Source organism: Microbacterium sp. CFBP9034 (genome assembly GCF_034045255.1).
Taxonomy (GTDB): domain Bacteria; phylum Actinomycetota; class Actinomycetes; order Actinomycetales; family Microbacteriaceae; genus Microbacterium.
In genome coordinates this window covers 344,782-457,318 of record NZ_JAXCWC010000001.1, presented here as the reverse complement: position 1 = coordinate 457,318, position 112,537 = coordinate 344,782, and the positions used below count along the sequence as shown (strand labels likewise).

General features: G+C 70.6%; 105 protein-coding genes and 1 tRNA gene (2 of these 106 running past the window's edge). 47 read left to right on the top strand and 59 right to left on the bottom strand.

The window, feature by feature from the left end; translation table 11 throughout:
- On the top strand, window positions 1-549 hold the 3' portion of the coding sequence (locus tag SOM19_RS02030; RefSeq protein WP_320484882.1) for a DUF899 family protein. Its footprint begins 231 nt before the window's first position; the window shows 549 of its 780 coding nt (coding positions 232-780); the start codon falls outside the window, past its left edge; the stop codon is at window positions 547-549.
- Between the two features lie 17 nt (window positions 550-566).
- On the opposite strand, the gene SOM19_RS02025 is transcribed toward SOM19_RS02030, so the two are convergent.
- On the bottom strand, window positions 567-1,739 hold the full coding sequence (locus SOM19_RS02025) for an AI-2E family transporter (RefSeq protein ID WP_320484881.1): 1,173 nt from the start codon (window positions 1,737-1,739) through the stop codon (window positions 567-569).
- Between the two features lie 34 nt (window positions 1,740-1,773).
- Entirely contained in the window at window positions 1,774-4,359 is a 2,586-nt protein-coding gene (locus SOM19_RS02020; protein WP_320484880.1) for a winged helix-turn-helix domain-containing protein, read from the bottom strand.
- Between the two features lie 116 nt (window positions 4,360-4,475).
- Here SOM19_RS02020 and SOM19_RS02015 point away from each other — a divergent pair, with 116 nt between their 5' ends.
- The 4 genes from SOM19_RS02015 to SOM19_RS02000 all read left to right on the top strand — a co-directional run bounded on the left by SOM19_RS02015 (window position 4,476) and on the right by SOM19_RS02000 (window position 5,978).
- Window positions 4,476-4,691 (top strand): DUF8691 family protein, encoded by a 216-nt coding sequence (locus SOM19_RS02015; RefSeq protein ID WP_320484879.1) that lies wholly within the window; start codon window positions 4,476-4,478, stop codon window positions 4,689-4,691.
- A gap of 97 nt (window positions 4,692-4,788) precedes the next feature.
- The gene (locus tag SOM19_RS02010) at window positions 4,789-5,175 is read left to right on the top strand and encodes a PLDc N-terminal domain-containing protein (protein ID WP_320484878.1); all 387 of its coding nucleotides are present in this window, start codon (window positions 4,789-4,791) and stop codon (window positions 5,173-5,175) included.
- A 24-nt stretch (window positions 5,176-5,199) separates the two neighbouring features.
- Window positions 5,200-5,619: a DUF6325 family protein gene (locus SOM19_RS02005; protein WP_320484877.1), complete on the top strand. Its 420-nt coding sequence runs from the start codon at window positions 5,200-5,202 to the stop codon at window positions 5,617-5,619.
- A gap of 11 nt (window positions 5,620-5,630) precedes the next feature.
- Window positions 5,631-5,978 carry an SHOCT domain-containing protein gene (locus tag SOM19_RS02000; protein WP_320484876.1) on the top strand — a complete coding sequence of 116 codons (348 nt, stop codon included), beginning with the start codon at window positions 5,631-5,633 and terminating at the stop codon, window positions 5,976-5,978.
- Window positions 5,979-6,040: 62 nt separating this feature from the next.
- On the opposite strand, the gene SOM19_RS01995 is transcribed toward SOM19_RS02000, so the two are convergent.
- The 4 genes from SOM19_RS01995 to SOM19_RS01980 all read right to left on the bottom strand — a co-directional run bounded on the left by SOM19_RS01995 (window position 6,041) and on the right by SOM19_RS01980 (window position 11,449).
- Entirely contained in the window at window positions 6,041-8,407 is a 2,367-nt protein-coding gene (locus SOM19_RS01995; protein WP_320484875.1) for an arylsulfatase, read from the bottom strand.
- Between the two features lie 97 nt (window positions 8,408-8,504).
- On the bottom strand, window positions 8,505-9,230 hold the full coding sequence (locus SOM19_RS01990; RefSeq protein WP_320484874.1) for a potassium channel family protein: 726 nt from the start codon (window positions 9,228-9,230) through the stop codon (window positions 8,505-8,507).
- A 48-nt stretch (window positions 9,231-9,278) separates the two neighbouring features.
- Window positions 9,279-10,355, bottom strand: a complete 1,077-nt coding sequence (locus tag SOM19_RS01985; RefSeq protein WP_320484873.1) for a DUF998 domain-containing protein — start codon at window positions 10,353-10,355, stop codon at window positions 9,279-9,281.
- Complete coding sequence (locus SOM19_RS01980) at window positions 10,352-11,449, bottom strand: AI-2E family transporter (RefSeq protein ID WP_320484872.1); 1,098 nt, start codon at window positions 11,447-11,449, stop codon at window positions 10,352-10,354. Before SOM19_RS01980 ends, SOM19_RS01985 begins: the two co-directional genes overlap by 4 nt.
- A 91-nt stretch (window positions 11,450-11,540) precedes the next feature.
- Here SOM19_RS01980 and SOM19_RS01975 point away from each other — a divergent pair, with 91 nt between their 5' ends.
- The gene (locus tag SOM19_RS01975) at window positions 11,541-12,941 is read left to right on the top strand and encodes a DUF2252 domain-containing protein (RefSeq protein WP_320484871.1); all 1,401 of its coding nucleotides are present in this window, start codon (window positions 11,541-11,543) and stop codon (window positions 12,939-12,941) included.
- Between the two features lie 21 nt (window positions 12,942-12,962).
- On the opposite strand, the gene SOM19_RS01970 is transcribed toward SOM19_RS01975, so the two are convergent.
- Window positions 12,963-13,724 carry a FadR/GntR family transcriptional regulator gene (locus SOM19_RS01970; protein WP_320484870.1) on the bottom strand — a complete coding sequence of 254 codons (762 nt, stop codon included), beginning with the start codon at window positions 13,722-13,724 and terminating at the stop codon, window positions 12,963-12,965.
- A 69-nt stretch (window positions 13,725-13,793) separates the two neighbouring features.
- Here SOM19_RS01970 and SOM19_RS01965 point away from each other — a divergent pair, with 69 nt between their 5' ends.
- Genes SOM19_RS01965 through SOM19_RS01935 form a run of 7 tightly spaced genes read left to right on the top strand, consistent with a single transcriptional unit; the run spans window position 13,794 to window position 21,779 of the window.
- Window positions 13,794-14,990: a mandelate racemase/muconate lactonizing enzyme family protein gene (locus tag SOM19_RS01965; protein ID WP_320484869.1), complete on the top strand. Its 1,197-nt coding sequence runs from the start codon at window positions 13,794-13,796 to the stop codon at window positions 14,988-14,990.
- Window positions 14,990-15,949, top strand: a complete 960-nt coding sequence (locus tag SOM19_RS01960; protein WP_320484868.1) for an MBL fold metallo-hydrolase — start codon at window positions 14,990-14,992, stop codon at window positions 15,947-15,949. The genes SOM19_RS01965 and SOM19_RS01960 overlap by 1 nt, the downstream gene beginning before the upstream one ends.
- On the top strand, window positions 15,946-16,998 hold the full coding sequence (locus SOM19_RS01955) for a Gfo/Idh/MocA family protein (RefSeq protein ID WP_320484867.1): 1,053 nt from the start codon (window positions 15,946-15,948) through the stop codon (window positions 16,996-16,998). Before SOM19_RS01960 ends, SOM19_RS01955 begins: the two co-directional genes overlap by 4 nt.
- 21 nt (window positions 16,999-17,019) lie before the next feature.
- Window positions 17,020-18,261, top strand: a complete 1,242-nt coding sequence (locus tag SOM19_RS01950) for a CaiB/BaiF CoA transferase family protein (RefSeq protein ID WP_320484866.1) — start codon at window positions 17,020-17,022, stop codon at window positions 18,259-18,261.
- Window positions 18,258-19,052 (top strand): enoyl-CoA hydratase/isomerase family protein, encoded by a 795-nt coding sequence (locus SOM19_RS01945; RefSeq protein ID WP_320484865.1) that lies wholly within the window; start codon window positions 18,258-18,260, stop codon window positions 19,050-19,052. Before SOM19_RS01950 ends, SOM19_RS01945 begins: the two co-directional genes overlap by 4 nt.
- A 28-nt stretch (window positions 19,053-19,080) precedes the next feature.
- A complete protein-coding gene (locus tag SOM19_RS01940) occupies window positions 19,081-20,277 on the top strand; it encodes a fumarylacetoacetate hydrolase family protein (protein ID WP_320484864.1) in 1,197 nt (398 codons plus the stop codon).
- Window positions 20,274-21,779 carry an aldehyde dehydrogenase (NADP(+)) gene (locus tag SOM19_RS01935; protein WP_320484863.1) on the top strand — a complete coding sequence of 502 codons (1,506 nt, stop codon included), beginning with the start codon at window positions 20,274-20,276 and terminating at the stop codon, window positions 21,777-21,779. The genes SOM19_RS01940 and SOM19_RS01935 overlap by 4 nt, the downstream gene beginning before the upstream one ends.
- Window positions 21,780-21,797: 18 nt before the next feature.
- Here the strand turns inward: SOM19_RS01935 and SOM19_RS01930 are convergent, their stop codons facing one another.
- The 11 genes from SOM19_RS01930 to SOM19_RS01880 form a co-directional block, all read right to left on the bottom strand.
- A complete protein-coding gene (locus tag SOM19_RS01930; protein ID WP_320484862.1) occupies window positions 21,798-22,745 on the bottom strand; it encodes a carbohydrate ABC transporter permease in 948 nt (315 codons plus the stop codon).
- Window positions 22,732-23,652: a carbohydrate ABC transporter permease gene (locus SOM19_RS01925; protein WP_320484861.1), complete on the bottom strand. Its 921-nt coding sequence runs from the start codon at window positions 23,650-23,652 to the stop codon at window positions 22,732-22,734. Before SOM19_RS01925 ends, SOM19_RS01930 begins: the two co-directional genes overlap by 14 nt.
- 31 nt (window positions 23,653-23,683) lie before the next feature.
- The gene (locus SOM19_RS01920) at window positions 23,684-25,045 is read right to left on the bottom strand and encodes an ABC transporter substrate-binding protein (RefSeq protein ID WP_320484860.1); all 1,362 of its coding nucleotides are present in this window, start codon (window positions 25,043-25,045) and stop codon (window positions 23,684-23,686) included.
- Window positions 25,046-25,227: 182 nt separating this feature from the next.
- Window positions 25,228-25,551: an L-rhamnose mutarotase gene (locus tag SOM19_RS01915; protein ID WP_320484859.1), complete on the bottom strand. Its 324-nt coding sequence runs from the start codon at window positions 25,549-25,551 to the stop codon at window positions 25,228-25,230.
- The gene (locus SOM19_RS01910; RefSeq protein WP_320484858.1) at window positions 25,548-26,663 is read right to left on the bottom strand and encodes a Gfo/Idh/MocA family protein; all 1,116 of its coding nucleotides are present in this window, start codon (window positions 26,661-26,663) and stop codon (window positions 25,548-25,550) included. The genes SOM19_RS01915 and SOM19_RS01910 overlap by 4 nt, the downstream gene beginning before the upstream one ends.
- 5 nt (window positions 26,664-26,668) lie before the next feature.
- Window positions 26,669-27,628 carry a carbohydrate ABC transporter permease gene (locus SOM19_RS01905; RefSeq protein WP_320484857.1) on the bottom strand — a complete coding sequence of 320 codons (960 nt, stop codon included), beginning with the start codon at window positions 27,626-27,628 and terminating at the stop codon, window positions 26,669-26,671.
- The gene (locus tag SOM19_RS01900) at window positions 27,625-28,608 is read right to left on the bottom strand and encodes a carbohydrate ABC transporter permease (protein ID WP_320484856.1); all 984 of its coding nucleotides are present in this window, start codon (window positions 28,606-28,608) and stop codon (window positions 27,625-27,627) included. The genes SOM19_RS01905 and SOM19_RS01900 overlap by 4 nt, the downstream gene beginning before the upstream one ends.
- Before the next feature lie 64 nt (window positions 28,609-28,672).
- The gene (locus SOM19_RS01895) at window positions 28,673-29,992 is read right to left on the bottom strand and encodes an ABC transporter substrate-binding protein (RefSeq protein WP_320484855.1); all 1,320 of its coding nucleotides are present in this window, start codon (window positions 29,990-29,992) and stop codon (window positions 28,673-28,675) included.
- A gap of 236 nt (window positions 29,993-30,228) precedes the next feature.
- On the bottom strand, window positions 30,229-31,104 hold the full coding sequence (locus SOM19_RS01890) for an amidohydrolase family protein (RefSeq protein ID WP_320484854.1): 876 nt from the start codon (window positions 31,102-31,104) through the stop codon (window positions 30,229-30,231).
- A gap of 49 nt (window positions 31,105-31,153) precedes the next feature.
- Entirely contained in the window at window positions 31,154-31,825 is a 672-nt protein-coding gene (locus tag SOM19_RS01885) for an RraA family protein (RefSeq protein ID WP_320484853.1), read from the bottom strand.
- Complete coding sequence (locus SOM19_RS01880) at window positions 31,812-32,990, bottom strand: mandelate racemase/muconate lactonizing enzyme family protein (RefSeq protein WP_320484852.1); 1,179 nt, start codon at window positions 32,988-32,990, stop codon at window positions 31,812-31,814. The genes SOM19_RS01885 and SOM19_RS01880 overlap by 14 nt, the downstream gene beginning before the upstream one ends.
- Window positions 32,991-33,095: 105 nt before the next feature.
- On the opposite strand from SOM19_RS01880, the gene SOM19_RS01875 reads away from it, so the two are divergent.
- The gene (locus SOM19_RS01875) at window positions 33,096-33,833 is read left to right on the top strand and encodes a FadR/GntR family transcriptional regulator (protein WP_320484851.1); all 738 of its coding nucleotides are present in this window, start codon (window positions 33,096-33,098) and stop codon (window positions 33,831-33,833) included.
- A gap of 6 nt (window positions 33,834-33,839) precedes the next feature.
- Here SOM19_RS01875 and SOM19_RS01870 read toward each other — a convergent pair whose 3' ends face one another.
- The 6 genes from SOM19_RS01870 to SOM19_RS01845 form a co-directional block, all read right to left on the bottom strand.
- Window positions 33,840-35,141, bottom strand: a complete 1,302-nt coding sequence (locus SOM19_RS01870; RefSeq protein ID WP_320484850.1) for an L-fuconate dehydratase — start codon at window positions 35,139-35,141, stop codon at window positions 33,840-33,842.
- Window positions 35,138-36,115 (bottom strand): aldo/keto reductase, encoded by a 978-nt coding sequence (locus SOM19_RS01865; RefSeq protein WP_320484849.1) that lies wholly within the window; start codon window positions 36,113-36,115, stop codon window positions 35,138-35,140. Before SOM19_RS01865 ends, SOM19_RS01870 begins: the two co-directional genes overlap by 4 nt.
- A 116-nt stretch (window positions 36,116-36,231) precedes the next feature.
- Window positions 36,232-37,245, bottom strand: a complete 1,014-nt coding sequence (locus SOM19_RS01860; protein WP_320484848.1) for a LacI family DNA-binding transcriptional regulator — start codon at window positions 37,243-37,245, stop codon at window positions 36,232-36,234.
- Between the two features lie 16 nt (window positions 37,246-37,261).
- Window positions 37,262-37,738 carry a MaoC family dehydratase gene (locus tag SOM19_RS01855; RefSeq protein WP_320484847.1) on the bottom strand — a complete coding sequence of 159 codons (477 nt, stop codon included), beginning with the start codon at window positions 37,736-37,738 and terminating at the stop codon, window positions 37,262-37,264.
- On the bottom strand, window positions 37,720-38,853 hold the full coding sequence (locus SOM19_RS01850; protein WP_320484846.1) for an extracellular solute-binding protein: 1,134 nt from the start codon (window positions 38,851-38,853) through the stop codon (window positions 37,720-37,722). Before SOM19_RS01850 ends, SOM19_RS01855 begins: the two co-directional genes overlap by 19 nt.
- A complete protein-coding gene (locus tag SOM19_RS01845) occupies window positions 38,850-40,022 on the bottom strand; it encodes a CaiB/BaiF CoA transferase family protein (RefSeq protein WP_320484845.1) in 1,173 nt (390 codons plus the stop codon). Before SOM19_RS01845 ends, SOM19_RS01850 begins: the two co-directional genes overlap by 4 nt.
- Before the next feature lie 153 nt (window positions 40,023-40,175).
- Here SOM19_RS01845 and SOM19_RS01840 point away from each other — a divergent pair, with 153 nt between their 5' ends.
- Genes SOM19_RS01840 through SOM19_RS01815 form a run of 6 tightly spaced genes read left to right on the top strand, consistent with a single transcriptional unit; the run spans window position 40,176 to window position 45,176 of the window.
- Window positions 40,176-41,198 (top strand): zinc-dependent alcohol dehydrogenase, encoded by a 1,023-nt coding sequence (locus SOM19_RS01840; protein ID WP_320484844.1) that lies wholly within the window; start codon window positions 40,176-40,178, stop codon window positions 41,196-41,198.
- Window positions 41,195-41,953, top strand: coding sequence for an SDR family oxidoreductase (locus tag SOM19_RS01835; RefSeq protein ID WP_320484843.1), 759 nt, complete (start codon window positions 41,195-41,197; stop codon window positions 41,951-41,953). Before SOM19_RS01840 ends, SOM19_RS01835 begins: the two co-directional genes overlap by 4 nt.
- Complete coding sequence (gene eda / locus SOM19_RS01830) at window positions 41,950-42,588, top strand: bifunctional 4-hydroxy-2-oxoglutarate aldolase/2-dehydro-3-deoxy-phosphogluconate aldolase (RefSeq protein ID WP_320484842.1); 639 nt, start codon at window positions 41,950-41,952, stop codon at window positions 42,586-42,588. The genes SOM19_RS01835 and eda overlap by 4 nt, the downstream gene beginning before the upstream one ends.
- The gene (locus tag SOM19_RS01825; RefSeq protein ID WP_320484841.1) at window positions 42,585-43,541 is read left to right on the top strand and encodes a sugar kinase; all 957 of its coding nucleotides are present in this window, start codon (window positions 42,585-42,587) and stop codon (window positions 43,539-43,541) included. The genes eda and SOM19_RS01825 overlap by 4 nt, the downstream gene beginning before the upstream one ends.
- Window positions 43,542-43,575: 34 nt before the next feature.
- Window positions 43,576-44,427, top strand: a complete 852-nt coding sequence (locus SOM19_RS01820; RefSeq protein ID WP_320484840.1) for a fumarylacetoacetate hydrolase family protein — start codon at window positions 43,576-43,578, stop codon at window positions 44,425-44,427.
- Window positions 44,424-45,176 carry an SDR family NAD(P)-dependent oxidoreductase gene (locus tag SOM19_RS01815; RefSeq protein ID WP_320484839.1) on the top strand — a complete coding sequence of 251 codons (753 nt, stop codon included), beginning with the start codon at window positions 44,424-44,426 and terminating at the stop codon, window positions 45,174-45,176. The genes SOM19_RS01820 and SOM19_RS01815 overlap by 4 nt, the downstream gene beginning before the upstream one ends.
- Before the next feature lie 3 nt (window positions 45,177-45,179).
- Here SOM19_RS01815 and SOM19_RS01810 read toward each other — a convergent pair whose 3' ends face one another.
- Complete coding sequence (locus tag SOM19_RS01810) at window positions 45,180-45,599, bottom strand: MmcQ/YjbR family DNA-binding protein (protein WP_320484838.1); 420 nt, start codon at window positions 45,597-45,599, stop codon at window positions 45,180-45,182.
- A gap of 153 nt (window positions 45,600-45,752) precedes the next feature.
- Here SOM19_RS01810 and SOM19_RS01805 point away from each other — a divergent pair, with 153 nt between their 5' ends.
- Window positions 45,753-49,130: a DUF5979 domain-containing protein gene (locus SOM19_RS01805; RefSeq protein ID WP_320484837.1), complete on the top strand. Its 3,378-nt coding sequence runs from the start codon at window positions 45,753-45,755 to the stop codon at window positions 49,128-49,130.
- A gap of 48 nt (window positions 49,131-49,178) precedes the next feature.
- Here SOM19_RS01805 and SOM19_RS01800 read toward each other — a convergent pair whose 3' ends face one another.
- From SOM19_RS01800 to dnaK, 5 genes are all read right to left on the bottom strand, one after another.
- Window positions 49,179-50,090: a ribokinase gene (locus SOM19_RS01800; protein ID WP_320484836.1), complete on the bottom strand. Its 912-nt coding sequence runs from the start codon at window positions 50,088-50,090 to the stop codon at window positions 49,179-49,181.
- A 56-nt stretch (window positions 50,091-50,146) separates the two neighbouring features.
- Window positions 50,147-50,629 (bottom strand): heat shock protein transcriptional repressor HspR, encoded by a 483-nt coding sequence (locus tag SOM19_RS01795; protein ID WP_320484835.1) that lies wholly within the window; start codon window positions 50,627-50,629, stop codon window positions 50,147-50,149.
- Window positions 50,630-50,813: 184 nt separating this feature from the next.
- The gene (locus SOM19_RS01790; protein WP_320484834.1) at window positions 50,814-51,818 is read right to left on the bottom strand and encodes a DnaJ C-terminal domain-containing protein; all 1,005 of its coding nucleotides are present in this window, start codon (window positions 51,816-51,818) and stop codon (window positions 50,814-50,816) included.
- 14 nt (window positions 51,819-51,832) lie between these two features.
- Window positions 51,833-52,435 (bottom strand): nucleotide exchange factor GrpE, encoded by a 603-nt coding sequence (locus SOM19_RS01785; protein WP_320484833.1) that lies wholly within the window; start codon window positions 52,433-52,435, stop codon window positions 51,833-51,835.
- A complete protein-coding gene (gene dnaK, locus SOM19_RS01780) occupies window positions 52,435-54,318 on the bottom strand; it encodes a molecular chaperone DnaK (RefSeq protein ID WP_320484832.1) in 1,884 nt (627 codons plus the stop codon). The genes SOM19_RS01785 and dnaK overlap by 1 nt, the downstream gene beginning before the upstream one ends.
- Window positions 54,319-54,587: 269 nt before the next feature.
- On the opposite strand from dnaK, the gene SOM19_RS01775 reads away from it, so the two are divergent.
- From SOM19_RS01775 to SOM19_RS01765, 3 genes are all read left to right on the top strand, one after another.
- On the top strand, window positions 54,588-56,027 hold the full coding sequence (locus SOM19_RS01775) for an MFS transporter (protein WP_320484831.1): 1,440 nt from the start codon (window positions 54,588-54,590) through the stop codon (window positions 56,025-56,027).
- Window positions 56,028-56,118: 91 nt separating this feature from the next.
- On the top strand, window positions 56,119-56,676 hold the full coding sequence (locus SOM19_RS01770; protein ID WP_320484830.1) for a hypothetical protein: 558 nt from the start codon (window positions 56,119-56,121) through the stop codon (window positions 56,674-56,676).
- A 172-nt stretch (window positions 56,677-56,848) separates the two neighbouring features.
- Window positions 56,849-58,759 carry a vWA domain-containing protein gene (locus SOM19_RS01765; protein ID WP_320484829.1) on the top strand — a complete coding sequence of 637 codons (1,911 nt, stop codon included), beginning with the start codon at window positions 56,849-56,851 and terminating at the stop codon, window positions 58,757-58,759.
- A gap of 30 nt (window positions 58,760-58,789) precedes the next feature.
- Here SOM19_RS01765 and SOM19_RS01760 read toward each other — a convergent pair whose 3' ends face one another.
- The gene (locus SOM19_RS01760; RefSeq protein WP_320484828.1) at window positions 58,790-59,347 is read right to left on the bottom strand and encodes a MarR family winged helix-turn-helix transcriptional regulator; all 558 of its coding nucleotides are present in this window, start codon (window positions 59,345-59,347) and stop codon (window positions 58,790-58,792) included.
- A gap of 116 nt (window positions 59,348-59,463) precedes the next feature.
- Here SOM19_RS01760 and SOM19_RS01755 point away from each other — a divergent pair, with 116 nt between their 5' ends.
- The 13 genes from SOM19_RS01755 (at window position 59,464) to SOM19_RS01695 (ending at window position 72,375) form a co-directional block, all read left to right on the top strand.
- Window positions 59,464-60,294: a MarR family winged helix-turn-helix transcriptional regulator gene (locus SOM19_RS01755; RefSeq protein WP_320484827.1), complete on the top strand. Its 831-nt coding sequence runs from the start codon at window positions 59,464-59,466 to the stop codon at window positions 60,292-60,294.
- Between the two features lie 148 nt (window positions 60,295-60,442).
- Complete coding sequence (locus tag SOM19_RS01750; RefSeq protein WP_320484826.1) at window positions 60,443-61,135, top strand: sirohydrochlorin chelatase; 693 nt, start codon at window positions 60,443-60,445, stop codon at window positions 61,133-61,135.
- Window positions 61,136-61,306: 171 nt separating this feature from the next.
- Window positions 61,307-63,043, top strand: coding sequence for a nitrite/sulfite reductase (locus SOM19_RS01745; RefSeq protein ID WP_320484825.1), 1,737 nt, complete (start codon window positions 61,307-61,309; stop codon window positions 63,041-63,043).
- Window positions 63,040-63,783, top strand: coding sequence for a phosphoadenylyl-sulfate reductase (locus tag SOM19_RS01740; RefSeq protein WP_320484824.1), 744 nt, complete (start codon window positions 63,040-63,042; stop codon window positions 63,781-63,783). Before SOM19_RS01745 ends, SOM19_RS01740 begins: the two co-directional genes overlap by 4 nt.
- The gene (cysD, locus tag SOM19_RS01735; RefSeq protein WP_320484823.1) at window positions 63,780-64,700 is read left to right on the top strand and encodes a sulfate adenylyltransferase subunit CysD; all 921 of its coding nucleotides are present in this window, start codon (window positions 63,780-63,782) and stop codon (window positions 64,698-64,700) included. The genes SOM19_RS01740 and cysD overlap by 4 nt, the downstream gene beginning before the upstream one ends.
- Window positions 64,700-66,016, top strand: a complete 1,317-nt coding sequence (locus SOM19_RS01730) for a sulfate adenylyltransferase subunit 1 (RefSeq protein ID WP_320484822.1) — start codon at window positions 64,700-64,702, stop codon at window positions 66,014-66,016. Before cysD ends, SOM19_RS01730 begins: the two co-directional genes overlap by 1 nt.
- A 43-nt stretch (window positions 66,017-66,059) precedes the next feature.
- The gene (locus SOM19_RS01725; protein WP_320484821.1) at window positions 66,060-67,127 is read left to right on the top strand and encodes an ABC transporter substrate-binding protein; all 1,068 of its coding nucleotides are present in this window, start codon (window positions 66,060-66,062) and stop codon (window positions 67,125-67,127) included.
- Window positions 67,128-67,270: 143 nt separating this feature from the next.
- On the top strand, window positions 67,271-67,996 hold the full coding sequence (locus tag SOM19_RS01720) for an ABC transporter ATP-binding protein (RefSeq protein WP_320486645.1): 726 nt from the start codon (window positions 67,271-67,273) through the stop codon (window positions 67,994-67,996).
- Complete coding sequence (locus tag SOM19_RS01715; protein WP_320484820.1) at window positions 67,986-68,906, top strand: ABC transporter permease; 921 nt, start codon at window positions 67,986-67,988, stop codon at window positions 68,904-68,906. Before SOM19_RS01720 ends, SOM19_RS01715 begins: the two co-directional genes overlap by 11 nt.
- On the top strand, window positions 68,903-69,718 hold the full coding sequence (gene cobA / locus SOM19_RS01710; protein WP_320484819.1) for a uroporphyrinogen-III C-methyltransferase: 816 nt from the start codon (window positions 68,903-68,905) through the stop codon (window positions 69,716-69,718). The genes SOM19_RS01715 and cobA overlap by 4 nt, the downstream gene beginning before the upstream one ends.
- The gene (locus SOM19_RS01705; RefSeq protein ID WP_320484818.1) at window positions 69,715-71,085 is read left to right on the top strand and encodes an FAD-dependent oxidoreductase; all 1,371 of its coding nucleotides are present in this window, start codon (window positions 69,715-69,717) and stop codon (window positions 71,083-71,085) included. The genes cobA and SOM19_RS01705 overlap by 4 nt, the downstream gene beginning before the upstream one ends.
- Entirely contained in the window at window positions 71,082-71,411 is a 330-nt protein-coding gene (gene fdxA / locus SOM19_RS01700) for a ferredoxin (protein ID WP_320484817.1), read from the top strand. Before SOM19_RS01705 ends, fdxA begins: the two co-directional genes overlap by 4 nt.
- On the top strand, window positions 71,404-72,375 hold the full coding sequence (locus SOM19_RS01695; protein WP_320484816.1) for an NAD(P)/FAD-dependent oxidoreductase: 972 nt from the start codon (window positions 71,404-71,406) through the stop codon (window positions 72,373-72,375). Before fdxA ends, SOM19_RS01695 begins: the two co-directional genes overlap by 8 nt.
- Before the next feature lie 26 nt (window positions 72,376-72,401).
- Here SOM19_RS01695 and SOM19_RS01690 read toward each other — a convergent pair whose 3' ends face one another.
- Window positions 72,402-73,049, bottom strand: coding sequence for a PadR family transcriptional regulator (locus tag SOM19_RS01690; protein ID WP_320484815.1), 648 nt, complete (start codon window positions 73,047-73,049; stop codon window positions 72,402-72,404).
- Window positions 73,050-73,326: 277 nt separating this feature from the next.
- Window positions 73,327-73,932 (bottom strand): dCTP deaminase, encoded by a 606-nt coding sequence (gene dcd, locus SOM19_RS01685; RefSeq protein WP_320484814.1) that lies wholly within the window; start codon window positions 73,930-73,932, stop codon window positions 73,327-73,329.
- Window positions 73,933-74,027: 95 nt separating this feature from the next.
- On the opposite strand from dcd, the gene dinB reads away from it, so the two are divergent.
- Together dinB and SOM19_RS01675 are read left to right on the top strand one after the other, a co-directional pair.
- On the top strand, window positions 74,028-75,224 hold the full coding sequence (gene dinB / locus SOM19_RS01680; RefSeq protein WP_320484813.1) for a DNA polymerase IV: 1,197 nt from the start codon (window positions 74,028-74,030) through the stop codon (window positions 75,222-75,224).
- Between the two features lie 61 nt (window positions 75,225-75,285).
- Window positions 75,286-76,173 (top strand): zinc-ribbon domain-containing protein, encoded by an 888-nt coding sequence (locus SOM19_RS01675; RefSeq protein ID WP_320484812.1) that lies wholly within the window; start codon window positions 75,286-75,288, stop codon window positions 76,171-76,173.
- A gap of 209 nt (window positions 76,174-76,382) precedes the next feature.
- Here the strand turns inward: SOM19_RS01675 and SOM19_RS01670 are convergent.
- The 3 genes from SOM19_RS01670 to SOM19_RS01660 form a co-directional block, all read right to left on the bottom strand.
- Window positions 76,383-76,456 (bottom strand) — tRNA-Gly (locus tag SOM19_RS01670).
- Window positions 76,457-76,521: 65 nt separating this feature from the next.
- Window positions 76,522-77,394 (bottom strand): EamA family transporter, encoded by an 873-nt coding sequence (locus SOM19_RS01665; protein ID WP_320486644.1) that lies wholly within the window; start codon window positions 77,392-77,394, stop codon window positions 76,522-76,524.
- 7 nt (window positions 77,395-77,401) lie between these two features.
- Entirely contained in the window at window positions 77,402-78,631 is a 1,230-nt protein-coding gene (locus tag SOM19_RS01660) for a serine hydrolase domain-containing protein (protein ID WP_320484811.1), read from the bottom strand.
- 109 nt (window positions 78,632-78,740) lie between these two features.
- Here SOM19_RS01660 and SOM19_RS01655 point away from each other — a divergent pair, with 109 nt between their 5' ends.
- Both SOM19_RS01655 and SOM19_RS01650 read left to right on the top strand, forming a co-directional pair.
- A complete protein-coding gene (locus SOM19_RS01655; protein ID WP_320484810.1) occupies window positions 78,741-79,061 on the top strand; it encodes a DUF2470 domain-containing protein in 321 nt (106 codons plus the stop codon).
- Between the two features lie 45 nt (window positions 79,062-79,106).
- Window positions 79,107-79,760, top strand: a complete 654-nt coding sequence (locus SOM19_RS01650) for a biliverdin-producing heme oxygenase (protein WP_320484809.1) — start codon at window positions 79,107-79,109, stop codon at window positions 79,758-79,760.
- Here SOM19_RS01650 and SOM19_RS01645 read toward each other — a convergent pair.
- Complete coding sequence (locus tag SOM19_RS01645) at window positions 79,748-81,118, bottom strand: ATP-dependent DNA helicase (protein ID WP_320484808.1); 1,371 nt, start codon at window positions 81,116-81,118, stop codon at window positions 79,748-79,750. The two genes, SOM19_RS01650 and SOM19_RS01645, sit on opposite strands and share 13 nt — an antisense overlap.
- Before the next feature lie 122 nt (window positions 81,119-81,240).
- Here SOM19_RS01645 and SOM19_RS01640 point away from each other — a divergent pair, with 122 nt between their 5' ends.
- Complete coding sequence (locus SOM19_RS01640) at window positions 81,241-82,386, top strand: hypothetical protein (protein WP_320484807.1); 1,146 nt, start codon at window positions 81,241-81,243, stop codon at window positions 82,384-82,386.
- Between the two features lie 15 nt (window positions 82,387-82,401).
- Here SOM19_RS01640 and SOM19_RS01635 read toward each other — a convergent pair whose 3' ends face one another.
- From SOM19_RS01635 to SOM19_RS01625, 3 genes are all read right to left on the bottom strand, one after another.
- Window positions 82,402-84,345 carry a bifunctional copper resistance protein CopD/cytochrome c oxidase assembly protein gene (locus tag SOM19_RS01635; protein WP_320486643.1) on the bottom strand — a complete coding sequence of 648 codons (1,944 nt, stop codon included), beginning with the start codon at window positions 84,343-84,345 and terminating at the stop codon, window positions 82,402-82,404.
- Window positions 84,346-84,566: 221 nt separating this feature from the next.
- Window positions 84,567-84,854 (bottom strand): HU family DNA-binding protein, encoded by a 288-nt coding sequence (locus SOM19_RS01630; RefSeq protein ID WP_320484806.1) that lies wholly within the window; start codon window positions 84,852-84,854, stop codon window positions 84,567-84,569.
- Window positions 84,855-85,072: 218 nt separating this feature from the next.
- Window positions 85,073-85,702 (bottom strand): TetR/AcrR family transcriptional regulator, encoded by a 630-nt coding sequence (locus SOM19_RS01625; protein WP_320484805.1) that lies wholly within the window; start codon window positions 85,700-85,702, stop codon window positions 85,073-85,075.
- 162 nt (window positions 85,703-85,864) lie between these two features.
- On the opposite strand from SOM19_RS01625, the gene SOM19_RS01620 reads away from it, so the two are divergent.
- Window positions 85,865-86,698 carry an alpha/beta hydrolase gene (locus SOM19_RS01620; RefSeq protein WP_320484804.1) on the top strand — a complete coding sequence of 278 codons (834 nt, stop codon included), beginning with the start codon at window positions 85,865-85,867 and terminating at the stop codon, window positions 86,696-86,698.
- A gap of 7 nt (window positions 86,699-86,705) precedes the next feature.
- Here SOM19_RS01620 and SOM19_RS01615 read toward each other — a convergent pair whose 3' ends face one another.
- Window positions 86,706-87,818, bottom strand: coding sequence for an alpha/beta hydrolase (locus tag SOM19_RS01615; RefSeq protein ID WP_320484803.1), 1,113 nt, complete (start codon window positions 87,816-87,818; stop codon window positions 86,706-86,708).
- A 59-nt stretch (window positions 87,819-87,877) separates the two neighbouring features.
- Here SOM19_RS01615 and SOM19_RS01610 point away from each other — a divergent pair, with 59 nt between their 5' ends.
- Window positions 87,878-88,762, top strand: coding sequence for a potassium channel family protein (locus SOM19_RS01610; protein ID WP_320484802.1), 885 nt, complete (start codon window positions 87,878-87,880; stop codon window positions 88,760-88,762).
- 68 nt (window positions 88,763-88,830) lie between these two features.
- On the opposite strand, the gene rpsN is transcribed toward SOM19_RS01610, so the two are convergent.
- Genes rpsN through rpmB form a run of 3 tightly spaced genes read right to left on the bottom strand, consistent with a single transcriptional unit; the run spans window position 88,831 to window position 89,546 of the window.
- Window positions 88,831-89,136: a 30S ribosomal protein S14 gene (gene rpsN, locus SOM19_RS01605; protein ID WP_179439806.1), complete on the bottom strand. Its 306-nt coding sequence runs from the start codon at window positions 89,134-89,136 to the stop codon at window positions 88,831-88,833.
- 3 nt (window positions 89,137-89,139) lie between these two features.
- On the bottom strand, window positions 89,140-89,310 hold the full coding sequence (rpmG, locus tag SOM19_RS01600) for a 50S ribosomal protein L33 (protein ID WP_005051772.1): 171 nt from the start codon (window positions 89,308-89,310) through the stop codon (window positions 89,140-89,142).
- Window positions 89,310-89,546, bottom strand: a complete 237-nt coding sequence (gene rpmB / locus SOM19_RS01595) for a 50S ribosomal protein L28 (RefSeq protein WP_320484801.1) — start codon at window positions 89,544-89,546, stop codon at window positions 89,310-89,312. The genes rpmG and rpmB overlap by 1 nt, the downstream gene beginning before the upstream one ends.
- Before the next feature lie 272 nt (window positions 89,547-89,818).
- On the opposite strand from rpmB, the gene SOM19_RS01590 reads away from it, so the two are divergent.
- Entirely contained in the window at window positions 89,819-94,873 is a 5,055-nt protein-coding gene (locus SOM19_RS01590; protein WP_320484800.1) for an SCO7613 C-terminal domain-containing membrane protein, read from the top strand.
- A gap of 9 nt (window positions 94,874-94,882) precedes the next feature.
- Here SOM19_RS01590 and SOM19_RS01585 read toward each other — a convergent pair whose 3' ends face one another.
- Window positions 94,883-95,551 carry a DNA-3-methyladenine glycosylase gene (locus tag SOM19_RS01585; protein WP_320484799.1) on the bottom strand — a complete coding sequence of 223 codons (669 nt, stop codon included), beginning with the start codon at window positions 95,549-95,551 and terminating at the stop codon, window positions 94,883-94,885.
- A gap of 76 nt (window positions 95,552-95,627) precedes the next feature.
- Here SOM19_RS01585 and SOM19_RS01580 point away from each other — a divergent pair, with 76 nt between their 5' ends.
- The gene (locus SOM19_RS01580) at window positions 95,628-97,286 is read left to right on the top strand and encodes an MFS transporter (protein ID WP_320484798.1); all 1,659 of its coding nucleotides are present in this window, start codon (window positions 95,628-95,630) and stop codon (window positions 97,284-97,286) included.
- On the opposite strand, the gene SOM19_RS01575 is transcribed toward SOM19_RS01580, so the two are convergent.
- The 11 genes from SOM19_RS01575 to hisC all read right to left on the bottom strand — a co-directional run bounded on the left by SOM19_RS01575 (window position 97,268) and on the right by hisC (window position 108,290).
- Window positions 97,268-98,680, bottom strand: coding sequence for a hypothetical protein (locus SOM19_RS01575; RefSeq protein WP_320484797.1), 1,413 nt, complete (start codon window positions 98,678-98,680; stop codon window positions 97,268-97,270). The two genes, SOM19_RS01580 and SOM19_RS01575, sit on opposite strands and share 19 nt — an antisense overlap.
- Window positions 98,670-99,416, bottom strand: a complete 747-nt coding sequence (locus tag SOM19_RS01570) for a TIGR03943 family putative permease subunit (RefSeq protein ID WP_320484796.1) — start codon at window positions 99,414-99,416, stop codon at window positions 98,670-98,672. The genes SOM19_RS01575 and SOM19_RS01570 overlap by 11 nt, the downstream gene beginning before the upstream one ends.
- Complete coding sequence (locus SOM19_RS01565) at window positions 99,409-100,431, bottom strand: permease (protein ID WP_414683618.1); 1,023 nt, start codon at window positions 100,429-100,431, stop codon at window positions 99,409-99,411. Before SOM19_RS01565 ends, SOM19_RS01570 begins: the two co-directional genes overlap by 8 nt.
- The gene (locus tag SOM19_RS01560; RefSeq protein WP_320484795.1) at window positions 100,418-100,828 is read right to left on the bottom strand and encodes a Fur family transcriptional regulator; all 411 of its coding nucleotides are present in this window, start codon (window positions 100,826-100,828) and stop codon (window positions 100,418-100,420) included. The genes SOM19_RS01565 and SOM19_RS01560 overlap by 14 nt, the downstream gene beginning before the upstream one ends.
- Window positions 100,829-100,875: 47 nt before the next feature.
- On the bottom strand, window positions 100,876-101,745 hold the full coding sequence (locus SOM19_RS01555) for a metal ABC transporter permease (protein ID WP_320484794.1): 870 nt from the start codon (window positions 101,743-101,745) through the stop codon (window positions 100,876-100,878).
- The gene (locus SOM19_RS01550; protein ID WP_320484793.1) at window positions 101,742-102,560 is read right to left on the bottom strand and encodes a metal ABC transporter ATP-binding protein; all 819 of its coding nucleotides are present in this window, start codon (window positions 102,558-102,560) and stop codon (window positions 101,742-101,744) included. The genes SOM19_RS01555 and SOM19_RS01550 overlap by 4 nt, the downstream gene beginning before the upstream one ends.
- Complete coding sequence (locus tag SOM19_RS01545; RefSeq protein ID WP_320484792.1) at window positions 102,557-103,537, bottom strand: metal ABC transporter solute-binding protein, Zn/Mn family; 981 nt, start codon at window positions 103,535-103,537, stop codon at window positions 102,557-102,559. Before SOM19_RS01545 ends, SOM19_RS01550 begins: the two co-directional genes overlap by 4 nt.
- Window positions 103,538-103,599: 62 nt before the next feature.
- Entirely contained in the window at window positions 103,600-104,964 is a 1,365-nt protein-coding gene (locus tag SOM19_RS01540) for a dihydrolipoamide acetyltransferase family protein (protein ID WP_320484791.1), read from the bottom strand.
- Window positions 104,965-104,986: 22 nt separating this feature from the next.
- Entirely contained in the window at window positions 104,987-105,952 is a 966-nt protein-coding gene (locus tag SOM19_RS01535) for an alpha-ketoacid dehydrogenase subunit beta (RefSeq protein WP_320486641.1), read from the bottom strand.
- Between the two features lie 59 nt (window positions 105,953-106,011).
- A complete protein-coding gene (locus SOM19_RS01530) occupies window positions 106,012-107,172 on the bottom strand; it encodes a thiamine pyrophosphate-dependent enzyme (protein WP_320484790.1) in 1,161 nt (386 codons plus the stop codon).
- Window positions 107,169-108,290 carry a histidinol-phosphate transaminase gene (hisC, locus tag SOM19_RS01525; RefSeq protein ID WP_320484789.1) on the bottom strand — a complete coding sequence of 374 codons (1,122 nt, stop codon included), beginning with the start codon at window positions 108,288-108,290 and terminating at the stop codon, window positions 107,169-107,171. The genes SOM19_RS01530 and hisC overlap by 4 nt, the downstream gene beginning before the upstream one ends.
- A 110-nt stretch (window positions 108,291-108,400) precedes the next feature.
- Between hisC and SOM19_RS01520 the strand changes: the two genes are divergently transcribed.
- A complete protein-coding gene (locus SOM19_RS01520) occupies window positions 108,401-108,793 on the top strand; it encodes a phage holin family protein (protein ID WP_320486640.1) in 393 nt (130 codons plus the stop codon).
- An 8-nt stretch (window positions 108,794-108,801) separates the two neighbouring features.
- Here the strand turns inward: SOM19_RS01520 and SOM19_RS01515 are convergent, their stop codons facing one another.
- From SOM19_RS01515 to SOM19_RS01505, 3 genes are all read right to left on the bottom strand, one after another.
- Complete coding sequence (locus SOM19_RS01515) at window positions 108,802-110,136, bottom strand: hypothetical protein (RefSeq protein ID WP_320484788.1); 1,335 nt, start codon at window positions 110,134-110,136, stop codon at window positions 108,802-108,804.
- Window positions 110,136-110,411 carry a hypothetical protein gene (locus tag SOM19_RS01510; protein WP_320484787.1) on the bottom strand — a complete coding sequence of 92 codons (276 nt, stop codon included), beginning with the start codon at window positions 110,409-110,411 and terminating at the stop codon, window positions 110,136-110,138. The genes SOM19_RS01515 and SOM19_RS01510 overlap by 1 nt, the downstream gene beginning before the upstream one ends.
- A gap of 158 nt (window positions 110,412-110,569) precedes the next feature.
- Window positions 110,570-112,537, bottom strand: partial view of an ExeM/NucH family extracellular endonuclease gene (locus SOM19_RS01505; RefSeq protein ID WP_320484786.1) — the 3' portion only. 1,293 nt of this gene lie beyond the right edge of the window; only the last 1,968 of its 3,261 coding nucleotides appear in the window; the start codon falls outside the window, past its right edge — the gene reads right to left on this strand; the stop codon is at window positions 110,570-110,572.

Genomic DNA, 112,537 nt, shown 5'->3' with positions numbered 1-112,537 from the left:
GGCCGCTCCGAGCTCGTCGTCTACAAGCACATGTGGCACGACGGTGCGCCGCACCAGGGGCAGTGCGAGGGCTGCACGGTCGCCGCCTGGCATCTCAAAGACGCCGTGTACCTCAACGCCCGCGGCGTCTCGTTCGCAATCCTGACCGAGGGCGCGTGGGACGAGGTCGCCCCGTACCTCGAGTTCATGGGCTACACGCAGCCGTGGTACTCGGTGCGCGGCCTCGAGGCGCCGATCGGCGACAGCATGGGGTCGATCACGAGCTTCCTGCGCGACGGCGACCGAGTGTTCCTCACCTATGAGACGACGGGCCGAGGGAACGAGGTGTTCGAAGGCACCTTCGGCCTGCTCGACATGACCCCCTATGGGCGGCGCGAGTCATGGGAGGACAGCCCCGAGGGCTGGCCGGGCGGAGAGAGCGCCTGCTGGTACTGGCGATCGGACGCGGAGGGGAACGCCGTCCGGGGCGGGACCAGCCGGCCGGTGCCGCAGTGGACGCGCCCCGGTGCGGGGCCTGTGCAGACGCTGGGCCGCCGCGGCCACCACTGAGGGGCTCGGTCGGTTCGCTACACCTTGAGGTCCTGCTTCGGCACGACCACCTCTCGGATGATGAGCAGGATCGACGCCATCACCGGCAGTGCGACCAGGACCCCGATCACGCCCATGAGCGCTCCGCCCACGAGCGCGCCGATGAGCACGAGAGCCGCCGGGATCGAGATCGCCCGGTTCATCACGCGCGGGCTCACGACGTAGGACTCGAGCTGGATGTAGATCAGGTAGCAGACCGCGAAGATGAGCGCCTGGGTCGGGCTCGTGAAGAGGGCGACCCCGGTGCCGATCACGAGGAAGATGATCGAGCCGAACAGCGGAATGAGCGTGACCACGAACGCCACAACCGCCATGAGCGCGGGGAACGGCAGGCGGATGACGACGTGGAGCCCGAAGACCACGCCCGCGTTGAGCCCCGCCAGGATCACCGATCCGATGAGGGCGCTGCCGACCGAGTCGGTGATGCGCTCGGTCAGGCTGCTCAGCCGCGGGCGGCTGTGCGCGGGGGCCAGCGCGTAGAACGCGTTCTTGATCGCGGTGAGCGACGCGAGGAAGTAGAGGGTCAGGGCGACGACGATGAACGACGCCGAGATGGCGCTGACGATGCCCACCCCGACGGCCAGCACTCCCCCGCTGACCGCCGCGATCGTCGCGGGGCTCGAGACCCAGGCCGACAGCTGCTCCATCCCCGCGAGCGTCGCCGCCTGATGGTCGTCGTCGAGCGTCGCGAACCAGTCCGTCCCGGGGATCCCCGCGATCGCTTCGGGGATCGCCACCACGAACTCCGCGATCTGCGCGAGCACCGGGGGCAGCACCCAGATCAGGAAGGCCGCGAACAGGAGCGCGAACCCGCTGAAGACGATCGCGATGGCTCCTCCGCGCTTGACGCGCCGGCGCTCGAGCCGCCGCACGATCGGATCGAGCCCGACGGCGAGGAACATCGCCAGCACGATGTAGACGAGGATCGTCGAGATCGAGCTGACGGCGCTGCCGAGGAGGAGTGCCCCCAGCACGCCGATGGTCGTCAGGAAGCCGAGCGCCAGCGGCTTGTCGAGCACCGCGAGCACACCCGTGAAGCGGCCGGGTCGGGAAACGGGCGCCGGCACCGCGAAAGCCTCGCCCGTGGGCGCCGACTCCGTGTGCGGTATCTCGGCGACGGGCTCGGAGGCACGGCGTTCGGCATCGTCCATGCGGTCATCATGGCCGTACCGACGGCCTCCCTCGTCACCCGACGCGGGCGATCTCCCGGGCATCGAGGAGGCCGATCTCCAGCGCCCGCTCGATCGCGGCATCCCGACCCGACACCCCGAGCTTGCGGTAGATGTGCCCGAGGTGGGTCTTGATCGTGTTCGTCGACACGAAGCACCGCACCGCGATATCTGCGATCGTGAGCCGGCTCGGCAGGAATGCGAGCAGCTCCAGCTCCCGCGGCGTGAGCTCGTCGACGAGCTTGCGGTCGCGCGTGCCGACGGCGGCGCCGATGCGGCTGACGACCACCCGGGCGAACTCGTTCCGCGTGCCGATGAGATCCTCGAGCAGGTCGGCCACCACCGGGCCTGCACGGACGAAGGGATCCACGATCCAGTCGGCTTCGGCAAGAGCGAGTGCTGCGGCCAGGTGCTCGCGGGCGCGCGCGCGCCTGCCTTCGAGCGCGCAGGTCCACCCCAGCAGCAGCTCGACCTCCACCGTCCGGATGGGGACGAGCGGATCGGGATCGAACCGGAGCTGCGCGAGCCGGGCATGCGCTGCGCCGGGGTGCCCGTCGGTCAGCAGGGCGGCGACTTCCTCGAACGCGACGGGAGACCACGAGGTCGCAGGTGTCGACGACGGCGCCGGAAGCCCGCGAAGACGAGTCCGACGCATGGCCAAAGCAACCATCGCCTGGCGGACGAGCGGAGGCGGCTTGCTCGCGGGGTCGGCGGTCTTGGTCCGGTCGTCTGAGGGGTCGATGAGCATCGACACCAGGCGCGCGACCCACATGAGCTGCGTCCGCTGGTTGGACGCCGCGCGCAGCTCGCCCTCGGCGAGGGCGAGGGCGCCCACGTCGGGCTCACCGCGCTGAATGGCCACGATGGCACGCGCGAGGTAGGCATCACCCGGGGCGGGGTGGGCGAGCAGGTCGAACTCTCGGGCCGTCTCGAGCGCTTCGTCGGCGAGCTCCGTCGCGGACACCAGTCGCCCCGTCAGGGCGTCGAGAACGGCGAGGCTGCCCAGCAGGTGCACGCGGTAGGGCGTGTATGCGAAACCCGCCATGTCGAGCGCGACCGTCAGCCACCTGCGAGCCTCAGCCAGATCGCCCAGGAACAGATGAGCGCGACCGAGCGACCCCCGGCCCACATACGTGAGGATCGCGCGCGTGGTCAGCCCGAGCAGGTCCGGCGGCTGCGTCTCGGGATGCTCGTCGAGCAGCGCCAACGCGTCATGTCCTGCAGCAACGAACAGATCCGTCCTCGGGTGGAACTGGACGCCGGCGGCGAGATAGGCCAGTGCCACCTGGCGCTGGCCGATGGTGAGGGTGTCGTCGACCAGCAGCGCCTGGAGGGCGTCGACCGCGATCTTGCCACGACCGCTCATCGCCTCGGTGAGCGCAAGCAGGAGTTCGGCATCGGCGCTGGCCGCGCGCACCTCGGGGGGGAGGCGGCGGAGCCAGCGCGCGACTGTCGCGGTGCGGACCTCCTCGAAGACATCGCGTCCGGTGGTGAGCACATGCTCGAGCACTCGATCCCAGCGACGAGCGCGCAGCAGATACTCGACGGCCGTCTCCGCCTCGCCTTCGGCGAGGTACCAGTCCGCCGCCGCCTCGAGCAGCCGCGCCTCAGCATGACGGTCCGCGGCGCGGAGGCGATACAGCAGCAGGTCTCGGAAGAGCCGGTGGAAGCGGTGCCACCCGGGGCGCCCGGGCACGGCGACGATGAACATCGAGTCGCGCTCGAGCTCGGCCAGGAAGCCGGCTCCGTCCACATCGGCGACCGCCTCGACGAGTCCGGCGCTCACCTCGTCCAGCACGGCGAGTCGCACGAGGGCGTCGCGTCGCTCGGGCTGAAGCGCATCCAGCACCTCTTCGCTGAGGTAGTCGACGACGAGTCGGTCGGTATCGGCCAGGGTGTCGACGACGCGGCCCGGGTCGTGTGAGAACCGCAGACTGAGCGCCGTCAGCTGCACGCCGACCGCCCAGCCCTCTGTCCGGGCGGTGACCGCCGCGACCGCCTCGTCGGTCACGGACTTCCCCGCGATCCGCTCGATCACGCGCGCGGTGGTGGCATCGTCGAAGGCGAGTTCGCGCTGACGGAGCTCGACCAGGCCGTGCTCGAGCCGGTGACGACTCCAGCCGAGCTGGAGATCGACTCGCGAGGCGAACACGGCGTGCGCGTTGCGTGGCAGCAGGTCGACCAGACGCCAGAGATCGGTGAGGATCGCCGTGCCCGAGAGCCGGTCGAGGTCGTCGAAGACGAGGACGACGGTTCCGGCATCCGCCAGCGTCCCTGCGAAGTCTTCGAGGAACGCCTCGCCGAGACGGTTCTCGGATGCCTCGATCGGCGCCGACGGCGGATGGAACGACGGCACGACCGCGGTGAGCCCGTCGACGAGGCGTCGGGCGAACGCGTCGGGCGAGTCGTCGGCGGCGGTGATGTCGAACCAGGCGACGGCGATGTCGGGTCGGGACTGCGCCCACTGCGACAGCAGGACGGTCTTGCCCGCTCCGGCGGGGGCGACGATCAGCGAAAGAGGCGCACGGACTCCGGCGTCGAGTTGGAGCCGCAGGGCCGGTCTGTCGACGGCGTGCGGTGGGATCCGGCGGTGTTCGGTCACGAGCGGGCCTCCCCCGGCGAGTGGGCGCGTGAGCTCCGTCGAATCATCCCACAAGGGTGACGTCGCTGCGAGGCAGGAGCGCCCACAATGTCACGAAGCCTCCGGGAGGACCGCTGATGGGCATCCATGTCATCGAGATCATCGTCCGCGGGCGGCTCGGACCCGAGCTCAGCGCCGCTCTCGACGGCTTCAGCCTCACCGCGGAGGGTACCTGCACCCGCATCGTCGGATCGATCCCCGACCAGGCCCGGCTCCTCGGCCTTCTGGAGATGCTGGACCAGCTGCACGTCGAGGTCGTGTCGGTCAATCCCATCCCCGCCGACATCGGCTGATTCTCACCCGGTCGGGGTGACGTCGGGGCCGTGCCGCCCTCGTAGTTTCGGGAGAGCGACGGGCGAATCGGTCCGTCCGTGACGATTGGCAATAGACATGGACCTTTGGGGTTTCATCGCCTGGTTCTTCTGGGTCTTCGTGTTCGTGGCGTACCTGATGGTGCTGTTCTCGATCATCGGGGACATCTTCCGCGACCACTCTCTCAACGGGTGGCTCAAGGCGATCTGGATTCTCTTCCTCATCTTCGTGCCGTTCCTGACGGCGCTGATCTACCTCATCGCTCGAGGACCGGCGATGCAGAAGCGTGCGATCGAGCAGGCCACCGAGCTTCGGGCCCAGCAGGACGAGTACATTCGCGCGACCGCCGGCAGCGGCTCGTCGAGTGCGGCGGACGACATCGCCAAGGCGAAGGCCCTGCTCGATTCCGGTGCGGTCACCCAGGCGGAGTTCGAGGCTCTCAAGTCGAAGGCACTCGCGAGCTGAGGCTCGCAGGAGGAGGATGACGACATGACGACATTCGATTACGGACCCATCGAGTTCTACGCGATCGCCTTCGACGGCGACAAGCCCGGACCGGGCGTGCTCCAGGCCATCGACGACCTGGTCGCCTCGGGTACGGTCAACCTCCTCGACCTGGTCTACGCCACCCGGACCGAGGGCGGCGAACTCACGGTCGTGGAGCTGTCGGACACGGCCGACGACGCCGGTGTCCCGGCCCTCGACCTCGAGGGACTGGCGGGCATCGAAGACATCGAGGCCCTCGCCGAGGCGGTCCCCCCGGGTTCGTCGGCGGCGATCCTGGTGGTCGAGCTGCTGTGGGCGAAGAAGTTCGCCGCCGCGCTCTACGACGCGGGTGGCGCGGTGATCGCCCGCCAGGGCATCCCCGCACCGATCGTCAACGCGTTTCTTTCCGAGAACGTCGACTGAAGGAGTACGACATGATGCGCAGAAGGGGCCGTCCCGGCCTGGTCGGACTGGCGGCGCGAACCGCCGTCGTCGCGGGTACGGCGACCGCCGTATCGGGCGGTATGCAGCGCCACCAGCAAGACAAGGCGAACGCCGAGTACGAGCAGCAGGCCTACGAGGCTCAGCAGAATCAGGCGGCCATGGACGCCGCGGCGGCGCAGGCCGTCGCGAACGCCCAGGCTGCCGCTCCTGCCGCCGCACCAGCGGCAGCCGCTGCTCCTGACATGATGGCTCAGCTCACGCAGCTGGCCACCCTGCACGGGCAGGGCATCCTGTCCGACGAGGAGTTCGCGGCCGCGAAGGCCAAGCTGCTCTCCTAGCAGTCGCACATCGCACGCGCGAAGGCCGCACCCGCTCGGGTGCGGCCTTCGCTTCGTTCCCGCTACTGCCGCGCCATCGCGATTCGCATGCGCTCGTCGGGGTCTATGAAGTGGTCGTGGTCGTCGTCCCCGAGATCGATCTGCACCCAGTTGATCCTGCCGGTGAACCTGCTCGACCGCGCGGAGTAGTCGTCCGACACGGTGGTGCCCGACTCGTACCCGACATCGGTCGTCTCGTCGGCGGAGAAGACCATGGCCTGCGTGGCGCCGACCCGTCCGCTGCCCACGGCCTCACCGTCGCAGTACAGCGTCACGTCGCCGCCCTTCGCGAGGCCCCCGCCGTCGTACGCGAACTCCATCCGGACCTGATGGGTGCCGGGCGGCACCTCGGACTCGGCCACGGTGGCGAAGGACTGGATGCCGAGCACGTTGTAGACGAACTTCACGCGCCCCTGATGCAGGTAGAGGCTCCAGCCGCCGAAGCGGCCGCCCTGGGCGATGATCACGCCCTGCGCTCCCCCCTCTCGCACCTCGACTTCCGCCGTCACGGAGAACGACTTGTTCTTGATGCTCACCACGCTGTTCTCGGACAGGCGCCCCATGCCCGCGAACAGCAGCTGCGAGTTGCCGCGGATCAGCGACGGGCGACCGGCGATGTCGGGATTGAGGCGGTCGGCGGTGCGGTCATCGATCGGCAGCACGTTGTACTTGACCGCCTCGATGAGCCACAGCCGCTGCAGCTCGTGCAGGCGCTCGGGCTGCTCCGCAGAGAGGTCGTGCGCCTGGCTGTAGTCGACACTGCCGTCGTAGAGCTCCCAGACGTCGTCGTCGTACGCCGGCAGCGTTCCCCCGACCATCACCCAGGGCGTCCTGTGCTTCGTGACCGCACTCCATCCCTTGTGGTAGACCCCGCGATTGCCGAACATCTCGAAGTACTGCAGGTCGTGGCGCTCGGGCTCATCAGGCGCGTTGAAGGCGTAGAGCATGCTCGTGCCCTCCATCGGCGACTGCTGCACGCCGTTGACCATCGTCGGCTCGGGCAGCCCGGCCGCCTCGAGGATCGTCGGGGCGATGTCGATCACGTGGGTGAACTGGCTGCGCTGGCCGCCCTTCTCCTCGATGCCGGCCGGCCAGTGCACGACGGTGCCGTTGCGGGTGCCGCCCCAGTGCGAAGCGACCTGCTTCGTCCACTGGAACGGGGTGTCCATCGCCCAGGCCCAGCCGACGGCGTAGTGGTTGTAGGAGCTGGGCGACCCGAGCTCATCGAGCTTCGAGAGCATGAACTCCGGGGTCTCGAGGGCCGCCATGCCGTTGAAGTTGGCCATCTCGTTGAACGCGCCGTTGATGGTGCCCTCGGCGGACGCCCCGTTGTCGCCGATGATGTAGTACACGATCGTGTTGTCGAGAACGCCGAGATCCTCGATCGCGTCGATCACCCGGCCCACGTGGAAGTCGGTGTGCTCGAGGAATCCGGCGTAGACCTCCATCTCGCGTTCCAGGACCGGCTTCAGCTCGGCGGGCATGTCATCCCACGCGGGGATCTCCGCATGGCGCGGAGTGAGCTCGGCGTCGGCAGGGATGACGCCCAGCTCCTTCTGCCGGGCGAACGTCTTCTCTCGCTGCGCGTCCCAGCCGTCCGCGAACTTCCCCTTGTACTTGTCGGCCCACTCCGGCGGCACGTGGTGCGGGGCATGCGTGGCTCCGGGTGCGAAGTAGACGAAGAACGGCTTGTCCGGCATGAGGGCCTTCTGCGACCGGATCCAGCTGACGGCATGGTCGGCGAGATCCTCCGTGAGGTGGTAGCCCTCCTCGGCCGTGGCTGGAGGCTCGACCGGCGTCGTGCCCTCGTACAGCGCGGGATCCCACTGGTTGTTCTCGCCGCCGATGAATCCGTAGAACGTCTCGAAGCCGCCGCCTGCCGAGGGCCAGGCGTCGAACGGCCCCATCGGCGACGACTGCCACACCGGAACCTCGTGGCACTTGCCGAACTGGGCGGTCGAGTACCCGTTGAGCTTCAGCGTCATCGCGAGCGGCGCTTTGGTGTTCGGGCGCAGGGAGCTGTTCCCGGGTGCCGAGGTCGCGGTCTCGGTGATGCTCCCCATGCCGACCGAGTGGTGGTTGCGGCCGGTCAGCATCGCCTGACGGGTCGGCGCGCACAGGGCCGTGGTGTGGAACCGGTTGAGCTTCAGGCCGCCGGCGGCCAGCCTCTCGGCGTTCGGCGTCGCACACGGTCCGCCGAAGGCGCTGGACGCCCCGAAGCCGGTGTCGTCGATGAGCACGATGAGTACGTTCGGCGCCCCCTCCGGCGGCAGCAGCGGCGTGATCGCCGGGTACGCGGTGTCGGGATCCTTCGCGTCGTAGGTCGTCAGCGACGGGCCGGGACGGTCGGGGATCGGAAGCATCGTGCGGGCGTGACGGTCGGCAATCATGGGTCGTCCTCCTCGGGCTCTGCCGATCGCACGCTATGCCGGGTGCGCGGGAGCCACGTCACCCGGCGGGGGTGAAGCGCAGGCGCGACGGGCTCGCTCAGCGCGCGGAGGAGTCGTCGCCCTGGTCGGGGTGCGGAGCACCCAGCGCCTCGACCTTGTCCATCAGCTGGCGGACCTGGCCGCGGGTGGCCGGCTCGGCGTCGTCGTGATTGCGCGCCACGCGCTCGAGGACCCACGACGCGAGCGTGGCCGTGATGATGCCCGACAGGGCGATCCCGCAGAACATCACGGCGACGCCCACGAATCGACCGCCGCCCGTCACGGGGAAGTAGTCGCCGTAGCCGGTGGTGGTGATGGTGACGCACGACCACCAGACGGCCTCGCCGAACGTGTGGATGTTGGAGTCGGGCGACATCCGCTCCGCCTCGAGCACGGCCAGCGACGCGATGTAGATCAGGAGGGTCCCCGCCCCCGCGCCGTAGACCATGATCTGAGTGCGAAGCCGGGTACCGGCGGACGGCCGCATGCCCGGCACACGGGTGAGCGCCTTGAGCAGCAGCACGAGCCGGAAGACGGGGATGAGCGCGATTGCGAGAGTGCCGAGGTGGGTGCGGAACCACCGCGCACGATTGTTCGCCAGCGACAGGCGCACCAGGTAGTCGACGATGAACAGCGCCCAGGTGGCGAGGATGATCACCGTCAAAGCGAAATGCGCAGGTCCCGACACGCCGCCGATGACGCGCCACGAGTACGCGATCAGATAGAGGAGGGACGCCACCATGAGCGGCACCGCGGTGCGGTGCTGCCAGCTCTTCTCATCCACAGCCGAATCATCCCGTACGCCGGACGCTCACGGGCGGGGGCGCGCGGGTCAGGCGGCGCGGGCGTCCTGCTCGAGCGCCGAGGCGTTGCGGATGAAGAGCACGATCCAGGTGAAGACGAGAATCCCGGCCACGAGCTCCACGGCGGTGAGCGTGTAGTAGCCGATCGCGAAGAACACCGCCAGCACGAGCGTGACTCCGAGGAACAGCCAGCCGATCAGCACGAAGGCGCGGGGCATCCCGGTGATCCATCTCGGAAGCCCGATGACCAGCACCCCGTACGCGACGACCATCCCCGAAGCGACCGCGGTGTGCAGGGCGAAGAAGAGGTTCACCGGGAACAGGCCCACGAGCGCCAGGAAGACGCCCACCACGATGAGGCACACGCGCACGCGGCCGATGCCCACCGGGTTGGCCGTCGGGATGCCGCGCGTCGCGTACCGGGCGAGCGTCGTGACGAGGAAGCCGGCCACGATGAGCGTCAGGTTGAAGGCGAGCGCCGAGACGTTCGTGGTCATGCCGAGCGCGCTCAGGTTGTCCTTCCACCAGTTCGGGTCGCTCGCGGTGAGCATGCTCGCGAGCACCCCCAGCACGAGGAAGACCGCGAGCACGGCTGCGAGAAGCTGCAGGTCCATGTGCGTCGCCGAGTCGAACGCGATGTAGGCGGTCATCGCCGAGGTGGCCCCCGCCAGGATCACGACCGCGAAGGGGAAGACGTCCGCCCCGATGAAGGCCTGCTCGAAGATGACGGCGAGGAGCGTCCAGCCGAGGAGCGCGATGATCGCGTGGGCGATCGCGAGCGCCGCGATGTCGAGGTAGTCCAGGACGTGCAGCCGGCCGTGGGGCCCTCGTTCGTGGAGCAGGTACCGGCCGGCGATCACGGCGAGCAGGGCGACCACCGCCGAGGCGATCGCCGCGAACTGGCCGATCGAGTCGGGGCCGGAGATCGGAGCGGGCTGGAAGCCGAAGGCCAGGAGCGCCAGCAGCGCCACGAGGACGAAGGCGACGACGGCGATGCCGATGGACGTGGACTCGAGGGAGCGCTCGCTGGACGTGTCGATGAGCCGCGACGCCACCGCCCGCTCCCGCCGGGTCTCGGGAAGGGCATCGATCGGGGCCTGGGTCATGATCGTCTCCGGGGATCGGGGGAACGGGGATCCGGGGGCACGGCGGACCGGTCCCCCGACAGCCAGCGCAGCCAGTGCGAGCCGGGATCTCCCTCGAGCACGAGCGTGCGGACGAAGAGGGTGAGCGGGATCGAGAGGATCGCGCCGAGCGGGCCGATCACGAAGGTCCAGAAGATGACCGAGAAGAAGCTCAGGGTGAGGCTGAGGTCGACCGCGTCACTCACGAACTTCGGCTGGACGAGCACCTGGAGCACGACGTTGACGACGCAGTAGATCGCGATGACCGCGAGCAGCATCGGCCAGCCGCCGACGACGAACCCGAGCACCGCGGGCGGGATCAGCCCGAGCACGAACCCGATGTTCGGCACGAAGTTGGTGACGAAGGCGAGGATCGCCCAGACCAGGGGTGCGGGCACGCCCAGCCACAGCAGCGCGAAGCCGTCGATCACCGCGACGATCGCGCCGAAGCTGGCGTTGACCACGTAGTAGCGGCGGACGCCCGAGTTGAGGTGCGTGATGCGAGAGAGCGTCGGCGCCTTGGTCGGTCCGAACACCCGCCCCGCGTCGCGGTACCGGGCCGCGTCCGCGGCCATGAAGATGATGTAGGCGAAGACGAAGAACAGCGCGGTCGCCACCCCGAGGATGGTGCCGCCCAGGCTGGACGCGAGGCTCACGAGCGTCTCGGGATCGAGCACGGAGGACGTGGCATCCGCTGCCTCCTGATCGAGCCCGACAGAGGTCAGCCACGCCAGCACGCTCTGCACGCTGTCGCGCAGCTCATCGGAGAACTCCCTCACCAGGCGCGCGAACTGCGTGCCGGCCAGCCACAGCAGCGCCCCCATCGCGAGCAGCACGAGGTAGGCGAGCACGATGACGGCGGTCGTCCCCGTCCACCGCGGCCAGTTCCTGCGCTCGAGCGGCCGGCGGATGGGTTCGCAGATCACCACGAGCACGATCGCGAGCGCCAGCGGACCGACGAGCTCCCGGGCGAAGTACACGCCGGCGAGCACGATCACGGCGGCGGCGAGCGCGATCAGCGTGCGGATGGTCGGCGACAGCGCCGGTGAGGGAACAGCAGGCTCGGCGCGGGTCACGCCGCCAGGGTATCGACGGCGGGAGGCGGCTCCGCGCATTTCACCCCCGAACTCACCCCCGCGCGCCGCCGTGCGGTGCCACACTGAGCCCATGGCAACGACAGAGGTCCGGCCGCTGGCGGAGACGTGGACCGCTCCGCCCACCCTCGAAGATCACCTCGCCGAAGGTCGCGCCGCGCGTGCGACCGCTCCGCGGGAGGATCTCGCGGTGCTGCCCGACGGCGAGCGCGATCCGATGGGCATCCTCGACAGGCAGGACTCGACCCGCGTTCCCGAGCTCGTGCCGATCCGCACCGAGCGGATGGCGGCGAGCGCGTTCGCGTTCTATCGCGGCACGGCGGCGCTGATGGCGGCCGACCTGGCGCGCTCCCCCAGCAGCGGGCTCTCGGTCGGGTCGTGCGGCGACGCGCACGTCTCCAATTTCGGCCTCTTCGCCTCGCCGCAGCGCACGCTGGTGTTCGACCTCAACGACTTCGATGAGTCCGCATGGGCACCGTGGGAATGGGACGTGAAGCGCCTCGTCACGAGCATCGTGATCGCCGGGCAGTCCACCTCGCGCGACGAGAAGGTGGTGCGGGAGGCCGCGCTCGGCGCGGTGCGCACCTATGCGCGGGCCCTCGCCAGCGGTGCGAAGCGCAGCCCGCTCAAGCGCTACTACGACCACTTCGACGCCGCCGCCGGCTCCGAGTCGCTCGACGCCGAGTCGGCGGAGGCGCTCCACAAGGCCGTCAAGGACGCGGAGAAGCGCACCGCCGCGCGAGCGGTCAAGAAGCTGACGACCGTCGACAAAGCGGGGCGCCTGACCTTCACCGAGCTGCCGCCGACGATGACCCACGTCGATCCCCGCATCGAGTCGCGGATCGGCGAGTACGTGGGGGTCTACCAGCGGTCGGCGAACATCGACATCCGCGTGCTGCTGCAGAAGTACCACGTGACCGACATCGCCCGACGGGTGGTCGGGGTCGGCAGCGTCGGCACGCGGTGCTACCTCATCTCGCTCGCCGACGGCGACGGCAACGCCCTGATCCTGCAGGCGAAGGAGGCCGGCCAGAGCGTGCTCGTCGAGTACGGCGGGGTGGAGCAGCCCGAAGGGGTGGCGCGTTACATCGAAGCCAACGGCGAGGGCGGGCGCGTGGTCGCGATGCAGCGCATCCTGCAGGCGGTGTCGGACCCGTTCCTCGGCCACCTCACCGGCGAGCCGATCGAAGGCGGCCCCGATCGCTCCTTCTACGTGCGGCAGTTCCACGACAAGAAGGGCGGGTTCGACGTGGACACGCTCGAAGACTCGGCCTTCGGCTGGTACGCCGATGCGTGTGCCACGACGCTGGCCCGCGCGCACGGGCAGTCCCCGCCGTCCGCAGTGGTCGCGGGCTATGTCGGCGGAGGCCGCATCGCGGGCGAGGCGATCCTCGAATGGTCGTACGCGTACGCCGACCTCTCGCGGGCCGACTGGCAGCTGTTCCGCGCCCATCGGGGTGTCGACGCGGCCTGAGGCTCGCGACGACCCGCGGCCTCAGTCCTGCGGTTCCTTCCCGCGTCTCAACGTGGGGAGGCGACGCCGCTCCCACGAGCCCAGGATGTGCTCGTCCATGGCTCGGCGGGCCGCATCCGCGTCGCCGGCGTCGATGGCCTCGACGATGCGCTCGTGCTCCTGCATGGTCATCTCGAAGGCATGCTCCGGGTCGACGCCGTGGTACCGGGTGCTCTCCAGCGCGCGATCGAAGAGCACCCGCGCGATGTTCTCGGCGAGCAGATTGCCGGACAGCTCCATGACGGCGATGTGGAACCGGACATCGGCCTGACGGAAGGCGGCGGAGTCGGCCATGTTCTCCTGCATCGTCGTCAGGCTCGCCCGCAGCGTCTCCACCACCTCGTCGGTGCGCCGCGCCGCCAGTGCGCCGGCCATCGCCGCTTCGAGAGCCCCGCGGACGACGCTCAGATCGTCGAGGATGCCGAGCGCGTCGTCGTGGCCGATCAGCGCGGGGAGGACGAGCGGGTCGAGCAGGTTCCACGCCGACATCGCATTGACGTGGGTGCCCCTCCCCTGCGCGACGGTGACCATCCCCTTCTCCTGAAGCCGCTTCATGGACTCGCGGATGACGGTGCGGCTCACCCCGAACTGCTGACTCAGCACGGCTTCGGGCGGCAGCGTCTCGCCGGGCTGAACGCGGCCGGACACGATCGCCTCGACGAGTTCGTTGAGGACGGCCACCCCGATCCGATCGAACGGCAGCCTCCCCGCGTCTCGCATGCCGGTAGGGGTCAGGTCGCTCATGCAGGCCACTCTATGACCCGCGTCTCGCCCGATCGCCATCCCCACCTAGACATGCCATACATATGATGTATGCTGTTTTCTGTCTCACCCGATCTCGAAGTCAAGGGCGATATGAAGATCACGGGCTACCGCACCCTCACCACGCACCACGACTGGGGCCGCCCGGTGGGCGATGCCAACGGCTTCATCGCCTCCGGCGTCACCGAGGTCCCGCTCCTCCTTCTCGAGACCGACGAGGGCCTGACGGGCATCGGCATGGGCTCGCACCACGATCTCGACCGGCTGTTCCCCGCGCTCGAAGGGCGTGATCCGCGCGCCGTCGCATCGCTGTACGACGACATGCTCGCCCGGGTCTTCAAGTCCGGGCACTCCGGCGCGACGTTCGGCGGCGTGGGCGCCTTCGACATGGCGCTGTGGGATCTCAAGGCGAAGCTCGCGGGCGAGCCGCTGTGGCGGCTGCTCGGGGCGGACGATCGCTTCGTCCCCGGCTACGCCTCGGGGCTCGACATCGCCCTCGACGACGAGCAGCTCGCCCGGTTCTACGGCGGAATGGCCGAGCGCGGGTTCACCGGGGGCAAGCTCAAGGGCGGTCGCGATGTCGAGGTCGACATCCGCCGGCTCGACATCATCTCGGACGCTCTCTCGCGCAATGCGCCGCGTCCGGCCCTCATGCTCGATGCGAACGAGTCCTGGAACCTCAAGCAGGCCGTGCGCCACGTCTGTGCGATCGAGGAGCGCCACGACCTCACCTGGGTCGAAGAGCCGCTTCGCCGGTGGGATGCCGCGGGCCACGCCCGCCTGAGCGCCGCGGTCCGCGCGGCGGTGGCGACAGGAGAGAACCTCACGGGCCTCGAGCAGTACCGCCAGCTCCTCGACGCGGGCGCCGTCGACATCGTCCAAGCCGGCGCCGTGTGGGGGGTCACCCATTTCCTGCGCGTCGCGATCGCGGCCCACAGCCGGGACCTGCCCGTCAGCCCGGTCGGCCTCTCGGCCAACCATGCGGTGGCCGCTGCCGCCGCCGCCGTCCCCAACCACCTCTCCGCCGAGGTGCAGGACCTGGGCGAACCCTACGGGGTCACGCTCGACCAGGAGTTCGCGGACGGCGGCATCGTGCTCGGCGACTCACCGGGTGCGGGCATCGTCATCGACGAGGCGCTCATCGCGGGGCGCGAGGACGCCGTCGGGTGGCAGGTGCCCGAAGGCCCCCACGTGCGTTCGAGCCGCACCGGTCTGCGGCTGGTGGCCGACGCGACATGGGAGGGGTGATGGAGCTTCGCCCCGGTCTGCACCGCATCGTGGCTCCCCTCGGGGAGCGGTTCATCGCCATGTACCTCCTCGAGGGGCCGGAGGGAGCGCTCCTCTTCGACACCGGCATCGCGGAGAGCGTGCCCGGCACGCTGATTCCGTACCTCGAGGGCATCGGCTTCGACCTCTCCCGGCTGCGGTGGGTGGTGAGCTCGCACTGCGACTTCGATCACACCGGCGGCAACGCCGCGCTGGCCGCCGTCGCGCCCGGAGCGCAGTTCCTCGCCGGGTCGGCGGATGTCGCGATGACCGAGGATGTCGAGGAGCTCATCCGGGGCCGCTACGGCGAGTTCGCCGACGACGACGGGTTCGACGACCCGCCCGCGACGACGGCGTTCGTGCGGGCATCGACCGGTCTCGTCCGCGTGGACCGCGCGCTCGCCGGCGGCGAGGACTTCGACCTCGGCGACCGCGTCGTGCAGGTGCTCGCAGCACCGGGCCACTCCCCCGGCCACCTCGCCCTGTGGGACGCCGGGAACTCGAGCCTGCTGATCTCCGACGCCGTGCTCGGCGAGACCGTGCCGACGGCGGCCGGAGACCCGGCGTTCCCGCCGACGTACCGGGACACGGCGGCGTACGTCGAGACCATCGCGCGTCTTCGCGCGCTGCGCGCGGAGCTGCTGCTCACCGCGCATTACCCGATCTACGAGGGCGCGGCCGTCGATGCGTTCCTCGACGAGTCGCTCGCCTACACCGAGCTCATCGACGCGGTGATCGAGGACGCCCTTCGCGACGCGGGCGCCCTGACGACGCGGGAGCTGATCGAGCGCACCGCGGGCCGACTGGGCGCGTGGAGCTCCGACGCGGCGGCGTACCTGATCTTCCCCCTGACCGGGAATCTCGAGCGTCTCGTCGCGGGCGGAGCAGTCGCCGTCGGCCGCCGCGACGGGTTGCGCACCTGGCGGTGGGTCGCCGCATGAGCAGGGTGCGCCTCGGTGCCGTCGGCGCGGGCTGGTGGGCGACGAGCAACCACTTCCCGCTGTTCGCCGCGCGCGACGACGTGGAGCTCATCGGCGTCTGCGGGCTGGGCCCCGGTCTCGACGACATCCGCGACCGCTTCGGCTTCGGCTTCGCGACCTCCTCGAGCGACGAGCTCTTCGCGGCCGACCTCGACGCCGTCGTGATCTCGACGCCGCACGACCTGCACCACCCGCTCGCCGCGGAGGCGCTCGACCGAGGGCTGCACGTGCTGTGCGAGAAGCCCATGACGCTGCACGCCGACGAGGCGTGGGACCTGGCGGCTCGGGCGGAGCGCGCGGGCACGGTGTTCCTCGTGCCGTACGGATGGAACTACAAGCCCTTCACCGTGGCCGCGAAGCGGATGCTGGAGGCCGGGCGGATCGGAGAGATCCAGTACGCGCTGTGTCACATGGCCTCACCCACCCGGGGCCTCTTCGGCAGCGACCCGACGCACATGCTGGAGCGCTGGAACTCCGCGACGGCCCCCGACCCCGGCACCTGGTCGAGCCCCGCGCACGGCGGCGGCTACGCCCACGGACAGCTGACCCACTCCACCGCCCTGCTGTTCTGGCTGACCGGACTGCGGGCCTCATCGGTCGCGGGCCACGTGATGGATGCGGGCGCCCCCGTCGACCTCTTCGACGCCGGAGTCGTCCGCTTCGACAATGGTGCCCTCGGCGCGCTGTCGGGCGCGGCGACCCTCGCCGACGGCGACAAGTACCAGGTCGACATCCGCCTGTTCGGCACCGAGGGGGTGCTCATGATCGACGTGGAGCGCGAGCGGGTGACACTCAGTCGCTACGACGGCGAGCGCGAGCAGGTCGAGATCGCCGAGGGCGAGGGCGAGTATGAATGCCTCGTCCCGCCCGCCCGCTTCATCGAGCTCATCACCGGTGCCTCGAGCGAGAACAACTCCGGCGTCGACGTCGCCGCGCGCTCCGTCGAGCTGATCGACGCGCTGCTGCGGTCCTCTGCCGCCGGCGGCGCCGATACCCCTGTCCATGACTGAACCAGACGCCGAGGCATCCGCATGACCGAACCGACTCCCCGCATCCTCGACGGCTACCGCGTCGTGGACTGCTCCATCGCGATGGCCGGCCCCTTCGCCGCGCAGCGCCTCGGCGACCTCGGCGCCGATGTCGTGAAGGTGGAGCCCACCGCCGGCGAGTGGCAGCGGTTCGCCGCCGCAGGCGGCGCTCAGGGGAACCGCATCAACGTCTCGTTCCTCTCGCTCAACCGCAACAAGCGCTCGCTCGCCGTCGACCTCAAGTCCGAGGCCGGCAAGTCGATCGTGCGCGAACTGGTCGCCACCGCGGACGTGTTCCTGCAGAACTACCGTCCGGGCGTCGCCGCCCGGCTGGGCCTGGACTACGAGACGCTCCGGGCGCTCAACCCGTCGCTGGTCTACGTGTCGATGTCGGGGTACGGCGAGGACGGCCCGTACCGCGACCGCCCCGGGCAGGATCTGCTGATCCAGGCGATGAGCGGTGCGATGCTGTCGGCGGGGCGCGCCGGCGAACCGCCCACCCCGGCCGGTCAGTACCTCGCCGACGCGGTGACCGCGTCCACGGCGTTCGAGGCCGTGCTGGCCGCGCTGCTGCATCGCGAGCGCACGGGCGAGGGTCAGCTCGTCACGGTCAACATGCTCGACGCGCTCACGACGCTGCAGATGCAGGAGCTGTCGGTCTTCACAGTCGGCGGCGTTCCGCAGCACCGCGGCGAGCAGCCCAACGCGCACGTGTACATCCGCGCGCCCTACGGCGTGTTCGCGACCTCGGACGGGTACCTCGCGCTGGGCTTCGCCGAACTCGGCCCGCTCGGCGAGGTGATCGGCGAGCCCTCGTTCGCGGGACTGGATGCCGAGGAGCACGGGTGGACGCACCGCGACGAGCTCTACGCGAAGACGGCCGCCCGCCTCGCCACCGACACGACCCAGCATTGGCTGGACGCCCTCCTCGCGGCCGGCATGTGGGCCGGCCCCGTGTACGGCTACGAGGACCTCGTCGCCGACCCGCAGATCATCCACAACGGCACCTTCGTCGAGTACGACCATCCGACCGAGGGCAGGGTGAAGACACCCGGCTTCCCATACCGCTTCCATCGGACGCCCGCCACGGTCGAGCGCGGCGCGCCCCTCGTCGGAGAGCACACGCGCGAGGTGCTCGCCGACCTCGGGTTCTCCGAGGACGCGGTCGACGCGCTCCTGGCAGAGGGGGCGGTCGCCGAGACGACACTGTCCGCCGTGGTCACGGCCGATTCGGCGACACCGTGAACGGCGCGATCGAATACGACAGCGGCACCGAGCTCATCGTCGTCACCGTCGAGGGTCGGGTGGCGACCATCCGGCTGAACCGGCCGGACAAGCTCAACGCCGTCACGCAGGCCATGTCGGACGCGCTCGTCGAGCTCGTCCAGCGCATCAACGACGACCCCGCCGTCCGGGCGGTCGTCTACACGGGGACCGGCCGTGCGTTCAGCGCGGGGTCCGACATCCACACCCTCGATCGCTACGAGACGCCCTGGGCGTTCCGCAACCGGCGCGACTACTGCGACGCACTCCGCGCTCTGCGCAAGCCTGTCGTCGCGGCGGTGAACGGGTTCGCCCTGGGCGGGGGCCTCGAGACCGCTCTGACCTGCGACATCCGCATCGCTGCGCGCACGGCGACGTTCGCGGCCCCCGAGATCAAGCTCGGCTGGATCGGCGGCGGCGGCATGTCGGCGCTGCTGGCGAACTCGATCGGCGCGAGCAACGCCGCCCTCATGCTCATGACCGGCGACCCGATCGACGCGGAGCGCGCGCTCGCGTGGGGTCTGGTCAGCGAGATCGCCGAGCCCGAATCCGTGGTGGCGCGTGCGCAGGAGATCGCCGCCACGATCGCGTCCCGCCCGCCGATCGCCGCCGAGACCGCCAAGGCGAACCTGCGGGCGGCGTACAACCTGCCGCTGGATCAGGCGATCGGCTATGAGCGCGAGCTGCAGGGCATCGCATTCGCCACGGAGGATGCGGCCGAGGGACGCGCTGCGTTCGCCGAGCGCCGACCCGGCGACTTCCACGGTCGCTGAGCCGGCCCCCTACTGCAAGGAGCGACAGATGACGGATGACTGGACCGGCGGTGCGATCGGCGCCCTGCCCGCCGACGCCGCCTCCTCCCTTGCGGGGCGGGTCTGGGACCCCGTGGCGGGAGGACCCTCGGTGGTCGCCATCCGCGACGGCGACGTCGTCGACCTGTCCTCGTCCTTCGCGACCATGCGCGACCTCACGGAGACGCCCGATCCCGCCGCCGCCCTCGCGGCCGCCGCGGGTTCATCGGTCGGCTCGTTCGCCGACATCCTGGCGAACACGGCGCCCGAGACGCGCGACCCGGGCCGCCCGTGGCTGCTGTCGCCGATCGATCTCCACGTGGTGAAGGCGGCGGGGGTGACCTTCCCGGTCTCGATGCTCGAGCGCATCATCGAAGAGAGGGCCAGAGGAGAAGCGGATGCCGCGCACGGGGTCCGCGACCAAGTTCTCGACGCGATCGGGACAGACCTGGGCGAGCTCGTGCCGGGATCTCCCGAGGCGGCCCGCCTCAAGGCCTATCTCATCGCCGAGGGCCTGTGGAGTCAGTATCTGGAAGTCGGCATCGGACCGGACGCCGAGATCTTCACCAAGGCGCCGGTCATGGCCACGGTCGGCACCGCGGCCGACGTCGGGATCAGGGCCGACTCGGAGTGGAACAATCCCGAGCCCGAGGTGGTGCTCGTGATCTCCTCGGCGGGCCGCGTGGTGGGCGCGACGCTCGGCAACGACGTCAACCTGCGCGACATCGAGGGCCGCTCGGCTCTGCTGCTCGGTCATGCCAAGGACAACAACGCGTCGGCCGCGGTCGGGCCCCTGCTGCGCTTGTTCGACGCCGGGTTCTCACTCGACGACATCCGCGGGGCGACCGTCACGCTGAGGGTCACCGGAGAAGACGGCTTCGAGATGACCGCGAGCTCCCACATGGCGCGGATCAGCCGTGACCCCGCCGACCTGGCGTCGCAGGCCATCGGCGCCCACCACCAGTACCCCGACGGGCTCGTGCTCTACCTCGGCACGATGTTCGCCCCCGTGGACGATCGCGGCGAACCGGGCCGCGGGTTCACGCACCACCGCGGCGACATCGTCTCGATCTCGTCGCCCGCCCTGGGCGGGCTCGTCAACCGCGTGCGGCGCAGCGAGGAGGCGGCGCCCTGGGACTTCGGCATCGGGGCTCTCTTCGCGAACCTGACGACGCGCGGCCTACTCTCCCGCGGAGGCTCCCGATGACCGTGACCACCACAGACCCGCGCACCGGCGAGACCAGCGACACCGGCATCGCCGAGACGACCTCGGAGGGTGTGGCTGCGCTGGCCGCAGCATCCGAATCCGCCTTCCGCACCCTGCGCCGCCGCCCCCGGGCGTGGCGATCCGGGCTCCTGCGCGCCCTCGCCGACGGGCTGGAGGCGGACCGTGAGCTGCTCGTGACGACGGCGCTGGCCGAGACCGGGCTCGCCGAGCCGCGGCTGTCCGGCGAGCTCTCCCGCAGCATCTTCCAGCTGCGGCTGTTCGCCGACGCCGTCGATGACGGCGGTTACCTCGAGGCGATCGTCGACCACGCGGGACAGACGCCGATCGGTCCCGGTCCGGACGTGCGCCGGATGCTCGTGCCCATCGGGCCCGTCGCGGTCTTCGGCGCGAGCAACTTCCCGTTCGCGTTCTCGGTCGCCGGAGGCGACACGGCTTCGGCGCTCGCGGCCGGCAACACCCTGATCGTGAAGGCCCATGGCTCTCACCCGTTGACCTCGGCCCGTTCCTTCGCGGCCCTGCAGCGCGCCGCGCGCGCACACGGCGCACCGGATGGGACCCTTGGCATCGTGTTCGGGCAGCGCGCCGGCGCCGCCCTCGTGGCCGATCCGCGAGTGAGGGCCGTCGGCTTCACCGGGTCGCTGGCGACCGGCCGGATCCTCCTCGACATCATCGACGGACGCGAGGCTCCCATCCCGTTCTTCGGCGAGCTGTCGAGTCTCAATCCCCTGATCGTCACGCCCGGAGCCGCCGGTGCCCGGGGGGCGGAGATCGCGGACGGTCTGTTCCTCTCCTTCACCGGCTCGGGGGGTCAGCTGTGCACGAAGCCGGGAATCGCCTTCGTCCCGGCTTCGGCGGACGCGCTGGTCGACGCGATCGTCGCCCGCGCGCAGGAAGCCGACGCGCAGACGCTGCTGAACGACCGCATCCACGGCGCGTTCGACGAGATCCGTCGGCGTCTGATCGAGGAGGGCCGTGCCCGGAGCCTGGCGGCACCGCGCGCCGGCGGTCCCGGCTACGCATCGACCCCCGCCGTCCTGGAGATCGACGCCGCCTCGCTGACACCCGCGGCGACCGAGGAGGCGTTCGGGCCGCTGCTGCTGATCGTGCGCTATGACTCACTCGCCGACGTCGTGGGCGCGCTCAGCGCCGTCCCCGACTCCCTCACGGCGACGATCCACGGTGAGCCCGACGAAGCCGAGCAGATCGCGGAGCTCACGGAGGCGGTTCGCGACCTTGTCGGTCGCGTGGTCTACAACGGCTACCCCACGGGGGTGCGCGTGTCGTGGGGCATGCACCACGGCGGACCCTGGCCGGCGACGAACACGCAGCACACCTCCGTCGGCGTCACGGCCGTGAGGCGCTTCCTTCGGCCGCTCGCCTGGCAGGATGCGCCTGAGTTCGTGCTCCCGCCCGAGCTGCGCGACGGCGAGGTGGACGTTCCCCGTCGCGTGGACGGCGTGCTGCACCTCGCACGCTCCTGACGGGCGCGGCATCCGTCGTCATTCCTTCGTCCCTCCGGCCGTCATGCCGCTGACGAGGAAGCGCTGCGAGAACAGGAAGATGATGAGCACCGGTGCGACGGACAGGATCGTCGCGAGCGCGAGCACCGGCAGGTCGATCGTGACGGAGCCCACCGTGGTGGGGTTGAACAGCGGCACGTTGGAGAGCAGCTCCGCGAGGCCGACCTGGATCGGCGCTCTGCGTCCCGGCACCATGACGAAGGGCAGGAAGTAGTTGTTCCAGTTGCCGACGAGGTTGAAGAAGCCCACGAGCGCGATGACGGGCGTCGCGAGCGGCATCGCGATCTGCGTGAAGACCCGGAACTCTCCCGCGCCGTCGATCCGCGCGGCATTGAGCAGATCGCGCGAGACCGCCGTGGAGAAGTAGATGTACGTGAGGTACACGCCGAAGGGGAAGAACGAGAACGGCAGGATCACCGACAGGGGCGTGCCGACGAGCTTGAGGGCGCTCAGCTCGAGGAATGTCGGCAGCACCAGTGCGGTGTTCGGGATCAGCATGACGATGAGCGTCGCCACCAGGAGCGTGCGCCGCAGCTTGAACTCCACCATCGCGAGCGCGTAGCCGGCGGGGATGCTCACCACGAGCGCGATGACCAGCGCTGCCCCCGAGTACAGCGCGGCATTGCCGAGCCACACCCACACGATGCCGTTCTGGAAGGCCATGAGCTCGCCCCAGTTCGAGGCGAGCGTGTCGAACCCTCCGAAGCTGAACGGATTCTCGAGCAGCAGCTGTCGCGGAGTCTTCGTCGGGGCCAGCACGAGCCACACCATGGGGACCACGAAGAAGAGCACGAAGAAGCCGATGACGCTCCATGCGAGCACGCGCCCGATCCAGCGCGCGGGACTGGGGCGCTCGGTCTCGACGTCGCGCATCCCGTACCGCGCCTTCGCGCCGCGGGGGCGGACGATGGTCTCAGTCGCGCTCAAAGAGTCCTCCTCGGAAGACGAACAGCGCCGACAGCGCCACGGCGACGACGAGCAGCAGCAGCGAGATCGCCGCGGAGCCGTTGAAGTCGTTCTGGCGGAAGGCGAACAGGTACGCGAGCTGGTTGAGGGAGTAGTCCTGCGGCACGACGCCCTTCGACGCCTGCGACAGCACCCGAGGCTCGACGAACAGCTGCGTGCCGGCTGCCAGTGACATCACGGCCATGTAGGAGATCCACTTCCGCATGAGCGGGATCTGGATGTACCAGGCCGAGGCGATCGGGCCTGCACCGTCGATGCGGGCCGCCTCCATCACGTCGTCCGAGATGTTGTTGAGCGCGCCGTACATGATGACGATCCAGCCGCCGGCGCCGGCCCAGAAGGCGATCAGCGTGAAGACGATGGGCAGGTTGTCGATCGAGACGACCTGCACGAAGGTCTCGAAGCCCAGCGCGTGCAGCACTCCCGAGACCGGGCTGACCGTCGGGTCGAGCAGGAACAGCCAGAGCATGACGCTCGAGGCCCCGGCGAGCGCCCCCGGGATGTAGTACAGGAAGCGCACCGAGGCCGAAGCCCACCGGATGCGGATGGCGTGCACGACGAGAGCGAGCAGCACCACGAAGATCATGAGCGACGCCAGCCAGAAGGCGATGTAGACCGCCACGTGCTGCACCGCCGGCCAGAACCGGTAGTCGTTGAAGACCCGCACGAAGTTGTCGACTCCGACGAAGCCGCCGTCCTTCGTGAACGCCAGGTAGATGGCGTAGAGCGAGGGGAAGAGGCCGAACGCCAGGAGCAGCACCGCGTAGCCGCTCGAGAAGATGTACCCGATGCGGGCCTGGCTGCGATCCGGGCTCCGGCGGCGGCCCCGCCGCCGGCCCAGGAGCGGGCCGACGGCGGGAGCCGTCAATTGCGCGGTGGTAGCGATGAGACTGCCCTCACTACTCGGCGACCTCGTAGCCCTGAACCTGGGCTTCGTTGAGGATCTGCGTGTGCCAGTCGGGTACGAGCTCGGCGATCGACTTGCCGGCCGCGAGGCCGGGCACGACCACCGCCGCGTAGGCGGTCTCCGGGCTGAAGCTGGGGAAGCCCCAGCCGCTCCAGACGCTCGAGGCGGCCGTGGCGACCGCTGATTCGAAGTCGCCCACGAAGTAGCCGCTGGAGGCCTGCGTCGCGAGCCAGCTCGCCGCCGCCTCCTCGTAGGCCGGCAGGCCGGACGCGAGCTCGACCGCCTTCTCCGAGGACACGACGTACTCGAGGAACTGCTCGACCGCGTCGAGGTTCTTCGAGTGGCTCGAGCCGTACCAGACTCCGCCGCCGACGTTGCCGGTGACCTCGTCCTCGCCCTCCCAGTACAGCGGGTCGGCGGCGCCGAACGTGCCGGCGGGAGCGTTCACGTTGTCGGGGTTCTGGAAGATCGCCCCGGAGTACCAGGCCGGACCCGGGATCGCGACGATCTTGTCGGCGTACTTCTCGACGAAAGTGGCGCTGAACACGCTGTCCTGGACGAGGGTGCCGTTGTCGATCATGTGGTCGAGCATGTCGGTCATGCCGACCGAGTGCGGGTCCTCGAAGTCCGACGAGAAGGTGTTCCCGTCCAGCTGGAAGATCGGCGCCTGCGCGCCCCAGTAGTAGACGTACGTGCCGGTGAACGAATCGCCGATCGAGCCGAGGATGTAACCGGGGTGCTCCGCGGCCAGGTCGTCGCTGAGCTTCTGGTAGTCCTCCCAGGTCTGCGGGATGTCATAGCCGAACTCGTCGAGCAGCGGCTGGTTGTACCAGAGCACCACCGGCGCGAGGTCGTTGCGCAGTCCGTAGACGGTGTCGTCGACGGTCATCGGGTCATTCGCGCCGGCCGTGAAACCGTCGAGGAACCCGTCGTCGAGGAAGCCCTTGTTCAGGGGCGCGGCGAAGGCCTGGGCGCCGTTGGTCTCCTTCGCCGCCCACGACGCGTCGTTGGTCTGCGTGGAGAAGACCACGTCGGGCCACCCCTCTCCGGACTGATCGAACAGAGCGATCTTGGTCTGGAAGGAGCCCGAGCCGCCGGCGTTGCCGTCGTAGGTCTCGATCGAGATGGGAACGTCGGGGTTCTCCTCCTCGAAGGCCTTCGCGATCGGCTCGCGAGCGGCATCCACCCACACGGTGATCGTGCTGTCCGGATCCTGCTCGGCCGGAGTGAAGCCGAGGCCGGAGTCGGTCTGTCCGCCGCCGCCACCGGCGCACGCGGTCAGCGCGATGAGGCCGGCGAGCGTGGTGCCCGCCGTGAGGAGACGGGTGACTGATCTGCGCTGCTGTGCTGCCATGGCCAGAGCCTTTCTTGGTCGGCGACATTGACGACGGGCCGCAATGCGACCGTATGAGACCTAGTAGATCATACATCTGACCTATGAGCAATATCGGCCGGTCCAGGCGACCGAATCCACCGCTGAGCGGCCGTTGAGCGCCCGCTCGGTCAGCTCGGCCACCGCTCAGCGAGTGAATCCGCTCAGTCGTGGTGGAAGATCTCGGGGAGCTCGCTCCACCATTCGCCCGCGCCCCGGTCGGGCAACGGGCGCTGCAACGGCTCCTGCACGGCCCACCAGCGCTGGGTCTCGGGGTCTGCGGCCACCGCGGCCATGTCGGCCTCGTAGTCGTCGCCGACGTACTCGAAGTACGAGAACAGCAGATCGCCATGACGGTAGATGGAGTAGTTGCGGATATTGCTCTCGGTCAGCCGCGCGAGCACGGCCGGCCACACGGCGGCGTGGTAACGCTCGTACTCCTCCCGGTTCTCGGGAGGCAGGCCGATCACTGAGGCCACGCGCTTCATCGCCCGGTCGCCTCGTCGACGGGCACGGATGCCTCGACGCCTTCTCGTTCCTGCGACGTGTATGCCGCCTCGACGACGGCCATCGTGTGCAGGACGTCGTCCACCGACGTGGGCAGATCGGGCACCGACCCCTCGACGAAGCGCTGCACCGCCCCCATCGAGCCGATGAACGCGTCCGGGAACCACGACCCCTCGAAGGGCACGTCCTGCCAGCCTTTCTCCTTCTCATCGAGCAGGATCAGCTCCAGCGCATCCGGCCCCCCGGTCGGATAGTCCAGGAGCAGTCCCATCTGCGCACGGATCGCGCCACGGGTGCCCTCCCACTTGATGTAGCTCTCCTCGTGCTCGGGCCCGAACGCGTGGTCGTGGTTCGTGCTGACGGTCACGCGCAGCGGTCGATCGCGGTAGCGGAGCAGGATGGTCGACCGCGTGTTGGCGACCTCGTGCTTCTCGGGGTGCGGCAGCGTCACCGCGCTCACGCCGTCCGGATCGCCCAGGAATGATCGGACGAGGTCGAGGTAGTGCACGCTGTGCATGTTGATCTCGAGGCGCTCGAGACCGAACACGTGCGGGAAGAGGTGCCAGGGTGTGTCGACCTGCACCCGGATCTCGAGGTCGTAGAGCTCGCCGATGGTCCCGGCGGCGATGAGACGGCGCGCCTCTGCGACGTACGGGGCGAATCGCAGCTGCGTGTTGACCGCCGCGATGAGCCCCTTCCGCCGGCACAGGTCCCGCAGCGCCACACCCTGCTCGAGCGTGTGGCCGAGCGGCTTCTGGATGAGCACGGCCGCGCCGTCGGGCAGCGCCTCGAGTGCGTCGGCGTACTGCTCGGGCATCAGCGCGATGTCGTAGACCGCGTCGGAGGGAGCGGCGGCGACCGCCTCGGCGACCGTGCCGAAGACGTGCTCGATCCCGTACTCGTCGGCGAGCGCCTGCGCCCTCGCGATCGTGCGGTTGACGAGCCCCCACACCGGATACCCCGCCTTCCGGTAGGCCGGAAGGTGGGCGTCCTTGACGATCCCACCCGTCCCGATGATCACGATGGGACGCGGATGCCTCGGCAGCTCCACGGTGTAGGCGGCGGAGGGATGCCGCTCCGGGTGGTCGTCCATCGGTCTCATCCCTTCACGGCGCCGACTGTCTGTCCTCGGATCAGGAACCGCTGCGCGCCGAGGAAGACGATCAGCAGCGGCACCATCGAGATCACGGTCGCGAGCGCGAGCTGCGGCATGTAGAGCTTCACGTCCAGCCCGGCGGCGACGGTGGCGTTGAAGAGCGGGCTCGCGCCGATGAGCTCCTGGATGCCGATCGAGATCGTCTTGTTGTTCTGGTTGGAGGTGAGCAGCGCGAGCGGCAGGAAGAAGTTCGTCCAGTTCGCCACGAACGAGAAGAACGCGACCAGGGCCACCACCTGCTTGGAGATCGGCAGGGCGACCTGGAAGAAGATGGCGATCTCGCCCAGGCCGTCGATGCGCGCCGCCTCGACGAGCTCCGGTGGCATCACGGTCATGAAGTGGATGTACGCCAGGTAGGCCCCGAACGGGAAGAATCCCATGATGACCGCCACCGGCCACAGCTGCCCGACGGCGCCGATCGCGTTGACTTCCAGGAACAGCGGGATCACCAGCACGGTGTTGGGCATCACCATCGCGAGCAGCGTGGCGAACAGCCAGAACTTGCGGGAGCCGAAGCGGAGCCGCGCCATCGCGTAGCCCGCCGGAAGGGAAGCGATGAGCGCCAGCAGGCCGCCGGCGACCGCGAGGATGATCGAGTTGAGGATCCACCGCTGGAACAGCCCGCCGTCGCCGGGACCGAATCCGGTGATCTGGCTCCAGCTGTACACGACATTGTCCCAGGACATGCCCCCGAGACCGAGGAAGCCGTCCGTTCCGGCCTCGATGCCCTCCTGGCTGCGGAAGGCCATGGCGATGAAGCCCACGATCGGGATGACGAACATGGCCGCGACGGCGAGCATCACGGTGACGCGGCTGATGCGTCCGGCGCTCCAGCGCCGGTAGCCCACCGGGTGGGGCAGGTTGTCCAGCTCCAGCTCGGGCGCTTCGAGGGGCGCGGTCATCGGGCCTTCTCCTTCTCTTCGCCGAACAGGCCGCTCTTGAACACGATGAAGATGCCGATCGCCAGGGTGATCACGAGCAGGATGATCGACATCGCCGCGGCGGCCGGGAAGTTGCGGTTGGTGAACGCGAAGGCGTATCCCAGCTGCGTCGGCGCCCATTCGGCCTCGACAGATCCGGACGAGATCTGGCGCAGCAGATAGGGCTCGAGGAACAGCTGGAAGCCGTACGCCAGATTCATCAGAGCGGCGTACCCGATCCAGGGGCGGATGAGCGGCAGCTTGATGTTCCACGCCAGACGCCAGGCCCCGGCACCGTCGAGCTCCGCCGCCTCGAAGATGTCGTCCGGGATGCCGTTCAGGCCGCCGTTGACGATGACGATCCAGGTGCCGACGCCCTGGAAGAAGAGCATCGCCGTGAGGATCCAGGGCAGGTTGTCGGTCGTCGTGATCTCTTTGAGCGTGTCGAGGCCCGCGCGCTCCCAGAGGAAGGCGATCGGCGACTCGGTCGGATTGAGCAGGTAGACCCACAGCACGAAGTTCGCGATGCCGGCGAGCGCTCCGGGCACGAAGTAGATGAACCGCATCGACCCGCCGAATCGGCCGGGACTGGCGTGCACGAGCAATGCGAGGCCCACCACGCCGAGGATCATCAGCGGAAGCCAGATGATCATGACGCTGAAGATGTTGACGAACGTGTCGACGAAGCGGTAGTCGGTCACCACCGTGACGAACGCCTCGAGACCGCCGAACCCCGACTGCGGGTTCACGAGCGTCGCCGGCTTCTGCAGCGAGATGAAGAAGGCGTAGGCGATCGGGATGGCGGCGGCCACCAGGAAGAGCAGCGCGTAGGGCGACATCAGCACCCATGCGCCCCGTGCCTCCGCGCGGTGATGCGCGCGCCGCCTCCGCGGCTTCCCGCCTCGGGCTCCCCCGCCGCGGCGCTGCGCGGTGGTGAGGGTCTCGGTGAGTGTGGTCGTCATCAGCTCTTCCTCGAATCGCGGACGGAGGGGGTGCCGGTCGCCGACCGGCACCCCCTCGCGCACGTCACTGAACGGTGTAGCCCACCGACTTGGCCTGGTTCACGAGCTCCTCGCCGAAGGCGGCGATCGCCTCTTCGACCGAGCCGCCGGCGATGAGCGTCGGGCTGACCGTCTCGGTCCACACCGACCCCGTGTCGTACAGCATGTACGAGTAGGGCTTCACCGCGGAAGCCGCCTCTTTGAACGCCTCCTGCACGGTCGGGATGTCGGCGAAGTACTCGTCCGCCTCGATCTTGGCGAGCCATGGGTCCTGCACGGGACCGTAGCCGGGCAGACCCGTGCTGAGATCGACCTGCCACGCGGGGTCGGTCGCCACGAAGGTCGCGAACGTCAGCGCGTTCTCGAGCTGCTTGCCCTTGATGTGCGAGGAGACGCCCCACAGGCCGCCGCCCTCGTTGCCCGTCGACGGCTCGGATTCGCCTTCCCACGTCAGCGGCGCGACCGCGCTCATCTGACCGGCCGGGATCTTCCAGGTGTCGCGGAAGAGGTAGTTGCCCCACCAGACCGCTCCGGGGCTCATCACCAGGTTGGCGCCGGCCTCGGCCGCATCGCCGTCGAAGATGCCCTGGGTGCTGAGCGCATCCGCGTCATACATCTGGGTGAGCAGCTCGGTGGCGCGGACGCAGGCGGGGTCGCTCAGGTCGATGTGAGCCTCCGTCTCGGAGACGCGATCGTTGGTCGGGCAGCCGGAGCCCTGCAGATAGCGGTTGACGGCGTAGGCATCGCCCAGGAACCCGCTGATCTTGCCGGGGTGCTCCTCTGCGATGGTCGCGGCGAGCTCGCCGTACTCCTCCCACGTCGTCGGCAGCGTGTAGCCGTTCTCGTCGAAGAACGCCTTGTTGTACCAGAAGACGTCGGGGGCGGCATCGTTGCGGAGGCACCGGATCTTCCCGTCGATCTCGCAGAACGACAGGACGGCGGGGTCGTAGCCCTCGATGACCTCGGGGAGGAGGTCGGTGAGGTCGGCGGCGTAGTTGCTCGTCGAGTTCGTCGCCCACGCGATGTCGTCGTTGGACGGGAAGAAGATCGCATCCGGCCAGCCGGAGCCCGCCTCGTCGAAGTTCGCGAACGACTGCTTGACGGTCTTTCCGCCGACAGTGCCGTCGATCTGGACGACGTCGATCTCGATGTCGGGGTACGCCTCCTGGAACGCCTCCGCGGCCGGGACGCGAGGCGGGTCGACCCACACCGTGATCTTTCCGCCCGAGTCGGTCTGCGCTTCGGCGGACGGTGCTCCCGTGCCGCCGCCGCCGGAACATCCCGCGAGGGCGAGGGCCGCCACGACCACTCCCGCGCTCGCGGCGAGAATCCTCTTGGTCTTCATTGACACTCCTTAGTGAGGGGGCGTCCGAACCGCACGCCCTTGTGATGCTGTCTGTGGTGCTCTCACGTCATCCGCGCCGACCTGCTCAAACGTTATCCCTGGGATTGCATGAAGTCAAACGTTTGCTCATACCGGTCGGGTGACGATCGAGCGCGTTGAAAGTCGACGATACATCGGATGAATCAATACCGATACCCCGGTTAGTAACGATCCGGGACGATTCCTCGGGTGAGTGATTAGATCATTGGCCGCCGGAGCCGATCGGCGTCGAGCCGATAGAACTCGGCAGCCGTCCGGCCTCGGACCTGCTCGGCCTCGACGGGTGCCAGGCCGTCGAACAGCGGGCGCAGCCCCTCCCACACGCGGGTGTATCCGCCGGCGAGCACCGAGATGGGCCAGTCTCCGCCGTACATGAGACGCCCCGGGCCGAAGAGGTCCAGCGCGCGGTCGAAGAACGGCCGGATCGCCTCGGTCGTCCAGGCGCCGATGTCGTCGGTCGCCGAGTACAGCCCGCTCACCTTGCCGTACACCAGCGGGTTCTGGGCGGCCGCCGCCATCAGGTCGTCCCAGGGCTGATCCGAGGGGAGGCCGACAGGAGGCTTGGCGAGGTGATCGATCACCATCCGCAGTTCCGGATGCCGGGCAGACAGGAGGGGGACGAGCTCCAGGTGGCGCGGCAGCACGGCCACCACATCCAGTGCGATCCCTCGCTCCGAGAGCAGGGCGAGCGAGGCGCCGACCTCGGGCCGGAGGAGCCAGTCCGGGTCGGGCTTGTTGTGGATCAGGTTGCGCACGCCGACCATCAGGGAATCGCCGGCCCACGAGTCGAGCGTGGCGGCCGTGCCATCGGGGTCGTCCAGGGGGGCAAAGCCCACGATGCCGACGACCTCGCGGTGCGCGGCCGCCGACTCGCGCATGAGGGCCGTGTCCTCGGGGTTGTCGGCGGACTGGACCTGGACGGTGAAGTCGACCCCGGCCGCTCTCAGCTCCGGGGAGAGCATCTCGAAGCTCATCGCGCCGTCGATCGGCGCGAGCTCAGGCCCGAGCCAGTCGTACTCGGCACGAGCAGGATCCCACACGTGCTGGTGGGCGTCGATCACCGGGAAGGTCATTCGTCTCTCCTTCGTCAAGCCTCGGAGTCCGCGGCGGTGCGCCGTCGGGTCACAGTACGCGGTGCCGGTCCCACACGGAGCGCAGGGACTCCCCCGCCAGCAGCTCCGTGAGCACGGTCGACTCGCGCGACGCCCTCTCGCGGGCGAGGCCCAGCACCCGCTCCTCGTGGGACCGCGGGACGACCACCACGCCGTCGTCATCGGCCATCACGAGGTCGCCCGCTTCGATCCTCACTCCGCCGAGCACGACCGGTGCATCCACGTCGACGATGCGCAGGCGAGCACGGAAGTCGATCGGCCGCCGCGAGCGTGAGAAGGCGGGGAATCCGAGTGCGGCGATGCGATCGGTGTCACGGAGGTTGCCGTCGGTGATCACTCCGACCGCGCCGGCACCGCGGGCCGCCGCGCTGAAGAGCTCGCCCCAGAACGCGGAGTCGTTGCTCCGATCCGTCGCGATGACGACCAGCTCGCCCTCACCGAGATCGTCGATCGCGTCGATCGCATCGCCGTACGGATCCTCCGGCTGGTCGACGAGCGACGGCGCGAAACGCAGCGTCCGGGCGCGTCCGATCGTCCGCGTGCCGGCGACGACCGGCGCCAGGCGCTCGGTCAGCACCTGGGCTCGCAGCCCCGCCGCGTCGCACGAGTCGCTCAGGATCGCGGTCGTGAGCCGCTCGTCGCCCGGAAGCGGGAAGAACCCGCGGGTTTCAGCGGATGACATGACCACCTCCGGGCCTGAATGCGAAGTCGCGCTCCACGTCGGCGGTGACCTCGACGCCCAGGCCGGGGGCGGTGGGCGCGTGGATCCGGCCGTCGCGGAAGTCCACCGCTTCGACGAGCAGGGCGTCCCGCAGCGGATTGGGCAGGGTGCAGTACTCGAAGAGCTCCACATAGGGGTCGGCGAGCACGGTGTGCAGGTTCGCGGCGAACGTCACGGCGCTGCCCCAGACATGCGGCACGCACGCGGCCCCCGCCTCGTGCGCGCGGCGGGCCACTCGCGAGAAGGCCCGGGGACCGCCGACGAACGTCACGTCCGGCTGGGCGATGTCGAGCGCGCCCGCATCGAGCAGCTGTGCGAACTCCCGCTCGGTGCCGTTGGACTCCACCCCGGACACGGCGACCCCGACGGCGCGGCGGACGGCGGCGTAGCCCTCGACGTCGTCGGCCTGGCAGGGCTCCTCGTACCAGCGGGCGCCGAGTTCGGCGGCCCGGCGTCCGACGCGGATCGCGTCCTCGAGGGTCCACGGATGGGATGCGCACGCCTGCACCGCGTCGATGATGAACCGCGTCCCGTCCGGAAGCCGTGACACCACATGGTCGAGCAGCCGCAGGGTGGTGTCGGCGTCTTCCATCGCCCGGAACTTGACGGTGCCGAAGCCGGCCGCGACCTGGTCCTCGGCCCACGCGGAGACCTCGTCGAACGTGGTGCCCAGGCCGCCGCTCGCGTACGCCTCGATGTGCGGGCGCCGCGCGCCGCCGAGAAGGTCGTAGGCCGGCACGCCCGAGCGCTTGGCCGCGGCATCCAGCACCGCCGTCTCGAGCGCGCCGGCCACCCCGCTCGCGATGCCTCCTCGCGACCAGAAGGCCGTATGGGCGCGAAGATGGTCGCCGACATCCAACGGGGAGGCGAAGCTCCGACCCTGGATGTAGGGCCGGTACGCCTCGACGAGGCCGGGCACCGCCTGGGCGGCCATGATGCCCGCACCCGCCTCTCCCACCCCGGTGGTCCCGTCGCTCAGCGTGACGATGACGAGCGCGGCGTCCCACGAACGGATCGTTCCGCCCACCCAGGTCAGCTCTTCGCCCGGCGCGTACCGGTGCGAGAGCAGCACCGCTCGCACGTCGGCGACGGAGAGGTCGTGCTCGTCGGATTCTGGGTTCGTCATCGAAAACCCGCTCATCATCGGATGTCTGAACGCTCTCATGCTAGAGCAAACGATTGATCATCGGCTAGTCCTCTGATGATCGTCGAGAACCGTACACTGACACGCATGATCGACGAGACCGGCGCCGGTACCCGCTCGCAGACCGATGTCGTGATCGACGGCATCAAGGGCATGCTGACGCGCGGCGAGCTCCACCCGGGATCGCGGCTCCCCGTCGAGAAGGACCTGGCCGCGCAGCTCGGCGTCTCCCGCGGCTCTCTGCGTGAGGGCGTCCGGGCCCTCGCCACCCTCGGCGTGCTCGAGACGCGGCAGGGCGACGGGACGTACGTGACGTCGCTCGACCCTCGTACGCTGCTCAGCCCGCTGGGGTTCCTCGCCGATCTGCAGCAGCCCGCGCATGCCGCCGACCTGCTGGCCGTGCGACGCGTGCTCGAGACCGAGAGCGTGTCGCTGGCCGCCACGCGGCTGAGCGACGACGAGATCCTCGAGCTCGATCGCGTGCTGGGCGTGGTCGACCGCATCCTCGAGAGCGACCCCGACATGGACCTCGAGGCCTTCATCCACGCCGACACCGAGTTCCATCGCCTGATCGCCCGGGCGAGCGGCAACCCGCCCCTCGCCGCGATCATCGACACGCTGGTCGGCCGCACCTTTCGCGCCCGACTGTGGCGGGCGATCTCGCACCGCGGGTCGGTCCGCGAGACCCAGGCGGAGCATCGGGCCATCCTCGACGAGCTGGTGCGCCGCGACCCGGAGCGGGCGCGCATCCGCATGTCGGTGCACCTCCTCGGCGTCGAGGAGTTCAGCGCCGCGCACGCCGACGAGGACCCGGAGGCGTCGTAGGAGGCGTCAGCGCGACGCCCAGAAGGTCCCGTCGGGGAAGGAGTACTCCGCCACCGACGAGTCGTGCATCTGGGCACTGTACCCGGGCAGCCCGGGGAGCACGTAGGAGCCGTCCTCCACGATGCAGGGATCGACGAAGTGCTCGTGCAGGTGGTCGACGAACTCCGTCACCCGATTCTCCAGTGAGCCCGACACGCACACGAAGTCGAAGATCGACAGGTGCTGGACGAGCTCGCAGAGCCCGACGCCTCCCGCATGGGGGCACACCGGCACGCCGAACTTCTTCGCCATGAAGTACACGGCCAGGATCTCGTTGACGCTGGCCAGCCGCGCCGAATCGAGCTGGCAGAAGTCGATCGCCTCGGCCTGGAACATCTGCTTGAACAGCACTCGGTTCATGCCGTGCTCCCCCGTCGCGACGCCGATCGGAGCAACGGCCCGGCGGACGGCGGCGTGGCCGAGGATGTCGTCGGGGCTCGTGGGCTCTTCGATCCACATCGGCCGGAACTCGGCGAGGTGGCCCATCCACTCGATGGCCTCCGGCACGTCCCACACCTGATTCGCGTCGATCATCAGGTTCGCGTCCCAGCCGATGACCTCGCGGGCGATGGTGAGTCGCCGGATGTCATCCTCGAGATTCGCGCCGACCTTCAGCTTGACGTGGCGGTAGCCCTCGTCGACGGCCTCCTGCAGCAGGCGACGGAGCTTGTCGTCGCTGTAGCCGAGCCATCCGGCGCTGGTCGTGTAGCAGGGGTAGCCGCCGCGGGCCTCGAGCTCGGCGATCCGGTCGGCGCGCGTGGGGGCCAGGTCGGTGAGGAGGGCGATCGCCTCGTCGCGCGTCAGCGCGTCGGAGAGATAGCGCAGATCCGCCGCGTCGACGAGCTCTTCCGGGCTCATGTCGGCGAGCAGGCGCCACAGCGGCTTTCCGGCCAGCCGCGCGGCGAGGTCCCACATCGCGTTCATGACGGCGGCCATCGCGAGGTGGACGACACCCTTCTCGGGACCGAGCCACCGCAGCTGCGAGTCGCTCGCCAGCTCCCGGTATACGCCGCCGAGATCCGCGACGGCCGCTTCGACCGACCTGCCGATCAGGGGCAGGCCCCGCTGGCGGGCGGCCTCGACGCACAGATCGTTGCCTCGCCCGATGGTGAAGGTGAATCCGTAGCCCTTCACCGCAGGATCGTCGGTGTGGACGACGACATAGGCGGCGGAGTAGTCGCCGTCCTTGTTCATCGCGTCCGATCCGTCCATCGTCAGCGAGGTCGGGAAGCGCACATCGTGCGCGGTCACAGCGGTGATGGTCGTCATGCGGGGTCCTTCGGGATGAGGCCGGTCTCCGCGAGGTCTCGCCAGAGGTCGTCGGGGATGGATGCCGCAGCGCGGGCCGCGTTCTGCGTCACCTGACCGCGTCCGCGGGCGCCCAGCACGACGCTCACGATCGCGGGATGCCGTGCGACGTACGCGATCGCCGCTTCGGGCACGGTCACGCCGTGCGCTTCGCACCGGTCGGCGATGGCGTTCACCCGTGCGAGGAGCGCCGGCGGTGCCGGCAGGTAGTCGAACATCGCATCCGGGGCGGGGCGCGGCGTGCTCAGCAGTCCGGAGTTGTACACCGCGGCGGCGACGATGGCGACATCCCGCTCGAGCGCCAGCGGCAGGAGCTCGTCGAGCGCCTCGCCGTCGAGCAGGGTGAAGCGTCCGGCGCACATCAGGATGTCGACGTCGGCCCGCCGGATCAGCTCCGCCAGCGGCGCGGCGTGGTTCATCCCGGCGCCGACCGCCGACACCACGCCCTGCTCGCGCAGTTCGATGAGCGCGCCGATCCCCTCGGTGGAAGCGACGTCGAAGTGGTCGTCGGGATCGTGGAGGTAGACGATGTCGAAGCGGTCCAGACCGGTGCGCTCGAGCGACTCCTCGACGGAGCGCAGAACGCCGTCGCGGGTGAAGTCCCACCGGCGGACGGGGTCGGCGGGCACGTCGAAGCCCTGGGCATCACGCTCGTGGGCCGTACCCGGGCTCGGTTCGAGCAGTCGTCCGACCTTCGTCGAGACCACGTACTCGTCGCGCGGCCGGCGCCGGAGCTGCTCACCCAGCCTGCGCTCGGACAGTCCCACGCCGTAGTGGGGAGCGGTGTCGAAATAGCGGATGCCGCAGTCCCACGCGGCGTCCACCGTGTCGACGACCTCCTGCTCCGTCGTGACGCGGTAGAGGTTGCCCAGCTGTGCCGCGCCCAGCCCGAGCAACGTGAGCTCGAGGCCGCGCCGCATCGCGCGAGTCTGCATGGTGTTCCCTCCGTCGACTTCCCCATGCTAGACGATTCATTGGATGAATTGGACGTTCAGCGACGATCCATGGAGCGGTTCTCCCGAAATGCTCCGGAAAGATCCGCTCTTTGGCGTCAGGCGGGTGGGGGCGACGTCGACTCTCGGACCATCAGCACGGGCGCCGGCTCACTGACCGTCACATCCGACACCGCGCCCGACGTGATGCGGTCGAAGATCGCGGCCATCGCGGCGCGCCCGAGTTCGTACAGGGGCATCCGCACCGTCGTGAGCGGAGGCCAGGCGTTCTCCGCGGTCCACGCGTCGTGCATCGCCACCAGCGAGAGGTCTTCGGGGACTCGCAGCCCGAGGCGGCGAGCCTCGAGGAGGGCACCGTGGGCGGCGTTGACATTCGCCACGACCACGGCGGTCGGACGGGGCTCGAGCGCGGCCAGCCGGGCGAGTGCGGCTCCCCCGCTGCGCGGGTCGTAGCCCAGGCGGGTCAGATGGTCGTCGTCGACCGCGTGCCCGGCATCCGCCATCGCCGCCCGGAAGCCCTGCTCACGGCGCTCGGAGGTGTCCGAGCTCGGCAGGCCGCCGATGAACGCGATGCGCGTATGGCCGAGTCCGATCAGATGCTCGGTGGCCAGGCGCATCCCGGCCTCGTCCTCCAGCACCACCGAGCCCGCCCGCTGCGGGTGGATGGAGTTGACGAACACCACCGGCAGGGTGCCCTCGACGAGCTTCTGCAGGTCGTGCGGCCGCATGTGATCGCCCACCTGCACCAGCACGCCGTCCACGCGCCCCTCGCCGATCAGCCGGGGAATCGACTCCTCGCCTTCCGGCATGCCTTCGGCGCGCGCGAGCAGAACCATGTACCCGCGGCGATGCGCCTCGTCCTCGACGCCACGCATCAGCTCGGTGAAGATCGCATTGGTGAGGTCGGGGACGATGAGGCCCACGACGTTGGTGCGGGAGAACTTCAGCGCTCGCGCGGCGAAGTTCGGGCGGTAGCCCAGCTCCTGCGCGGCATCCTGGATCCGCCGGCGCGTGTCTTCGCTGACACGCGCGCTCGGAGCGTCGCTCAGCACCCGCGAGACCGCCGAGACGGACACGCCCGCGCGCGCCGCGACATCACTCAGCGTGGCCATGCGCCCAGTGTAGGGATCACGCGTCGCCGGAGCCGCGCCGGTTGACGAGGTAGAGGTGGGTGAGCACCATCGCGGTCTCGCCACGCTGGTTGACGACCGACACGAGCTCGTGCACGTAGCCGTACTCGTCCGGACGCTTCGCGTGCGCGGTCTTGTCGGTGATCTCGGCCGTCACCCGGATGGTGTCGCCGATGAAGACGGGTCGGATGAACCGGATGCGGTCGTAGCCGTAGCTCATCGCCTGCGGGTTGATGTCGCCTGCCGTCATCCCCACGGCGACCGACAGGATGAGCGTCCCGTGCGCGATCCGCTGCCCGGCGGGCTGTGTGGCCATCCACTCGGCATCCATGTGGTGCGGGAAGAAGTCGCCGGTCTGCCCGGCGTGCAGCACGATGTCCGCCTCGGTGATCGTGCGGCCGACCGTCTCGCGCCGCTCGCCCACCTCGATGTCCTCGTACCAGCGGTCGATCGTGTTCACGAAGTCACCAGCCATTCCTCGACGCCCTCGTCGAGCCGCGCCCGCAGGGCGTCGTCGCCCAGTTCGCCGACCAGCGCCGCGGTGACGAACTCCGACAGGGTGTTCTGCAGTTCGATGTAGTGGGCGAACCGTGGTCGGACGTACGCCCCCTCGAGGGTGGCGCGCGTCCCCCGGAAGAAGTCGAGCGAATCGGCGTTGGTGCGATCGCTCTCCCACGCGACGGCATTGCCCGGCTGCCCGCCGCCGTCGTAGTACACGCCCTCCTGGACGGGGGCGGAGTCCAGCCAGAAGGCGTGGGCGATCGCCTGCTCCGGATGCCGCGTGCGCGCGGAGACCGCGATCCCGGCGCCGCCGAGCAGAGACCCGCGGACCCCTTCGCGAGACGCGGGGATGTCGATGTAGGCCAGCCGGTGCGGCCGGAAGCCGGCACGGCTGTAATTCGTGTAGCCGAACATGAGCGGCACGTACGCGAAGCGATCGCCGGTGCTCAGCGCATCGGCGGTCTGGATCGGATTCCACCCGCTGTTCTCGGCGGGGACGAGCCGCGCCAGTCGCCGCAGCGTGTCCAGAGCATCGGCGAGCGCGTCCGGACTCAGGAAGACACCGGGGCGGCGCATCGGCTCCTCGCCGTTCCCGGATGCCACGGTCACCAGGCTCGAGAAGGCGTCGACGGGCTTGTACGGCCACAGCACGCGCCCCTGCTCGGCCAGTGCGAGCACCCCCGCCCAGTCGCGCGGCGGCTCGGGGAGCAGATCGGGCCGATACGCGGCGACCTGGGCCGCGGCATCCGTCGCCAATCCCCACTGCGCGCCGGCATGGGCGTAGGAGAGGTGGGAGGCCCCGACGGACTGCGTGGCGAGCACCGCGAGCTCGTCGTCGTGACCCACCCCGTCCAGTCGCGCGAACAGCCCGTTCTCCGCCGCATGCGGGATGTGCGGATGGTCGATGACGAGCAGGTCGTACTGCTCGACGAGCTGCTCGAGCGCCTGATCGGCGAAGGCCTGGAGGGAGCGCTGCTCCCACCGCACCTCGACGTCGGGCTGCACCGCTCGGTACCCCTCTGCCGCCGCCGCGACGCTGCCGTAGCCGCGCGCGTGCTCCCACGTGATGCCCCGGAGGATCGTGGTCACAGTCGCACCTCCGAGACCGGCGGGAACTCTGCTCTCACGGCGGCATCGTCCTCGCCCAGCGTCGGAGCCGCCTTGTCGCTGGTGAGCACCTGGCCGTCGATGCGCAGCGGACTGCGCGTCGTCGCGATCGCCGTGCCGCCGCGCCTCACCTGCTGCGTCATGCGGATGGCGGCGAAGCCCTCGGAGTCGAGCAGCTCGTCCAGGGTCAGCACCGGTGCGCACCACACGTCGGCCGCATCGAGGATGTCGAGCCAGTGCTGGGTCGTGTCGGTGGCGAACTGCGCGGCGAGCAGCGCCTCGATCTGCTCCTGCCGGTCCCAGGCCTCCTGCGGATCGACCATCTCCTCGAGGGCGGGGAGCTGGAGCAGCGCTCCGAGCTTCGGGATCGGGTTCATCGCGAGGGCGATGTAGCCGTCGCTCGTGGGGTAGGTGCCGTAGGGCGCCGCCAGGAAGGCGTGCGCCGAATGGGTGCCGTGGCGCTCCACCTGGATGGAGTCGTCGTTGAGCTTCGTGCTCAGCAGCTCGAACTGCAGGTCCAGCATGGACTCCAGCAGGCTGGACTCGACCAGGCCCCCTTCGCCGGTGCGGAAGCGCCTGACGAGCAGCGCGGTCACGCCCTGCGCGATGTGACAGCTCAGCAGGTGGTCGGCGATCGAGAGCCCGACGGGCACGGGGCCGTCCGCCTTCGATCCGCTCAGCCACGGGAGCCCCGAGATCGACTGGGCGAGGAGATCCTGGCCGGGACGATCCCGCCACGGTCCGTCGCTGCCGTAGCCGGTCGCGCTCGCGTAGACGATGGCCGGATTGATCGCTCGCACCGACTCGTAGTCGAGGCCGATGCGCTCCATCACTCCGGGTCGGAAGTTCTGGATGACGACGTCGGCCCGAGCGACCAGCTGCTTCACGTAGGCGAGGTCGGCATCGACCTTCAGATCGGCGGTGATCGACTCCTTGTTGCGGTTCATCGCATGGAACGACACGGTGTCGCCGTCGACGACGCGGCCCGCGAACGCCAGCGTGCGGCCGATGTCGCCGGTGCCCGGCCGCTCGACCTTGATGACGCGCGCGCCGAGATCGGCCAGGCGCATCGCCGCCACCGGGCCGGCGAGGAATTGGCTGAAGTCCAGGACGAGGAGTCCCTCAAGCGGTCTGATGTTCCCTACAGGCATGGCGTGTGACTGGCTTTCTCGGAATCGTCGGTCCTGCGTGATCAATCGTTTGCTCATGCTAGTTTAGGCGGACTCGGGCCGCAAGGAGACAGTGGGCCGACGGTGGTGCACAATGGGAGCAGCCCAATTCATCTGATCTTTGAGAGGCCGTCGATGCTGACTGCAAGCTACGCGGGCAACCGCACGATCGTCATCTCGGAAGCCGAACCTGCCCCGCCCGGCCCGGGTCAGGTGCAGGTGGCCGTCGCCTACACCGGGCTGTGCGGCACCGACCTGCACATCCTGCACGGGAGCATGGACGCCCGGGTCGAGACGCCGCTGGTGTTCGGCCACGAGATGAGCGGCACCGTCGCCGCCGTCGGCGACGGCGTGGATGCCTGGAGGGTGGGCGATGGCGTGACGGTGATGCCGCTCTCGTGGGACGGCACCTGCCCGGCGTGCGCCGCCGGGAACCAGCACATCTGCCAGAACCTCGACTTCATCGGCATCGACTCCCCCGGCTCTCTTCAGCCCATGTGGAACGTCCCCGCCGACACTCTCGTCCGGCTCCCGGCCGGGCTGCGCCTCGACCATGCCGCGCTCGTCGAGCCGGTCGCAGTGGCGGTGCACGACGTGCGCCGCGCCCAGCTGACCCCGGGGCAGAAGGCCGTCGTCATCGGGGGCGGCCCGATCGGCGTGCTGATCGCCACCGTCGCCCGGCACTTCGGCGGCGACGTGGTCGTCGTCGAGCTGGACGAGAAGCGCCGGACGCAGATCGAGGACCTGGGCTTCACCACCCTCGACCCGCGCGCGGTGGACCAGATCGCCTGGGTCACCGAGTGGTCGGCCGGTGCCGGGGCCGATGTCGTCTTCGAGGTATCGGGCGCGGCCCAGGCGGTACTGGGAGCGACATCGCTGGCGAAGGTGCGCGGCACCGTCGTCGTGGTCGCCATCCACCCGACGCCCCGGGAGATCGACCTGCAGCGCGTCTTCTGGCGCGAGCTCAGCATCCTGGGCGCCCGCGTCTACCAGCGTGTGGACTTCGAGACCGCCGTCGACCTCGTCGCAGAGGGCGTCATCCCCGCCGATCTGCTCATCACCCGCATCGTGCCGCTCACGCAGACCCAGGACGCCTTCGCGGACCTCGAGGCAGGTCGGGCCATGAAGATCCTCGTCGATGTGGGGGGCCAGCAGTGAGCGGGCTCTTCTCCCTCCGGGGAACGACAGCGGTCGTCACCGGCGCCCGGCGCGGGATCGGGTTCGCCATGGCGGCCGCGCTCGCCGAGGCGGGGGCCGACATCATCGGCGTCAGCACCTCGCAGCCGCGCAGCGGCAGTGCCGTGGAGGATGCCGTGACCGGCGCCGGTCGCACCTTCGAGGGCATCGCGTGCGATTTCGCGGATCCGGACGCCGTCGACGCGCTGGGCGCCGAGCTCGCGACGCGCGGCGTCGACATCCTCGTGAACAACGCGGGCACCATCGAGCGGGCACCGGCGGCGGAGCACCCCCTCGAGCTCTGGGACCGTGTCGTGCAGGTGAACCTGTCGAGCCAGTTCCGGCTGACGCAGGCCGTCGCCCGGCCGATGCTCGAGCGCGGGCGCGGCAAGATCATCTTCACCGCGTCGCTGCTCAGCTTCCAGGGCGGGATCAACGTGCCGGGCTACACGGCGGCGAAGTCGGGGATCGCCGGCCTCACTCGTGCTCTTGCAAACGAGTGGGCCGCGCACGGCGTCAACGTCAACGCCATCGCGCCGGGGTACATCTCGACCGACAACACCGAGGCCCTGCGCGCGGACGCCGCACGCTCGACCGCGATCCTCGACCGCATCCCGGCCGGACGCTGGGGCGAGGCATCCGATCTCGCCGGCGCCACGGTGTTCCTCGCCTCCCCCGCGTCCGACTACGTCTCGGGCATCGTCCTCCCCGTCGACGGCGGGTGGCTCGGGCGATGAGCGCGGTCGCCGAGGTCACACGGATCGGGATCGTCCCCGTCGTGGTCATCGACGACCCCGGCCGGGCGCACGCCCTTGCCGAGGCCCTGCTCGCCGGAGGGATCGGCTGCGCGGAGTTCACCCTCCGCACGCCCGCCGGGATCGCTGCCCTCCGGGCTGCCGCAGCGGTTCCGGGCTTCCTCGCCGGTGCGGGGACGGTCCTCACGGTCGATCAGGCGAAAGCTGCAGCGGATGCCGGTGCGGCATTCGCGGTGAGTCCGGGCTACGACCCGGCGGTCGCCGGCGCCGTGGCCGGCCACGGCGTCACGATGATCCCCGGCGTGGCCACCCCCACCGAGGTCCAGCGAGCGTTCGGCGACGGGTTCGCCCACGTCAAGGTGTTCCCGGCCGGGCTCCTCGGGGGCCCTGCCTACCTCGACGCCCTCGCGGCGCCCTTCCGTGAGGTCGCGTTCCTCCCGAGCGGCGGCGTCGCGCCCGACGACGTGGGGCCGTATCTCCGTCGCCCGCACGTCTTCGCGGTGAGCGGCAGCTGGATGGTGCCGCGCGCCGCCATCGCCGACGGCGACTTCGACCTCATCTCGACGCGCAGCCGCGCCGCGGCCGAGGCACGCGACGCTGCGAGGGCCGGGTCATGACCGGGCTGTTCACACTCGGCGAAGGACTCGGCCTCATCCGCGGCGATGGGATCGGCGGCCTCGAACGACTCGCGACCGCCCACATCGACACCGGGGGCGCCGAGGGCAATGTCGCCATCGGGGTCGCCCGGCTCGGCGGTGAAGCCACCTGGCTCGGGCGTGTCGGCGACGACGCCCTGGGTCGCCGCGTGGCCGGCGATCTCCGCTCCGAGTCCGTGACCGTGCACGCCGTCGTCGACACCGAAGCCCCGACCGGCCTGATGCTGAAGTCGACGCCGCGCGCGGGCGCGACGGTCGTCGACTACTACCGTCGCGGGAGCGCGGGAAGCCGCCTGTCGCCCGCCGACCTCGAGGGCAGCGGACTCGAGGACCACCGCATCCTGCACGTCACAGGGATCACTCTCGCGCTCTCGTCCAGCGCACGCGCCGCGGTGCTCGCGGCCGTCCAGCGCGCGAAGTCGGCCGGACTGCTGGTCTCATTCGCGGTCAACCACCGGTCGCGCCTGTGGGACGCCGACGAGGCCACACCGCACTACCTGGCACTCCTCCGCACCGCCGACATCGTGTTCGCCAGCGCCGAGGAGGGCGATCTCCTGGTCGCCGGAGCGGGATCCCCCGGCACGGACCCCGAGGAGCTCGTGCGAGAGCTGTCGCGCCTGGGCGCGGATGAGACGATCCTCACCCTCGGCGCAGACGGCGCGGCCGCCGTCATCGACGGCGCCCTGCACCGTGTCGCGGCCGTCCCGGTGTCCGTCGTGGACACGGTCGGCGCGGGGGACGCGTTCGCGGCGGGCTACCTCGCCGAGCGGCTCTCAGGAGCCCCTGCCGCCCAGCGGCTCCGCACCGCCGTCACCGCCGGCGCGCTGGCCTGCGCCCACCCGGGCGACTGGCAGGGAGCGCCACGCAGGCCCGACCTCGCCGCATTCGACGGCCACGATCCGGTCAGTCGCTGAACACCGACCGACCACCCTGAGAAGGAGCAACCACATGACCCTCGGACGCCTCGGCGACCTCGGCAGCGAGATCCCCGTCCTCCACCACGACGGCCGCGTCTACGACCTCCGTCCCCTCACCGCCGATATCGACGGAGCGTTCCTGGCCTCCGGCGGTGTCGCCGCGGCCGTGTCGGCCCGATCGGCCGGGAAGCTGACCGAGCTCGCCGACGCCTCTTCCCTCCGCGTCGGCGCACCCGTCGCAGCCCCGGGCAAGATCGTGTGCATCGGACTCAACTATCGCGATCACGCCGAGGAGACCGGCGCGACGCTGCCGAGCGAGCCCGTGGTGTTCATGAAGGACCCCGGCACGATCGTCGGGCCCCACGATGATGTGCTCATCCCCCGGAAGTCGACCAAGACCGACTGGGAGGTCGAGCTCGGCGTGGTCATCGGGCGCACCGCCCGCTACCTCGACTCGCCCGAGCAGGCGGATGAGGTCATCGCCGGCTATGTGCTCTCGCACGATGTGTCGGAGCGCGAGTTCCAGCTCGAACGCGGCGGCCAGTGGGATAAGGGCAAGAGCTGCGAGACCTTCAATCCCCTGGGTCCCCACCTGATCGCCGCGTCCGACGTCGCCGATCCGCAGGCGCTCGGCCTGCGGCTGTGGGTCAACGGCGAGCTGCGCCAGAACGGCAGCACGGCGAACATGATCTTCGGCGTCCGTTACGTGATCTGGTACCTCTCGCAGTTCATGGTGCTGCGACCGGGCGACCTCATCAACACCGGCACCCCCGCCGGCGTGGCGCTGGGCCTGGAGGGCACGCCCTACCTTCGCGACGGCGATGTCGTCGAGCTCGAGATCGACGGACTCGGTCGCGCGCGGCAGCGGATGGTGCAGGCATGAGCGGCGACTTCGACGGCCTGACCGCCGTCGTCACCGGCGGCGCCTCGGGCATCGGGCTGGCGACCGCGCTGGCATTCGCCGAGCGGGGTGCGTCGGTCGCCGTCCTCGACCTCGACCCATCGTCGGTGCGCGAGCCGCTCCTCGGCGTCGTGGCCGACGTGCGCGACCGCGCGTCGGTGTCACGCGCCGTCGAGGAGGTCGTGGCGCGCTTCGGCGGGATCGACATCCTCGTCAACAACGCCGGGGTGAGCGCGATCGGGACCGTCGAAGAGCAGGGCGACGACGACTGGGCCCGCGTGCTCGACATCAACGTCACCGGCATCGCCCGCGCGACCTCCGCGGCGCTTCCTCACCTGCGCGCCTCGGATCACGCCGCGATCGTCAACCTCTGCTCGATCGCGGCCCTCAACGGGCTGCCGCGACGCGCGCTGTACTCGGCGACCAAGGGCGCCGTGATGTCGCTCACCTACGCGATGGCGACGGACCACGTCGGCGAGGGCATCCGGGTGAACGCGGTCAGCCCCGGCACGGTGGCCACGCCGTTCGTCGATCGCTTCCTCACGCAGTTCGACGACCCGGCACGGGAGCGCGCCGCGCTCGACGCCCGCCAGGCGACGGGTCGCATGGTCACGCCCGAGGAGGTCGCCGGAGCCATCCTCTATCTCGCACACCCCGGGTCCGGCTCGACGACGGGCGCCGTCCTCGAAGTGGACGGGGGCATGACGCACGCCCGCGTGCGGACCGCCTGACCCCTACGCCTCATCCGCCGTGCCGTGCTCGGCGAGCCACTCCCTGGCGACGCGCTTGGGCGCGCGGAGCAGCCAGGCGTCGGTCACCACCTCGCGCAGCTGCTCGAGGTCGACGGCATCCAACCGCACGAGCACGGCCGGATACCCGTCGAAGTGGGGGATCGTGAAGAAGGCGTCCGGGTAGGTCTCGATAAGCGCCTCCTTCTCGTCGAGGCCGTCGGTCCGCACCCCCACCACCAGCCCCTCCGGCCAGGAGCGACCGAGACCCTCGAGTGCGGCCAGGTCGGCGGCGCCCGGCCCTCGCTCCCACACGAACGCGCCCGCGGTCGTGCGCCACATCGCTCCCCCGCGGTGGCCGTCGACACCTTCGTGCGTCGCGGGCAGCGCGAGGGCGATCGCCCTCACATCGTCGAGATCGGCCATCCGTCGATCGTGCCCGACCGGGGAGCGCGGTGCCAGACCCCTAGCGGTGCGGTGCCGCGATGTCGGCTTGTCCGTGACGGAATGGACAGACCCGGGTATCGTCGCTCTCGTCGGGAGTGGCGCACCTGCGCCCGGCAGGGGGATGGAACGCACATGCAGAACGGTATCCGGCCGGTCATCCGACGACGGCTTCGAGCGGTGGTCGCCATGGCCGCTGCGGCGGGCATCATTGCCGCCGGCGCAGTGGTCACGAACACCGAACCTGCGTATGCGGCCCCGCCCGCCTCCTTCAATCCGTTCGCGATGAACGGCGGATTCACGGTGTACGCGCGCGAGGACGCGACCCTCGACAACGACGAGACCGAGGGCACGATCGCCGTCGGCGACACCGCGACGGTGAGCGCGAACGGGCAGTACACGCTCGCCCATGTCATCGCGGGCACCGGCGATTACACCCTGCCCACGGTCGACGGCGACCCGACCCGTCTCCTCGTCGGGTCGTACAGTCCCGCGAGCACCGGCATCCTGGCGATCACGAGCGCGGGCACCTCCGATCCGACGCTCCAGGGCGACCTGAAGCTCGTGCAGCGCGAGTCGGTGTTCCAGCCGTTCCAACGCGGAAGCTGGCTCCGCATGAACCGCGATCCCCTGATCCCGGATCTCACGCCGCTCATCGACGCGACGCACCAGGACTATCCGGCGAATGCCACACCTCCTTCGTCCGCGGTCGGCAACAGCAGCATCTACACGTTCAACACCGGGCCGACAGCCGTGGCCGACTATGTCGAGGCGAACCAGGAGGCGAACTACGCCGACGCGGCGTCGTGCCTGGACGACCTGGCGGACCCGGGCAACGACGTGGGCTATCCGGTCGGCGTCGCGGAGGACGCTGGAGACCGGGTCGTGCTCGAGCCCCTGAGCCCCGATCAGCCGAACGTCGTCGACTACGCCGACATCGCCGATGCCTCGCTCCTCCAACTCTCGACCGGACCGACTCCCGGTGCCGGCAATCCGCTCATCATCAGGGTTCCGGCCGGGCTCGGAACGGTCTCTGCCGCACGGATGGATCCACAGGGCGCCTACTCGCCGTACATCATGTGGGACTTGTCGGCCGAGACCGGCGCCGTCACGGTGAACGCGGCACAGGGCCGCATCGACGGGTCCATCTACGCCCCCGAGGCGACCCTCACCGTGAACGCGGCACCGCTGGACGGCCAGGTGCTCGCGCGCAATGTGATCCTGCAGGGCGGCGAGATCCACACCTTCCTCTTCAGCGGCCAGCTCTCGTGCGACAACAGCGAGGCCGGCACGTTCCGGGCGCGCAAGGCCCTCGAGGGCATCACGGCGGCCGACCTGCCGGCCGGTACGACCTTCACCCTCAACTACTCCGCCGCCATCCCCGACGCCGAGGCCGTCACCGGATCACTCGAGCTGCCCGCGAGCGGTGATTGGATCGACGCGGGTGTCAGCTTCCCGGTGGGAACGGTCGTCAGCTTCCAGGAGGTCGCGCCGGAGAGCGTTCCGGGCTACACCTGGGGCACGCCGGTCATCACGCCACCGAGCATCATCATCGGCGCGGACACCACGGTAGACGTCACGGTCGCGAACATCGCGACGCAGATCACCGGCACGTTCACGGTGTCCAAGAGCGTCGTCGAAGTCGATCCCGGCGACCCCGCGGCACCGGCGGTCACCGGCACGGTCCCGGTGACCTGGACGGCCACGCTCGACGGCACCGAGATCGGCACGGGCACGCTCGCCGTCGACTTCGACGGCACGCCGGTCGGTCCCGAAGGATCCTTCCCGCTCGGAACCGAGATCTCACTCACGGAGGATCTCTCGGGCATCGCGGCACCGCCCGGATTCCAGTGGGGCAGCCCGGTCTGGATGCCCGGCAGCACCTTCACCATCACCGATGACACCACAGTCGCGGTGGGGTTGGTGAACGTCCTCGTCGAGGACTCGGATGAGCGCACCGTCACGGTGACCAAGCAGGTGTCCGGCGAGGGCGCGGATCCGCGCTTTGGGTACGCGATCAGCTACAACGTCGATCCCGTGGTCCCCGGGGAAGAGACCCGCACGACCCGAGACCTCACCGTCGGGACGCCGGTCGCCCTCGTCGATCTCGAAACGGGCACCGACACGCTGCGGCTCGCCGAGCTGCTTCCGACATTCGACGGCGCTGCGGTGGATGCCGCGGACTGGGAGCTCCCCGTGTTCCGCGTCACGCAGAACGGCGTGACCGAGGAATTCCGCCCCGGTGGCTTCGAGGGTGTCGTGGACCTCGATCAGGCGATCGTCGACATCCCTCTGGCCGGCACCGCCGATGTGTTCATCGAGGTCGGCAACGAGGTGCTGACCGGAACCTTCGAACTGTCCAAGGCGCTCGAGGGGATCACGGCCGAGGACTTGCCCGACGACACGGAGTTCACCGTCAACTGGACGGCGACCACCCCCAGCGGAGCCGTGAGCACCGGGACGGTCCGGCTGCCGGCGGACGGCACCGCCGTGTCTCCGGTCGACGCCGGCGGTGACGCCCTGCTCTTCCCCTACGGCACGATCATCGCATTCGACGAGGAACCTCCTGGCGCCGTCTCGGGGTTCGTCTGGACCGGCGCCAGCTTCGATCCCGCTGAGGTGACGATCGGCGATGAGGCCGCGGCCACGGTCTCGTCGACCTTGACCAACACGGCGGATGAGATCACCGGGTCGTTCCAGGTGGTGAAGGAACTGGTGGGGATCGAGCCGGACGAACTCCTGTTCGACTCGCTCACCGTGGCGTACATCGCGACGCTCCCGGGCGGCGGCGTGCAGGCCGGCACCATCCAGGTCCCCACGGACGGCACCCCGGCCGCGCCGGTCGACGCGGAGGGCGACGTCGTGCAGTTCCCGATCGGAACATCGATCCGGTTCGCCGAGCTTCCACTCCCCCCAGACGCACTGCCGCCGGGCTATCAGTGGGCGACGCCCGTCTGGCACCCCTCGGACGGAATCGTCATCACCGTGGACCGCCGCGTGAAGCTCGCCGTGGTCACCAACACGGCGGTCGAGTACACGCGCATCTCGTTCGTCAAGGAGGTGTCGGGTCCGGCCGCGGATCGAGTGCCCGCCGACGAGGTGTTCCGGGGACAATGGTGGCTCGACAACGATGCCACCGACGACGGGGCCGAAGGCTGGGCGGAGTTCCGGGCGGGCGAGGTCCTGGTCTCGGCCGACTTCCCGGTCGGTTCGATCGTCGAGGTGAGCGAGCCGACCCTCCCGGTCGTGCCCGGAGTCGTCTGGGGCACGCCCGTCTGGACCTCCGGCGGCGTCCCGCTGACACTCGACGAACCGGGACGCTACCTCGTGCCGACGAACGTGACCGCCGACACCACGATCTCGCTCGAGCTGAACAACATCGCCAACAGCAGCGGCGGCGGCGACCTGCCGGCGACCGGTGGCGGTGCGATCGCGCCGGTCGTGCCGATCGGTGCGATCGCGCTGATCATGCTCGGCGCGGCGCTGCTCGTGCGACGGCGGGAAGGCGCCTGACGTCGGGACGTCACGGCCCCTCCGGCCCGCCCGGCAGCGAGACGGGACTCAGTTCGGCGACGGAGTGGCCGCGGAAGCGAGTCGCTCGTCGATTTCGCCGGCGAACGGCATGGACTCGGCGGCACCGCGACGGGTGACCGAGATCGCGGCCGCGGCGGACGCGGCCTGCAGCGCGGATTCGAGCGGTATGCCGTCCGCGAGGCGTGCGACGAGCACTCCGGTGAAGGTGTCGCCGGCCGCGGTCGTGTCGACGGGTGCGACGTCGTGCGCATCCACCCGCGCGACGAGCTCACCGTGGCGAGCCACGATCGCGCCGCGGGCGCCGAGGGTGACGACCACCGTCGTCGCGATCAGGCTCAGCGCACGGGCGGCGGCCTCGGCATCCATCTCGCCCGACAGCTGCGCCGCCTCGCCCTCGTTCGGGATCAGGATGTCGGCCAGTTCGACGAGCGCATCGATGCCGTCGGAGACCGGCGCGGGAGTGAGGACCGTCGTGACCGCGTGCGATCGGGCGAACGCCATCGCCTCGACGAGCAGGGAGGCCGGTCGCTCCAGCTGGACGACCAGGTGCGAAGCGCCCGCGATCGCGTCGCGGTCGCCCGCGTCGAGCAGCGAGCGATCGTTGGCCCCCGGCACGACGACGATGGAGTTCTCGCCGTCGTCGGTCACCGTGATCTGCGCGATACCCGTCGAGTGGTCGGTGATCGGGAGGCGCGAGACATCCACGCCCTCGGCCTGGAGAAACGACCGTAGTGCGACGCCGAAGTCGTCCGCTCCCACGGCGCCGATGAAGGCGACGGATGCCCCGGCACGCGCCGCGGCGACCGCCTGGTTGAGCCCCTTGCCGCCGGGGCCTGTGGCGAACGCGGTGCCGAACATGGTCTCGCCGGCCCGCGCGCGGCGCGGCTGCCTCACCACCAGATCCATGTTGGCGCTCCCCAGCACGACGATGCGTCCCATGTCTGGTCTCCCGTTCGATCCGATGCGCTCAGCGGCGCACCGCGAGGATGATCCGACTACGCGGGCTCGGATTCGGGCGCCTCGGCATCCGTCGGCGGGGCACTCCGGTCGATCTGCGGTCGGGGCCGCCACACGACGAGCTCGGTGGCCCGTCGGACCCGCGTGCCGTGGCGGAGGGTGACGACGGAACCTGTGGCGCCGGCGGCGAAGACGCGGGCTCCCGGACGGCGCTCGAGCTCGGTGCGCACGCGCTCCTCGAGGTCGCGCACGCGGCCGTGCAGCTCGCGCACCCGCTCCTCGAGCTCGAGGATGCGGACGATCGCCGGAAGGCCGATCCCCTCCGCCGACATGCGGGCCACTTCTCGCAGCTGCGCCACGTGGCGGATCGAGTACCGCCGGGATCCGCCCGGGGTGCGGTCCGGCACCACGAGCCCCAGGCGGTCGTACTGCCGCAGGGTCTGCGGGTGCATCCCCGACAATTGGGCGGCGACGGCGATCGCGAAGATCGGCGCATCGTCGTCTATCTCGTCCGCGCTCATTGCCTCACCTCGCAGCTCGGTCGTTGAGCGAGCGCGGGGCCCACGCGGCCGGAGGCTCCGCGAATCGCGCCAGCGATTCGTGGAGGGGACGTGGGGACCCGACGAAACGCCGGGAACCGGCGTCACTCGTCGGCTCGACGCGTTTCGTCTCGCTCGTTCCTCGCTCGCTCAACGACCGATCCTCTCAGCCGCGGGCCTTCGACATCAGGTCGGCCCGCGGATTCTCCTTGGGCTCGAGCTCGTGGTACCGCTCGAGCGCTTCGCGGGCGGCGTCGTCGAGGTGCGACGGCACCGCGACCTGCACCTCGGCGAGGAGGTCGCCCGTGCCCTTCTGGGTCTGCACGCCGCGTCCCTTGACACGCAGCACGCGACCGGAGGGCGTTCCCGGAGCGACGCGCAGCTTGACGGGGTCGCCGCCCAGCGTCGGGACCTCGATGGTCGCGCCCAGCGCCGCCTCGGTGAAGGTGACCGGGATGGTCACGCGCAGGTTGAGGCCGTCGCGGGCGAACACGGGATGCGGCCGCACCGCGACCTGCACCACGACGTCGCCGGGCTCACCGCCGTCGGGCGACGGGCGCCCACGACCCCGGAGGCGGATCTTCTGCCCGTCCGAGACGCCCGCGGGGATCTTCACCTTGAACGGACGGCCGTCCTCGCCCTGCAGCGTGATCGTCTCGCCCTTGGTGGCGGTGACGAAGTCGATCGTGGTGCGGGCGGTGACGTCCGCGCCGCGCGTGGGTCCGCCGTATCCGCGGTAGCCGCCCGTGGACTGGCCGAACCGGCCGGTGCCGAAGCCCGCGCCGCCCTGCTGCTGGTTGAACATCGCGAAGATGTCGTCGAAGTCCTCGCTCTGATACCGGCCGCCGCTCCCGCCGCGGCCCTGGTTGAACATGCTGAAGACGTCTTCGAAGCCCCCGTTGCCGCCCTGGCCGCCCGCCGTGAAGCGGGCGCCAGAACCCATCGCCCGGATCTGGTCGTACTCCTTGCGCTGCTCCGGGTCGGAGAGCACCGAGTAGGCCTCGCTGATCTCCTTGAACTTCGCCTCCGCAGCGGCATCGCCCTGGTTGGAGTCGGGGTGATAGGTGCGCGCGAGCTTGCGATAGGTCTTCTTCAAGTCGGCGTCGGCGACGTCCTTGGAGACGCCGAGGATCTTGTAGAAGTCCTTGTCGAACCAGTCCTGACTGGCCATCGATGCCCTCCGGCCTACTCGACCGGGACCGCGACGACGACCTTCGCCGGGCGGAGCTCGACCGAGCCGAGGCGGTAGCCGATCTCGACGACCTCGAGGATCGTCGGGGCCTCCACGCCGGGTGTCGGAGCCTGGAAGATGGCCTCGTGCTGCTGCGGGTCGAAGAGCTCGCCGGCCTCGCCGTAGGTCGACAGACCCATGCGCTCGGCGACGCCGCGCAGCTTCTCGGCGATCGCCGCGAACGGGGTGCCCTCCTCGAGGTCGCCGTGCTTCTCGGCACGGTCCACGTCGTCGAGCACCGGCAGCAGCCCGCGGGCGACCGCGCCCTGGGCGCGCTCGACCTCGATCTCGCGCTGCTCCTCGGTGCGGCGACGGTAGTTCGCGTACTCGGCCTGCAGACGCTTGAGGTCGTTCAGCAGAGCGGATTCGAGGTCGGCGATCACCGCGTCCTCGGCCGCGGCATCCGCGTTCTGCTGGGCGCCCAGGATGTCGTCGACGGTCAGCTCCTCGGCTTCGGCGTCAGCCGTGGCGGGGTCCACCTGCGGGTCGGACCCGGAAGCCTGCGCTTCCGGGCCCTCACCGGCGGGGACCTCGTTCTCGAAGTCCTTGTCAGTCATCAGGCCTTCTTCTCGTCCTCGTCGTCGATGACCTCGGCGTCGACGACATCCTCATCGGAGCCGGTCGACCCGTCGGCCTGGCCGGCGCCCTCGGCGGCCGGCTCACCCGATGCGTCGGGAGCCGACTGCTGGGCCTGACTGGACGCGTAGATGGCCTCGCCCAGCTTGCCCTGGCTCTGGTTCAGCTTGTCGAACGCGGTCTTCACCGCGTCGTCGTCCTCGCCGGCGAGCGCCGTCTTGAGGGCGTCGACATCGGCCTGCACGTCGGTCTTGACGTCGGCGGGCAGCTTGTCGTCGTTCTCCTTGATGAGCTTCTCGATCGAGTACGAGAGCGTCTCGGCCTGGTTGCGGGTCTCGGCGGACTCGCGGCGCTTCTTGTCGTCCGCGGCGTTCTCCTCGGCCTCGCGCACCATCCGCTCGATGTCCTCCTTGGGCAGCGACGAGCCGCCCGTGATGGTCATCGACTGCTCCTTGCCGGTGCCCTTGTCCTTCGCGGAGACGTGCACGATGCCGTTCGCGTCCAGGTCGAAGGTGACCTCGACCTGCGGGATGCCGCGGGGCGCCGGGGCGATGCCGGTCAGCTCGAAGGTGCCGAGCGGCTTGTTGTCGCGGGTGAACTCGCGCTCGCCCTGGAAGACCTGGATCGCGACCGACGGCTGGTTGTCGTCGGCGGTCGTGAAGGTCTCGCTGCGCTTGGTCGGGATGGCGGTGTTGCGCTCGATGAGCTTCGTCATGATGCCGCCCTTGGTCTCGATGCCGAGGCTGAGGGGGGTGACGTCGATCAGCAGCACGTCCTTGCGCTCGCCCTTGAGGACGCCCGCCTGGAGCGCGGCGCCCACGGCGACGACCTCATCGGGGTTGACGCCCTTGTTCGCCTCCTTGCCGGCCTCCTGCTTGACGAGCTCGCTCACGGCGGGCATGCGGGTCGATCCGCCGACGAGCACGACGTGGTCGATGTCGGCGACCTTGATGCCGGCCTCGCGGATGACGTCCTCGAAGGGCTTCTTGGTGCGGTCGAGCAGGTCCTTGGTGAGGTCCTCGAACTTGGCGCGCGTGATGGTTTCGCTCAGCGACACGGGGCCCGAGTCGGTCAGCGAGAGGTACGGCAGGTTCACGCTGGTGCTGGTCGAGGAGGAGAGCTCCTTCTTGGCCTGCTCCGCCGCCTCCTTGAGGCGCTGCAGCGCGATCTTGTCGCCGGAGACGTCGACGCCGGTGGTGTCCTTGAACTGCTTGATGAAGTAGTCGACGAGGCGCTGGTCCCAGTCGTCGCCGCCGAGGCGGTTGTCGCCGGCGGTCGAGCGCACCTGGATGGTCGAGAAGTCGTCGTCCTTGCCCACCTCGAGCAGCGAGACGTCGAACGTGCCGCCACCGAGGTCGAAGACGAGGATGAGCTCGTCCTCCTTGCCCTTGTCGAGGCCGTAGGCGAGCGCCGCGGCGGTGGGCTCGTTGATGATGCGGAGCACGTTGAGGCCCGCGATCTCACCGGCCTCCTTGGTGGCCTGACGCTCGGCGTCGTTGAAGTACGCGGGGACGGTGATGACGGCATCCGTCACCGTGTCGCCGAGGTACTGCTCGGCATCGCGCTTGAGCTTCTGGAGGATGCGCGCGGAGATCTCCTGCGGCGTCCACTTCTTGCCGTCGACCTCGAAGCTCCAGCCGGTGCCCATGTGGCGCTTGACCGACGAGACGGTGCGGTCGACGTTGGTGACGGCCTGGCGCTTGGCGGTCTCTCCGACGAGCACCTCGCCGTCCTTGGTGAAGGCGACGACCGAAGGGGTCGTGCGGAAGCCTTCTGCGTTGGCGATGACCTTGGGCTCGCCGCCCTCGAGGACGCTGACGACCGAGTTGGTCGTACCGAGGTCGATTCCGACAGCACGTGCCATGTGTATCTCTCCTTCGTGTGGGCGGGATGCCCCGGCCCGGGGTTGATGGGAAGTCTGCTCGCGGCATCCGCTCATGAAGGAGGTTGAGCCGCGATGACTCAACGCTACTCGCGCTTCCGGAAGGTGTCAAATGAACTTGATACGACTCGACTCAAGTTCGATCCGCAAGAACCCGTGCCGCGGCAGAGTAGCCTGGCCTCGCGTCGCGATGAGGCGGCGCGCTCGCCGGCGCCATCCGCCGTTCATCGAAGGGTCCTAGCGTGACGGACATGAGTTCGCCCGAGCTGCCCGCGGAGCCGGGGGCATCCGACGCCCGCTCCTCCACCGCCGCCGTCGGTCAGCCGCCCGAGGAGCGCGTCGTCCCGCGCCGGCAGGTCATCTCGTGGGCGCTGTGGGACTGGGCGACCCAGCCGTTCAACACGGTGCTCCTCACGTTCGTGTGGGTGCCGAGCTTCCTCGTGTCGCCGTTCTTCCTCGACCCCGTGATCGCCGCGTCGGGCGTCGTGGACGGCGAGAGTATCGACTGCGACACCGCGGTGAACACGGCGACCGAGTACTGCCGTGCGCTCGGGGAGCTCGACGCGAACCTCGGCTGGGGCATCATGGTGGCCGGCATCCTCATCGCGCTCCTCGCGCCCGTGCTGGGTCAGCGCGCCGACGCCACCGGCCGCCGCAAGCTCATGCTCGGCATCTTCACCGGGCTGCTGATCGCCTGCCAGCTCGCCATGGCGTTCGTCGACGGCATCCCGGCCCACTTCTGGTTCGGCGTCGCGATGATCGCCGTCGGCAGCATCGTGGGCGAGATCGCCGGGGCGAGCTACAACGCCCTGCTCGTCTCCGTCTCGACGCCCCGGACGGTCGGCCGGGTCTCGGGCCTCGGCTGGGGATTCGGCTATCTCGGGGGCATCGTCGCCCTCACGATCGTCGTGGGGCTGATCCTCGGCGGCGTGCTCGACGGCACCGAGCCGCGCACATTCCAGCTGATCGCGGCCGGCGCGACGGTGTGGACGATCGTGTTCTCGATCCCCATCTTCCGCACGGTGCCCGAGCCTCCCTCCAACCCCGACGCCAAGCGCGTCAACTTCTTCCGGGGGTACGTGGAGCTGGTGCGCTCCGTGGTTCGCCTCTGGCGCGAGAGCCGCTCGACGTTCTGGTTCCTGCTCGCCTCGGCGGTCTACCGCGACGGACTCGCCGCGGTGTTCACCTTCGGCTCCGTCATCGCCGCCCGGGTCTTCGGGTTCGGCTTCACCGACCTCGTCATCTTCGGCATCGTGCTCAACCTCGTCGCGGGCGTCTCGACGATCTTCGCCGGGCGCCTCGACGACCGCTTCGGCCCGAAGCCCGTCATCCTCGTCGCGATCGGCGGCATCATCGCCTGCTGCGTCACGGTGTTCCTCGGGGCCGCGGCCGGCGACGGGCTCTTCTGGGTCGTCGGCATCGTGCTGGCGGCGCTGGTCGGACCGGCGCAGGCCGCGTCGCGGTCGTTCCTCGCCCGCCTCACCCCCGGAGGCCGCGAAGGCGAGATCTTCGGCCTCTACGCCACGACCGGACGCGCGGCGAGCTGGCTCGCGGCACTCCTGTGGGGCGTCTTCATCGCGGCGGCGGCGAACCAGACGCTCTACGGCATCCTCGCCATCGCCCTCGTGCTGGCCATCGGCTTCGTACTGCTCGTGTTCGTGAAGGCGCCGCCCCGCGCCCCGCGGGCCTAGCGCCCGGTTCGGAGGCACCTGCCGGTTTCGGATAGCCTCACTGCGGGGGGTCACTCACGCGACCGCAAAACGACCGGAAGACCCCTCACCCGTGACGATCCCCCTCACCGAGCGACATCGGCGCACGCGCCATCGCCGGGCCGTCCGCTACTGGTGCGTCCTCCTGGCCATGTACCTCTCGCTCACGCTGGGGGCCGAGCTTCGTCCGCCCGAGTGGCTGCACTACGGGGCGCTCTTCGTGCACCTCGGCTCGGTCATCGTGGGACTCGGGGCCGCCGTGCTGCTCGAGATCTGCGGGCTGCTGTGGATCCGGGGGCGCTCGACGCTCGGCGACCTGCGCCGCATCGAGCCGACGGTGACGGGACTGGCCTGGCTCGGCATCGCAGGCCTGCTCGCCAGCGGCGCGTTCCTCGAGCCCGACCTCGCCGAGCCGCTGACCGCCCTGAAGATGCTGGCCGTGCTGATCGTCGCGCTGAACGGCGTCGCGATGACCCGGCTGACCGGCGCACTGGGCCGGCTGCCGGCGCACGTCGAGTTCGTGCGGCTGCCGACACGCGTGCAGCTGTGGTGCCTGTGGAGCGCGCTCGTCTCGCAGGCGGGATGGTGGACCGCCGTCATCGTCGGGATGATGAACACGGCGTCGCACTGAGCTCAGGGTCGCGTGGCGCCCCGTCACGGGCTAGGCTCCTGGGATGCCGGTCTCCCGACCCGGTTCAGGTCCCCCCACCTGAGGTATTCGACATGCCCGAGCCTTCCTGCGACGTCGCCTTCGGCGCGAGCGCTCCCTTCGCGACGAGCGAGTGCTGTCTGGCGCGCCTTCGATGACCGCCGGCTCGGCCAGCGCCATCGAGGAGCGACGCGAGCGTCGCCGGCGTCGCCGTCGTCAGTTCCTGCTCTGGACGACCGTGGTGAGCATCGTCGCTCTGGTCGCGGCGATCGGCACGGTGTCGACCCTGATCGTCTCGGCACTGGCCGCCGAGGATGCGCCGACGGCCGAGCAGCCGCCCGCGCCCGAGCCCGAGCCCGAGCTCATCGAGTTCCCCGAGGACGAACCGGCCGCAAGCCCGGGCGGCAAGCCGTGCGTGACCGTGCCCGTGCTGTCGTCGTTCGAGAACGCCGACATGGTGGCGGCGCTGGCCGCGGCCTACAACGACGCGCCGCGCAATGTCGCCGGGTCCTGCGTGACGGTCGTGGCGAGCAAGGACAAGTCGGGGGTCGCCGCCTCGCTCGTGGCCGAGGGCTTCCCGGGCCACAAGGCGGACGCGAAGCCCACGGTGTGGCTCCCCGACGCCTCCACCTGGCTGGATGTCGCGCGCGCAGAGGGCGCCACCGCGCTGCGCGCCGACGGGACGAGCGTCGGCTCCTCGAACGTCGTGCTGGCCATGCCGGCGCCGCTCGCCGAGGCCGTGGGCTGGGATCAGGCGCCGCCGACGTGGGCCGAGGTGTTCGCCGCCGCCGAGGATGCCGACCTGTGGAGCGATCTCGGCTACCCCGACTGGGGCACGTTCAAACTGGGGAAGACCAGCCCCCTCGTCGCGACATCGGGCGAGGCCGCGATGTTCGCCTCGTTCGGAGCCTCGGCCGGCTCGGTCGCCGACGTCACGGCGGAGCAGGTGTCCGACCCGAGCGTGGTGGAGGAGGTCCGCCGGCACGAGCTCGCGACGAGCCACTACATGGCGACGCCCGAGCACTTCCTGTGGCATGCCCGCCAGGCCGAGGACAAGGGCGGGTCGTCGGCGGACTTCCTGTCGGCGGTCATCGTCGACGAGAAGTCGGTATGGGACTACAACCGCGGCATCACGAGCCGTGACGGCGTCACGCGCGTCGAAGCGGAGCCTCCGAAGGAGCAGCTCGTGCCGATCTACCCGACCGACGGGTTCTACGTCGCCGACAACCCGGCGATGCGACTGACCGGCGACTGGATCGACCCGGTCGAAGCCGAGGCCGCCGCCGACTTCATCCGCTTCTCCCGCACCGCCCAGGGCCAGGCCGCCGTGCGGACGTCCGGCTACCGCGACCTGAACGGCGTGCTCGACACCGGGGTCGCCGACACGGCGAATGTGGCCGAGGCGCCCACGGGCGCCCTCGCGCTCCCGAGCGCCGAGGTCGTCACGGCGGTGCACGCGGCGTTCCCCGAGGTGCGCAAGCGTACGAACGTGCTCTTCCTCATCGACGTCTCCGGCTCGATGGACGAGGAGATCGGCGGCGGCCAGACCAAGCTCACCGCGGCGAAGAGCGCCATCGCCCTCGCCCTCGACCACTTCACGGAGGGCGATCAGGTCGGCCTCGCCGCCTTCGCGCAAGACGCCGATGGGGCGATGCTTCCCGGTGTGGTGTCGCCGGTCGCCGACATCGGCGCATCCCGGAAGTCGCTGCTGAGCGCGGTCGACGGCCTGCACTCGATGGGCGATACGCCGCTCTACCTCGCGGTGGACACCTTCGCCCGTCAGCAGGCGGCGGCATGGTCCGCCGACCGCATCAACGCCGTCGTGCTGCTCAGTGACGGGGAGAACGACACGAACACGCCGACGATCGGCTCGGAGGAGATGCTGGCGACCCTCGGCGAGCTGCACCACACCACCCCCACGCTGGTGTTCACGCTCGCGTACGGCGCCGACGCCGACGTGGCGACGCTCCAGTCGATCTCCGGAGCGACGGGTGCGCACTACTACGACGCCACCGACCCCAGCAAGGTGGAGGCCGTCCTCGGCGATCTGGTGACGAGCTTCTGACGCCCGCGTCGACGTGACGCTGGTCTCGCGTCAGCGCGGCCAGGAATCGGCGAGTTTGGTGAGCAGCCGCGCGAGGTCGGCGCGCTCATCGTCGGAGAACGCGGCGAGCGCGGTGTCGATGGCCTCCCGCCGTTCGCCCCGGAATCCTCGCACGAGCGCGGCTCCGGCATCCGTCAGCGCCACCCGGGTGCGCCGGGCATCGTCGGGGTCGGCCTCGCGCCGGACGAGCGAGAGCTGGAACGCCTGCTGCACGAGCCGGGACGCGCGAGGCTGATCGACGCCCACAGCGTCGGCGATCTCGCCCACCGAGAGCGGATGGGATGCCGCGGCCAGCGCCTCGAGCAGGCGCATGCGGGCCGGTCCGCCGATCCGGGCGGCGCCCTGCCACGGCGGTCCGTCGTGACCGCGCCCGTGGTGGGGGCCACCCCGGCCCCACGGACCGTCGCCGTGCCCATGAGGCCCCCCGTGCAGACCCTGCGGTCTGGGGCCGGCGCCGGGGTCCCACGGCGGGCGCGGCATCCGTCGTCCGCGCAGTCGTGCGAGAGCGGCGGCGATCGCGTCGGCCGAGTCATCGGAGCTGTGGGGCATGGGTCCAATTTACATGCGACTTGACATGCTTTGCAGTCGCATGTCACACTACATGTACATGCACTTCGACATGTAATCCCCGGCGGCTCGACCGGCCGCCCCCGAAAGGACTTCCCATGAACACCGACAACGAGAACGACGACATCGAGAACGACGACATCGACACCGGCACCGACACCCCCACGGGGAGCCGACCGCTCGGCTACTGGCTGCGCACCGTCGACAGCCTGCTCACCCGCGAGTTCGCGGCCGCCTTCGAGACGGAGGGCATCAGCCGCCGGGACTGGATGCTGCTGAACGTGCTGACCGGCGACGTGCGGGCCCCCGGCTTCGCCGAGCGCCTCGCCCGCAAGGGCAAGCGACTCCGCCGCCTGGAGGAACTCGGCTGGGCCGAGGAGCAGGGCGACGGCACCTGGACCGTCACGGACGAGGGTCGCGCCGCCAAGGAGCGGCTCGGCGCGGTGGTGGACGGCATCCGGTCCCGCGTGGCCGGCGCGGTCTCCCCCGAGGACTTCGCGACCACCCTCACCTCGCTCGAGGCCATCGCCCGCGAGCTCGGCTGGGACGAGAGCATGCGCTTCCCGCGTGGTCGCGGCTTCGGCCCCGGCCGCCGCGGCGGCTCCTGGCCGTTCCGCCCCGAGATCCGGTTCGGGTTCGGCCCGAACCTGCACCACGGCTTCGAGCCCGGCCGCCCCGGACGGCCCGGCACCGACCCCCGCCACGGCACCTCGCACGGCGCCGCGTGGCACGGCCGCGCGCACGAAGGCCACGACGGCTGCGCCCACGACGGCCACGTCGAGGGCGAGCGCGGGCACGGCCACCACGAGCACCCCGGTCGTCACGGTCAGGGTCACCGTGGTCACGACCGCGGCCATCGCGCCGAGACCGCGTACGAGCGCGGGTTCGCAGCCGGGTTCGACCGCGGCCGGGAGTCCGGCGCGGCCTGATCATCCGACGGCACGGCCACAGGGGCGGGCGGAGCCGAGCCTCGCATCCGGCAGCGGATCGGGCGCGGCACCGGCCCGCCGCTGTCGTCGCCGGTCCGCACGGTGCCGGTGCGCGCGCCGGCCAGCGCCGGACGGCACAATAGTGGGGATGACGAACCCGGCGCTCCTCGCGATCTCCCACGGCACCGCCTCACCGGCGGGTCAGGCCGCCGTCCAGTCGCTCGTCGCGGCAGTCGCGGACCGTCTGCCCGACGTCACCGTCCGGCTCGGGCATGTCGACGTGCAGCAGCCGGATGTCGCGGCCTCCCTCGACGCCCTTCCGCCGGGGCAGCCCGTCGTGATCGTGCCATTGCTGCTCTCCGCCGGCTATCACGTGCGCGTCGACCTCAAGAAGGAGACCGCCGGGCGCGACGACGTCACGATCGCCCCCGCTCTGGGTCCCGACCCGCGGCTGGTCGATGTCCTGGCGGCAAGACTGCAGCCGTTGGCGGTGCAGCCCGGCGATGACGTCGTGCTGGCCGTCGCCGGTTCCAGCGATGATCGTGCGAACGAGGACTGCCGGGCGATCGGCGCGATGCTGGCCCAGCGCCTCGGGCGCGAGGTGACAGTGGGCTTCCTGGCGGCGGCCGATCCGCGGCTGGGCACCGCGGTCTCGAGTGTGAGAGACACCGCACGTGAACGCGTCGTCGTCGCGAATTACCTGCTCGCACCGGGGTACTTCCACGACCTGGCCACGCGCCTCGCCGACGGCTCCCCCGTCGCCCGTCCGCTGCTCGACGACGACGAGCCCGCCCGGTCGCTCGTCGACATCGTGATCGACCGGTACCGGTCCGCGCACTGATTCCTGGACCGCGCCCGACAAACCCGGGCCGGTGCAACTCTGTGTCGGCTCGTTACGCCGGGTGACGTCACTTGACGCTGGGATAGGTGCGGGCGGAGACCCCTTCTACTCTCGCGGCATGGGCTCGATAGAGTCCGCCCCGAGGACGCTCGGGGTCATCCGGAGGCCACCGTGACTATCAGCGACACCGAACCGCGCGCAGCGGCATCCCGCCCGGGCGGCGCGACCGCGCGGCCGCCGCGCCCGTCGTCCAAGCCCAACGGGCAGTGGAAGATCGACGGCACGACCCCGCTCAACGGCAACGAGGAGTGGAAGCAGGTCGACAACGGCCTGAGCGTGCGCGAGCGCATCGAGAACGTGTACTCGAAAGGCGGGTTCGCCTCGATCGATCCCACCGACCTGCACGGGCGGTTCCGCGTATGGGGCCTCTACACGCAGCGCAAGCCCGGCATCGACGGCGGTCGCACCGCCACCCTCGAGCCGCATGAGCTCGAGGACGAGTACTTCATGCTGCGCGTCCGCATCGACGGCGGGCAGCTCACCACCGAGCAGCTCCGTGTGATCGCCGGCATTTCGACGGAGTTCGGACGCGACACCGCCGACCTGACCGACCGCCAGAACATCCAGCTGCACTGGATCCGCGTCGAGGACGTCCCCGAGATCTGGCGCCGTCTCGAGGCGGTCGGGCTCCAGACCACCGAAGCCTGCGGCGACGTCCCGCGCGTGGTGCTCGGCTCGCCGGTCGCGGGCATCGCCGCCGACGAGCTGATCGACCCGACGCCGCAGATCGACGAGATCACCGCGCGCTTCATCGGCGACGACTCGCTCGCGAACCTGCCGCGCAAGTTCAAGTCCGCCGTCACCGGCCACCCCAGCCAGGACGTCGTGCACGAGATCAACGACGTCGCCTTCGTCGCCGTCGAGCACCCCGAGCTCGGTGTCGGCTACGACCTCTGGGTCGGCGGCGGCCTCTCCACGACCCCGCGTCTCGCCGAGCGCCTGGGCGTGTTCGTCTCCGCCGATCGGGTGGCGGATGCCTGGCACGGCGTCGCGCAGATCTTCCGCGACTACGGCTACCGGCGGCTGCGCAACAAGGCGCGGCTGAAGTTCCTGCTCGCCGAATGGGGCACCGAGAAGTTCCGCCAGGTGCTGCAGGACGAGTACCTCGGCTATGAGCTGCCCGACGGCCCCGCGGCGACCAAGCCGCTCGCGCACGGCGACCACGTCGGCGTGCACCGGCAGAAGGACGGCCGCTTCTACGTCGGCGCGACGCCCATCGTCGGCCGCGTCTCCGGCCCGAATCTCGCGAAGCTCGCCGACCTCATCGAGGCACACGGTTCGAGCCGCCTGCGCACCACGCCCCATCAGAAGGTCGTGATCCTCGACATCCCCGAGGACCGTGTCGAGTCGCTGATCACGGGCCTCGACGAGCTCGGGCTCTCCGCCCGCCCCAGCCTCATCCGCCGCGGCACGATCGCGTGCACGGGCATCGAGTTCTGCAAGCTCGCGATCGTCGAGACCAAGGCGTTCGCCACCGACGCGGTGCTCGACCTCGAGAAGCGGCTGGAGCAGTTCGAGCTGCCGCATCCGATCTCCCTCCACGTCAACGGGTGCCCGAACTCCTGTGCGCGCATCCAGACCGCCGACATCGGGCTCAAGGGCCAGCTCGTCACGATCGACGGCGAGCAGGTGCCCGGCTACCAGGTGCACCTCGGCGGCGGGCTCGTGAACGCCGACCGCGAGGAGGCCGGGCTCGGGCGCACCGTGCGCGGTCTCAAGGTCGCCGCCGACGGCATCGCCGACTACACCGAGCGGGTCGTGAAGCGGTTCCTCGCCGAGCGGGATGCCGACGCCGACGAGACCTTCGCCCAGTGGGCCCACCGCGCCGATGAGGAGGCCCTCCAGTGACGGTCGCCCTCGCGCCGCGTGTCGCGCTCAAGCGCACGAACGACGAGCTGAAGGCCCTCGCCGAGCGAGGCGCCGCAGAGCTCCGCAGCCTCGCCGCGGGCGAGGCATCCCCCGCCGACGTCATCGCCTGGGTCGCCCGGAACTTCTCGATGACCGCCGCCGCGGTCGCGTGCTCGATGGCCGACGCCGCGCTGCCGCACCTCGTGGCCGAGCAGCTGCCCGGCGTCGACGTGCTGTTCCTCGACACCGGATACCACTTCGCCGAGACGCGCTTCACCCGCGACGAGGTCGGCCGCGTACTCGACGTGCGGATCGTCGACGTGCTGCCCGAGCAGACCGTCACCGAGCAGGACGCGCAGTTCGGCGCCCGGCTGCACGACCGCGACCCCGCCCTCTGCTGCGAGCGCCGGAAGGTGGCACCGCTCAAGGACGCGCTGTCGGGCTACGAGGTGTGGTTCACCGGCGTCCGTCGCGAGGAGGCGCCCACCCGCGTGAACACGCCGCTGGTGCAGTGGGACGGGCGCAACGGCCTGGTGAAGGTGAACCCCGTCGCCGCGTGGACCTTCGACGACCTGCTCGACTACGCCGGCGCCCACCAGGTGCCGGTCAACCTGCTGGTCTCCAACGGCTACCCCTCGATCGGCTGCGAGCCGTGCACCCAGCCGGTCGCGGCCGGCGCAGACCCCCGGTCCGGCCGCTGGGCCGGCCTCTCGAAGACGGAATGCGGACTCCACGGATGACCGAGACCATCACCGCCCCCACCACGAGGCTCTCAACGCTCGACCTGCTCGAGGCCGAGGCGATCCACGTGATCCGCGAGGTCGTCGCCGAGTTCGAGCGTCCGGTGCTGCTGTTCTCCGGCGGCAAGGACTCCGTCGTGGTGCTGCACCTGGCGGCCAAGGCGTTCGCGCCCGGGCGAGTGCCCTTCCCGGTGCTGCACGTCGACACCGGCCACAACTTCCCCGAGGTGCTCGCCTTCCGCGACGAGACGGTCGCACGGCTCGGCATCCGCCTCGAGGTCGCCCGCGTGCAGGACTACATCGACGACGGCCGCCTGCAGGAGCGGGCGGACGGCACGCGCAACCCGCTCCAGACGCTGCCCCTGCTCGACGCGATCGCCGCGGGACGCCACGACGCCGTGTTCGGCGGTGCCCGCCGCGATGAGGACAAGGCCCGCGCCAAGGAGCGGATCATCTCGCTCCGCGACGAGTTCGGCCAGTGGGATCCGCGCAACCAGCGACCCGAGCTGTGGAGCCTCTACAACGGCCGCCACACCCCCGGGCAGCACGTCCGCGCCTTCCCCATCTCGAACTGGACCGAGTTGGACGTATGGCGCTACATCGAGCGCGAGGCGATCGCCCTCCCGCCGCTCTACTTCGCGCACGAGCGGGAAGTGTATGCCCGAGACGGCATGTGGCGGCCCGTCGGCGAGTTCTCGCCCCCTCGCGCCGAGGAGACCGTCGAGCGACGGACGGTCCGGTACCGCACGGTGGGCGACATGAGCTGCACCGGAGCGGTGGAATCGGATGCCGCGGACCTCGCCGCGATCGTCGCCGAGGTCGCCGTGTCCACCCTCACCGAGCGCGGTGCCACTCGCGCCGACGACCGTCTCTCGGAGGCGGCCATGGAAGACCGCAAGAAGGACGGGTACTTCTGATGAGCGCCACGCTGACGTCCGAGGGGACCCTCTTCCGCTTCGCGACCGCCGGTTCGGTCGACGACGGCAAGTCGACGCTGGTCGGCCGGCTCCTGCACGACTCGAAGGCGATCCTCGCCGATCAGCTCGAGCAGGTCGCGCGCACGTCGGCTGAGCGCGGGTTCGCCCACGGCGGCTTCGACTTCGCCCTGCTGACCGACGGCCTCCGCGCCGAGCGCGAGCAGGGCATCACGATCGACGTCGCGTACCGGTACTTCACCACGGGCGCGCGGTCGTTCATCCTCGCCGACTGCCCGGGCCATGTGCAGTACACGCGCAACATGGTGACCGGCGCGACGACGGCCGATGCCGTGATCGTGCTGGTCGACGGACGCAAGGGCGTGCTCGAGCAGACGCGCCGCCACCTCGCCGTGGTCGCGCTGCTGCGCGTGCCGCACGTGATCGTCGCGGTGAACAAGATCGACCTCGTCGGCTTCTCGCAGGACGCGTTCGAGGGCGTTGCGGCCCAGGCGGTCGCGGTCGCGGACGAGCTCGGCATCGAGGGTCTGCACGTCCTGCCGGTCTCCGCCCTCGAAGGCGACAACATCGTCGAGCGCTCGGTGCGCACGCCCTGGTACGACGGTCCGGCGCTCCTCGAGCTGCTGGAGTCGCTCCCCGCCACCGAGCAGCTCGAGCAGGAGCTCGAGCCGCTGCGGCTGCCCGTCCAGCTCGTCCTCCGCCCACAGGGCGGCCTCGCACCCGAGGTCGCGGCGGATCCGATCGAGGCCGAGCGGCTTCGCGACTACCGCGCCGTGGCCGGACGCATCTCGTCGGGAACGGTGCGCGTCGGGGACCCGGTCGAGCTGTTCCCCTCCGGCATCGCGACGACGGTCACCGGCATCCGGTCGGCCGGCGTCGAGGTGGACGAGGCCGTGGCTCCGCAGTCGGTGTCGCTGGAGTTCGCCGACGACCTCGACACCGCGCGCGGCGCACTCGTCGTGGCGGCGGGCACTCTCCCCCAGGGCCGGCGCGAGATCGAGGCCGAGCTCTTCCAGCTCGACGCCCGGCCGCTCACCCCCGGCGTGCGCGTGCTCGTCAAGCACGGCACCACCACGGTGCAGGCGATCGTCGCGCAGATCGAGTCCCGCTACGACCTCGACGCGCTCACGCACGAGCCCGCCCAGGCCCTGCAGACCAACGACATCGGCCGCGTGCGCCTGCGCCTGGCCGCCGAACTCCCGCTGGAGCCCTACGGCTCGAGCCGGCACGGGGGCTCGTTCCTCGTCATCCATCCGTCCGACGGCGCCACACTCGCCGCCGGCATCGCGCGCGACTGACGCGCGCGACATCCACCAGAACTGCCACCGAAGGAGGCGAACCGTGAACACCATCCGCACTGCGACGACGATCACCACTCTGGGACTTGTGGTCGTGATGATGGCCGGCTGCGCCTCGGCGGCGGGCAGCACTCCCGCCGCCGCCGAGGTGGAGGAGCTGCGCCTGGGCTACTTCGCGAACGTCACCCACGCGCCGGCGCTCGTCGGTCTCGAGGAGGGCCTGTTCGAGGACGCCCTGGGCGGCGTCGACATCACGACCTCCGTCTTCAACGCCGGTCCTGCCGCCATCGAAGCCCTGACGGCCGGGGCGATCGATGCCACCTACATCGGTCCCAACCCCTCGATCAACACCTTCATCCAGTCGGGCGGGGCGTCGGCGCGCATCATCGCCGGAGCGGCCACCGGAGGTGCCGCCCTCGTGGTCGCCGACGGCATCGACAGCCCCGACGATCTGGCGGGCACGACACTCGCCTCGCCGCAGCTCGGCAACACGCAGGACGTCGCACTCCGGGTGTGGCTCGACGAGCAGGGGTACGCGACCGACACCTCGGGCGGCGGCGACGTCTCGATCACGCCGACCGAGAACGCCCAGACGCTCACGCTCTTCCAGCAGGGCGAGGTCGACGGCGCGTGGCTCCCCGAGCCCTGGGTGTCGCGACTCGTGCTCGACGAGGGCGCCCACGTGCTGCAGGACGAGGCCGAGCTCTGGCCCGACGGCGAGTTCCCGACCACGGTGCTCCTGGTGCGTGCGGAGTTCCTCGATGAGCACCCCGACGTCGTCGAGCAGCTGCTCGAAGGACACATCGCCGCCGTGCAGTGGATCGCCGACAACCCGGCCGACGCGCCCGGCGTGATCAACGCCGCGATCGAGGAGGAGACCGGCAAGCCGCTCGCCGACGCCGTCATCGAGCGCGCCCTCGAGCACGTCACCTTCTCGGTCGACCCGCACGCCGACACGTTCGAGACTCTCGTCGCCAACGGACTCCAGGCCGGCACGCAGAAGGAGGGCTCGATCGAGGGCCTGTTCGACCTGCGGGCGCTCAACGGCCTGCTCGAGGCATCCGGTGACGAGCCCGTCTCGGCCGCAGGGCTCGGAGAGGACTCGCCGTGAGCTCGGCCGCGCGCAGGGCCTCCGGTGTCGCGCCGTCGCCTGCCGGCGGCGCGGCGCCGGGGGCCGGCGTGCCCAACCTCCTCGGGCCGAGCTTCGACGGTGTCACACCGGTGCTCGCCCCCGCGCCGGCAGCCCCGCCGGCCGTGCGGATCGACGGCGTCTCGAAGCGGTTCGGCAACGGCCCGCTCGTGCTCGACGACGTCGCCCTCGACATCGCGCCCGGTGAGTTCGTGTGCCTGCTGGGTGCGTCGGGCTGCGGCAAGTCGACGCTCCTCAACCTCATCGCCGGACTCGACCGGCCGACGGCGGGGCGCATCGACACTCCCGCTGCCGGCTCGGCGGTGATGTTCCAGGAGTCGGCGCTCATGCCGTGGCTCACCGCGCGTCGAAACGTCGAGCTCGCCCTGCGCCTGCGGGGCGTGCCCCGCGGAGAGCGCACCGAGAAGGCGATGGCACTCCTGGACACCGTGAACCTCGCGGATGCGGCCGAGAAGCGCCCGCACGAGCTCTCGGGGGGCATGCGGCAGCGCGTCGCGCTCGCCCGGGCGCTCGCCCAGGACCGGCCCGTCCTGCTCATGGACGAGCCCTTCGCCGCGCTCGACGCCATCACGCGCGACCTGCTGCACGAGGAGCTCGAGCGGGTCTGGCGTGCGACCGGCCGCACGATCGTCTTCGTCACGCACAACGTGCGCGAGGCCGCCCGCCTCGGTCAGCGCGTCGTGCTGCTCTCGAGCCGACCCGGGCGGGTGGCCGGCGAATGGCGCATCGCCCAGACCGTCGGCCGCCGCATCGAGTCGCCCGAGGTGGCGGCGCTGTCGGTCGAGATCACCGAGCAGCTGCGCAAGGAGATCCGCCGAAATGCCGCGTGACACCACCCTGGAGCCCGCCCGCACCGAGGCCGAGGCATCCGCTTCCGACGATCTCCGCAGTCTCGCGGCGGGCCTCGACCGCCTGCAGACCGATGCCGAGACCACGTCGTCGCGCTGGCGCCGATTCGCCGAGAGCGTGCTGCCGCCGATCGTCTTCGTGCTGCTGCTGATCGTGGTGTGGCAGCTCTACGTCGTGATCGCCCAGCCGCGGCCCGACATCGTTCCGAGCCCGCTCGACGTCGCCGCCGCCCTCGGTGACGCGTGGGAGTCCGGCCGGCTGCAGGAAGCCGTCGCGACGAGTCTCGAGCGCGGCGTGGTCGGCTTCCTCATCGCGATCGCCGTCGGCACGCCCATCGGGCTGCTGCTCGCCGAGGTGCGCCCCATCCGTCGAGCCGTCGGCCCGATCATCTCCGGCCTGCAGGTGCTGCCCTCCGTCGCGTGGGTGCCCGCCGCGATCATCTGGTTCGGCCTCTCCGACGCGACCGTCTACTTCGTGATCCTGATGGGCGCGATCCCGTCGATCGTGAACGGGCTCATCGCCGGCGTCGAGCAGGTGCCGCCGCAGCTTCGGCGTGTGGGTACCGTGCTCGGCGCCTCGCGCTGGCAGCTCGCCACGGCCGTCATCCTGCCGGCCGCGCTGCCGGGCTATCTCGCCGGGCTCAAGCAGGGCTGGGCGTTCTCGTGGCGCTCGCTCATGGCGGCCGAGATCATCGCCGTCGGCGGAACGATCGGCTTCGGGCTGGGCTCGATGCTGCAGCAGTCGCGTGAGCTCGCCGATCTCGCAGGAGTGCTCGGCACCATCATCGTGATCCTCGTGATCGGCATCCTCATCGAGCTCGTCTTCTTCGGGCCGCTGGAGCGACGGATGCTGAAGCGCCGCGGCCTGCTCGTCACCGGAGGTGCGCGATGATCCCCACGGCCGGCAAGGTGTGGCTCGTGGGCGCCGGGCCCGGAGACCCGGGGCTGCTCACCGTGAAGGGTCTGCGGGCCCTCGAGCGCGCGGACGTCATCGTGGCCGACCGGCTCGGCGCCCGTGCGGTGCTGGACGGCCTCGCGGCCGACGGCGTCACGCTGACCGCCGAAGTCGTCGACGTGGGCAAGCTCCCCGGGCACCACGCCGTGCCGCAGGATGCCATCAACGCCCTGCTCGTACAGCTCGCACGCGACGGCCGGTCGGTGGTGCGACTCAAGGGCGGCGATCCCTACGTCTTCGGCCGGGGCGGCGAGGAGCTCGCCGCCTGCCAGGACGCGGGGGTCGAGGTCGAGGTGGTGCCGGGCATCACCAGCGCCATCTCGGTGCCCGCCATCGCCGGCATCCCGCTGACCCATCGCGGTGTCGCCACCGCCTTCACGGTCGCGACCGGTCATGAGCAGATCCGCGAGCTCGCCGGCGGGCGCGACCACACCGTGGTGCTGCTCATGGGGGTGGGAACGCTCGCGAACTCCGCGCTCACGCTCGCACGCGGACAGCGCGGCGCCGACTGCCCGGTCGCGGTCGTCGAGGACGGCTTCGGCCCCGGTCAGCGCGTCACCGTCGGAACTCTCGCGACCATCGCCCAGCAGGCCGGCGCACGCGGCGTCCGCTCCCCCGCGGTCGTCGTGGTGGGCGACGTCGTGCGCCTCAGCCCCTATGCCCCCGACGAGGTCGCCACCGTCGATCTGTCGACCTTCGACCCCCTCGCCCCGCGGGGCGACTCCTCCCCCGGAAAGGCCTCCCGATGACCTCTTCGACCATCGACCACCTCCGCGTCGCGATCGTCGGCGCCGGCCCCGCCGGCATCTACGCCGGCAACATCCTCGCCCACTCGGTGCGCGACGCCGGCGGCTCGGTCGCGATCGACCTGTTCGAGTCCCTCCCGGCGCCGTACGGCCTGATCCGCTACGGTGTCGCACCCGACCATCCCCGCATCAAGGGCATCGTCAACTCGCTCCACGAGATGCTCGACGCGGGCACCATCCGCTTCCTGGGCAATGTGGAGATCGGCCGCGACATCGCGCTGGACGAGCTGCAGGAGCGCTACGACGCCGTCATCCTCGCCACCGGCGCGATCCGCGACGCGGCGCTCGACATCCCGGGCATCGACCTGCCCGGCTCGTTCGGCGCGGCCGACTTCGTCGCGTGGTTCGACGGACACCCAGACGTTCCCACCGAGTGGGCCCTCGACGGCGCCGAGGTCGCGGTCATCGGCAACGGCAACGTGGCGCTCGACGTCGCCCGGATCCTCGCCAAGCACGCCGAGGACCTCCGCTCCACGGAGATCGCCGACAACGTGCTGGCGGGGCTCGAAGCCTCGGCCGTCACCGACGTGCACGTTTTCGGCCGCCGCGGCCCCGCCGACATCAAGTTCACCCCGATCGAGCTCCGCGAGCTCGGCGAGGTCCCGAACGTCGACATCGTCGTCCACGACGAGGACTTCGCCCACGTGGATGCCTCGACCGCCGCGACGAACCAGCTCAAGGTCATGCTGCGCATCCTCGAGAGCTGGCGCACCCGGGAGCGCAGCGGGGCGAGCCGCCGCCTGCACCTGCACTTCTACCACTCGCCCGTCGAGGTGCTCGGCGCCGACCGCGTGGAGGGCCTGCGCTTCGAGCGCACTGAGCCGACCGGAGATGGCGGCGTCCGGGGCACGGGCGAGTTCCGCGAGCTCCCCGTGCAGCAGGTCTACCGCGCCGTCGGTTATCACGGCACTCCCGTCGTCGACGCGCCGTTCGACGAGGCGCGAGGTGTCATCCCGAACGTCGAGGGTCGCGTGACGGTCCCCACGCCGGGTCTCTACGCGACGGGGTGGATCAAGCGCGGACCCGTCGGCCTCATCGGCCACACCAAGTCCGACGCCATGGAGACGATCGCGCACCTCGTCGCGGATGCGATCGGCGGGCGGCTGACCGCACCGGCCGTCGAGGGCGACGTGCTCGATCTCCTGGAAGAGCGCGACGTCGCCTACACGACGTGGGACGGCTGGCTGGCGCTCGACGCGCATGAGCGGGAGCTGGGCGCGAGCCACCGTCACACCCGCGAGCGGGTCAAGGTGGTGCCCCGTGACGAGCAGGTCGAGGTGTCGCGCACGGGGGCGCTGATCGGGTCTTGACGTATGTGATCGCTCTTCCCTGTGTGGATGTCAAGGACCGGGCCTGTATCGACGAGTGCCCGGTGGACTGCATCTACGAGGGCGACCGGTCGCTCTACATCCACCCCGACGAGTGCGTCGACTGCGGTGCATGCGAGCCGGTCTGCCCCGTCGAGGCGATCTACTACGAGGACGACCTGCCCGACGAGTGGCAGGACTACTACAAGGCCAACGTCGAGTTCTTCGACGACGTGGGGTCGCCCGGCGGCGCTGCCAAGGTCGGCGTGATCCACAAGGACCACCCCGTCATCGCCGCCCTCCCTCCACAGGGAGCAGCACATGACTGATCCGGCATACACCGCGTCCACCCCGTCCGTCGAGGTCGACGTCGTGATCGTCGGCGGAGGGCCGGCCGGGCTCTCCGCGGCGCTCAACCTGGGGCGTGCCCGCGCCTCGGTCGTGCTCGTCGACGCCGGTCGCCCGCGCAACGCCGCCACCCTCCGGTCGCACGGCTTCCTCACGCGCGACGGCATCTCGCCGCTGGAGCTGCGCAAGCTCGCACGCGCGGAACTGACCGCGTACCCCGAGGTGACGGTGCTCGATCGCGCCTCCGTCACCGCCCTCCTCCCGACGGATTCCCCGAGCGGCATGCGATTCATCGCCGCGTTGCACGGCCGCGGACAGCGCACGCCGCCGGCCGTCGCCGCCCGATCCGTGCTCGTCGCGACGGGCCTGAGCGAGACGCTCCCCGCCATACCCAGCCTCCGGGCGTTCTACGGGATGACGATGTTCAGCTGCGCCGCGTGCGATGCCTGGGAGCTGCAGGACCGTCCGCTCGCCCTCATCGGCGAGACGCCCGACCTCGCCTCCCGAGCACGACTCATCGCGCGGTGGACCGACAGGCTGACGGTCTTCACGAACGGCGCCGACGTCATCACCACTGTCGAGGAGGCCGAGCTCGCGGCATCCGGGATCGTGGTCGAACGCCGCCCGATCGACGACCTCGAGGGCGACCGCGGGGTCGTCACCGCCGTCCGCCTCGTCGACGGCGAGCGGATCGAGATCGAGGGCGGCTTCGTGCGGCCGCACTGGCAGCCCGCGCTCGACTTCCTGCAGACGATCGACATCGGCCGGGACGCCGACGGCCATCTGGTCGCCGACCGCTCCGGGCGCACCTCGGTCCCAGGGCTGTATGCCGCGGGGGATGCCGCGTCCCCCGGGCCGCAGCAGCTCATCGTCGCAGCGGGCCAAGGTGCACGCTCCGCCGCGGTGCTGGTGCACGACCTCATCGGGGTGCGGACGGCGCACTGAGCGGCGCCTCACCGGGCCGCGAGCGCTCAGGCGCCCGGCGGCCTCGGGGGCTCGCCGGCACGCAGGCCCGCCGCGAGCAGCTCCCGTACCTGCGCGTCGTCCGCGGCCGGGGCCACGGTGTCGGGCCACCGCTCGATCTGCGCCAGCGCCCAGGTCGCCCAGCCGATGATGTGGTCGAAGTGGCCGATCATGAATGTGTTCGCCAAGCCGAAGAGATGCCGCCGCTCGGGAAAGGTTCCGCCTGTCGCGCTGATGTAGGCGGCGTGCTCGGCGAACAGTGCTCGCTTGGCGGCCGCATCGGCGCGCATCTCCTCGAGGGTGCGGCGCAGGTCGTCGATGGAGCCGTGGTCCGACATCAGCACGCGGACCATCCCCTCGAACTCGAGCGCGGGCGGGGCCGCCGTCGTGGCGAGCCACTGCCCGAGCTCGTCGCGCCCGGCTGGCGTGAGCGAGTACATCGTGCGCGGCCGCTTCCCGGCATGCTCCGAGCGAGTGGCCACGAGCCCGTCCGCCACGAGCCGCTTGAGCGTGTTGTACCGCTGCCGCTCCGCGCGGGGCCAGAGCTGGTCGACGCCGCGGCCCACCTGCTCGGCGAGCTGATACGCCGACCAGTCACGCGAGGCCAGCAGCCCCAGCGTGATGTAGGCCGTGGTGGGGAGCTCTCGATTCGTCACGACTTCCTCCGTCGAGACCGTCCGACGCTTTCCTCATAATTAGTTGGTGCGCGCACCCTGCCGCCACCCTATACTGCAAAATGCAGTAGTCATCATTTGTCGAGATGACCTTGAGTTGGGGACTCGGGTCATCGGAACGCGGTGAGGCTGGGGAAAACATCCTCCCGCTCGATGACTCTGGGGCGGCAATCGGAGCGGTGCCGGCGCATCGCGCTGGTGCCGCCCCGATCGTCCGCGCAGAGCCTCGCCGTGAACGCCCCGTCGAGCGCCGCCGGTGTCAGGCTCCGAGCGCTCCGGCATCCGTGGAGCCCACATCGGTGCGGTGGAAGTTCTGGAACGAACGGGATGCCGTCGGACCCCGCTGGCCCTGATACCGATTGCCGTAGGGGCCCGAGCCGTAAGGCGACTCGCTCGGCGAGGTGAGGCGGAAGAAGCAGAGCTGGCCGATCTTCATGCCGGGCCACAGCTTGATCGGCAGCGTCGCGACGTTGGAGAGCTCCAGCGTGACGTGGCCCGAGAAACCGGGATCGATGAATCCCGCGGTCGAGTGGGTGAGCAGGCCCAGCCGGCCGAGCGATGACTTGCCCTCGAGCCGCGCCGCGACGTCGTCGGGAAGCGAGACGAGCTCGAACGTAGAGCCGAGAGCGAACTCGCCCGGATGCAGGATGAACGGTTCATTCGGTGCGACCTCGATGAGGTGCGTCAGATCGGGCTGATCCTCGGCCGGATCGATGAACGGGTATTTGTGGTTGTCGAAGAGCCGGAAGTACCGGTCGAGCCGCACATCGACGCTCGAGGGCTGGACCATCGACGGTTCCCACGGGTCGAGCCCGATGCGCCGGGCGTCGATCTCGAGTCGGATGTCGCGATCGGAGAGCAGCACGACGCTCAGCCTAGCGGCGGGACAGCGGGCGCAGCGCCGCCCATGTCGCCGGTGCGTGGGACGATCCGCGGGACGACGATCGGCGGGAGGGCGGGATGCGGGGCGAGGCGACCGTGCTGCACGCCGACCTCGACGCCTTCTACGCCTCGGTCGAGCAGCGCGACGCCCCTGCACTTCGCGGGCGCCCCGTCATCGTCGGCGGCGGCGTGGTGCTGGCGGCCAGCTACGAGGCGAAGGCCCGTGGGGTGCGCACCGCGATGGGCGGCCGGCAGGCGCGGGAACTGTGCCCGGATGCCGTGGTCGTTCCGCCGCGGATGGACGCCTATTCCGCTGCCAGTCGCGATGTGTTCGCGATCTTCCGAGATACGACGCCGCTGGTCGAGGGCCTCTCCATCGACGAGGCGTTCCTCGAGGTGGGCGGCCTCCGGCGCATCGCGGGCGCGCCCGAGCAGATCGCGGTGCGATTGCGTGAGCGCGTGCGTGCCGAGGTCGGGCTGGCGATCTCGGTCGGGGTCGCGCGCACCAAGTTCCTGGCCAAGGTCGCCAGCGCCGTCAGCAAACCCGACGGGCTGCTCGTGGTCGAACCGGAAGCGGAGGCGGCGTTCCTGCTCCCCCTGCCGGTCGAGCGGCTGTGGGGCGTGGGCACCGTCACCGCCGAGAAGCTGCATCGGCTCGGCATCACCACCGTCGGGCAGCTGGCCGAGCTCGAAGCCGCCACCGCCGAGAGGCTGCTGGGCAAGGCGACCGGCGCTCACCTGCACGCACTGGCCCGGCTGCGCGACCCGCGCCCGGTCGACACCACGCGGCGGCGCGGATCCATCGGCTCCCAGCGCGCGCTGGGCAGCCGCCCGCGCTCCGCCGAGGAGCTCGACGTCATCCTGACCCAGATCGTCGATCGGCTCGGGCGCCGCCTGCGCGACGGCGACCGGGTGTGCCGCACGGTCGTGCTGCGCCTTCGCTACGGCGACTACACGAAGGCCACCCGATCTCGCACGGTGCGCTTCGCGACGGACCGGACGGCCGTGCTGCTGGCCGTCGCACGCGGACTGCTCGCGGCGGCGGAGATCGAGATCCACGAGCGCGGCATCACGCTGATCGGCGTCTCGCTGTCGCAGCTGGGGCGCGCCGACAGCGTCCCACCAGAGCTGCCGATCGACTGGGAGGACGGGACGCGCCTCGACACGGTGCTCGACGCGGTCCGCGATCGCTTCGGAGCGGCGTCGGTCGCCCGCGCCGCGCAGCTCGGTCGCGACCCGGGCTGGTCGACGCCGCTGCTGCCCGAACACGAGTGACGACGACGATCGGATGCCTCGCCACCCCGGCGATGTCCCCGGCCCTGCCTAGCCTGCTCACATGCCGGAGCGCGTCGAACTGTGGTGGGCCCGCCGCCAGTTCTCCAAAGGCGCGCACGTGCCGTACCCGGTGGGGAGCTATCGGGAGGCCTGGGCGTCGTTCCCTGCCCTCGTGCGCCAGTATCACCCGGAGCTCAACGCCGGGATCGTGCTGAGCCAGGTGCCGCCGGCAGCCGACGTGCTGCTGCTCTGGCAGTGCGAGTCCGGCCACACCTTCGCCGCCACCCCCGACGAGCAGCGCCACCGACCCGGCCGAGAGCGCCGACGCTCCGCGTGGTGCCCCGAGTGCACCGAGCTCGCCCGACCCGCTCGGGCGGTGCCGATGCGGGACGTCGTCACCCTCCCCGACTCGCCCGTCCCCGCCGCGATCGCGAACCCGGTCGCTCCCACCGTTCTGCGGCCCAGGAAGCCGGCGCGTACCCGCCGGCTGTGCGCGAAGACCCCCGACCTGCCCGTCGGAGAGCCGTTCCACTCGGAGTGCGCACCGAAGCCCGCGTCGGCGGTCGAGGCACAGCTGCGAGCCGACCTGTTCGGGCGCCTGTCGGTGACGCCGGGGCTGAACGCCGTACGCATCTCCCGGCCGTTCTTCGACCACGTCGAGGTGTGGCCCGACATCCTGCTCCCCGAGCTGCGGGTCGCCGTCGAGTACGACAGCATCGGCCGGCACGGCCTCGAGCACGTCGGCAAGCGTGCCGACACCGACCGCCGCAAAGACCGCGCGCTGCGCGCCGCGAGGTGGGAGGTCGTCCGCATCCGCACCGGGAAGCTCGAACCGCTCGGCCCCCACGACCTGCAGCTGTCGGCGTGGAGCCGCCAGGGGCTAGACCGCCTCATCGACAGGCTCAGAGACATCCGCGGTCCGCTGCTGGTCGACTCCTACCTCCACTGAGGTCGAGGACAGGCAGCGCCGAGCAGCGTGCTCGGATTCGGAGTACCCCGACAGAATCGGATGCCACGGGCAGAGGCATCCGATTCCGGCACGACTCTCCGAATCCGGGGCTGCGCGCTGCGCGGAGCGGGACCCCCCGAAGCGGATCGGTTCCTACGGCATCCGCACGAATGCCCTCCCGCCCGACCTTCGGCCGCGCGTGAGGGCATTGGAGGGGATGACGGGAATCGAACCCGCGCTATCAGCTTGGGAAGCTGAAGTTCTGCCATTGAACTACATCCCCGGCAGGCCTTTCGGCGTCCGGTAAGGATAACAGAGCGGATGCCGGGGCCGCCGCCGCGGCATCCCTCAGGCCAGCGGCTCGGCCGCCTCGCGAGAGGCACGCGAGGACGACAGCACCGCCCCGATGCTCGCGGCGATCACGAGGCCGATGCCGATGATCTCGAGCCACATCAGGTGCTGGCCGAGGAACACGAACCCGGCGATCGCGGCCGTCGCCGGCGCCAGGCTCATCAGGATCGCGAACACCGCTGCGTGCAGCCGGCGCAGGGCGATGAGCTCGAGCGCGTACGGGATCGTCGAGGACAGGACGGCGACAGCGGCGCCCAGGGCGACGATCTCGATGCGCAGGAGCGCCGCTCCGGCGTCGAGGATGCCCAGCGGCAGCGCGATCAGCGCGCCGACCGCCATCGCGAGGGCCAGTCCGTTCAGCTTCGGGAAGGCGCGGCCGACCCGAGCCGAAGCGAGGATATAGAAGGCCCAGCTCGCAGCCGCGCCGAGGGCGAAGAGCACGCCGAGGGGGTCGAGGCGGTCCCACCCGCCGCCGCCCAGGGCGACGACCCCGACCAGGGCGAGCAGCGCCCAGAGCCACGACGACGCGCGCCTGCTCGCGACGATCGAGAGCGTCAGAGGGCCGAGCACCTCGATGGTGACGGTCACGCCGAGCGGAAGCCGTTCGAGAGCGAGGTAGAAGAGGCCGTTCATGAGCGCCAGTACGGCACCGAACCAGACGACGCCCGTCCAGTCCGAGCGCGAGTGCCCGCGCAGCGTCGGACGCGCGATCGCCAGCAGGATCACGGCCGAGAACACGAGCCGCAGCATCACCATGCCGAGTGGTCCGACCGTCGGGAAGAGCAGGACGGCGAGCGACGCCCCGATCTCCTGGCAGACGAGCCCGACCACGACGAGGAGGATCGCGGGGGTCGTCCCCGCGCGAGACATCACCGGGTCACGCCGGCGGCGGGCAGATCGCGCGCCCGGCGATCTCGGTGTGGTACTGCTCGGCGGTCCACGGCAGGCCCGCCTCGGGAGCCGTCTCGCCCGCAGCTGCCGGAGCCTTGGAGGCGATGGCCGCGAGCTCCCACGCCAGGTCGCCGGCGATGCCGGCTCCGGCCGTCGAGTTGTTGAGCACGACGGCGACCGTGAGCCCGGTGTCGGGGTCGGAGAAGGCGGCGCTGATGTACCCCGGAACCATCCCGAGCTGCCCGATCAGCGAGCCGGCCTGCACGGCGCCTCCGGCGGCCGTGTACCAGGAGGGCCCACCCCGCCTGACGGCCTTCGGATCGTCGAATCTGTCGTCGAGCCCGGGGTGGAGCGCGCCGGCGGCGAGCGCCTGCGCGTAGCGTCCGAGGTCGTCGATGTCGCTCACGACACCGCTGTCGGTGAAGGCGGAGCTGGGCGAGACGCCGGAGACGTCGAGCGGCTCGGCGCAGTTCCGGCTGCCGTCCTTGAGCTTGCGCGAGAAGAGGCCCTCGAGCATCGCGCTCGAGTCGGGCTGCCCCAGGGTCGTCGCCGGCAGATCGAGCGGCGCTGCGACGTACTCCTCGATGAGATCCGCGGCGGACCTTCCCGTGGCGCGCTCCATCGCGAGACCGAGCAGGACGTACCCCGCATCGGAGTCGCGGTACTCCGCGCCCGGCTCCGTGCGGGCCTCACCCAGGCCGTAGCTGGCGAGCTCGCGGGGAGACCAGGTGCGGTCGGGGTTGGAGATCCAGGAACGGAGGAGATGCGGGCCGTACGCGCCGATCCCGGACGTGCCGTCGCACAGCTGCTCGAGCGTGACCTCGGTGAGGTCGGGCACGCTGGCGACGTACTGCGGGACCTTGTCGTCGAGCCGGACGGTGCCCTCCGCGGCCACCGAGTAGAGCACATCGCAGATCATCGCACGCGTGATCTGGCCTGCCCGGAACTGCATGTCGGCGGTCACCTCTGCGGCAGAGCCGGGGTACTGCGTCCCGAGTCCTGCCACCCAGCTGCCGCTCCACGGCGCCCACACCCCGACGATCGCGCCCGACGACCCCGACGCCGCCATGGCGTGGGTCACCGCATCCTGCAGCTGCTGCGCCGACTCGTCGGGAAGCGCCACATCCGCCTGTGCGGGAACGTCCAGTTCGACCTGAGGCGCAGGAGAGCAGGCCGCCAGCGCGAGCACCATCGCCACGGCGGCCGTGGCCGCCACGGCCGCGCGCCGTCTGCTGGGTCGGGCCCGCATGCTCACCCCCCGATGATCGTTCATAGATTCAAACACACGGCGGCATCGTCCGCCGCGCGACTCGTAGTGTGGAACAATGACGCATTTCTTCGACGATGCCACGCGGGGCCACGTACTCGGCCACATGAACGGCGATCACGGGGGCGACAATCTGCTCATCGTCCGGGCCTTCTCCTCCCCGGCCGACGTCGACGGCATCATCGGCGCCGTCATGACGCACTTCGACGGAGACGCCGGCACCTGGCTCGCAGAGCGCGCGGACGGCACCGAGCGGGAAATCCGTGTGCCCTGGCCGGGCGGACCGATCGACTCGCGGCCCGAGGTGCGTCGCGAGATCGTCGCACTCTACGACGAGGCCTGCCGGCGCCTGGGCGTCGAGCCGCGTCCGCACTCCTGAAACCCGACCTAGGTTAGGTCGCCCTAAGTCTCCTACAATGGGCCCATGAGCGACCCGATCCCGTTCTCCGCCGCGCTGCGAGATCGGTCCAGCCGCGCCCATTCCTCGAGCGAGACCGCCGGATTCATGGCCGATCTCATGCAGGGGGAGGGGACGCGCGAGGACTACGTCGCGCTCGTCGTCCAGCACTGGTTCATCTATGAGGCGCTCGAGCGCACCGCGAACCAGATGCGCAACGACCCGGTCGCCTCGGTGTTCCTCAGCGACAAGCTCACCCGCCTGCCCGCCCTCGAGGCCGACCTCGAGTTCCTCGTCGGCCCCGACTGGCGCGAGACCATCACTCCGCTGCCCACGACGCAGCGCTACGTCGATCGCGTCAACGAGGTCGGCGCCACGTGGGCCGGCGGCTTCGTGGCCCACCACTACACGCGGTACCTCGGCGACCTCTCCGGCGGCCAGTTCATCGGACGGCTCATGGCCCGGCGTTTCGGCTTCGACACGAACGGCATCGGCTTCTACCTCTTCGAGGACATCGCCGACCCGAAGGCGTTCAAGGACGTCTACCGCGAGCAGCTCGATGCCGCGCCGTGGGATGCCGCGGAGCAGGAGCGCGTGATCGACGAGGTGCTGCTCGCCTACCGGTTCAACACCGACCTCTTCGACGACCTCGCACACGCCAAGGCGTCTCAGGTCGCCTGACCCCGGGCGCCGGCTCGGACCCCCGCCATGAAGCGCTGCACATCGGGATCGACGCGGATGTCGCTCGGCCGCAGCGGCCGCGAGAGGTAGAGGCCGTCGAGCGAGGTCAGCCGGGAGAGCGCGACGTAGGTCTGGCCCGGCGCGAAAGCGCCCGAGCCGAGGTCGATGACGGCCCGCTCGTAGGTTTTGCCCTGGGACTTGTGGATGGTGACGGCCCAGGCGAGGCGCAGCGGGAACTGCGTGAACTCGGCCACGATCTCACGCGACAGCGACTTCGCCCCCGCGTCGTACGCGTAGCGGAACCTCTCCCACACGGCGGGCTCGACGTCGAACTCGTCGCCCTCGACATCCACGCGCACGGTGCCGCCCGCGATGCGGGTGACCGTGCCGATCGTGCCGTTGACCCAGCGCGGCGGCTCGCCGAAGGACTGCGTGTCGTTGCGGAGGAACATGACCTGGGCGCCGACCTTGAGCTTGAGGTCGAGGTCGGCGGGGTACGAGGCGTCCCCGCGTCCGAAGTCCCCGGTGATCTCGGCCGTCGCGGTCTGCTCGCGGCCGACGAGTTCGGTGAGGTGCCGGCGGTTGATGCTGTTGACGATGTCGTTGCGCGTCGCCAGCGTGATGACGGGATGCTCGCCGTCGGCCGGGTCGGGCGGGGTTCGCGCGCCGGTGTCGTTGAGGATCTGCGCGATGTCGGCCGTGACACGGCCGTACCGTACGGCGTTGAGCATCGCCTTGAACGCAGGATCGGCCTGGCGATGGATGTCGACGAGCTCGCGGATGTGCAGATCGGCGCCGTACGAGCCGATGTCGATGATGCCGTCGCCGGCCGTCTCGCCGACCCACACCTTCGCGTCGAAGAACCAGAACGACCGGTAATGGTCGTTGATGTAGCGCAGCTCGTCGCCCCGCGGCGGCACGGGTGCCAGCTGGTACGGGTCGCCGAACATGACGATCTGCACCCCGCCGAACGGCTCGGCGCGTCGCCCCCGGGCCTGCCGGAGCGAGCGGTCGATCGCGTCCATCAGATCGGCGTTCACCATCGAGATCTCGTCGATGACGAGGGTGTCGATCGCGTTGAGGATCTTCCGCGCGGCATCCGACTGCTCGATCTCGCCCTTGGCGATGAGCCCGATGGGAAGCCGGAACAGCGAGTGGATCGTCTGTCCTTCGACATTGAGCGCCGCAACGCCCGTCGGCGCGCACACCGCGATCTGCTTGCTCGTCTTCCAGGCGAGGTGCTGCAGCAGGGTCGACTTCCCTGTCCCCGCACGACCGGTCACGAACACGTGCTCGCGCGTGTCCTCGATGAGACGGAACAGCGCCTCCTGCTCGGCAGACAGAGGCGGCGTGGTCACCGATTCATGTTAGCCAGCGGATGCCGCAGCCCGGCCGTCCGCCGCAGATCCGTGGAGGGCCCCGTCGTCCACAGTGTGACGCGCCGTGGGGCGATCAGCCGATGTGTTCCTAGACTGTCTCCGTGGACCAAGGGGCGGTGGACACGACTGCTGGTCGCGCGTCGCCGCCACCGGCGGCGTCCGCGAGCCCTCCCGGAGTGACCTCGGGCGTGATCCGGCCGCCGTCGAAGCGGAGCCGCCGCCGGCTGGCCCTAGACCTCGCACTGCTCGGTGTCGTGGGGGTGCTGCTCGTCGCCGCCGTCGCCGCGGCGCTCGGCGCCATCCAGCAGCAGTTCTACAGCCCGACGGCCTTCGTCGAGCGCTACGTCGGAATGCTCGCCGACGGTCGGGCTGCGGAAGCGCTCACCGTTCCGGGCGTCGCGGTGGACTCCGCGGCCCTCGAGGAGGCCGGACTCCCCACGACCGCATCCGAGGCCCTCCTCCGCGAAGCGGCGCTCGCCCCGCTGTCGAAGGCCCGCGTGGTCTCGGCCGAGACCGACGGCGCGGTCACACGGGTCACCGTCGAGTACGAGGCCGGCGGCTATCCCGGCACGACCACGTTCAGCGTCGAGCGCGACGGCTCGATCGGCATCGCGCCGACCTGGCGGTTCGCCACCAGCCCGCTGGCCGTGATGAACCTCGTCGTGCGGGGGTCGATGGTGTTCCAGGTGAACGGCTTCGAGGTCGACAAGCGCCAGGTCTCGATCGACGGAGCGGATGCCGAGCCCCTCGACCCGCTGCCGCTGCTGGTGTTCTCTCCGGGCCTCTACTCCGTGTCGGTCGACACCGCCGTCTCGGCGACCCCGGGCGTCGCCGTCCTCTCGGACAGCCCGTTCCACAGCATTCCCGTCGAGATCCAGGCGGAGGCGACGGGCGAGTTCGTCGCGGTCGTGCAGGAGAAGGTCGAGCAGTTCCTCACCGCCTGCGCGACCCAGGAAGTGCTCCAGCCCACCGGCTGCCCCTTCGGCTACGTCGTGCAGGATCGCATCGAGTCCGTCCCGCGGTGGTCGATGAGCGGCCAGCCGACCGTCATCGTCGAGCCCGACGGCGCCGGCTGGCGCATCGTCTCCTCGGAGGCGGTGGCCCACATCGAGGTCGACATCCGCTCGCTGTTCGACGGCTCGGTGGCCCATGTCAGCGAAGACGTGCCCTTCATCGTCACCGGTTCGATCACCATGAGCCCCGACGGCGCCGCGACGATCGTGGTGACCGGGCCCGACACGCGGTAGTACCTCGGAGCGAGGTCAGCGCGTCGTGCGGGCGTCTCGTTCGGCCAGTTCGGCCAGCTGCGCGTTATAGGCCTCGAGCTCGGCGTCGCCCGTCCGATCGGCGTGGCGGTCGCGGCGCTTCTGGTCGCGCGCATCGCTGCGGCTCCACTGGATGGCGACCGTGATCGCCAGGATCAGCGTGGGGATCTCGCCGATCGACCACGCGACGCCGCCGCCCGCGTACTGATCCTCGAGGGGCGTCGCGCCCCACGTGCGTCCCATCGACCCGAACCACTCGGCGACCATGAGTCCCGACTGCATCATGATCGCGATGCCGAAGAAGGCGTGCATGGCCATGATGCCGATGAGCAGGAGCAGCCGCCCGGCGTACGGGAGGCGGTAGGGCACCGGGTCGATGCCGATGAGCGTCAGCACGAAGAGGTAGCCGGTGAAGAGGAAGTGCGCCACCATCCACTCGTGCCCGAGGTGGTCGTAGAGCGACCAGCGGAAGAGATCGGTGTAGTAGAACACCCACAGCGAGCCGATGAACAGACCGGCCGCGACGAACGGGTTGGTGAGCACGCGCGCCACCGGCGAGTGCACAGCCCAGAGGATCCACTCCCGACCGCCTCGCGTGCCGTCGTCGCGCTTGCGGATCGCGCGCGCGGCGAGGGTGACCGGGGCGCCGGCGACCAGCAGCAGCGGGATCGCCATGGTGAGCAGCATGTGGCCCACCATGTGCATGCTGAAGAGGTAGTCCTGGTAGACGTTGATGACCCCGCCGGTCACCCACACCAGAAGGACGAGGCCCGCGACCCACATGACGGTGCGGTACAGCGGCCAGTCGTCCCCGCGGCGGCGGAGCCGCCACACGCCGGCGAGGTAGAAGAACACGCCGAACCCGGCGGCGACGGCCCAGAGCAGATCGATGTTCCAGGCGGTGAGCCAGCGCTCGGGGGTCAGCTCGACCGGAAGCGGGGCGCCGGTGAGGATCTCCGCCGGGGTTCGGGTGAAAGGCGGCAGCGACGACGGCGGCGGAGGAGTGCGTGCGAGCGCCGCGGCCGCGCCGCTCGCGGCTCCCATCAGCACGAACTCGAAGGCGATGAGGGTCCAGAAGGCGCGGGAGGCGGCATCCCCCGACAGCCGGCCGATCAGGCGCGTGCGGTACCACGCTCCGAAGACGCCGAGTCCGATGAGCGCCACGATCTTCACGCCCAGGATGACGCCGTAGGGCGAGAGGAGCGCTTCCCAGCTCTGGAGACCGATCGCCGCGCGCACGGTTCCCGAGACGGCGACGACGGCGAAGGCCGCCAGCGCGATGCTCGAGTAGCGGGTCACCACGACTGCGACTCGATCGCGCGCCAGCAGCGGGCGCACGAGAACCATCAGCAGGAGACCGCCCAGCCAGACGGCCGCCGCGATGATGTGGAGGATCAGGGCGGTCATCGCCTCGTGGTGGTACGCCTCTTCGCCCGAGTGCCCCTGCGTGCCCATCGGCACGAGAGCGGCGAGGGCGAGGATCGCCACGAACAGCGTCGCCGTCCAGGAGCGCACCGCGAACGTGAGCACGGTGAGGGCCGCGCCGGCGACGGTGGTGATGAGCCAGGTGCGTCCGACCTCGGTCTCGACGAGGAAGCGGCCGAGCTGCGCGCCGAACTCCGGACCGGCGTCGATCGCCGGGTTGAAGGCGTCGATGAACGTGAGGAACCCGGTCGCGGCCGCGGAGACGGTGAAGATCGCGGCGGAGATGGATGCGGCATCCAGCGCGAGATCGAACTCGCGGTCCCCGGACTTGAGGGCGAAGAGAGCGGTGACGAGCGCGCCGGCCATGCCCGCGGCCGACAGGTTGACGAAGAGCTTCGCCGTCGGGAGACCCCACCGCGCCACGGGGCCGGGATCGCCGATCGTGAGCGGTGCGGCGCCCCCGCCGTACGCCAGCGCCCAGACCAGGACGACGAGCGCGGCGACCACGAGGATCATCGGTCCGGCGACCCGGAGCACCCGGGGCCCGCGCACGCGCCCGGAGGCCGCGGGCGGCGCGACGGCGCCGGGCGGAGTGGGCGTGAGGATCACCCCTCCAGCCTAGGCGCGCCTCCGGCGCAGGGCCGACGTGCGCGGGAAGGCGCCGGCGCTCGCACGCCGGTGCACGCAGAAGGGGGATGCCGCGTGCTGCGGCATCCCCCTTCTTGTGTGGTCGTCGACTACTTGACGGCGGCCTTGAGCTTCGAGCCTGCGGTCACCTTGACGCGCTGGCCGGCGGGGATCTTGATCTCTTCGCCGGTCTGCGGGTTGCGGCCGGTGCGAGCCGAGGTCTCGACGCGCTCGAACGAGATCCAGCCGGGGATGGCGACCTTGCTGCCCTTGGCGACCGCCTCGGAGACGGTGGAGAAGAGGGAGTCGAGCACGCCCGACACGGCGGACTGGCTCTGCCCGGTCGCGCTGGCGATGCTCGCGACGAGTTCGGTCTTGGTGATGGACTTGTCGGCCATGTGGATTGTCCTCCAAAGGCGGCGGAATCGCCGTCTTTTCATTGCTCGGACCGGACGGCTTTTCGCCCCCCGGCTGGTCGGATCGACCGCCTCGAATGTACCCGATTCCGGGCGTGCTTCCGCGGATTTCCGGGCTTTTCGGACGTTCTGGACGGCGTGTCGGGGGTTGAAGTGACCCCTGTGACCGGTGTGACCCCGCTTTCGCGGGTGCCGGTGCCTCAGCGCCGGTGTGCCGCGAGGACTCCGAGAGCGGTCCTCGCGAACGCCGGAGCGACGCGCTCACGGCCGTCGAGATATCCCCCGACCAGCGCCGCGTCGCGCAGGAGAACCAGCGAAGCCGCGACATCCGGCGGCGCGTCCAGGCCCGCCCCGATCGCCAGCTGCTCGAGCGTGGACCGGAACCACTCGCGGTGGTCGGCGATGAGCGCTCGCACCGGGCCGTCGTCCGGGTATTCGGCCGCCGCATTGATGAAGGGGCAGCCGCGGGTGTGGTGCTCGCGGATGTCCTGCTCGATGCCCGCAATCACGAGCTCGAGCAGCACGGCCGGGTCGGAGGACGCGGTGCCGGCCCGCGCGAACAGGTCGCGCAGTCGTTCGTCCTCACCGGCGAGGTAGGCGAGAACCAGTCCCTCTTTGCCCTCGAACTGTTTGTACATCGTGGCGCGGGTGACGCCCGCCTCGGCCACGATGCGGTCGACGCCGACGGAGTGGATGCCTTCGCGATAAAAGAGGTCGGTGGCGGTGTCGAGCAGTCGCTGCCGCGCGGGAGAAGGACGAGGTGATCGCAGGCCGTCGCCGGCGGTGATGCTCTGCCCAGCGGCCGCGGCCTGCGTGGGAGTGGGGCTCATGGGTTCTCCTCGGTGTCCATCGTGCCACTTCGGGCTGATTCCAGAGATTCTCGGAATAGTCTTGCGTAGATAGAACGTTCGGTCTACAGTAACGATACATCAACCGGAGACATCAGGCTCCGGATCCCCGGACAGAACCACCGACACCACAAGGAGAACGAAATGACCGCCACGACCAAGACCCCGATCGTCCTCATCCACGGCCTCTGGATGACTCCCAAGAGCTGGGACGCCTGGGCCGAGCGCTTCCGCGCCGCGGGCCACCAGGTGCTCGTCCCCGGCTGGCCCGGCATCGACGACCGCTCCGTCGAAGACATCCGCAGCAACCCGCAGGCACTCAAGGGGATCGGCCTGAAGCAGATCGCCGACAACTACGAGCGCATCATCCGCGAGCTGCCCGAGAAGCCCATCATCATCGGGCACTCCTTCGGTGGAGTCCTCACCCAGATGCTGGCCGACCGCGGCCTCGGCGTCGCGTATGTCGGGGTCGCTCCGGGACAGACGGCCGGTGTCACCGCTCTGCCGCTGTCGACCCTCTGGACCGGCACGCCGATCCTCGCCAACCCCTTCGGGAAGAACGGCGCCAAGCCGCTGTCGAAGCGCCACTTCCACTTCACGTTCGGCAACGACCTGCCCCGCAAGCAGTCCGACGAGCTGTGGGAGGAGTTCGCCGTCAACTCCTACAACCGCGTGTTCTTCGAAGGCGTGCTGTCGGTCCTCAATGAGAAGGGCGGCGTCACCCACGTCGACTACGCCCGTGCCGATCGAGCGCCGCTCCTCATCATCACCGGGGGGATCGACCACGTCGTGCCGCCGGCCATCGGCGAGGCCATCGTGAAGAAGTACCGGGCGTCGGGCAGCCCCGCCGTCGTCGACTACAAGACCTACCCGGGTCGCACCCACCGACTGGTCAGCCAGGACGGCTGGGAGGAGATCGCGGACTACGCGCTCGAGTGGGCCACCAGCCACGCGGTCAGCGAGCAGACGGCGAAGTAGCGCTCCGTCAGTCGTGAAGCCGCCGGAGGGCTGTGACCACGTCGTCGTGCCAGCGCCTCGCGGCCGGGAGCACCGCCGTGAAGATCGCGGCATCGTGCGTCACGCCGAGATAGCGGACGGCGCTCGCGTCGACCCCGGCCCGGCGCAGTGCGGCGGCGTACGCCTCGCCGTCGCCGCGCAGCGGATCGTACTCGGCGGTGAAGATCACGGCCGGGGGCAATCCTTCGTGGGAGGCCGCGAGGAGCGGCGAGGCGTGAGGCTCCCGGGCGGCGGCCTTGTGCGGAAGATACGTGCGCACCACCGAGCGCAGCTCGCGCAGCGCGATCACGCTCGGGATGCCGAGGGCTCGCGTCGCCCTCAGGTCGAGGTGCTTGCCGGTGAGGTCGACCACCGGCACCTCCAGCACCTGCAGCCGCAGCGGGTAGCGCCCTCGGTCGCGATTGGCGAGGGTGAGCGCGGCCGCGATGTTCCCGCCGGCCGACGCACCGGCCACGCCGATGCGATCCGGATCGATGCCGAGCTCACCGGCCTCGGCGAACAGCCACTCGAGCGCGGCGCAGGCCTGCTCCACGGCCACCGGGTACCGGTGCTCAGGAGCGAGGGCGTAGTCCACCGCGGCGATCGCGACACCGGAGGCCGCCGCACGACGGCGGAAGGCGGCATCCGTCGTCGGATAGTCGATGCTCCCGATGCGGAAGGCGCCTCCGAAGAACGCCAGCACCGCCGGGATCGCGGCGCCTGAGCCGGACGCATCGGGGTGATACACCCGCACCCTGACGGCGGGCCGCCCGGGCACCTCGACGCGATGCTCAGTGGTGCGGATGTCGGGGCCCGCAGTGCCGACCGACTTCAGCTCGGAGCGATCCCAGGCGAGGGCGGCCTTGCGGTGGCGGGCCCGTGCCGTCGCGCGCGTTCCGGCGTCGACCGATGCGCGCTCGCCCGCCGGGAGTGGGCCGTCCGCCTTCGGACCCGGGGCGGCTTCGGCTCCGGCCGACCGCGGCGACTCCCGCGAGAAGGGCCACAGCGTGGAGAGGCGCCCGCGCACCTGCCGCACGTTCTTGTCCAAGAGGTAACGCCGGTGCACGCGGAGGCGCTCGGCGAAGAACGGATCCAAGGGCATCCGGTCTCCTTCGTCATCGGGACCTCCGAGTGTACGAGCCGCGGGGCTACTGTTGCCCCATGCCCGTCCTCAGCGTCCTCGCGGGTGTCACTCTCGTGGTCATCGCGCTGAACGACGTGTTCCACACGCTGCTGCGCCCGACCGCCACCGGCCGGCTGTCGGCCTTCGTGTTCCGAGGGGTCTGGGCGGTCACGCGGACACGGCGCCGGACAACCAGCGGCCCGCTGACGATCCTCGCGACGGTGACCGTGTGGCTCGTCCTGATCACGGTGGGCTGGGCGCTCATCTACCTGCCGTGGATGCCGGATGGCTTCTCGTACTCCGGAGTCGACCCGCAGAACTACAGCCCGTTCGCCGAGGCCATCGGCTTCTCACTCGTGGCACTCACGACCCTCGGGCTGGGCGACGTCGTCCCGGCCGCTCCGCTGCTGCGGCTGCTCACGCCCCTCGAGGCGCTCACCGGGTTCGCGCTGCTCTCCGCCGCGGTGGCGTGGTTCATGCAGCTCTACCCTGCGCTGTCTCGCCGCCGCGCCTTCGCGATCGAACTGACCAGTCTTCACGAGGCCGGGCTCACGACGGGCCTGGGTGAACTGAGCGATGAGCGCGCGGCATCCGTGGTCCGCTCCGTCTCACGCTCGCTGGCCGAGGTCACCGCCGACCTGGTCCAGAACACCGAGATCTTCTACTTCACCGAGAAGGACGAGACGCTGTCGGCCCCGCGGGCGCTGCACTTCGCGCTCGAGCTGCGCGATGCCGCACTCGCCTCGCGCAGCGTGGATGTGCGCGCAGAGGGTCGGGTGCTCGCGCGCGGGATCGACGAGCTCTCCCGCGTGCTGCGAACCCAGTATCCGCACCTCGGCGGCGGCGAGTCCGCCGACGACGTGTTCGGCAACGCCGCCCGCGGCCACGGCCACGGCCCGCCCGAGGAGCCGACCGCGGAGTAGTGCCCCGCGGGAACGCGCAAGGGGCGGAGTTCCGAAGAACCCCGCCCCTTGCGGAAGTGCTGTGGTGCTTACCAGCTCGACTTGGTCACGCCGGGCAGCTCGCCACGGTGTGCCATGTCACGGAAGCGGACACGCGAGATGCCGAACTTCGTGAGGACACCGCGGGGGCGGCCGTCGATGACGTCGCGCGAGCGCAGGCGGACCGGCGACGCGTTGCGGGGCAGCTTCTGCAGGCCCACGCGAGCGGCTTCGCGCTGCTCGTCGGTCGACTCCGGCGACACGAGCGCCTTCTTCAGCTCGGCGCGCTTGGCGGCGTAGCGGTCGACGACCACCTGTCGCTGCTGGTTGCGCGCGATCTTGCTCTTCTTAGCCATGGATCAGCGCTCCTCTCGGAATTCGACGTGCTTGCGGATGACCGGGTCGTACTTCTTGAGCACGATGCGGTCGGGGTTGTTGCGGCGGTTCTTGCGCGTCACGTAGGTGTACCCCGTGCCGGCGGTCGAACGCAGCTTGATGATCGGACGGACGTCCTGAGCCTTCTTGGCCATTAGAGCTTCACACCCCTCGCCTGCATGTCACGGACGACGGCCTCGATGCCTCGGGCGTCGATGACCTTGATGCCCTTGGCCGAGACGTTGAGCTTGATGTTGCGGCCCAGCGACGGAACAAAGTAGGTCTTCTTCTGCACGTTCGGGTCGAAGCGGCGCTTCGTCCGGCGGTGCGAGTGCGAGATGTTGTGACCGAAGCCGGGAATCGCTCCGGTCACCTGGCACACTGCTGCCATGGTTTACTCCTCCTGAATACCGTGGAACCGGACGGTCCCACCCAAGATCCCTTGTCTGCACCCCACGACTCAGACGATCGTTTCCGATCGAGGAGGAGTGGGATACGTACTGCGTGCTGGAGTGCGCGCAGACAAAGAGTCAGTCTAGCACGGACGACCAGCACTCCCCGCGCCGTGAGGTCCGTCCGGCTCTCCACAGGTTCCGCAATATGCGGCAGCGGGCATCCAGCGAGTGCCACCATGAGACACCGCGACCTTCAGGGGAGTGTGCCATGGCAAACCCAGACGAATCGGCGATGTGGCCGGGATCTCCCTACGATCTAGCCGACACGCATCTCTGCCCCGCCTGCTTCTCGACGCTCACCAGCACGACATGCGGTCACTGCGGCCTCGTGCTGACCGATCCCCGCGCACTGCGACTGCTCGAACTCGGTCGCACGATGCTCGGGCTCGAGAGCGAGCGCCAGCAGGTCATCGACCAGATCCGGCTGGCCCACGTCGCGGCGCCGCCGCTTCCGGTCGCGACCCCCGAGACGGCGTCGTGGATGCAGCCCTCCGCCGCCGCGCACGCGGCGATTGCGGGCCCGGTCGAGCTCGAGCGCACCCCCGAACAGCCCGCTGAAGACCTGCAAGAGGCGGTTCTCGCGGAGCCGGCACCGCTCCACGCCGCCGAAGCGCCCGTGTCCGCACCCACGCCGATCGCCGCGCCCGTCTCCGTGCCACCGGCCCCCGTGCCACCGATTCCGATGCCGCCGGTCGAGGCGGCTCCCGTGATGCCCGCACCTGCAGACCCGGCTCCCCCCTCGACGGCGCCGACCGGGGCATCCGTCCTGCCCGCTGCCTCGGACCGCAGGCTCACGGTCCCGGTCCTGCTGCTCATCGTCGGCGTCTCGCTCGTCGGAGTGGCCGCCGTCTTCTTCCTCGGCCTGGCCTGGTTCGTGGCCGGCATCCAGGTGCGTGCCCTCATCATCGGCGGCATCACGGCTGCCGCGATGGTCGGCGCCTCGCTGCTGCGGCGCCGCTCGCTGACGGCGACGGCCGAGGCGATCGCCGTGCTCGGGGTGATCCTGCTGGCGCTCGACGCGTATGCCGTGCGCGCCAACGACTTCTTCGGCACGGCCGACGTGGACGTCGCTCTGTACGCCGGCGTCTCCGCGCTGGTGGTCGGCGTGATCTGCCGCCTGTGGTCCCTGGTGTCCCACCTGAGGGGTCCCGACCTCGCCGCGACGCTCGCCCTGCCCACCGGGCTCGGCCTGCTCGTGGCCGGGCTCCTTCCGTTCGACATCGCCGCCGCAGTCGTCGGCGGACTCGTCGGTGCGGCGCTGGGCGGGCTCCTTCATGCACTGCCCGCACCCTGGTCGGCTGCCCGCTCCCGGCAGGAGTCGCTGCCGGAGCGCATGACGCTGGCGGTCATCGGGGTCGCGGCGACCGTGGTGGGAGCGGCCGTGGCGCTGGCGATCGGCCTCGACACGATCCCGGGTCAGCTCGTCGCGGCTCTGGCCGTGATCGCGGTCGGCGTCGCCCACGCGGTGCTGCTGCGACCGCGCGACGGCGTGGAGCCCCTGCCCGCCGCCCCGGTGCTCTCCGGCGTGGCCTCGGCCACCGCTGCCGTCGTCGCCACCTCGCTGGGGTGGCAGCTCTCCCGCCTCAGCGATCTGCCGGTGTACTCCGCGCTCGCGTGGCCGGTCGTCGCCGCCGCGGTGGCGGTGGGACTCGACCGGTGGTCGCGTCCGGGACGCGCCCTCCTCCCCGCGCGCATCGCCTCGGCCGCCGTCGCCGGCGTGAGCGTCCTCGCGCTTGTGTTCGCGTGCCTGCGCAACGGCGTCGAGCGGATCGGCGAGTCGTGGACGATCTGGCGCACCGACGTCCTCCCGACGACCGGCATCGAGAGCGGCAGCGCTCTCTCGGCGATCGCGGCGGTCATCGTGGCGGTGCTCGTGTTCCTGGCTCCGACGCTCCGCCGTCCGGGCCTCCGCGACGCGCGTCCCCTCGTCGCCACGGTGCTCGTGATCGCCGGGGCGCTGGGCACCGGCATCCCGCTCCTCATCGTCTGCGCCGCCATCGCCGTCGCCATCGGCGCCGTCGTCGCCCTCGCCCGCGGGGGCAGCCGCATCGGCTGGGGCGTGGCCGCGGGCCTCGCCGCATCGACCGCGTTCGTCGCGGGCGTCGCCTCGCCGTGGCTGTGGACGGTCGGCGTGCTCATCGCGATCGCCGTCCCGATCGCAGCCCGGCTCGTCGTGCGTCCGGCCGAGGCCGGCGCGATCGTGCTCGCCGTGGCCCCTGTCGCGATCGCCGCGGCGGCCGCGGTGATTGCTCCGGCCGCCATCGCCGCGGTGACGGCAGCCTCCGCCGATGCCGGCGCTGCGCCCGTGCTCCTCCAGTGGGTCGCCCTCGTCGCCCTCGCCTGTGCGGTCGCTCTGCGGCTGGACGCGCCCAGTCGCACCGCCGTCGCCCTCTCCTCGTTGGTGCTGCTGCTGTCGTCCTTCCTCGGCTTCGTGCTCGGCCCGTTCGGGTCCGTCGCCGGCGTCACCGTCTCGGAGGTGCTCGGCGAGCCGCTTCTCGCGATCGTCCGCTGCGCAGCCCTGGTCGTGCTGCTCGTCGTCATCGCGCTGCGACGCACTCGGATCGCTCCCCAGCCCGCCGTGGTGGCAGCCGCGCTGGTTGCGCCATTTCTCGGCTCGGCCGCGGCGGCTGTTCTCGACGCCTTCGATGTCGTGGACGACGTGACGTCGCTCGTGATCGCCGGCACCGCTGCCCTCGTCGTCTGGGCGGGCGCCCTCCTCCCCGCTCGGGCATTCGGCACCGGCGATGCGCCGTCCGGCCTCTTGCCCGCGACGGCCGGAGACCCTCACCCCGCCCCCGCCCTTGAGGAGACCACGCAGACGGTCGAGCGCATCGCCGCACGCCCCACGCCGTACCCCGTCCTCGCCCGCCGCGCACTCGACATCGGCGCCCTCGCCACCGCCGTCGCCGCGGTCAACCTCCCCGTGCCGTCGACCCTGGCCTGGGCGCTGGTCGCCGTGATCTCCGTGGCGCTGGCCGGGGCATCCGTCGGTCGCAGCTGGGCGGGCCCGCTCTCCGCCGGCGGGACCGGACTGCCCGAGGCGCGCTTCGCCGGAGTCCCGCTCCGCGCGGCCCCCCGCCGTCTGCTCGCATGGCCGGCCTTCGCCGCCGCAACGGCCGCACTGTGGGTGGGACTCATCAACGCGGACGGGTACGAGCTCGAGGCGTTCGTCCTCCCACCCGCGGTGGGGCTGCTCCTGTTCGCCGCCGTGCTGGTGTGGCTGCGACGGCGACCGGAGGCATCCGTCGCCATCGGCCTGTCGTTCGCGCTCGGGCTCGTGGCCCCCGCCCTCGACGCGGTCCTCGGCTCGGCCGTGCGCGGCACGGCGGCGGCCCTGGCAGCGGCCGCCCTCACGATCGTCCTGGCATGGAGCCCGCTCCGTCGCTCCCGTGGGCCCGCGGTGGTGGGCGCCGCCACGGCGCTCGTCGCGCTGGGGATCGTCGCGGCGTCGCGGGCGTCTCTGCCGCCCGTCGAACTTGCGTGGCTGCTGCTCCTGGTGGCCACAGCGTTCGCCGGCGCGACCGGGTTCGTGCTCGCTTCCCGGGCGGTGACCACCACGGCCCTTCCGTCGTTCCGCGCGGCAGCGATGTTCGCGGTGGTCGTCCCGCCGCTCGCCCTCGCCGTGGCCGTCGCGGCGGCGCTGGCGTGGGTGGACGATCCCCTCGTTCTCACGGTGGCCCTCGGCGTCCTCGGCGGACTCCACCTCGCATCGGCGGCGCTGGACCGGCTCCCTCTGGGCGCGGCCACCCGCTGGACGGCGTTCGCCGGCGCCGTCGTCGCGGCGTCGGGCGCCCTCGCCTGGGGCGGGGTCCGGGCCGTCGAGGCGGTCAGCCTTCCCCTCGCCGCGGTGCTCCTCGGCGGCGCGGCGCTGGCGATGTGGCACCGGGCGCGGGCCGGGCGGGAGTGGCCGGGAAGCGAGCGGATCCCCTGGCTCGCCGGCCTGGTGCTGGTGGTGGCCCCGAGCGTCGCCGCTGAGCCGAGCGACGCGCGCACGTGGCTCGTGATCGCGGCGGCGCTCCTCGCCGCGCTCGGCTGTGTCGTCGCCCCGATCGCCGGCGCCGAACGGCTGCGGACGCCGTCCGCGCTGGTGCTGACCGCGGGCGCCCTGGCGATGGGGGTCAGGGCGCTCCTGCACCCTTCGGTCGTCTCGAGTGAGTCCGCGGCCCTCGTCGCCGGCGCGGGCGCACTGCTCATCGCGGCGGCGCTGATCTGGGTGAGTGAGACGGAGTCCGCGCCGCCGATCCCGACCTGGCTGGGTGCGGCGGGTGCCGCGCTCGTGGTGCTCACGGTCTGGCTCAGCGCCGACGGCGAGCTGGCGCGCACCGCCCTGACCGCGATCGGTGCCGGGGTCGTCGGTGTCGGCGGCGCGGCGCTGCTCCGTCTGCCCCGGTGGGCGGGCATCGGCGCGGTCCTCGCCCTCGGTGCTCTCGTCGCCGCGGTGCTCGCCGTGGCCGACCGGTTCGCGCTCGTGGTCGCCGGTCCCGACAACGGGATCGAGGCCGACCTGTGGGCGCTCGTCGGACTCGGCATCATGACCGCCATCGGCGTCATGGCGCTGCGCTCCACCACGTCGTCTCTCGTCGCGCGCGCGGTCGGCGTCGTCTTCTCGCTCGGGATCATCCTGTTCACGGTGGCGGAGCTGGCGCTCCTTGGCGACGCCGACGCCGACGCGGACGCCCTGCGCACGGTCCTGACCACCACGGCCCTCACGGTGGTCGCACTCGTCGGCCATCGATGGCGTGCACGGCTCGGGCTCTCGCTCGCTGTCACCGCCGCGGCGCTCGTCGCGATCTTCGGCGCCATCGCCCTGATCCCGTTCGGCGTGCGTCCGGTCGAGCTCGTCACCGTTCCCGCCGCGCTCGGCCTGCTCTGGATCGGGGTCGAGCGGCTGCGCGCCACGCCGTCCTCTCGCACGTGGCCCACGGTCGGTCCAGGGCTCCTGCTGCTGACACTGCCCTCGCTGCTCTACGACCTCGGCCCGAGCGAACTGTGGCGGGTCGTCGGCCTCGGCGTCGTCGCGATCGCCCTCGTGGTGATCGGAGCGGTCTGGCGACTCCAGGCGCCCCTGCTTCTCGGGTCGGCTGTGCTGCTCGTCCACGCGGCCGCGCAACTCTGGCCCTGGATCTCGGCCGCCTACGTCGCGGTTCCGTGGTGGCTGTGGCTGGGCATCGGCGGCGCACTGCTCATCTTCATCGCCGCCCGGTACGAGAAGCGGATGCGGGCGCTGCGCGCGGCGTTCACGGCGGTGTCGTCCCTGCGCTGAGCGGCGGGCTCAGTTCAGCGGACCGGCGCCGCGGCCCCACCGGAACGCCGACACGGTCGGGTCGCCCGGCACCCAGAACCGCCACGGGAACGCGGCCGTGCCTGCAGGTCCGGCCACGCCGACCCGGGGGCCGGTCGCCACGTCCGGGAGGGGAGTCACGGGCAGCGCGAGCCGCGCGACCGCACCGTGCCACTCCGCGCCGGTGATCGCGTCGATGCCGTCATGCACCGGATGCCGCAGCCCCACCGCGTCACCCAGGCGACCCGGGCCGCGCGCGAGGTCGCGGGAACTCCGCGCGGCCGGCCGGCGACGGGCCGCGGCATCCGTCCCCTCCCGCACCTCGCCCCCGCGCAGCAGGATCCCGCCCGCGACGCCGGCCGGGCCGCACACGACGTTCACACACGAGTGGATGCCGTGGCTCAGGTACACGTAGAGATGGCCGGGCTCGCCCCACATCGTGGCGTTGCGCGCCGTCTTGCCCATACGGGCGTGCGAGCCCGGGTCGCCGACCGGTCCGGTTCCCTGGCCGTGGTACGCCTCGACCTCGGTGAGGCGCACCGTCACCGTCTCGCCTCCGACGACCGTGGTCAGGTGTCCGCCGAGCAGCCGCGGCGCGACCTCGGAGGGAAGTCCGAGCAGGTCCTCGCGGCGAGCGGGACGCAGGTCGGGATCAGGCATGCCGGGAGTCTACGCACCGCTGATTCACCCCCGCAGGGCGATCCCCGGCGCCAGGCGGCGACGCTAGCCTTCGGGGATGAAGCGCTGGTTCGTCCTGATCATCCTCGGGGTCTCGCAGTTCGTCATGGTGCTCGACAGCACCGTCATGAACGTGTCGATCACCACGGTGGCCGCCGACCTCGGCACCGACATCGGAGGGATGCAGGCCGCGATCACGCTCTACGCGCTCACCATGGCCGCGTTCATGCTGACCGGAGGCAAGCTCGGCGACAAATGGGGCCGCAGCCGTGCGTTCCGCATCGGCTCGGTGATCTACGGCCTCGGGTCGCTGACGACCGCCCTCGCGCCCGACCTCACCGTCCTGCTGTTCGGATGGTCGCTCGTCGAGGGACTCGGTGCGGTGCTCGTGATCCCCGCCATCGCGGCACTGGCCGCGATCAATTACTCCGGCCGTGACCGCGTCATCGCGTTCTCGGCGCTCGGAGCGATCACCGGCTTCGCCGCGGCAGCAGGACCCCTCATCGGCGGCATCATGACGACCTACTCGTCATGGCGGTTCGTCTTCGTCGGCGAGGCGATCGTGATGGCCCTCGTGCTCGTCTTCTCCGGGCGCATCAAGGACATTCCGGGCGACAAGAAGCTTCGCATCGACCTGCTGAGCGTCATCCTCTCGGCGGCAGGACTCGCGATCCTCGTGTTCGCGATGCTGCAGAGCAAGACGTGGGGGTGGCTGATTCCGCTCAACCCGCCCGAGGTCGGCGGCGTGACGGTGGCACCGTTCGGCATCTCGCCGGTGGCGTACCTGATCCTGATCGCCATCCTGGTGCTGTCGTGGTTCCTGGGGCGTCAGCGTCGCCTCGAGGCCGTGGGCCGCGTGCCGCTCCTCAAGGTGAGCCTCCTTCGCATCCCGGCACTCCGCAGCGGCCTCACGATGTTCCTCGCGCAGTACTTCGCGATCGCGGCGCTCTTCTTCGTCGTCCCGGTGTATCTCCAGACGATCCTCGGCTACAACGCGCTCGAGACCGGCCTGAAGATCCTGCCGCTGTCACTGGGCCTCATCGTCTTCTCGATCATCGGCTCGCGCCTGTCGACCGTGCGCTCAGCGCGGAACATCGCACGCATCGGTCAGTTCACCCTCGGGGTCGGGCTGTTCCTGGTCTTCGCGGCCGTCCAGCCCGACCTCGCCGACTGGCTCTTCGCCACGGGCATGTTCGTGGTCGGGGCCGGCTTCGGTCTGCTTGCCTCGCAGCTCGGCAACGTCAACATGACGGCGGTGTCGAAGGACGACACCTCCGAGGTGGGCGGCCTCCAGGGCACGTTCCAGAACCTCGGGTCGTCGTTCGGCACGGCGATCGTGGGCTCGGTCTTCATCCTGCTCCTGACTTCAGGGTTCAGCGCGACGGTGCAGTCCAGTCAGACGATCCCCGACGACGTGAAGCAGCAGGTCGCCGAGGCGACCGCGAGCGGCGCTCCGATCATCTCCGAGCAGCAGGCGGAGCAGGCGCTCCTGGATTCCGGGGCGACCGCCGACGAGGCTTCCGAGATCGCCCAGCGCTACGCCGACGTCCAGCTCGAGTCGCTCCGCCAGGCGCTGTTCGTGGTGTTCGCGATCACGGTCGTCGCGATCGTGCTCGCGCGCGGTCTTCCCGCGACGATCCCCGTGCCCGCGGCAGCGGGCTCCGGCGACGACCCCGACGCGGACGAGGACGACCCGGATCAGGTCGCCGGCACCTGACACCACGAGATGGACGAGCCGGCGAGCGCGACGACGTCGGCGCCGTCCGCCAGCTCGAGCGCGCGGGTCTCGGTGCGCTCGGGGAGCGGCAGCTGATAGGTGTCGTAGGCGTTGTCCACCGCATCGGGGGCGACCAGCACGGCGGCATACCGGGCACTCGGCGACACGCACACCTGGAGCACCGCATCCGTCGCCGGCACCTCGGTGAGCAGCCGCGTCGCGCCGTCGTCCGCGACGATCGAGATGGAGGTCTCCCCGGTCGGAACCCCGTCGCCGTCGAGCACGGCGGCCGTGCGGATCGTCGAGCCGTCGGGCAGCGGTGTCACGGTGCTCACGCCGCCGAGATCCTCGTCGGCCGCGACGAGCGGCTCTTCCGCCGCGTTCGTCAGGTCGATCGTCGTCATCTCCTCGACGCGCTCGACGACGGCCTCCGAGGAGCCGCGGGCGATGCCCTCGATCGCCATCGCGGTGCCGAGCGCCGTCGCGCCGGCGCCGTCGGATCCGGTGAGCAGCAGCGAGCCGTCGAACGACAGCAGCAGGATGCTGTCGGTGTCGGGCACGAACCGCCAGCCGGCCACACGAGGATCGGCGCCCTCCAGCGTGATCGCCGTGGACTCGTCGTCGGCACCGCGCAGCGACACCGTGAAGAGCATGCTCTCGCGCCCGCTGTCGGCGGAGAGGTCGGCGTCGGAGAAGGTGTACCCCACCACGTCTCCGCGGTCGGCGCTCTGCAGGTTCGACACGAAGCCGTCCCCGGGGAGGGGCAGCTCCCGGAGGTTCTGTCCGTCGAGGTCGGTGACGATGAGACCCGCCTCGTCGTCCTCCGTGCGCACCGACACCACGAGGTGGGTGGCCGTCGCACGGAAGTCCTCGATGTGCGGGTGCGTGAACACCGCAACGGCGTCCTCGCCCGACAGTCCGGTGCGGTAGATGGTGTCCCCGTCGATTCCGCGCTGGAGGAGCTCGACCTGCGCCGCCGGGGTGCGGAACGACTCGCTCAGCGTCGCGGTCGGGCCGCCGCCGAGCGACTCGACCCCGGCGACTTCGACGGTGTACTCGGTGTCGTCCCAGAGCGGCAGTGCGAAGCGCACCCCGATGCTGCGTCCCGACGTGTCGACGGCGAAGGGCGTCGCGGGCGTGACGGTGACCTGCGACGGATCGATCTCGGCGAGCGACTGGGTCGTGGTGATGATGAGACGGGATCCGGATCCCGCGACCGTGGCCGCCGGATCGACCTGCACATCGGTCACCCGTGGTCCCTGGGCGACGGTCGCCGCGGCGCCGGCGAGCCCCACGACGAGGAGGACCCCGACGACGATGGCGAACGCCGAGGCGAAGGCACGCCCGCGGCGCCGTCGGCCGTGGGCGCTGCGCGTGGCCGGCTCAGAACTCATACGGGTCCGCAGGCTCGGGGATCTCCTCGACCGTGGCCGCATCGATCTCGAACTGCCCGTCGGAGGTCGCCCGCACCGTGCCGGTCACGGTGACCCACTGCCCCGTGGCGGGGATCGGCTCTCCGACGACCGGCACACTCGCGGGCTGCGCGTCGATCACGCAGTGCGTCACCACGAGCCGCGTGAGGTCGAAGTCGCCGCCGTCGCCGGGCGTGACGAACCCGGTCAGCTCGATCGGGTCGCCGTCGAAGGCATCGGGGTTGGTGGCCGTCGCGAACACCGTGGCCCATTCGCCCACGCCGAACGATGACGTGTCGCCCGTCGCGGCGAGGGTGACGGCATCCGCTCCCGCGAACAGCGGCGTCGCGCCGACGTCGCGCGACATGGCCAATTCGGCCGACAGCGAGGCGGGCGGCAGCACGAGGGTGAGGACGACGACACCGGATGCCGCGACCCCGCCGACGACGGTTCCCGCGATCGCCGCCGGGTGGTCGTGGTGATGGTCCTCGTCGCCGTGGTCGTGTCCGTGGTCGGACTCCGCCCCGAGCGGGAGGGCGAACGTCGCCACCGCGCCGACGAGCACCACGACGGCCATCGACACGGCGAACCAGGTCGAGTCGGGGTTGATGTACAGGCCGAGACGGCCGGTGGCGGCGAGGCCGAGGGTGACGACGGCGAGGATCGCGGCGAGCCCGACGCCGAGCCACCGCGTGCCGATCCACTCCGCCCTACGCAAGGAGATTCACCACCGTGCCGATCGCGAAGGCTGACAGCAGTACCACCACCACGATCCCGGCGATCGTGCGGGTCGTGAAGGTCGTGCGCATGAGCGCGATCATCTTGACGTCGACGAGGGGTCCGACGAGCAGGAACGCCACGATCGCGCCCGGGGTGAAGGTCGAGGCGAACGACAGCGCGAAGAAGGAGTCGACGTTCGAGCAGATCGCCACGATCATCGCGAGCGCCATCATCGCCACGATCGACAGGGCAGGGTTCGAGCCGATCGCGACGAGCGCCTCGCGGGGGATGAGCACCTGCACGGCTCCGGCGAGCGCCGAGCCGATCACGAGCGCGGGCATGACGGCGCGCAGCTCGATCACGAACTGGGCCAGCGTGCGACGGCCGCGGCCGCCCGGCTCGTGCACGACGAGCTCGCACGTGTCGCGGAAGCGGTCGGTGAGGAGCGCATCCGGCGACGGGTGGCGGCTGTACAGCCAGCCGATGAGGTTCGCGATGAGGTAGCCGCCCACGAGGCGCGCGATGAGGATGCCGTCGCTGAAGCCGAACGCCTGGTGCGTCGTGATGATCACGATCGGGTTCACGATCGGCGCCGCGATGAGGAACGTCATCGTCTCGGGCACGCTGAAGCCGCGCATCAGCAGGCCGCGCGCGAACGGCACGTTGCCGCACTCGCACACGGGCACGACCATGCCGAGCAGGGAGAGCACGGCGCGCCGGGCCCAGGCGCGGCGCGGCATCCATCGCTCGATCACACCGGGGGGCACCCACACCTGCACGACGATCGAGAGGACCACGCCGAGCGCGACGAACGGCAGCGACTCGATGAGCACGCTGATCGCGAGCGTCAGGCCGTCCTGGGCGCGGGTGGGGAGGGATGCCGGGAACAGCGTCGGGGCGACCGCATCGACGATGAACAGCGCCAGGACGACCGCCGCACCGATCGAGAGTGCGACGAGGGTCCGGGCCGGACGCGTCGGCGCCGCGGCGGGGCGGAGATCAGTCCGCGTCACGCTCGTCCCGGGCCTTCGCGCAGGAGGCGCAGAGCCCGAAGATGTCGACGATGTGCTCGGCCTCGCGGAAGCCGTGGCTCTCGGCCGTGCGCTTCGCCCACTGCTCGACGTCCGTCGCCTCGATCTCGACGGTCAGTCCGCAGGAGCGGCAGATCAGATGGTGGTGGTGGCCGGTGCTCGTGCAGGCCCGATAGAGCGCTTCGCCGTCGGGGCTCTGCAGCGAATCGGCGTCGCCCTGCGCCGACAGTCCGGCGAGCGTGCGGTATACGGTGGCCAGCCCGATGCCGGTGTTCTCGTCGCGCAGGGTGGCGTGCAGCGACTGTGCGCTCACGAAGCCCCGGGCGTCGACGAGCGCCTCGCGCACGCGCTCGCGCTGCCACGTGTTGCGCTGGACCATGCCCGGGAGTCTACCGGCGGGGTCTGTGCGTCGGCCGGGCGCCGGCGTCATGCGTGCACCGGCGCGCGCGTCACCAGACCCCGGCGCGAGCCGACGACGCGGCACACGAGGTAGATGACGAACGAGATCGTCGTGATGTACGGGCTCACCGGCAGTGTGCCCATGATCGCGAGCAGGATGCCGCCCACGGCCGAGACGAACCCGAAGATCGCGGAGAGCACCGGCACGGCCAGAGGTCCGGTGGCGATGCGCATCGCCGCGGCGGCCGGCGTCACCAGCAGTGCCATCACCAGGAGCGCGCCGATGATGTGCACCGCCACGGCCACGATGAGCCCGAGCAGCAGCATGAACCCGAGCGACACCGCGGTGGTGGGCACCCCGCGAGCGGCCGCGGACTGCGGGTCGAGCGAGTCGAAGCGCAGCGGGCGCCAGATCGCGAGGAGTCCGAGCAGCACGATCGCGCTGATCACGGCGAGCCATCCGAGCTGCCCCGTCTGCACCGAGACGATCTGCCCGGTGAGCAGGCTGAACCGGTTGGCGCTGCGGCCGTCGTAGAGCGACAGGAACAGGATGCCGAGGCCCAGCCCGAACGGCATCAGCACGCCGATGATCGAGTTGCGGTCGCGCGCGCGGGCGCCGAGCCAGCCGATGAGCGCGGCCGCGATGAGCGACCCCACGATGGAGCCCGTGACGACGTCGACCCCGATCAGCAGCGCGGCGGCGGCACCGGCGAACGAGAGCTCGCTGATCCCGTGCACCGCGAAGGCCATGTCTCGCTGCATCACGAGCACGCCGATCAGGCCGCCGACGAGCCCGAGCACCGCGCCCGCCCAGACCGAGTTGGAGACGAGCGCCAGGATGTCGCCGTACACCGGGAGGCCGCCGAACATGGCGTCCTGCACGTCGTCCCAGTTCATCCGTGCACCTCGTCGTGGTGATGATGGTGGGATTCCTCGGCATCGGGCGCCCCGACCACGACCAGCCGATCCCCGGCGCGGAGCACGAACACCGGTGCGCCGTAGAGGTCGCTGAGCACGCGCGAGTTGAGCACCTCGTCGGGCGTGCCGAGCGTGAACCGGCCGTTCGCGAGGTAGAGGATGCGGTCGACCTTGCTGAGGACCGGGTTGATGTCGTGGGTGACGAGCAGCACGGCGGCGTCGTTGTCGCGGCGATGACGGTCGATCAGTCCGATGACGGCCTGCTGATTGGCGAGGTCGAGGCTGGTCAGCGGCTCGTCGCACAGGAGCAGCCCGGGATCGTCGGCGAGCGCCTGGCCCGCGCGGAGCCGCTGCTGCTCACCGCCCGACAGCTGGCCGACGGGCCGGTCGGCGAAGTCCTCGGCGCCGACCGCTGCGATGAGCGCGTCGACCCGCTGGGCGTCTCCCCGTCGAGGGATCGGCAGGCCGAAGCGGTGGCCCGAGACGCCGAGGGTCACGAGGTCGCGCCCCCGCAGCGCCGTGTCCGGGGGCAGCGGCCGCGATTGCGGGAGATAGCCGATGCGGCGGTTGCCGCGACCGCGCACGGGCTCGCCCAGCACGCTGATGGTGCCGCCGCTCAGCGACTCCAGACCGAGGATCGCCCGCAGCAGCGTCGTCTTGCCGGAGCCGCTCGGCCCGAGGACGGCGATGAGCTCGCCCGGCTCGACGGTGAGGTCGAGCCCGCTCCACAGTTCCCGATCGCCGCGCCGGAGCGAGGCATCCCGGATCTGCAGCGCGGGGGGAGCGGCGCTCACGCGCTGAGCGCGCCGCTCAGCGCCTCGATGTTCGCCTGCATCCACGAGATGTAAGTCTGGCCCTCGGGGAGCGTTTCTGAAAACGCGATGCTCGGGATGCCGCGACCATCGGCCTCGCCGACGATCTGCGCGGTCTCGACGCCGGCCGTCTGGGTGTTGGTGATCACGACGCGCACGTCGCCGTCCTCGAGCAGCGCGAGCGACTCCAGCAGGGTCGCGGGCGGGACGTCCTGGCCCTCCTCGACGGCTTCGCTGAAGGCATCCGGCGTCACGTTCTCGAGCTCCGCTGCGGCGATCAGGTAGAACGGCACCGGCTCGGTCAGGAAGACCTGCGCCCCGGCGTGCGCCGCCGCGATGTCGGCGAGCGATCCCTCAAGGCCCTCGATCTCGGCCGCGAACGCCTCGGCGTTGGCCGTGAAGGCGGCGGCGTCGTCGGGGCTCAGTTCGCCGAGCTCGGCGGCGACGGCCTCGGCGACGTGGACGACGGTGTGCGGGTCGTACCAGACGTGCTCGTTGAAGCCCTCGACGTGCCCGTGGTCGCCGTGCTCGTCGTGCTCGGCGTCAGCTTCGCCCTCGGCCTCGGCGTCGTGGCCCGCGTTCTCGGGCCACTCGTGCGAGAACTCGACCGCCGTCACCACAGGCGCCTCGCTGCCGTTCGCCTCGATGAGGGCGTCGACGAACCCGTCGTAGCCTCCGCCGTTCTCGACGATGAGGTCGGCCTCGGCGACGGTGAGCTGGTCGCGCGCGCTCGCCTCGAACGAGTGCGGATCCTGGGTGTCGTTGGTGATGATCGCCGTGACGTCGACGAGGTCTCCGCCGATCTCCTCGACGATCTGACCGTAGACGTTGGTCGACGCGACGACGCTGATCCGGCTGTCGTCCTCGCCGGCCGCCGGCGTTCCCGCACAGCCTGCCAGTGCGAGAGCGGATGCCGCGGCCAGGCCGAGCAGGGTCGAGGTGCGTCGTGCGGAGGTCATGCCTCCACCCTAACGCTATTGATAATCGTTCTCAAACCGGCGGTCGCGCGGCGTCGACCGTGTCAGTCGAGCAGCAGGGCGGGCTCCTCGAGGATCGAGGCGACGTCCGCGATGAAGCGCGACATCCCGTCGCCGTCGATCACGCGGTGATCGAACGAGCCGGCGACGGTCGTGACCCAGCGGGGGCGCACCTCGCCGTCGACGACCCACGGCTTCTGGCGGATGGTGCCGAGCGCGACGATGCCGGACTCGCCGGGGTTGATGATCGGGGTGCCGGCATCCATCCCGAACACGCCGATGTTGGTGATGGTGATCGTGCCGCCGTGCTGGTCGGCGGGCGTCGACTTGCCTTCGCGGGCCGTCAGCGTGAGCTTCTCGAGCGATCGCGCGAGGTCGCGCAGCGACAGGTCCTGCGCGTCCTTGATGTTGGGCACGAGCAGACCGCGGGGCGTCGCCGCGGCGATGCCGAGGTTGACGTAGCGGCGCACGCGGATCTCGGCTCCGCCCTCGGCCTCGACCCACGCCGCATTGACCATCGGCGTGCGTCGCACGGCCCAGATCACGGCGCGCGCCATGATCAGCAGCGGCGAGACCTTGATGTCGGCGAAGTCCGGCGACGCCTTCAGGCGCTTGACGAGCTCCATCGTCCGCGTGGCATCGACGTCGGTCCACACCGACACGTGCGGCGCGGTGTACGCGGACTGCACCATGCCGCTGGCGACGGCCTTGCGCACGCCCTTGACCGCGATGGTCTCCTCGCGGGCCTCGTCTGCCGGGGGCACGGGCCGAGGGGAGGGGACGGATGCCACGGCCACCGCCGCGACCGGGATCGTCTCCTCGCGCACATCGCCCCAGTCGGGCGTCTCGATGTTGCGGAACACGCTGGCCTGCGACGCCTGGCGCACGACGTCCTCACGGGTGACCTCTCCGGCGGGCCCGCTCGGCGCGATGTCGGCGAGATCGACGCCGAGGTCGCGCGCGAGCTTGCGGATCGGGGGCTTGGCGATGACGCCGACGGATGCCTCGACCCGCTCCTGAGCAGTGGCGGCGGGCTTGCGGCGGCGCGACTGCACCGGACCGCCGGTGCCGTAGCCCACCAGCACCGCACCGTCGCCCTCGGCCGCCGCAGGCTCGGCCGGCGCGCCGTGCTCGGTCTGACCGACGGTGGCCGGGCCCGCGGCATCCGCTCCGGAGGCGATCGTGATGATCGCGGCACCGACGTTCACGGTCTCGCCCTCGGCCACGAGCAGATCGCCGACCGTCCCCGCGAAGGGCGACGGCAGCTCGACCAGCGACTTCGCGGTCTCGATCTCGACCAGCACGTCGTTGACCGCCACGGCATCGCCGGGCGCGACGTGCCACGACACGATCTCGGCCTCGGTGAGACCCTCGCCGACATCGGGAAGGACAAAGGTCTGGGTGCTCATCCGAACTCCTTGGGGGTGGGACTCAGTACGCGAGGGCACGGTCGACGGCCTCGAGGATGCGGTCGGCGTCGGGCAGGAAGGCGCCTTCGAGCTTGGCCGGCGGGAACGGGGCGTCGAACCCCGAGACGCGCAGCACCGGGGCCTCGAGCGCGTAGAAGGCCTTCTCCATCACGGTCGCCGCGACCTCGGAGCCGAGGCTGGTGAAGCCCGGCGCCTCCTGCGCGTAGACCATGCGCCCCGTGCGTCGCACCGAGTCGAGGATCGGGCCGTAGTCGATCGGCGACAGGGACCGGACGTCGATGACCTCGCAGCTCGTGCCCTCGGACTCGGCCAGCGCGGCGGCCTGCAGCAGCGTCGTCACCATGGCGCCGTGGCCGACGAGCGTGACGTCGGTGCCGCGGCGCACGATGCGGCTCGCGTGCAGGGGCAGGGCGCGCGCCGACGTGTCGACCTCGCCCTTCTGCCAGTACTTGCTCTTGGGCTCGAGGAAGATCACCGGGTCGGGCGACGCGATCGCATCCTGGATCATCCAGTACGCGTCGTTCGGCGTCGACGGGCTCACCACGCGGAGGCCCGGCGTATGCGTGAAGTACGCCTCGGGGCTCTCCTGGTGGTGCTCGACCGCGCCGATGTGCCCGCCGTAGGGGATGCGGATCACAACGGGCATCTGCAGGACGCCCTCGTGGCGGTTCGTGATCTTGGCGAGCTGCGACGTGATCTGGTCGAACGCCGGGAAGACGAACCCGTCGAACTGGATCTCGCACACCGGGAGGAATCCGGCCATGGCCAGGCCGATCGCGGTGCCGACGATCCCCGATTCGGCGAGCGGCGTGTCGAGCACGCGGCGATCGCCGAACTCGGCCTGCAGCCCCTCGGTCACGCGGAACACGCCGCCGAGCTTGCCGATGTCCTCGCCCATCAGCAGCACGCGGTCGCTTCCCGCGAGCGCTGCGCGCAGGCCGGCGTTCAGCGCACGGCTGATCGGCATCGTGGTGACGGTGCCGGCCTCCGGCGCCGTGGGCTCGGTCAGCGAGCTCGTCGAAGCGGTCATGCGCCGCCTTCCTCGAAGGATGCCTCGTAGTCGGCGAGCCACCGGCGCTGCTCGTCGATGAGCGGATGGGGCTCGGAGTACGCGTGCGCGAACATGAGCTCGCGGTCGATCCCGCCGAGCTCGTTGGTGCGGGTGCGCACGTCGTCGGCGACCGCCCGGGACTCGGCCTCGACGTCGTCGAAGAACGCCTGCGAGGCGCCGCGGGACTCCAGGTGGCTGCGCATGCGGGCGATGGGGTCGCGGCGCCGCCACGACTCCTCCTCGTCGGAGGTGCGGTACTTCGTGGGGTCGTCGCTCGTGGTGTGGGCGCCCATGCGGTACGTCATCGCCTCGATCGCGCGCGGTCCGAGCCCCGAGCGGGCTTCGTCGAGCGCGACGCGGCTCACGGCCCAGCTCGCGATGACGTCGTTGCCGTCGACGGGGATGCTCGGCATTCCGTAGCCCGCGCCGCGCTTGAACAGCGGCGCGCGGGACTGGGTCGCGACCGGGACCGAGATGGCCCACTGGTTGTTCTGAAGGAAGAAGACCTCGGGGGTGAGGTAGCTCGCCGCGAAGACCATGGCCTCGTGCACGTCGCCCTGGCTCGATGCTCCGTCGCCGTAGTAGACGATGACCGCCTCGTCGCGCTCGGGGTCGCCGGTGCCGCAGCGCCCGTCGAACACCATGCCCATGCCGTACCCGGTCGCGTGCAGCGTCTGCGCGCCGAGCACCAGGGTGTAGATGTGCGTGTTGCCGTTCTTCGGGTCGGTCGGATCCCAGCCGCCGTGGGTGAGGCCGCGCATGAGGCGGATGATGTCGAGCGGATCCACTCCCCGGATGCGCGTCACCACGTGCTCGCGGTAGGACGGGAAGAGATGGTCCTGGGGCCGTGCGGCCCGGGCGGATCCCACCTGGGCGGCCTCCTGGCCGAAGCTCGGCGGCCACAGCGCGAGCTGTCCCTGCCGCTGCAGGTTGGTGGCCTGCACGTCGAACGCGCGGATCACCGCCATGTCGCGATAGAAGCCCTCCAGATCCGCGTCGGCGAGTCCGGCGACGAGGTCGAGATAGGGCTCCGCAGCGGGCGAGGGCGCGAACGAGCCGTCGGCGGCGAGGAACCGGACGATCGCCGGGTCGTCGGGGAGCGTGGCGCTGTTCGTCGGGTCGATGGCGGCGGTCATGATCCCACGCTCACTCGCAGGCCGGCGTGGCCCTCGGGGAGGTCCTTCACCACCGCCTCCGCGATCCGCACGACCTTCTCGACCGCCGCTTCCTCACCCACGGAGATCCGGATGCCGTCCCCGGCGAACGGCCGCACGATCAGGCCGGCGTCGTCGAAGGCCTGCGCGACGGAGAGCGTCTCGGCCCCGGCCGGGAGCCAGACGAAGTTGCCCTGGGCGGCCGGGACGCGCCAGCCGGTCTCGCGCAGGGCCGCCACGAGCCGGTCGCGCCGCTCGGCGATCTCGCGCACCCGGGCGAGCAGGTCTTCCTCGGCGTCGAGGCTCGCGAGCGCCGCGACCTCGGCCTGCGCGGTCACCGAGAGGGGGATGCTGGTGCTCCGCGCCGCATCGAGGATGCGGGGGTGCCCGATCGCGTAGCCCACACGCAGCCCGGCCAGGCCGAAGGCCTTGGAGAAGGTGCGGAGCACGACGACGTTGGGGTGCGCGCCGGCCGCCAGCACCCGCGTGCCGTCCACGGCGGCGGGATCGGTGACGAACTCGGCGTACGCCTCGTCGAGCACGACGAGCACGTCGGACGGGACCTGCACCACGAACGCGTCGAACTCGGCCTGAGTGACGATCGGCCCGGTGGGATTGTTCGGGCTGCACACGATGATCGCGCGGGTGCGATCGGTGATGGCCGCCGCCATCGCCGGCAGGTCATGCCGGGCGTCTTCGGTGAGCGGGACGTGGACGGCGGTGGCGCCGGCGACAACGGCCAACCACGGGTAGGCCTCGAACGAGCGCCACGCGTAGATGACCTCATCGCCCGGGCTCGCGGTCGCCTGGACGAGCTGGGCGAGAATCGACACGCTCCCCGCGCCGACGTGGATCGAGTCGGTGCCGACGCCGAACCGGGCGGCCAGGCGCTCGCGCAGCCGGGCGGCGGAGGCATCCGGATACCGGTTCACCGCCGTCGCGGCGTGGAGAGCCTCGACGACACCGGGCAGCGGATCGAAGGGGTTCTCGTTGCTCGACAGCTTGAACGCGTCGGCGCCGGCCTGCCGACCCTGCTTGTACGGCGGCAGCGCGGCGATCTCGGGGCGGACGCGGATGGGGATGTCGGAGGCGTCGGTCACCCTGCCGAGTCTACGAGCGGACCGGATGCCGCAGGGAGCATAAGAGGACGTCCGAACACATGTCAAGGCGTCCTCGCAACGCTGCGAACCTCATGCCAGACTGGGCGATCATGCGCTTCGTCATCCGTGTCGTCATCAACGCGTTCGCCATCTGGGTCGTCACCCTGATCACGGCACTCCAGGTCACGATCATCCCGTTCCCGCCCGGTGAGACGCTCCAGCTCGTGCTCACGCTGCTGGCCGTCGCGGTGATCTTCGCCCTGGTGAACACGTTCATCGGCACGGTCATCAAGGTGCTCGCCTTTCCGCTGTACATCCTGACGCTCGGGCTCATCGGCCTGCTCATCAACGCCTTCCTGCTGTGGCTCACCGCGTGGATCACGAGCTTCTGGGACTGGGGACTGCGGGTCGAGGACTTCTGGCTCGGCATCGTCGCGGCGATCATCATCTCGCTCATCAACTGGGTGTTCGGCATCATCCTTCGACCTCGCGCCAAGGACTGACTCCGGTCTCACGGCCCACGGGTCGCGGCGAACTCCCTCACCTCGACGGACTCGGCGCGGCCGAGTTCTTCGAAGACCGACCGCACCGCCTCGATGCGCGGGTCGCTCGACGCGTCGATCATGGCGGACGTCTCGGCGTACGCCTGCATCCGGTGCCCCGGCACACGGGCGTCGTGGAGCCCGGCCGCCGGGTCGGCCTCGCGCTCGACCACGAAGCTGCCCGCCGAGCCGACGGGTGCGATGTGCCCTCCGCCCGCGAGCGCCGCCACGGGGTCGTCCGTGTGCCGCACCCCCACGCTCAGGGTCGTGGCACCGACGTCGGCCTCGACCGGCGATCCGAACGTCACCAGCGTGCGCGTGTCGTAGCCGCCTTCCAGCGCCAGGTGGGCCGTGATCATGGCACCCTGCGAATGCCCGAACGCGTGGACCACGTCGCCGGGCCGGGCCCCCGCCGCGGCGAGCGCCGACTCGGTCGCCTCGTACGATGCCGATGCCGATCCGGCGTAGAGCTGCGCGTTCGAGAGGTTGTCCCAGGGGTCATCGCCGCCGACCGCCATCGACTGCATGCCCGCGACGTAGACGGCGTACTGGCTCGACCCGTCGCGCATCGTGTAGCGCTCGACCCGCACGCGCGAGTCGCCGGCGCCCGGCATCCGTGACGCGACGGCGGCCAGGGAGGTCGGCGCCGCCGTGGGCGTCCGCACGGGCGGCACCGAGGTGAGGGCCACCGGCGCACCGCGGTTCGTGAGCCTGGCGTCGGCGGCGATCCGGCCCTGGCCGGTCACGCCCGCGCCCACACCGAGACCGAGTGCGAGCAGGCCGAAGCCCGCGCCGCCGTACACCGCACCCTCGGGACCGACGTGCTCGCCGAACGCGTAGCCGAGCTCGGTGGCCTGACGCACGATATCGCCCGGCCAGAGCACGGTGCGCTCGAACTCCGCCCCGATGGACGATGCGAACGCCTCTGGGTGCAGGGCGAGGAGCTCGTTCCTTCGCCGGTCGACCTGAGCGACCACCGCACGGTCGCCCGACAGCACCCCCGCCCGGTGCTCGGCGTTGAGCTCGACGAGCTCGTAGACGACCGCCGCCTCCCGGAGGGCATCCGCGATCCGGGTCGCACCGCCGAGCGCGCCGTTGAGCCGGGTGGCGAGGACCGACGTCGCACTCGCGGCGTCCCACGCCCGCGCGCGCTCCTCCAGCAGCATGAGCTGCAGGGATCCCACCCGACGCGACAGCGCCTCGAGCTCCGCCCCGGCCTCGAGGAAGCGAGCCGCCGTCATCCGCAGCGTCTCGGTGTCGACCGCCACGGCGCCGCCGCCCCTCACGTCCAGCTCGCCGCCCATCAGCAGCCCGCCTCGAACTGCCGCCAGGCGGCATCCCGTGCCTGAGCGGCGGCCACCCTCGCCGTCTCGGCCAGACACCCCAGGCTCGAGATCTCGCGCGCCCATTCGTCGGCCAGCGAATGGAAGGCCTGGGCGGCCTTCGCCTGCCAATCGGTCGCGGCGGCGAGACCACGCGCCTGCTGGGTGGCGTCGCCGATCCGCCGGCTCACCACCGCGAGCTCGCGCGCCACGATGTCGAGCTGCGACGCCGTCGCGCCTGAGGTGTCGTACATCATCGGGCCATGCTCGCCCACCGAGCGCGGGGGTTGCGTCCGTCTCCCGCTCCTGTGCAGGGCCTCGTGGCGGGGCATCCTGTGCAGGAGACCCGCCTCCGGGGCCTGCACGCAGAGACGCCGCCCGCGGGACTCGGGGCGGCGTCTCTGTCAGGCGCGGGTCAGAGGTACTCGATCAGCCCCTTGACCCCGACGATCACCGTCGCCGTGTCGGTCGCGGTGTTGCCCGCGGCATCCGTCGCCGTGTACGTGAAGGTGTAGATCGCCCCGTTCACCGCCTTGACGCTGAACGTGCGGTCGTCGACCTCGGTGTACGCCGCGCCGGGCTTGCCGTTCGTCGTGACGTCGGTCAGCTCGACCGTCACCTCGCCGCGATCGTCCTCGGCCTCGACGTGCACCTGCACCGTGCGGGCCTTGTTGTTCGGCACCAGGATGAACGACGGGATCGCGACGGCCTCGATGGTCGGCGGCGTGGTGTCGGGCGGGGTGAGGTCGAGGCCGACCAGCACCGGATCGTGGTCGCTCGACCGGTAGGGGTCGGGGGCGAACAGCGCATCCTGCGCCGGCTGCTTGAACGACATGTCGTAGTCGATCAGGCTCGGCTCGTCGGCGTTGATGTTCCACGGCGAGGCACCGCGCACGTCGGCGACCAGGCCGGGACCGGCCAGGGCGTGGTCGAGGTAGCCCTGCTGGCCGTCGAACACGTAGCTGTACGCATCCTCGCCCTGGTACTCGAGGATCAGGTCGGTGTAGCCCTTGTTCTTCAGGGCGACGATCGGATCCTCCTTGTCGTAGGCGTTGAGGTCTCCGATGATCAGCTCACGGCCGAGCGTGCCCTGACCCGTCGGGTCGGTGGCGAGCCAGTCGGCCAGCGCGTTCGCGGCGTTCGTGCGGACGGTGTTGCACTCGCCCTGCAGCGGGTGCGCCGGCTCGCCCGCGCACGCCGAGCCCTTCGACTTGAGGTGGTTGACGACCACGGTGAAGGTGGCGCCGTCGGCGTCCTCGAAGGTCTGGGTGAGGCCCGGACGGTTGCGGGTGTCGAGCCAGCGGGGATCCTTCGCCTGGTTCATCAGTGCGAAGTCGCCGACCGGTGTCACCGCCGACGGCTTGTACATCAGCGCCGTCGTGATGACGTCGGTGCCGATCTTGCCGGTCTTGACGTAGTCGTAGACATCAGCCCCGAGATGCTCGTTGAGCGCCGCGGTCAAGGTCGCCAGCGCCTGCGAGTCCGTGTTGTTCTCGATCTCGATGAGCCCGAAGACGTCCGCGTCGATCGCCGCCAGGGCGGCGACGATCTTCGCCTCCTGCCGGTCGAACTCCGCCACCGTGTTGGCGCCCCGCGCGATGTCGTCGTCGGCAGCGGTGTTCGGGTCGTCCAGCGTCGTGAAGTAGTTCAGGACGTTGAAGCTCGACACCAGCAGGTCGCCGCCGACCTCGGGCACCTCCGGGCGCGGGTTCGCGACCTGGAACTCCGCACCCTGCGTGGGCTGGATCGCCCAGGTGTCGAAGCGCCAGTCGAGGATGCCCGTGACGTCCGTGACGAGGTCGCCCCCGCGGAATGTGTTCTCGAGGGTGAACGCCTCGCCGTTGGGGTGCAGGGCCGGGTCGGGGTTCTGGCTGCTGCGCCCGTCGTCGATCGTGATGCGCTCCGCCATGTTCGCCGCGGCGAGCGCGGCCGCCGCGGGATCGGTCGGCAGGTACCTCGCGGTCGGTGTCGACTGACGGCCGAGACCGACGTCGATGGTTCCGTAGCGCGCGTAGTCGAAGTACTCGAGGATCGCGAGCGTCTGCGGGAGCGTCACATACATGCCCTCGACGGCCTCGCGCTGGGTGGCGCTCACGGGGAGGGTCAGCGGGACCGGGGTGGGCAGTGCGGTGCCCGTGGCGCAGACCTTCATGTCGCCCACCGCGAGCTGGGTCATCCCGAAGGCCTCGGTCACCACGCCGGCGACGTTGACCACATCGCCCGAGGCGACGGCAGCGCCGGCCGGGGCGTAGACGAAGATCGCGTCGGATGTGCCGAGATCGCCGTCGCCGCCGTCCTGGACGTAGTAGCCCTGGAAGCCGCCGGTCTGGAAGTCGCCGACGACCGTTCCCTCGATGCGCACGGTCGACCCGGAGACGGGTGT

Coding starts and splice junctions, on each gene's coding strand:
- SOM19_RS02025 (WP_320484881.1), bottom strand. CDS start 1,739: ATGGACGATGCCGAACGCCGTGCCTCCGAGCCCGTCGCCGAGATACCG.
- SOM19_RS02015 (WP_320484879.1), top strand. CDS start 4,476: ATGGGCATCCATGTCATCGAGATCATCGTCCGCGGGCGGCTCGGACCC.
- SOM19_RS02010 (WP_320484878.1), top strand. CDS start 4,789: ATGGACCTTTGGGGTTTCATCGCCTGGTTCTTCTGGGTCTTCGTGTTC.
- SOM19_RS02005 (WP_320484877.1), top strand. CDS start 5,200: ATGACGACATTCGATTACGGACCCATCGAGTTCTACGCGATCGCCTTC.
- SOM19_RS02000 (WP_320484876.1), top strand. CDS start 5,631: ATGATGCGCAGAAGGGGCCGTCCCGGCCTGGTCGGACTGGCGGCGCGA.
- SOM19_RS01995 (WP_320484875.1), bottom strand. CDS start 8,407: ATGATTGCCGACCGTCACGCCCGCACGATGCTTCCGATCCCCGACCGT.
- SOM19_RS01985 (WP_320484873.1), bottom strand. CDS start 10,355: ATGACCCAGGCCCCGATCGATGCCCTTCCCGAGACCCGGCGGGAGCGG.
- SOM19_RS01975 (WP_320484871.1), top strand. CDS start 11,541: ATGGCAACGACAGAGGTCCGGCCGCTGGCGGAGACGTGGACCGCTCCG.
- SOM19_RS01970 (WP_320484870.1), bottom strand. CDS start 13,724: ATGAGCGACCTGACCCCTACCGGCATGCGAGACGCGGGGAGGCTGCCG.
- SOM19_RS01965 (WP_320484869.1), top strand. CDS start 13,794: ATGCTGTTTTCTGTCTCACCCGATCTCGAAGTCAAGGGCGATATGAAG.
- SOM19_RS01960 (WP_320484868.1), top strand. CDS start 14,990: ATGGAGCTTCGCCCCGGTCTGCACCGCATCGTGGCTCCCCTCGGGGAG.
- SOM19_RS01955 (WP_320484867.1), top strand. CDS start 15,946: ATGAGCAGGGTGCGCCTCGGTGCCGTCGGCGCGGGCTGGTGGGCGACG.
- SOM19_RS01950 (WP_320484866.1), top strand. CDS start 17,020: ATGACCGAACCGACTCCCCGCATCCTCGACGGCTACCGCGTCGTGGAC.
- SOM19_RS01940 (WP_320484864.1), top strand. CDS start 19,081: ATGACGGATGACTGGACCGGCGGTGCGATCGGCGCCCTGCCCGCCGAC.
- SOM19_RS01935 (WP_320484863.1), top strand. CDS start 20,274: ATGACCGTGACCACCACAGACCCGCGCACCGGCGAGACCAGCGACACC.
- SOM19_RS01920 (WP_320484860.1), bottom strand. CDS start 25,045: ATGGCAGCACAGCAGCGCAGATCAGTCACCCGTCTCCTCACGGCGGGC.
- SOM19_RS01915 (WP_320484859.1), bottom strand. CDS start 25,551: ATGAAGCGCGTGGCCTCAGTGATCGGCCTGCCTCCCGAGAACCGGGAG.
- SOM19_RS01910 (WP_320484858.1), bottom strand. CDS start 26,663: ATGGACGACCACCCGGAGCGGCATCCCTCCGCCGCCTACACCGTGGAG.
- SOM19_RS01905 (WP_320484857.1), bottom strand. CDS start 27,628: ATGACCGCGCCCCTCGAAGCGCCCGAGCTGGAGCTGGACAACCTGCCC.
- SOM19_RS01900 (WP_320484856.1), bottom strand. CDS start 28,608: ATGACGACCACACTCACCGAGACCCTCACCACCGCGCAGCGCCGCGGC.
- SOM19_RS01895 (WP_320484855.1), bottom strand. CDS start 29,992: ATGAAGACCAAGAGGATTCTCGCCGCGAGCGCGGGAGTGGTCGTGGCG.
- SOM19_RS01890 (WP_320484854.1), bottom strand. CDS start 31,104: ATGACCTTCCCGGTGATCGACGCCCACCAGCACGTGTGGGATCCTGCT.
- SOM19_RS01885 (WP_320484853.1), bottom strand. CDS start 31,825: ATGTCATCCGCTGAAACCCGCGGGTTCTTCCCGCTTCCGGGCGACGAG.
- SOM19_RS01880 (WP_320484852.1), bottom strand. CDS start 32,990: ATGACGAACCCAGAATCCGACGAGCACGACCTCTCCGTCGCCGACGTG.
- SOM19_RS01875 (WP_320484851.1), top strand. CDS start 33,096: ATGATCGACGAGACCGGCGCCGGTACCCGCTCGCAGACCGATGTCGTG.
- SOM19_RS01870 (WP_320484850.1), bottom strand. CDS start 35,141: ATGACGACCATCACCGCTGTGACCGCGCACGATGTGCGCTTCCCGACC.
- SOM19_RS01865 (WP_320484849.1), bottom strand. CDS start 36,115: ATGCAGACTCGCGCGATGCGGCGCGGCCTCGAGCTCACGTTGCTCGGG.
- SOM19_RS01860 (WP_320484848.1), bottom strand. CDS start 37,245: ATGGCCACGCTGAGTGATGTCGCGGCGCGCGCGGGCGTGTCCGTCTCG.
- SOM19_RS01855 (WP_320484847.1), bottom strand. CDS start 37,738: ATGGCTGGTGACTTCGTGAACACGATCGACCGCTGGTACGAGGACATC.
- SOM19_RS01845 (WP_320484845.1), bottom strand. CDS start 40,022: ATGCCTGTAGGGAACATCAGACCGCTTGAGGGACTCCTCGTCCTGGAC.
- SOM19_RS01840 (WP_320484844.1), top strand. CDS start 40,176: ATGCTGACTGCAAGCTACGCGGGCAACCGCACGATCGTCATCTCGGAA.
- eda (WP_320484842.1), top strand. CDS start 41,950: ATGAGCGCGGTCGCCGAGGTCACACGGATCGGGATCGTCCCCGTCGTG.
- SOM19_RS01825 (WP_320484841.1), top strand. CDS start 42,585: ATGACCGGGCTGTTCACACTCGGCGAAGGACTCGGCCTCATCCGCGGC.
- SOM19_RS01820 (WP_320484840.1), top strand. CDS start 43,576: ATGACCCTCGGACGCCTCGGCGACCTCGGCAGCGAGATCCCCGTCCTC.
- SOM19_RS01815 (WP_320484839.1), top strand. CDS start 44,424: ATGAGCGGCGACTTCGACGGCCTGACCGCCGTCGTCACCGGCGGCGCC.
- SOM19_RS01810 (WP_320484838.1), bottom strand. CDS start 45,599: ATGGCCGATCTCGACGATGTGAGGGCGATCGCCCTCGCGCTGCCCGCG.
- SOM19_RS01805 (WP_320484837.1), top strand. CDS start 45,753: ATGCAGAACGGTATCCGGCCGGTCATCCGACGACGGCTTCGAGCGGTG.
- SOM19_RS01800 (WP_320484836.1), bottom strand. CDS start 50,090: ATGGGACGCATCGTCGTGCTGGGGAGCGCCAACATGGATCTGGTGGTG.
- SOM19_RS01795 (WP_320484835.1), bottom strand. CDS start 50,629: ATGAGCGCGGACGAGATAGACGACGATGCGCCGATCTTCGCGATCGCC.
- SOM19_RS01790 (WP_320484834.1), bottom strand. CDS start 51,818: ATGGCCAGTCAGGACTGGTTCGACAAGGACTTCTACAAGATCCTCGGC.
- SOM19_RS01785 (WP_320484833.1), bottom strand. CDS start 52,435: ATGACTGACAAGGACTTCGAGAACGAGGTCCCCGCCGGTGAGGGCCCG.
- dnaK (WP_320484832.1), bottom strand. CDS start 54,318: ATGGCACGTGCTGTCGGAATCGACCTCGGTACGACCAACTCGGTCGTC.
- SOM19_RS01775 (WP_320484831.1), top strand. CDS start 54,588: ATGAGTTCGCCCGAGCTGCCCGCGGAGCCGGGGGCATCCGACGCCCGC.
- SOM19_RS01765 (WP_320484829.1), top strand. CDS start 56,849: ATGACCGCCGGCTCGGCCAGCGCCATCGAGGAGCGACGCGAGCGTCGC.
- SOM19_RS01760 (WP_320484828.1), bottom strand. CDS start 59,347: ATGCCCCACAGCTCCGATGACTCGGCCGACGCGATCGCCGCCGCTCTC.
- SOM19_RS01755 (WP_320484827.1), top strand. CDS start 59,464: ATGAACACCGACAACGAGAACGACGACATCGAGAACGACGACATCGAC.
- SOM19_RS01750 (WP_320484826.1), top strand. CDS start 60,443: ATGACGAACCCGGCGCTCCTCGCGATCTCCCACGGCACCGCCTCACCG.
- cysD (WP_320484823.1), top strand. CDS start 63,780: ATGACCGAGACCATCACCGCCCCCACCACGAGGCTCTCAACGCTCGAC.
- SOM19_RS01730 (WP_320484822.1), top strand. CDS start 64,700: ATGAGCGCCACGCTGACGTCCGAGGGGACCCTCTTCCGCTTCGCGACC.
- SOM19_RS01715 (WP_320484820.1), top strand. CDS start 67,986: ATGCCGCGTGACACCACCCTGGAGCCCGCCCGCACCGAGGCCGAGGCA.
- cobA (WP_320484819.1), top strand. CDS start 68,903: ATGATCCCCACGGCCGGCAAGGTGTGGCTCGTGGGCGCCGGGCCCGGA.
- SOM19_RS01705 (WP_320484818.1), top strand. CDS start 69,715: ATGACCTCTTCGACCATCGACCACCTCCGCGTCGCGATCGTCGGCGCC.
- SOM19_RS01695 (WP_320484816.1), top strand. CDS start 71,404: ATGACTGATCCGGCATACACCGCGTCCACCCCGTCCGTCGAGGTCGAC.
- dinB (WP_320484813.1), top strand. CDS start 74,028: ATGCGGGGCGAGGCGACCGTGCTGCACGCCGACCTCGACGCCTTCTAC.
- SOM19_RS01675 (WP_320484812.1), top strand. CDS start 75,286: ATGCCGGAGCGCGTCGAACTGTGGTGGGCCCGCCGCCAGTTCTCCAAA.
- SOM19_RS01665 (WP_320486644.1), bottom strand. CDS start 77,394: ATGTCTCGCGCGGGGACGACCCCCGCGATCCTCCTCGTCGTGGTCGGG.
- SOM19_RS01655 (WP_320484810.1), top strand. CDS start 78,741: ATGACGCATTTCTTCGACGATGCCACGCGGGGCCACGTACTCGGCCAC.
- SOM19_RS01650 (WP_320484809.1), top strand. CDS start 79,107: ATGAGCGACCCGATCCCGTTCTCCGCCGCGCTGCGAGATCGGTCCAGC.
- SOM19_RS01635 (WP_320486643.1), bottom strand. CDS start 84,345: ATGATCCTCGTGGTCGCCGCGCTCGTCGTCCTGGTCTGGGCGCTGGCG.
- SOM19_RS01630 (WP_320484806.1), bottom strand. CDS start 84,854: ATGGCCGACAAGTCCATCACCAAGACCGAACTCGTCGCGAGCATCGCC.
- SOM19_RS01625 (WP_320484805.1), bottom strand. CDS start 85,702: ATGAGCCCCACTCCCACGCAGGCCGCGGCCGCTGGGCAGAGCATCACC.
- SOM19_RS01620 (WP_320484804.1), top strand. CDS start 85,865: ATGACCGCCACGACCAAGACCCCGATCGTCCTCATCCACGGCCTCTGG.
- SOM19_RS01615 (WP_320484803.1), bottom strand. CDS start 87,818: ATGCCCTTGGATCCGTTCTTCGCCGAGCGCCTCCGCGTGCACCGGCGT.
- SOM19_RS01610 (WP_320484802.1), top strand. CDS start 87,878: ATGCCCGTCCTCAGCGTCCTCGCGGGTGTCACTCTCGTGGTCATCGCG.
- rpsN (WP_179439806.1), bottom strand. CDS start 89,136: ATGGCTAAGAAGAGCAAGATCGCGCGCAACCAGCAGCGACAGGTGGTC.
- rpmG (WP_005051772.1), bottom strand. CDS start 89,310: ATGGCCAAGAAGGCTCAGGACGTCCGTCCGATCATCAAGCTGCGTTCG.
- rpmB (WP_320484801.1), bottom strand. CDS start 89,546: ATGGCAGCAGTGTGCCAGGTGACCGGAGCGATTCCCGGCTTCGGTCAC.
- SOM19_RS01590 (WP_320484800.1), top strand. CDS start 89,819: ATGGCAAACCCAGACGAATCGGCGATGTGGCCGGGATCTCCCTACGAT.
- SOM19_RS01585 (WP_320484799.1), bottom strand. CDS start 95,551: ATGCCTGATCCCGACCTGCGTCCCGCTCGCCGCGAGGACCTGCTCGGA.
- SOM19_RS01580 (WP_320484798.1), top strand. CDS start 95,628: ATGAAGCGCTGGTTCGTCCTGATCATCCTCGGGGTCTCGCAGTTCGTC.
- SOM19_RS01575 (WP_320484797.1), bottom strand. CDS start 98,680: ATGAGTTCTGAGCCGGCCACGCGCAGCGCCCACGGCCGACGGCGCCGC.
- SOM19_RS01560 (WP_320484795.1), bottom strand. CDS start 100,828: ATGGTCCAGCGCAACACGTGGCAGCGCGAGCGCGTGCGCGAGGCGCTC.
- SOM19_RS01555 (WP_320484794.1), bottom strand. CDS start 101,745: ATGAACTGGGACGACGTGCAGGACGCCATGTTCGGCGGCCTCCCGGTG.
- SOM19_RS01545 (WP_320484792.1), bottom strand. CDS start 103,537: ATGACCTCCGCACGACGCACCTCGACCCTGCTCGGCCTGGCCGCGGCA.
- SOM19_RS01540 (WP_320484791.1), bottom strand. CDS start 104,964: ATGAGCACCCAGACCTTTGTCCTTCCCGATGTCGGCGAGGGTCTCACC.
- SOM19_RS01535 (WP_320486641.1), bottom strand. CDS start 105,952: ATGCCGATCAGCCGTGCGCTGAACGCCGGCCTGCGCGCAGCGCTCGCG.
- SOM19_RS01530 (WP_320484790.1), bottom strand. CDS start 107,172: ATGACCGCCGCCATCGACCCGACGAACAGCGCCACGCTCCCCGACGAC.
- SOM19_RS01520 (WP_320486640.1), top strand. CDS start 108,401: ATGCGCTTCGTCATCCGTGTCGTCATCAACGCGTTCGCCATCTGGGTC.
- SOM19_RS01515 (WP_320484788.1), bottom strand. CDS start 110,136: ATGGGCGGCGAGCTGGACGTGAGGGGCGGCGGCGCCGTGGCGGTCGAC.
- SOM19_RS01510 (WP_320484787.1), bottom strand. CDS start 110,411: ATGATGTACGACACCTCAGGCGCGACGGCGTCGCAGCTCGACATCGTG.